The organism is Verrucomicrobium sp. BvORR106 (genome assembly GCF_000739655.1).
Lineage (GTDB): Bacteria > Verrucomicrobiota > Verrucomicrobiia > Verrucomicrobiales > Verrucomicrobiaceae > Verrucomicrobium.
Window position 1 is genome coordinate 1 of record NZ_BATR01000031.1, and the last position, 115,343, is coordinate 115,343.

Genomic DNA, 115,343 nt, shown 5'->3' on the forward strand with positions numbered 1-115,343 from the left:
TTCGGAAAGTAACGAAATTGAAAATCAAAAAAAAGGGCTCACACCCTCCGTCCTAACCGCCCAGGCCCAGCAGCTTGAGCGTCTTCTCGCCCATGCGGGCGATCTTCACCAGGGACCCCGTCGGCAGACGGTCCAGCTGGGAGGAGAAGGTGGTGGCCACCTCAAAGAAGTCCCGCATCTCTTGTAGGCGCTCCCGCACATGGGCCTCACCGGCCTTGGCCTTGCCCCCGCTCTCCTGCAGGCAGTCGTCCAGCAGCCTCACGGTCGGGTCCACCTCGCGACGACGGCGCTCGTTGACGATGACGCGGAACATCTCGAAGACGTCCTTCATGCTCTCGAAGTGATCGCGCCGGTCCCCCGGCAGGTGCACCATCTTCACGATGCCCCAGCCCTGCAGCTCCCGCAGCGCCACGCTGACATTCGAGCGCGCCAGCTCCAGGATCTCACAGATCTCCTCCGCATGGCGCGGCTTCTCCGAGAGGAAGAGCAGCGCGTGAATCTGCGCCATCGTGCGGTTGATCCCCCAGCGCACACCCATCTCCCCCCAGTGGAGGATGAACTTTTGGGCGGTGGGCGGGAGGTCTTTCACGGCGGCTGGTGTTAAGCGCTCTTTTCGTTCTTTCGGTTAAGACAGAAATAACCGAACACAGTGTTCCTGTCGAGAAGATTTTTCGCCCACACGCACTGTCCCAAAATAAACAGCCCCGGACCGCTTGCGCAGACCGGGGCTGGGCTCCAGCCGGAGCCGACGCCAATCACGGCGGCGGTGGCGGGGGCGGAGGGGGTGGTGGTGGTACCGTGTTCATAGAATAGGTATTTGGTTTTTATGTGCAGGCCCGCACAGGGTGCGTGAGCACCATGACGCAGGATCGATGCCATCCTCATCATTCACGGTGCAGACCGCAACGTTTTTTCATCATTTACCGCGAACTTCAAACTCACTCAGCCGGAAGTTCGTGCGATGGGTTTCGACAGCCCTGCCTGAAGCGTCCATACCGCGGAAATAATCTTTCTGCCATTCACCCCGCTTCTGGGCCTCTGAACCCAGGAACGCTTGCCGGTCCTTCCGCCAGGCGAGGTAGTCCCGGCCGTCGTCGGATTGCTGGTCCAGCGGTTTGCGCTCTGCCTGGAGACGCTCGGGCAGGTTCAGGTCAAACGGTTGAATGAAACACACCGGCACCTCCTTTTCGAAACGGACTGGCCGGTCGGGTTCGATGATCTTCCAGTTCATGGTGAAGCTGGCGGGGTTCCAGTCCGTCTCCACCAGCCCCTCCAGCGGGGCAAAGTTCACCAGCGGCCAGTTCGGAGCACCCCGGGCCAGCAATCCGATCCCCGGTGGGGTGCGGAAAAGGAACGGCAGCCTGAAGGTAATGATGCCGCTGCCGAAATGGGACATCACCGCCTCGGCACCAACGACAGACGCCTCATCAAACTTTATCTGAACGGCAGCGGCCTCGACTCCTCCACTCCAAACGGCGGTGAACGCGACAGAAGCATGCACAAACCACCCGGCCTGGTTGGCCATGCTCAGGGGCAGGCAGCGGTAAGCTCCTCGCCCCGGGGTGTCATCCATGAGCTGCCGCTGATACGGCGCAGCGGTCAGGGTCCAGTCCTTGGCCCCCGCCGTAATTTCGTAGGCCGTGAAGTTCCGGGAATCTTCAGAATGCGGCGGCTGTTCGGGATGATCTTCCATGGCTGATGACACCTCGGCGCACGATGGCGTGCCCCTCCGGGCAAGTCAACCAGGCGGGTCCACTTCCACCGAGCAAAAGGCGTACACGCTCCGGGCCCAGCCCCGGCGGAATGTTACCAAACAGTAATTTTTTGCGCATTCTTCCATTAAATGATACTCCGGGCAGTTGGTCGGATAACCCAACTGCCAAAACTGGCACCAGGCTCATCCGAGTGCACAGAGAAAGCCTATACCGTATGAACACCGTTCCCCCACCCCCGCCGCCGCCGCCCCCTCCACCACCTCCGCCACCAACTCCCGGTTGATAGCCCTGAGGCCCGGTGCAAGCCCTGCTTCGCCCTATGATGAAGCAGGGCTTGCGCATCACCGGGATCCAGACCCGATCAGCTCCTTCCAGCGGGGGCGTGGTCCCTGAACTTTGTGAGGGTTTGCACTGGGTGAGGGTGAAGAAAAATTGATAAAAGGCAGGGCGTGGCCAGATTGGCTGTCGATGCCGATCTCTCGGCGAGATGGCAAAATGATGTCGAAGTCGTCAACGGATCCATCCTCCCCATCCCGTCGAGATGCGGAGGCGGCGCGTCTTCCATCACCCTGCCTGCCGCGTTGGCTCCCGGCGGTCACCGTCATTTATCTGGCCCTGCCCGTCGTCATTTTTCTGGCTGGCTGGTTGAGATGGCCCTGGGCCCTCCCTGCCGTGACGGTCGCACTGGTAGCCGCATGGCCTCTGGGCCGTCTCTGCCGGTCCGCCCCTGCCAATCCCTGCGACTGGCCTTGGTGGCAGGCAGGCGTGTTCCTGGGCGCGGTGGCGCTCCTTGTGAGCACCCAGGGTGCCGGAGGATTGGGCGTGCAGAACTGGGACTGGATCAAGCACAACGCCATCCTCAAGGACCTCATTGAGCGCCCGTGGCCGGTGGTGTACGACCAGATGAAGCAGCCCGTCGCGCTGATCTACTATGTGGCCTACTACCTGCCCGCCAGCCTCGTGGGCAAGGCATTCGGATGGGAGGCGGCCAACCTCGCCATCTACCTCTGGACGATCGCGGGCTGTTTCCTCGCCGGACTGTGGCTCTGGTCTCTTTCAGGCGGCCGGTGGTGGCTCGTGCTCGCCTGCCTGCTCTTCTTCTCCGGCTGGGACCTGGTCGGCGATGCCCTGTGGAAACCCACGCAGTGGAGAAACAACTTTGACGGCGAGTGGTGGAACAGTCTCTGGACCCTCCCGTCCAACCTCACCCTCATCGCCTACGCGCCGCACCAGGCGATTCCCGGCTGGCTCTTCACCGCCCTGCTCATCTCCTCCCTGGAACGAGTGAACAAGGTCCCTCCGCTGGGCGGGATCTTCGCGCTCAGCCTGCTCTGGTCCCCCTTTGTCACCGTGGGGCTGGGTCTTCTCTACCTGTTCTGGAATGGCGTCTCCCGCCGCCGGTGGACCGAAGGGATCCGCCAGCTGTGGTGCCCCGCCAACCTGGCCGCAGCCCTGCTCCTGGCCGTGCTGGTGATGTATTTCCAGTCGCGGAGCGCGCCGGTCCGCTTTCCGCCTTCTCTCACCTCCGAGCCCCAGGTGGTCCAACGTGGGGAGCTCTACATCACACCGATTGAGAGAGGCTTCGCCAAATTCCTCCCGGCGTACACAGGCACCCTCCTCCTGGAGTTCGGCCTGCTGGCGGTGTTGATCCTGCTGGCGCTCCCGCGCCAAGCCTCCCAAGAGCGACGCTGGGTGTACGTAGCGGGTGGCACCTTGGTGCTGCTGCCCTGGATCCACTACGGGGCCTACAACGATCTGGTCATGCGCGTCTGCATCCCGCCCTTGTTTGTTCTGCAACTCATCGCCCTGCGCACCCTCACCTCATGCGCGTCCACCCCACCTGCAGGAAGGCAGATCGCCTGGAGTCCAGCTCTGCTGGTGGTCCTGGCCGTAGGGGCCCTGTACCCCCTGAACATGCTGCGCATCACCGGGCAGCGGTTCGCGGAACGCTCCTGGGACTGGGTTTACATTCCTCCGACGGCCGAAGTGCCAGACCTCTTCAAACAGCAGCGCCAGACCCGTGAGCAGCTCTTCTTCATCGGGCAGTACGTGGGTTCGGTCCGGTCACCCTTTTTCACCCACCTGGCGAAACCCGTGCCGGAGAAGACCCCCAAGAAAGCGGACGCCCCCCGATCTTCCCCCCAGCCCTAGCCCTAGCCCTGTCAGCACCCCTTTTTCTCAATCCATGCCGATACGTCCCTTCACCCCAAGATGGAATCTGGTCCTCACGCTCCTGCTGGCGTGCGCAGGCGTGGTGGCCGTGGGCAATTTCATGAACCGTGCCGTCGCCTCCACCGCCTTCTGGTACGATGAATCGGTGCAGTACTGGATCTCTCGGGGGCTGGATGCCTTCAGCCCTCCCTTCCAGACACCGGGCGGGCTCGCCGATGTGATGAAACACAACGGCCTGGCCAACCTGGACCCGGGTGGCTTCAGCGTGATCTTCTACTACTGGCTCCTGATCGCACGAGACCCCCTCTGGATGCGGATCCTGCCGCTGGCCTTCTTCCTGGTGGGGATGCTCTCCCTCGGCTGGCTGGGCTGGCGCTGGCGGAAGAGCTGGCGCTTCGCCCTCCTCAGCGCCCTCATGCCTGCCGCTTTTCCGCTTCTGCTGGACCATGCCAACGAAACCCGCGCTTACAGCATGGAGTTCACCGGCGTCTTTGTCGGCTGCTTGCTGTTGGACCTCTTCCTCACCAGGCCCAAAACGGCCACCAGCCTCATCGCAGGGCTGCTGCTGGGGTTGTTTCTCACGTCCCGGTACAGTGCGATCTTCATTGCAGGAGCGATCAGCGTGATCTGGCTCCTTCAGGTGGTGCGGCTGCCAGTTCCGTGGTCCAAGCGTGCCGTGCACCTGCTTCTCTTCTTTGTGCCGCTGGGCATTGCGGGTCTTGGCGTGGTGTTTCTGGGATTCGTCCCCCAGTATCATGCCCGCATCGCCTATGACGCTGGCGCCATGGTGGAATACCTGAACCCTCACAAGCTGGGGGCCATCCCCTGGACAGACACCTTCAAACTTCTGGCGGGCAATCTCTTCTCCCTCGTAGCGCTGCCCACCACGGTGATTCCCGCAATCGCTCTCTTCCTTCTGAAGAAGCCTGCTGGCTCATTGCCTGAAGGGGACGCCTGGCACCGCTCACGGCAGTTTTACCTCGTGTCCCTCGCGACCGTGCTCTTCACCGCCGCCCTGTGGAAGTGGCACCCCTGGGCGGTGCAGACGAAGTGGAGCAGTTATCTCCACGCACTCTCTGCGGTGATGCTCGTGCGGGTGACGGCGGATGTTCTGGAGGGCCTCTCCCACCGTAGAGGGCCTATGGGCTCGAACCCTGTCCTGCAAGAAGCCGTGCTGGTCGCGGCCATCTGCGTGCTCTGCACCTGTCTCATCGTGCATCGCCGGGATCTGACCTTCGACCTCGGAAAGACGCTGCCTTACCTCGATCGCTACAAGCCCAAACGCGGCACCGTGGCGGTGGAAGTGCACAGCTACCCGACGCTGAGATACTTCTACGACGAAGGCCCCTTCCGCGGCAGGGCCTTCTACCCCCGCGCCTTCCGCCTTCCCAACTGGCTGGCTCCCAACCCGCTCATCGGAGAGAACACCCAGCTGTTCCTCTCTGGAGCCCGCCTGGAACGACTGGGCAGCATGTACCCGGGATTCCGTTTCACCGTGGATCCCAAGCTTCCCCGCAACCTGGTGCGCGTGGAGCCCATTTCACCACCACCCGTCAAGCCTACAACACCCGCTTCGCCACCGTGAAGGGGTTCCCTCACGCAAACCCGATCTGACCCGCCAGGCTGGGCCCTCGCGGGAGATCCCCGGTCGGGTGGCCCATGCTCCGCAAGGCGGCCGCCGCCGTGCGGATCGAGTTGTTACAACTGCGCTCATCAGGATACACATGCGCCATGGAGATGGCGTGCAGCCCACCTAGCGGGGTGGAAACTTGCGGCACCTTCCGGGAGAACCCGCGATCACAAACCACCGCAGCCGTGTTGGTGCGGAAGACATGCACGTTCTCCACCTGCGATGCTTGCCAGTGGGGATAGATGCGCGACAAGGGCTGCATCATCGTCTCCGCCACCTCAGACTTGGTCATGCTGGACAGGGGATGCCCCGCCTCATAGTAGCGGGACAGATACGCCAGATGCCGCCCTTGATAATGCGAGGCCGGGATCAAGTTCGTGTGCTCGATCACGCCACCAAAGGGGAACCCCTCATCCGCCACATTGAGCCAGTACGTGCTGCTGAGCGGCTGGTTCATCTCCAGGATCGTGCACACCGCGCCGAAGTACTGCACTCTCCCCAGCGCCGCGGCATAGTCGGCGTGATGAGGAGCCAACAGCCGTGCCAGAACCGGCGTCGGCAGACAGGACAGGAACTGACGGGCCGCGTAAGCCCCCTCCGATGTCTTGATGGCACGCACAGCGCCCCTCTCCACCACGAGTTCCTCCACTGGCAGGCTCGTTTTCACCACCACGCCCAGCCGCTGGAGATGTTGCAGGAGCGCCCTCAAGAGCACCTCCAGACTGCCTTCCAGATAGCCCAGGCGCTCATCTCCCTTTTCCCGGGAGTTCATTCGCTGCCGCAATCTCCCGATCATCCACGAGACCGGCACCTCACTGGCGTAAGGGCCAAACTTGATCTCCAGCATCGGCCGCCAGATCGCGTCGGTGGCAGATCGTCCAGCATAGCGGCGAAACCAATCCAACGCCGTCATGTGCTCCCAGTTCCGCCAGTCGGCATAGGAACCCAGATACAGGCTGGTCGCCGCGAACCGGACGCGCCCCGGCAGGTCAACGGGCCTGAACCGCAACAGGAGGTCCACGGGACTGTTGAAGGCATAGTGGTTGCCTCCTCGATACATACCCATCGTGGCGGCATGGTAGTGCAGACGGTCGGCAATGCCCAGCTCCGCACAGAGCCAGCGCAGCTCCTCATCATGCGAGAAGAAGTGGTGGTAGTAGTGCTCCAGCCGCGTGCCGCCCACCTCGAACGTGGAAAGCAGCCCACCCACCGTTTCATTCGCCTCCACCAGCATCACCTTCAACCCGGCCCGCGCCGCCAGATAGGCCGCCGCCAGCCCTGACGCGCCCCCTCCCAACACGATGATGTCTGCGTCCTCCGCCATCAATGATTTGGGAGGACGCTACACAAAACAAGCAAGGCAGCGAAGCAAAAAAAGAATGGGCTCATGCCGATCACGTCCTGAGACGCTCCCAAAGCCGGTTGGCACAACCGGACTACGCCCGTAGCGGCAGCTTAAAGTAGTCACAGAGCTTTAGCTCGGTATTGGAAGACATGCTAGCACGACTGACGAGCTAAAGCTCTGTGACTACCTTGCCTGACCGTTCCGCTCATCGCCCACTCCCAAGCGTGAGCGCAGGCCTTATGCCTTATGTCTCCCACGAAGCGATCCGGGCCTGAAGGGCCCAAAGAGCCCAGCCCAGGGGCGCAGGCCACAAAGTGGACGCAGACCCTGGGTTTACGCCCCCGCCTGGCATGGCGGCCTGAAAGGTCCGCCACTGCGCATGCACGTCAGGTTAAAGGGTGTTACCGCTGTCGCATGAGAGCGCTCTGACGCCAAGGGCGTCATACAAAATAGCCCAGGGTCAGGCGAGGCACGAGCCGCCACCCTGGGTACACAAGCAGATGGATCAGAACTCCGAAGTGAGTTCTACAAACTGTGGCCACATCCCTGAGGTATCCACCGCATACGAGACGGTCATCTCCGGGTAATCTGGACGGTCTGTAGAACTCCCTTGGAGTTCCAGCGCTCTCGCATCGATACCCGGGGTGGCGACCGCTTCGCGGTCTGACCCCGGGCTATTTTGTATCACGCCGTTGGCGTGGAGCTTCCGAGCTCAAGCTCTGTGACCACCTTGCCCGACCACTCCGTTGAACGTAACAAGCCCAACGTTGACGAGCCTCCAGCGAGTCTACGTTGGACAAGAGAGGGTATTGAATTTGTTCCGAAGGAGCCAGGGCGGCCTGGCCCACTGCGACCCCAACCCGCCCTCCACGGCACCACCCATCTCGATCATCACTCCGACATCCCATACGGCAGGCTGAACTGGTGCTCCTCCCGCGGCTTGACGTACTCCGTGCTGTCCGTCAGTTCATGCTTCGTGGTGTCATACGTTATCACCTGAACCCGGTTTTCTTTCGGAAGGAACCGGTAGAGCCGAAGCGGTCCTGAAGAGGTGTAGTCCGACAGGAGAGCATGCACCACATTGCCATGATCACCCACCGTGTCGAGCTTCAGGGCGGTGCACCGGCTCTGGTCTCCGCAGAAGATGAAGCCCAGGTTCGCGTGCTTGCGGTAGAGCTTGTCCCACATCTGCACGGCCGTGTTGCCCCGCTCGCCGTGCATCTTGTGCCACCGCATGCGCCCCTTGGGATCATGGATGAAGCCCTCCTTGGTCTTGGGATGCTCCAGCACGCCCAGATCCATATGGGTGGTGATCAGCGCCCGCCGGCCAGCGTGCTGGGTGAGCAGCGCATCCGCCCAGGCCAGCACGTCGTCCGGGGCATTGCACTCCAGACTGAGGTGGATGAAGTCGAAGCCGCCGGCGCTGAAGAGCTGATAGCTGTTGGCATTGTTGCCGGAGATCTCCACCGTGGACCGATCCGGGGCAAAGGTCCCACCATACCAGGGAAATTCCTTGAACCGGTCCGCCCCGAAGAACTTCTGATACAGCGTGGAGTCCCCCTTGGTCTTCATGTCGTGATTCCCCACCGTCAGGCTGTAGGGCACCACCCCGTGCAGCCCGTCCAGGCACTTCCTCGCCACCGACCACTCCACCTCGTTGTTGTATTCCACGATGTCCCCCACGTGGCTCACAAAGACAATGCGCTGATCCGCCAGTTGTTCCTTGATCCACCGGATGTGATTCTCAAACACCGGGTTCGTCACCGGATCGGAGCTCAGGGGCGAGCGCTTCGTCTTGGCCCCGAAGTACCCCTGCGTGTCCGGGATCACCACCACCGTGAAACTCCCTTCCGGTGCCGGCTCCAGGTCAGCAGCGGTCGCTCCCCCGCCATGCAGCAGCTCACACCCCAGGAGAGAGGCGGCCAGCAAGCGGCGACGTGAAATCAGAAACTGCAAGGGGCGGATCTCTATAGAGGACATCGCATGAAATGTGGGGTGTTGGCCAGATCATGCAAACGCCGGAACTGGCGAGGAGTTTCATCAACCGCGATTGGGGCGATGAATCCTACGAACCCGGGATGCCCCCGCCTCTTCCATCCCAACCTACCCGTCCAGCGACTGGTACACACTCACTATCCACCGGCACCGCAGCAGCGCTGCAGCCCTCGGCCGGGCACACAAGACTTCCAGGGAAGGCAGCAGCGGGGCCAGCGAAAGCGTCTTCGCACGGGCCTGCCACTCCCTCAACTCCTCCCCAGCGCGGTAGTTGGCCGTGCTGGTGCCCCCTTCCGCCATCCATTCCAAGGAGCTGACCAGCCCGGACAAAAGCATCTGCAAGGGCCCCATGGCGAGAGGCGTTGCCGACTCGGTTGTCTCCTCGATCTCTTCTTCCTCATCGCCCTCCTCCGCCTTCGGCACCTGGGGCGCAGCAATCTGGGTTCGTGCCGGTTTTGCAGCGGATCTCTCCTGAGGAAAGGCCAGCACCACAGGTCCGCTCTCCCGCAACAGCCCCAGAGGATGAACCACCAGATGTCCCCCCTCCCGATGCACGCGCCCGATCACACGGCATGCGGTGAGCTCATCCGGCGGAAAGTTTTCCAGGGCTTCGATCAAGGGCTTGGTGAGATCGTCATACACCACCCGAAGCAACAGAGCCCGGCCGGTGTCGTCCATGAGGTACCAGCACAGCGACTGAGAGACCGGGTCAAAAGGCTGCCTTTCCCAGCGGGCAGGCTGGAGGAGATGAAACGCCTGCCGGGGATCGTGTTCCCGCAAGCCCGGCCGGGACGCAGCGGCGAACTGCCTCTCCAGATGCTCCCAGTTGGTCACCACCGGGGCCAGGATGTCCGCCGGGTTCGAGGAGCCCGTCACGAGTGCCTGCGATTGGCTGCTGGCAGATAGCCTTCCCCACCGGTTCCGACGGGCCTTCATGAGGCGAAACCGGCTGCCTGCCAGTTGCGAGGGGGAATCCGCCCCTTCCCACGGCCCGGGTGCGGTGTATCTCCCCACGGCACTGAACCCACCGGCGAAGGCCTTGGGGCGGGCTTCGGTCCAGGTGGACCAGTCCTTGTTGTCCAGATCCCAGAACAGTACGGTCAACCCTTCATATCCGGAGGCGGTGCGCCAGGGCCATGCGGCCACTCCACTGAGTTGCAGCGTGCCCACTTCCGCATACTTCTCCCGCGGTGTCCCGGTCAGATGCGGCTGTGCCTGTTGATCCAGCCCCTGGGTCAAGGCATAGGCCTGCGCGGCATCCGCCAGCAACCTGGCGAGGTCGGCCTGCGGCCTCCGGTCCAGCCAGTCACCCACCTGGGTGGCCAGCCGTTGCAGCAGCAGCGACAGGCGTGGCAACCCGGCGGCCTGGGCGGAAACGCCGAGCGACTCCAGCCGCTGGCCCTCCGACTCGGTCAGCCGGGCCAGCCCCGCGGCCACCATCTCCTCCAGCAGGGTGGTGACGGCAGGCAACACCTCGGCGCGGGTGGCCCCTGCCGCTTCGCTGCCTGTCTTCAAGGCAGGAGGTTCCCAGTTCTTTCCTGCAATCCGACGCACGGCCTGCAAGGCTGCGGCCGTCATGAGGTCATGCTTCTTCTCAGGGGAGCCGGAGACCAGGATCCCTGCGAGTCCCGTGCCCGGCAATCCACGGATCTCGGCATTGAGATGCGGGAACCGGACCACCAGATCCGCCGCCGCATGAATGAGAGGCTCCTGCTGCTGAAGCAGCTCATACGCCGCCCGCATGACCGGGAGGCTGAAGGTCTGCACCAGCGCTGCGTCTTCCGGGGCCAGCCATTCCTCCCTCACACGTTCACCACCTGCCGCAGCGAGTTGCTCAGAAGGGTTCGAGGAAGATTCGCACGTGACGCTCAAGCACGCTGCCAGGATGTGCTGACACACTCCCGCCGCCGGGCAGGAACACGCCGCCCGGCCCGGCCCCGCGATGGGGAGCCGCACCCGATGCCCGCTCACCGTGACGGTCAGGGAGTCCATGTCCTCCGCGAAGGCCAGTGCTCCCACTTCCCCGCGCTCCACATCTTTTTGCGCGCGACGCAACAGGCCCTTGTTGGCCAGCGCTTCCAGAGCCGCCGAAGTCAGGGCGGCATAAACCTGCCGGATCTCGTGCTCGCGGCTCATGTCATTTCATACTGGTGATCTTGGCCAGCCAGCCAGCCAGTTGCTTGGGGGTGAGGGCCGCGATCTCCATGCCCGCCTCTGCCAGCTTCTGCGCCGAGGCGGGATCGTGCACAGGGATGGCCTCAGCATTCAAGGCGGCCAGCCCCATCAACACCACCCCGGCCTCTTTCATCCTCCGCACCGCGGCGAGCATCTGGCCCACGGGTCCGCCCTCCATGAAATCGCTCACCAGCACGAGCACGGTCCGGTGTGGGTTTTCCAAAAGGCCCTCGCAGTACTTGAGAGCCCGGGCGATGTCCGTGCCGCCGCCCAGTTGCACGCTCATGAGCACTTCCACGGGATCTTCTGCGTGCTCGCTCAGATCCACCACCTCCGTGTCAAAGACCACCAGCTTGACCCGCAGGGAGGGAAGCCCGGCGAAGATGCCCGCCATGACGGCGCTGTGGATGACGCTGTCTGCCATGCTGCCGCTTTGATCCACGCACAAGATGATGTGCCAGGGCAGCCGCCGCGTGTTGCGGGCGAAGAAGCGCGGATCCCGCAGCACCACGGTCTTCCGGGCTGGATCATAGTTCTTGAGATTCCGCCGGAGCGTGGCCCGCCAGTCAAAGTTCTGCGCGGCCTTGAGCGGACTGTGGCGAAAACGGTTCAGCCGTCCCGTCAGCGCCTGCCGCACCTCGCTCTGCCAGCGGTCTTTTATTTCCTCAACCACGTGCTGGATGATGCGCCGTGCCTGGTCCAGCACCTGCCCTTTGAGATGGCCACGGAAGCTCAGCAGCGTCTTCACCAGATCCAGGTTGGGTTCCAGCTTGGCGAGCGTTTCCGGATCGGTGACGAGTTCTTTGATCTCGTAGCGGTCCAGCGCGTGCTTTTCAATGACCTCCACCGTCTCCTTCGGAAAGAGCACCCGCACCTCCGAGAGCCAGGCGGGCACGGTGAACTGGGAGGGCCCGCTGCCGCCCTCACGGCTCTCGCCCGTAGGTTCACGCAGGCCTCTGCCTTGATACTCCCGCGAGTAGAGATAATCCAGCGCCGCCTCCATGCGCGCCTGCTCCGCCCCCAGCGGCGTGGAGAGCCGGTCCTCCGCATACTTTCCAAGAACCAGACGCCAGCGTTCGAGGATGCTGCTGCTCATGCGTGGGCGGCCTCCGGTAGAGATTGGGGATCGAGGGTTTCCAGCCAGCTGGCGAGACCGTCCTCATGCAGGGCTTTCTCCACCACAGATGACGCCCGCAGGGCCGCGAGCACATCTGCCTCGGTCACACCCGCATTCCGCGGCAGGGACAAATGGGTGACGCCGTGGTTCTCTGCCACCAGAGCCGCCACGCGATCAGTTTCACGTGGGGTGAGGTCTGACCACGCAAGACGCAGATCCGGAAGCCTCCGCAAGAATTCGTCATCGCTCCAGTGGGTCATGAGAGCCTCCACTTCCGAGAGAAGGCGGGGCTCCCGCCAGGTGAGTTCCCGGGCGGCTTTCAGCAGGCCAGTGAGGAAAGCAATCTGCCGGGCGCTTTCACCCACCGCCGGTGCCAGATTGCCCCGGGTAATCGCCAGCAGGGGCTCTAGTTCCAGGAGCCCCGCAGTGTACAGGAGTCCTGCCGCCGCTCCGCGCAAGAGGGGCGCACACTGGGCCTGTTCCAGCACCCGTCTCAACGCATCCCAGAACGGGGCGGCATCCAGCGGCCCGGCTCCATCCTCATCGGTGTCGGTATCCGTCTCTTCATCATCGCCCTGGGCGGCCAGACGTGACCGCAACATCAAACATGCCAGCATCACCGGCTCCGCCTGGTCTTCTGGCAGCACGGCCGCCTGCTCCAGCAACTGGCAGGCCCGCTGGTAGGCCGCCTTCACCAGAGCAGGGAGCAGATTGAGCTTCCGGGCCTCCAGCGGCTCCCGACTCTGCCAGAGCAGCAGCATCTGCCCCAGCCCATTCGCCACGGAGCTGAAAGAGGGATCGGAGGCGATCCAATTGCCCAGTTGCGCGGCCAGCAGGGTCGCCGCGTCAGGCAGGCCCATCAGGCAGGCACGGACAAGCAACGCCACCCCCTCACCTGTGCCAGGGTTGGTGTTGGCCTCCAGTTTGGCCACCGCCTCTGCCAGCTTGGAGGCTGCGGCCTCCCTGACCGACGAACCATAGACCGAGCGCTCGATCAGGACCGCCTCCGTATGAGGAGACCACTGGCAGTCCCAGTGCTCCACAATGCGCCGGAGGTTCGTGCCGTTAACAAAGTCCGGCCCCGCCTTCCGGGTTCCGAAGGGCACCTGTAGATATTCGAGCTGGTGCAGGAACCGCGATACCTTACGGTGGGTCTCCTTCTTGTAGATCTCCAGCGCCACCCCTTCCGTGGTGGCAAACTCCAGCGGCAGCCGGGTTTGTCGCGCCATTTGTCGAAAATCCTCCACCAACGGCGGCACTCCGGCATCAGGAGGCACCTCACCCGTAGCCCGACCGGTAAAGAGCTGTCGTGCCAGAGCCATCAGCGCCCCACCGTCCGCGCCCATCTCGCCCTTCACCATCGCCCCACGCAGGCCATCCCACACGTCTTCACGCGAGGGACCAGGATGACCACGGAGCTGAGCCAGACCCTGAGTCTGCGCCAGTACCGCGATCTCGTCGGCGGCAGAAATGGTCCCTGCGAGATCCCGCGCCCGCGCCGTCCGCCCGAGCTCGACGATCATCCGCAGGGCCACGACATCCAGCGGCTTGTCATCACCGGAGGTGAAGGCCTCCCAGCAGGCCTGGTAGTAGCCCGGCTGCGGCATGCCCGCACCGTAGCCGGACAGGGAGTCCAGCTGGTTAAAGGTATAACGGGTGAGGCAGGAGTGCCGCTCCAGCGGCTCATGCCGGGGCACAGGGGGCAGCGACTCCGCATTCACCAGGTCTGGCAGGACCACCGTGTGGAATCCTCCGGTCACGACCAGCACGAGCCCGTCCGCCGCCCCAGATGTCGGCCGCCCCAGCACCTCCCGGATGGCGGTCGCCATGGCCGCCTCTCGAGCGAGGGTGCCATCCGCCTCCATCACCTCCTGGGGACAGTCGAGACGGGAGAACCAGCAGTAGGCCGCCACTTCGTGCACCAGCTTCTCGGGCGCTCCCTGCCACCCGCGCACTTCAATCAGGCGGTCCCAAAGTTCATCATGATCCCGGCACCCGAGACGGCGCGCCAGCTCCTGCAGGTAGGCGCTGCGTCGGAAGTGATGCTCCGCCTGCAGGGATTCGATCTTCAGTGCCCCGGGCTTCTCCTGTGCCGCGTCTTCCACGACCCGCTGACTGGGATAGTCCAGATCGATGAAACGCAAGTCGGCACCCACAGCATGACCCTCCCGCAGGGCCACCCATTCCGGAGAGTAGTCGCAGAGCGGGTAGTAGCCGGCATGACGCCCATCCCCGGTCTGTTTATTCTTCGAACCCGGAAGCTGGATCCGGTAGTGCGTGTAGATGGCCACCGGCGGCTGGCACTTCTCATGGAGCAGATGCCGGATGAGTGGCGTGAAGTCATCCGGGCCCTCCACCAGCACCGCGCGCGGGCGGTGTGCGCGAATCCACTGGCGGATCTGCCAGGCGCACGCCGGGCTGTGGTGTCGCACGGGAAAATAAACAACCTCCGGGGTGATGAGCTTCTGCTGCATCGCCCGGAGTCCGTCCGCCAGCGCCATGTCTGGAGGAGTCATCGGATGATCCATTTGCGCGCCTGGTGAAACCGGTCCCAGGCCTTGCTCTTCGCCGCCCGGGCCTTCACCACCACATCCACATAGTGCCGCAGCTTCTTGATGTCATCCGCGTTGTCCTTGAGCGCCGTGCCAAGAAGCTGGCGTGCCAGATGCTCCGGCTCCAGCGTGCCCTTGCCAAAGTAGTGCGCATCCAGCGCGGCGGCATGAGCCACGGCCACCGCCTCCGCCGTGGACATGACCGTGCTGGGGCGCTCGATCACTGTCCCCTCCTCCGTCCGCCCGAGTCGCAGGTCCTGGAAGGTGGTGACCAGCACCTCCATCACCTCATCCGGGCACTTCACGGCGATGTTGGAGTCTGCAAGCAGGGCCTCGGCCTGGCGTTTCACCAACTCCATCTCCTGCTTCTTGTCCGCCAGCGGCGGCACAGTCTCAAAGTTGAAGCGTCGCTTCAAGGCGCTGGACATTTCATGAACCCCACGATCCCGCAGGTTCGCGGTGGCGATGACGTTGAAGCCCTTCCTGGCAAAGAGCACTGAGTCATCCCCCAGCTCCGGAATGTGGAGCGCCTTGTCAGAGAGCAGACTCACCAGCGTGTCCTGGATCTCCGGCTGGCATCGGGTGATTTCTTCGAACCTGGCCAGCGCCCCCCGTTGCATGGCGATGTGCAGCGGTGAAGGCACGAGAGAGCGCTGCGATGGCCCCTCCGCCAGCAGCAGGGCGTAGTTCCAGGAGTATTTGATGTGGTCATCCGTGGTGCCCGCCGTGCCCTGGATCACCAGTTTGGAATCCCCGGCGATGGCGGCGGCCAGCAGCTCAGACAACATGGACTTGGCCGTGCCTGGTTCGCCCACGAGCATGAGCCCGCGATGGCCGAGGAGCGTCACCACACAACGCTCAATGAGGGCGGTCTCCCCATAGTACTTGCGGGTGATGACAGTCTTGGTCTTCTTCCCCTCCCACTCGTGGGTCAGAGCCGCCCCCTCAGACCCCAGGATGAACTGACGCACCGCCTGGGGAGACAGGCTCCAGTTCTCCGGTCGCGGTGCCTTGTCATTCGCCGCCAGCGCGGCGAGTTCTTCAGCGAACCGGGTTTCGGCGGGAGGTTGGATGGAGGCGGACATGAAGGATGGCGGGGAGTTGGTGAGGATCATCCATGGGCAGCTTGTTTCAGGCAAGCTTGCAGCCGGTGGGTTTTTCAATAGGCACTCTTCTGGCTCCATTCGGGGTCAAAGCCGGGACCGTCAGCCGCCATCTGGCGGAAATCGTTCCAGCATTCCGCAAGCAGCACATCCGGCACCCGAGAAAACGGCAGCTCGGTCGCACCATAGCCACCGTCATGCCGCTGAAAGCAAAGACGCAGCATGGCGCAGGTGCGGTTCTCTTCCGGCAAGGTATTGCCGGTGAACTCCACCACCGCCTGCAATCCGGCAGTGGGAAAGCGTTTCACATACTCGCTGAACCAGCCACCATCCCCTGTGGAACCTCGGGCATAGCCCAGCTTGGTGGCACGACCGCGCAGCTTGAACGTCTCCACCAGCCACCCCTCGAAATCCCGCAATTCCGTGCGCTCATTCTTGTCACCTGCAATCTCCGGACTCCGCCGGGAAAGCTGGTCAAACAGGGGCGTGACTTCGTAGTCGGTCAGGTGCCGAGTCCAGGATTCCACCATCGGGGGCGACAAGTTCACTCCATGGGCGACCCGGACTTCGTCATCGGGCTGCAGTAAGACCGTGTTGTCTTCCACATCCGTCAATGAACCGTCTTCAAGGGGGCGGAAGATCCGCTCAACTCCGCCTTCTGGCGTAACCGTGGTCCACACCAGACGCTGACACAGATGCCGGGCAATCGGGTGCCGGTTCAGATAGAGATCCCAGTCCTCAAAACGCCAGGTGCGCTGCAGGCACATGGCCTCATAGAAGCTGCCCCGCTGCTGGTCGAGCACCTGCTTCAGTTCCTTGCGCGCTGCGGCGAACTGTTTCTTGGCCGTCGTCGCGAGTTCCTCGTCGTCCTCCTTGCGCGGCGCAGGCAGCGCTTTAAGAGGCTTGCCTTCTGGATCCATGAGCACGATCTCGAGATCCGCATTGAGCCGCAGGGTGAACTGACGCGGACCGAAGTCCAGCTCCGCAGTGCCATTTTCATCGAACCCGGCGGTGGGGATCGTCCGGTCGGCCAGCTCGGCCAGCGACCACCCTTTGCGCTCAGCGATCTCCTGAGCCAGCCGGGTCGCCTCCTCCTGGAGGCTTTTGGTGCGGAAGCGCGTGCCCACCGCGAGCAGCGTCTGTGTGGCGGAGGGGTGCTCCACCCACGCCAGCATCTGGAGCAGCGCCTTGCACTGGTGAACCCGCTGGCCATACCAAGTCTTCAAATACAGGGCCACGGGTGACGCCACGCCCGAGGTGGCGCAGGCGGCCGCAAGGGCCAGGATGCCCTTGGATTCAATGACAGAACCCGCCGGCTGGTTTTGCAGAAGGGTCATCTGCTGGGTGTAGAAGTTCTCCAGGGTCGCGTTCGGATAGTACTGCGGATACTGCTGGGCGTGGACCATCATCTGTTGGGCCGCCTGCATCGCCTGCGCTTCGCAATCCTGCCGTGAGCGAACGCGGGTGTCCTCTGAAATCCACGCGGCGAGGACAAACTGCCCCAGCGCCTCCCGGTCTGCCGGCTTGATGGCCGCCGCATAGCGGCGCAGCAGCGGACCAGGGACGGGAGACTTGAGCTTGCAGGTCTGAACGAGCCAGGCACTGATGACCTCCTCCGGGACTTCGCCACTGCCATCCTCCCAACGGACCACGGGCAGTTGGTATAGAGGAAACCACGCCAGGGTGGACGGCACCCCTTTGCGCATCAGTTTGGCGGCATCTTTCTGGAGGGACTTGCGGTCCAGGAACTCATCGGGCGGCACGCCCAGGCGCTCCAGCGCCATGAGCATAGCCACCTTGGGCAGCTCATGCTTCTCCTTGTGGCACGCCAGGCGCAGCGGTTCGATGGCCTCTCTCACCTTCAACCTCCCCAGCCACTCCGCCGCCACGGCGCGCTGTTCCATCTGGCTCGATCCCAACGCCGTGAGAATCCTTGCATCCCTTCCATTGGCCTGCTCCAGTGCCGATTGGGCCAGAGGCCGCTCCGTCTTGCTGGAGCCGAGGGCCACCTCCCAAATGCCCTCCACCAGGGGGGCTGGTGGCACAGGGAATGCCGCCAGCACCCGCCAGGCATTGGCCTTGCTGATGCTCTGCGCGTACCCCCGCAGGCTGTCGGTGGGATCCACCGGCAACCATCCCAAGGCGCGACGCAACAGGCCCAGGCGTTCCGCGAAATAACTCCAGGCGAGTGCCGGGGGCACCGTTGCCAGCCCCTGGTTTAGATAGGGGCCAGCGCTTAGCCAGCACTCCCCGATCCATTCATCCGGAAGTTTGAAGCGCACACAGAGGGCGGCAAGCGCCCGCAACTCGAACGCACCATGTCGGGCGGCCCATTTCTCCAGCGGTACCGTGGCGTGGGAGATGAAATAACTTCTCCCTCTGTGCAGGTCCGGCCGGAGAAGGATGGACCATCTGAGGGCATGCACCAGCTTGAAAGCCTGGTGCCCGGCAAAGCCCTCCAGAGCCTTGCTGACCGGCTGGGTTTTGTTGAGCTGCGGGCTAGCTGGTGCTCCAGCCTGGAGATCTTGCAGGGCGCGAAACCAGCCCGCCGCCACGATGGGATCCAAACGGCTTGGCGCCTTGGGTGCCCACTTCTGATGCTTGATCTTCTCCCAGTTGGCCTGCCACTCGGCATTGGACTGGTCGATGACAGCCTGGAGATCCCTCCGGACACTTTCATCCAGAGCCCGATCTGCCAGCAAATCTTCTGACAGGGGAGGGAGTTCCAGAACACGCTCGGGCTGCGCGGAGATCGCAGGATCGGCAGACCTGGTGTTGAGGATCCGCTGGATCTCGTCCACCACTTTCTTGGCCTTCTCCGAGGATGCCCTTCCTTTGAGGAATTCGTGAGAGCCCGCACCCTGGACCTGCCCGAGAAACTTCACGGCGGCAAAGCGTTCGTCAGCATTTCCGCTGGTTGCCACCTGTTCCATGGCAGGGACGGCAATGGCTCGTTCCTTTGCCAGCCAGGATTGGGCCGCTTCACGGCATTGCTTTGCCGTCCCGGAGGCATCGGCCACCACTTCCTTGAGACAGATCGCCAGAGGGAAAGATGCCTGCACCAGCGAGTCAATGATCTGGCCACGAAGCTTCGCATCAGGGTTGGCCAGGCATTCCTTCACTGTCCCGGCATGACGGACCAGAGCCTCATTCATGCCTGAGATGATGTGAAACAACCGGGCATAAGGCGTACCCTCCAGCCCGCCGGGTTCAATCCACAACGCTCCTCGAACCAGCATTGACGGCGAATCTCCGTTGCGCTCCAGCAACTGTTCCAGTTCCTGGGCGTTCAACAACGGAGGATGGGGCTTGCGGGGATAAACGGAGCGCGAGTTCCTTGTCGCCTCCCACAAATACACACCCAGCCAGGAGCCAGCGACGTCTAGACCAGGACACTCATGATTCACGTTCCCAGTGCTGGCCAGGGCCTGCAGGATGCGGGCAAGCCGCAGATGAAAGTCCAGGTCCCGGATGCTGCTCTCAGCGAAAAAACGCGACAGGCCTCCATTCTTAGGGCGGGCAAAGGACCCCACATCGCACCACAGGCGGATCAAGGCCGTGGCCTCCTTGATGGAGGCCAGCTCTGCGAGAACCTCAGGTGACTCGCTGAGCGCCAGATAAGTCATCAACCGGTCTGCCATGCCCGGTGCCCTACCCTCCAGACGCTTGAAGTCCTCAGCCAGCCACTCCAGCTCGCCGGCAGGATAGGGAGATTTGCGCCAACCGGGTTCACGCCCCGTCAGCTTTTTGAGCCAGTCCAACATGTGCGATACAGATTGAGTTCCGTCTTGCCGGGGCCGCAGCCGGACTCTTCCTCACGCGGCAGTTTCGTCAGGGGTGGCTTCCTCGCCCGTTTTCCCGCTGATCTTGCGCAGGTCTCCCATCACCTCCGAGAAGGGCACCGGGGGAACTTCGCCAAAGGGCACCAGACGCGGGTCATCCTCCTTGGACGGTTCGTCATAGGTATAGCTGCCTGTCTTAACCGTCCCGGTGCGGACAAAGTACACATCCCCCAGGGTGATGGTTTCATCCATGCCGATGCCCACGTACATGCCGTCGACGTTCAGGAACGCCTCCACGCCTGCGGCCGCGAAGATCTTCCGATAGGAGGTGACACCGCCGGCATCCACCACCGAGCCGCGCACCCAGCCGATCTTCTCCGAACGACCCCGGAAGGTCATCGCATTGAGGGAGGTGCTGTTCACCTGCTTGCCGAAGCGCGTCCCCTTTTCCTCCTCTTTCACACGGATGACCGGGCGGTCGAGCTGCGGGAAGGGCGGCGCGATATCGTAGTCCGCCAGATGCTGAAGCCAGGCCGTTCGAGTTGTTTCCTCAAGATCCAGCGGATGCACAATCGCCACCGAACCGGTCGTCGGCAGTGTCACAGCCTCCTCATTGACATCCGTGAGCGAGCCATCCTCCAGAGCACGGAAGACCAGCGGGGGCTCTCCTGCCTCCCCCTGCCAGCTCCACACCAGGCGCTGGGTGAAGGGGCGCAGCAGCGGATTTCCCAGATACAGCTCCTGCCAACGCGAGACCGGCCAGCGGAACTGGCGCACGAGGAGCGTCTCAATGCGCAGCACCTGCGCCTTGGACGCTTCCTTCAGCGTGTTCACCATTTCCTTGAACTCAGCCTGCACAGGTGCCGGGCTGCCCGCTGGCAGCTTGCCAGAGCGCTTGCCCGTCTTGGTGTCGCGGAAGCTGAGCTTGAAGTCCTGGTCAATGCTGACTTCCACCGTGGTCTTGCCGGCCTCCACAAGCCGTGGTTTTCCTGCTTCAAAACCCAACCAGGGGACGACAAGGTCTCCCAGCTCCTCGACACTTACTCCTCGAGCTTCTGCCGCCTCGGCAAAGGCGTCGCCCGCAGCCTTGCCGATGTTCTTGTTCTTCACTCGGAAGCGGACACTCAGGCTCTCGACCATCATGAGAGCCTGATCCGTGCCCAGCAGCGCCAGGGCCTGGGCGCCGTACTCAGCCAGCTTCCCGCGACTGTTCTCCGCCCACTCCAGGACAGCCTTGAAGAGCGGCGTGACCACGCGATCATCCCCCACCAATGCTGCCCAAGTCAGCACCCAGCGGTGGTCTGCATTCTGATCGGAGGCCAGATAGGCTGCGAGCGCATTTGCCGCGCTCCCGCCGTTGCGACCCCGGTCCAGCTCTGCATACAACGGCTTGGCCTCCAAGTCAGCGCGCATTTCCTTGCACCGGGACTGGCGGTAGAGCAGGTAAAGCACCTCGTGATCGGACAAGGCCACGCCATCCGTCTTGATCAAAGGCAGCCTGGCGGGCTGCAGCCACGGCACCGGCAGGCCTTTGATCTTCGCGAGCGTCTTCTGTATGCGGGCCACGATCTCCTCTTTCGTCAGGGCAGCTCCGCCACCTGCGCGTTCCAGGGCCAGGAGGATGGCATCCCGCACATCATCGCCCTCTTCTACTTCCAGATGACCCTTGAGCGCAGCCAGCGATTCCGGCGTGCCGAGTTGCTCCAGCACTGCCACGGCCGCCAGTCGCACATCGGCTTTCTTGTGGGCCAGCAGCTTCACCGCACGAGGTTGTGTGTCAGGCTGGGCCAGAGCCGCCAGGGCCCTCGCCGCGGCCATGCGCACCGGCCGGGACTTGTGTTGAAGAAGGGCCCAGATTCCCTCAGTGAGCTGAGTGCCGCCCCAGCTGATGGTCTCAGCGAGGGCGCTCATCACGGTGGCAGGTTCCTTGCTATCTAGGAGAACGCGCAATGCATCGGGAACCTCTGGGTCCTCCGTTGCCCCCGGCAGCATTCGCCAGCGTTTCAATCCGCTGAGCGCAACCTGTCCATTCGGATTTTGGGCACAGGCTTTGCAGGCATCCCGGAGCTGGGCGGGATGGCTCTTTTCCATCTCATCCAGCAGCAGGTTGCGCTGTTGGTCCTGTCCATAGCCCTTGCAGGGCTGGGCCATCCACTCGAGCACCACCTTGAAGGCGTCTGGGGCACCGGTTTTGATCAGCAGTTCGCAGGCCAGGCGCTCGCTGTAGGCGTTGGAGCCTTGGGGAACCACGCGGCGGGCCGCCTCCCACCCTGCCTCCCGATACAAATCCGGCTTCGCCCCAAACAAGGCATTGGCCAGGAAGACCGCGTCTTCATCGGAAGCCTCCTTGATCAGGACCTGATGCGCCACCTCATGAAAGACCTCGGGATTGGCGCGCAGAAATGTGGCGTAACAGGCATTGCGATAGTAGCCGAGCTGGAGGCCCTGCTTCAAATGGGCGAGCAATGCCTTGGGAAAACGACGTGCGATCAGAAAGGCGACATCTCCGAAGGAAAAACGGTCGATCAAGGCGGGAATCTCCGCTTCTTCAAGCTGGAGGTAAAACTCGCCCACCACCGTCGGCGCATCGGCTTGGTGGTCCCAGGCGTTGGCATACTCTCCCACCAGACGGATCTCCGCGTCTTTCATGCCTGCCTCACGCAGCCGTTGCACCGCCGCGGGGTGCAGGTGCAACAGGCCGTCGTTGCGCCGGTCGTAGCGGTGCAGCCAGTCCTTGAGAAGACGCTTCAACCCCATGATCACCGCCAACCTGAGCAGCCGGACGCCGTGGTCGTCCAGATCACCAGGTGCGGGGAGAGCTGTGTGAAGGGTGTAAAGCCACCCGTCATTGAGCTTTAGGCCATTGAGGAGGCTTTCGTCACCCGTCTCGATGAAGCGGGTGATGGCGGGGTTCTTCCAGAGCAGCCAATGCTTGGCCGTATCATCCAGTGCTTTGAGAATGGCAGACATGGGGGTTTTTGGAGGGGCTGGGGAAAAGGAGACCCACTCTCGCGCATTTCCACCAACCGAGGCAACCCTCCAGTGGTGTGTCGCACAAATTTTCGCCGGGAGTTATTCCCCCCTCAGTCAGCCCCCTGACGGTCCAGCCCGTCGCATGCGGCCCTTTTCCAAAATGAGCGTCCTGCACGGGGACGCTGCACCTCACGTGCCAATTTCGTCAGATGCGGTTTCCTCGTCCGACTTCCCGCTGATTTTCCTTAGGTCTCCCATCACCTCCGAGAAGGGCACCGGGGGAACTTCACCAAAGGGAACGAGGCGTGGATCATCCTCCTTGGACGGTTCGTCATAGGTGTAGCTGCCCGTCTTGACCGTCCCGGTGCGGACAAAGTACACCTCCCCCAGAGTGATGGTGTCATCCATGCCGATGCCCATGAACATGCCTTCGAGATTCAGGAACGCCTCCACCCCAGCGGCGGAGAAGACCTTCCGGTATCCCGTGACACCGCCACCATCCACCACCGAGCCGCGCACCCAGCCAATCTTCTCCGAGCGACCACGGAAGGTCATGGCGTTGAGTTCGGTCCCGTGGACATGCTTGCCGAAGCGCGTCTCCTTCTCCTCGTCCTTCACACGGATCACCGGACGGTCGAACTGCGGGAAGGGCGGTGCAACATCGTAGTCCGCCAGATGCTGGAGCCAGGCCGTGCGGGTTGTTTCCTCAAGTTCCAGCGGATGCACAATCGCCACCGAACCGCCCGTCGGCAGTGTCACAGAGTCTTCGTTGACATCCGTGAGCGTGCCGTCCTCCAGAGCACGGAAGACCAGCGGGGACTCTCCTGCCTCCCCGTGCCAGCTCCACACCAGGCGCTGGGTGAAGGGGCGCAGCAGTGGATTTCCCAGATACAGCTCCTGCCAGCGGCCGATCGGCCAGCGAAACTGGCGCACGAGGAGCGTCTCAATGCGCAGCACCTGCGCCTTCGCGGCCTCCTTCAGCGTGTTCACCATTTCCTTGAACTCAGCCTGAATTGCCGCAGGTGCCCCAGTGGGCAGCTTGCCGGAGCGCTTGCCCGTCTTGGTGTCGCGGAAGCTGAGCTTGGAGTCCTGGTCAATGCTGACTTCTACCGTGGTCTTGCCAGCCTCCACAATCCGGGGTTTGCCTGCTTCAAAGCCCAGCCAGGGGACGACAAGGTCTCCCAGCTCTTCCACGCTCACGCCGCGGGCTTCTGCCGCAGCAGCGAAGGCTTCTGCAGCCGCCTTGCCAATGTTCTTGTTTTTCACCCGATAGCGCACGCTCAGGCTCTCCACCATCATGAGGGCGTGGTCCGTGCCCAGCAGGGCCAGCGCCTGGGCTCCGTACTCGGCAAGCTTGCCCCGACCGCTGTCGGCCCACTCCTGAATGGCCTTCAAGAGCGGGGTGACGATGCGGTCGTCTCCGATCAGAGTTGCCCAAGCGAATACCCAGCGATGCTCCGCATTTTGACCAGAGCCAAGAAATGCCGAGAGCGCCTTTGCTGCAGTCTCACCATTTTGGCTTCGGTCGAGATCCGCATAGAGAGGTTTGGCCTCCAGGTCCGCCCGCATTTCCTTGCACCGGGACTGGCGGTACAAAAGATAGCGCAGCTCATCGTTGGATAACTTTGTTCCATCCCGCTTCACGAGCGGCAGCACGGAGGGCTTCAACCACGGCACCGGAGATCCTTTGAACTTGGAGAGCGTCTTGGCGATCCTGGCCTGCAGTTCCTCTGGGGAGAACCCCGCTCCACCTCCCGCACGTTCCAGCGTCAGCAGGATCGTGTCCCGCACGTCGTCGTCCTCCTCGACGTCCAACTGCGACTTTATCAGGGCGAGAGCCCCAGGCGTGCTCAGGTGTTCCAGGAGTGCAATCGCAGCCAGGCGCACATCCACCTTCTTGTGGGCGAGCAACTTCGCGGCTCGTTCCCGTGTCGACTCATTGCCAGAGGCCGCCAAGGACCGCGCCGTCGCCTGACGCACTCGCAGTGACTTGTGCTGAAGCAGGGCCCAGAGGTCCTCCTGCAATGCCGGATCGGCTTGGCCGGCCGCCTCGGAAATGGCCTTCACCACCATGGCGTTGTCAGCATGCTTGAGAAGTTCGCGCACAGACCCTGCAAACTCCTCGTCCTGAGGGGCCACTCCCAGCAATTTCCACCTCCGCAGTCCCATCAGTGCCACTGATCCGTCCGACGACCGGCTGCTGGCTTTGCAGGCTTCCAACAGCTCCGTGGGATGATTTGCCTCAAGTTCATCCAGAACGGGTTCGCGCATGAAATTGCCCCCGCTCCCCCTGTAGGGTGAGGCCAGCCACACTCGCACATGTTCATAGACATCTGGCGCCTGAGTCTTCAGCAACAGCTTGCAAGCCCTGATCTCCACGTGTCCACCTCCGCCCTCAGTCAGCTTGCGGCGGGCGTCTTCCCACCCTGTCTCACGGTAGAGTTCCGGCTTGTACGTAAAAAGGGCATCGGCGAGGTCTACCCTTTCATGGGAATCTTTCTGCTCCTGAAAGGCTTTGTACGCCTGCTCATGGAACACCTCCACATTCGCCCTCATGAAGCACTCATAGGCACCAGCAACATGGCGGAGAGGCAGGCCCTCTTTCAAAAGGGTCAGCAACTGGTCTGAAAAATGGCGGGCAATCAGAAACGCCGTGTCTCCCAAGCAATGGCTCGCGATCAAGTCAGGGATTTCAGCTTCCTCCAACTCAAGGTAAAACTCCCCAGCAGGGGTCGGCTGGTTTTTGTCGGCATCCCAACCTGCGGCATACTCATCCATCAACCGGATCTGGGCATCGGACAGCCCGGCATCTCTGAGCCGCTGCACGGCTGCGGGATGGTGACGCCACAGTTCTGGATTGTGCCCGGCAAAACGGTGCAGCCAATCTGTAAGGAAACGATGGGCTCCCAAGATCACCCCCATCCTGAACAAACGGACGCCATGCTCATCCAGCTCGCCAGGCAATGGCAATGCGGCATTAATTGGGATAAGCCACATGTCTTCGACCTTGATGCCATTGAGAATCCTTTCATCGCCGGTTTGAACAAAACGGCCAAGGTCCGGGTTGTTCCAGCCAAACCTGTTCCAGTACTTGCCCGAATCATCCAACGCTTTCAGAATGGCAGACATGCGATTTTTTGGGTGATGAGGTTGGGGGCCTCCCACTTTTGCGCATTCGCCACGATCCAGGCAATCCTTCAATAGGGTATCGCGAAAATTTTCACCCAAAGGGACTACTCCGTGGATCGCCCTTTCCAGGACACTGCTTGGCGCTAGAATGTCCTCCCCCGCCCATGGCCGCCAGCTCCGACTACAACTTCACCATCCTCGATGAAACTGAGGACTGGCTGGTGGTGGACAAACCGGCCCCGCTCCAGATTCACCCGAGTAAACCGTCGGATGCGGGACTCACCCTGTGGGACGGGATTCGCGAGCTGATGGCGTACGAGCTGGCCAATGGCGGCCAAGTCTCCATCATCAACCGGCTGGATCGCGAGACCAGCGGCGTGGTGTTGATCGCCAAGACCGGACCGGCGGCGCGGCGCCTCGGCAAAGCCATGATGCGCCGACAGATGGACAAGACCTATCTCGCCGTGGTGGCGGGCTGGCCGGAGTGGGAGGAAACCACGGTCACCGCCCCCATCCTGCGCCAGGGTGAGGTCATGGACTCCCGTATCTGGGTGAAGCAGCGGGTGGATGAACGAGGTGTCCCATGTGAGAGCCACTTCCGCGTGCGGGAAAGGCATGAGCCCCACCAGGGCCGTTTTTCTCTGATCGAGTGTGCTCCGCACACCGGCCGCATGCACCAGCTCCGCGTGCATCTGGCCCATCTGGGGCACTATGTGGTGGGGGACAAAATCTACGGCCCTTCCGAGGATTGCTACCTGGAGTTCATCGAGACCGGATGGACGCCCAAGCTGGAGGCCCAGTTGCTCCTCACCCGCCAGGCGCTGCACTCCCACCGGCTCATTCTGGACGACGGCCAGGGCAGGCAGGAATGGGTGGCCCCGCTGCCAGCGGAGTTGCGGACGTTTCTCTCCCCCGGTCACCCCTGAGGGTTGCCTTTTGGCGGCTCAAAAGCATGTTGGGACGTACCTTTTGCTCACGCCGATCGATTTTCTGTCATGAATCCCAAGCTTTCTGCCTACGCCCATCCTGATGCCCTTGTCGACACCGACTGGCTGGCCGCCAATCTCGACACACCGGGCCTCCGGATCGTCGAGAGCAACGAGGACCTGCTGCTCTATGACACCGGCCACATCCCCGGAGCGGTGCACATCGACTGGCGTCGCGATCTGAACGACGAAATCACCCGCGACTACGTCGGTCCGGAGGGCTTCGCCCAAGTGTGCCGGAAGAACGGCATCACCCCGGACACCACCGTGGTGTTCTACGGCGACAAGTCCAACTGGTGGGCCTGCTACGCATTATGGGTGTTCCAGCTCTTCGGCCATAAGAACGTCAAGATCCTGGACGGCGGACGCGCCAAATGGACGGCAGAGGAAAAGCCGCTGACCCGCGAGGTGCCGAACTATCCCGCGACCGACTATCCCACTCCTCTGGAGCGCGATGACACCACGAACCGCGCCTTCTACCACCAGACCTGGCAGCACATGCTGGCCAAGAAGCCCATGGTGGACGTGCGCTCGCCCAAGGAGTTCAGCGGCGAGACCACGCACATGCCAGAGTATCCCCAGGAAGGCGTGCTCCGCGGCGGCCACATCCCCGGAGCCAAGAGCTGCCCCTGGGCCACCGCCGCCAATCCGGACGGCACCTTCCGGACAGCCGACGAGCTCGACCAGATCTACACGCAGAATCTGGCCTTGAAGAAGGACGACGACATCGTCGCTTACTGCCGCATCGGCGAGCGCAGCAGCCACACCTGGTTCGTGCTCAAGTACCTCCTCGGCTACGACAAGGTACGCAACTACGACGGCTCCTGGACCGAGTGGGGCAACATGGTGCGCAGCCCGATTGAGAAGGGGAGCTGAGGTTAAGAGTTATGGGTTAGGTGTTAAATGTTATGCGTTGGGACATGCACAGCCCCCTTGCGCACCTCATAACGTCTAACTCCTAACTTCTAACTTCTCCCCCCTTCTCCCTTACCCCTCTTCCCTTTTCCCTCTGTCCCATGTACCCCCCCGCCCTTCAAGACATCATTGAACTCTTCGAGCACCTCCCTGAACAGGAGCGGCGGGAGAACCTCATTGTGATGTCGGACGGTGCCAAGCGCCAGGAGCCCAAGGAGGGCGAGACTTTTGATCTCGAAGACGTCCGCAAGGACGAGGAGTGTACCGACACCGTGGGCGTGTATCTAAAAGTGGACAGCGAGAACAAGGTGCACTTCGCCATCACCCTGGGGCCCTTGGTTCAGACCCTCACCAAGGCCATGACCTCCATCCTCTGCCGCGGCCTCAACGGGGCGCGGCCTGAGGAAATCATGGCCGTGCCCGCCGACTTCGTCCCCCGCATCGTGGGTGCGGAACTGGTGCGGCTGCGCAGCCAGACCGTGTACTACGTGCTCGGCCGCATGAAGACGGCTGTGAAGATGTACCTGGACCGCAAGCGGGCTGCTGCCACCGCAGGAGCTTGAGGCAGAACAAGTTCGGGAAGCGCCCCCGCACTTTTGCGTCGGGTTCTTGCAAATAATTGCATTCGATCGCGAGAAAGGGAGGTGGGGCTCCGTAAACTGGAGCTCGCAAATAATCCCCTCACGCTCGCATGGCTCCCTCCTCACCCGGCGCAGCCGCGCCTTCCCACGTCGTTTCCTCCATCCCATCCCACAACCGGGGCTTGGCCAGGACATTATGCCGTCCGGGTCTTTTCGTGGTGCTGCTCGCCACCAGTATCGGTTCCACCTGGGCAGCAACCCGCAACAAGACCAGCTCGTCCAACGCCCTCAATGACTCGGCCAGTTGGAGCGGGGGCATTCCGGGAGGGAACGACATTGCCGCGTGGGTCGCAGGCAGTGCCACCTCCAATGCCTTGGGCGCTGACACCTCCTGGCTGGGCATCAAGCTGGATGGTGTGGCCTCGGCGGTGGCGATCACCACGGGGAACACACTCACACTGGGCTCAAGCGGCATCGATCTGAGCGCTGCCGCAGCGCAGGACCTGACCATTTCTTCGAACTTGGCATTGAGAGCCTACAGCGGGCAGGTGTGGAACGTGGGTGCCAGTAGGCTGCTGACGATCAATGCCGGCACCTTCACCCGTGGCCTGGGAGCTACGCTGAACGTCCAGGGTGCTGGTGCCGTCGCGGTGGCGGGTGGCTTTCCCACCAATGACAGCACCGGCATCCTGGGGCCCTGGATCACCTATGGAACGGGTGCCAATACCCGATATGCCCTTCGCAATGGCAGCAACCAGATCGCCGGATACACCGGCACCACGGTAGTCGCTGCAGATGCAGTCGATACCACCGGGGCCCTGAACTATGAAGTGAGCGGCGTGGGCACTCTGGGCGCTGGAGCCTCGTTCAACACCCTGCGTTACACAGGAGCCAGTGGCGCGCTCGCAGGAGACTTCACCGTGAACGGCATCCTCAATGCCGGAGCCGGAACGCTGACCGTCTCTGGGAAAGTCACCGTGGGAGCTTCACGTGAGCTGGTCCTGACCGTGCCTGATGCCACGCGGAACCTGACGCTCAGCGGCGGCATCGCCGACAACGCCTTGGGAGCCTCTAGCGTCACCATCGCCCACAACACCGCGAACGCGGGCACGGTCACGCTTTCAGGTGCCAGCACGTACACCGGCACCACTTACATCCAGTCTGGCACCGTCGTCGTCTCCCACAATGACGCCCTGGGGGCATGGGACACCACCACGAATCCCAACGCAGGCACCATCGTATACACCGCGAACCGCGGTCGACTTCAGGTTACCGGGGGTGTGACCCTCTCCGAGGTACTTTCCTTCGTCGGAGATGACCCCAATGGCACCTCCCACTCCAGCCTGATGAATGGCAGCGGCACGAACACCTTGCTGGGACAGATCCGGCTGATCAACGGACTTCGCATCGGCGGCAGTGGGGCTGGCAATGTGCTCAATATCAAAGGCGGTATTGTCTCCTCCGATGGCACCAATCGACAGCTGGTTCTCAATCCAGGCGGCAGCACCGTGAACATCACCGACAATTCGGTGAATCTGGGTGTCAACGGAACGCTCTACTTTGACCAAAGCGGTCTTGTCACGCTGGGTGTCACCGGCAACATCTGGGGCCGAACGATTGTCGGCGGTGGCGGCACGATGCGCCTGATGGCAGCCAACGTCCTGCCTTCCGCTGCCGTCCTGCAGATGGGCGTGGCCTACAACACCAGCGCCAGCATCCTCGATCTCAACGGTTTTGACCAGACGGTCTCGCGCCTCGAGCAGAGCACGGCCACTCCGGGCTCGGTAACCAGTGCCACGGCTGCCACCTTCACGGTCAACCAGTCATCCAGTGGCTTCTTCACGGGCCAGATCACGGGGCAAGTGAAACTGGTGAAGCAGGGCAACACCACCCTCCAGCTCAGCGGCAACAACACACATGCAGGCAACACGGTCATCCAGGCTGGCGTGCTGGAACTGAACTCCATCGCTGCCTCCGTGGACAACAGCGCCACCGTAACCAACACCGTGTCCTCGATTTCCGGCCTGGACACCACTCAGCTGTTGGTGGGTCAGGTCGTGACGGGCACGGGTATCCAGGCTGGCACCTACATCACCTCCATCGTCAACGCGACAACGGTCAACATCAGCCGTGCCGCCAACGCGAATGGCGATGGCACGGTCTCCTTTGGTGCCCTCACGGGTGGCCTCACTGGCAGCACCGTGGACTACGACAGCTACGGCGGCAGCCTGACGTTCGGCAAATTCACCACCGCCGCCCAGATCGGCGGTCTGAAAGGCAGCCAAAACCTCTCCCTCGTCAATACATCCAGCGCCGGCGTCGCCCTCAGCGTAGGAGGAAACAACGAATCCACCACCTACGGCGGCGTCTTCAGCGGCACAGGTGGCTCCGTGAACAAGGAGGGCACCGGCACCTTCACGGTCACGGGCAACAACACCCACACCGGCGGCACGACCATCAGCAAGGGCACCTTCCTGGCCAACAACACCGCGGGCTCCGCCACCGGTACGGGCAGCGTGAACACCGTGGCTGGCAGCGGCGCGGTCCTGGGTGGCACAGGCAGCATCACCGGCGGATCCTCCCAGAACATCAACCTCGGAGCCGGCACCTTCCTCATGGTGGGCGGATCGCACGGAGTGAACTCGGGCGGTGCTCAGGATCTGGTTCTCGGAAACAGCAGCGGCGTCACCAATGTGGATATCAACCTCGCTGGCACCCTTCAGTTTGACCTGTTCAGCAATGACGGCAGTGGCGTTTCCAATCCCCTGGGGGAAAACGATGTGCTGCGCCTGTTTTCCAGTGTCACCGTGGATCTCACTGGCAGCAGCCTGGAGGTAGCCGCACTGGGCATGGACCCGCTCACCTGGAACATCGGCGATACCTGGATGCTCATCGACCTCTCTGGCGTGACCAGCGGCACCAAGATCGACGGCACGCCGCTGCTCTCCAGCATGCCCAGCCTGACGCCGGACAAGAAGTGGACCAGCTATTCGGATTCCAGCGGCTTCTACGTTCAGGTCACGGCCGTGCCCGAGCCCGGCCGCGCCCTGCTGCTGATCCTGGCATTGGGAGCGTGGGGATTGCGCCGGCGGCGCTGAACCACAGATCGAGGTGGTGGCCGCGAGTAAAGACCTATTGCGGCCGGTTCAGCGCCATCGCGATGACGAAGAAACCAAGCGCCACAATCCAGACCAGCGCCAGCCCACCGCCCACGATGATACCGATCCAGGCGTGGGCTTTGCCGCGGATCCAAGGCTCGCGTTTGGCCCGTTTCAGCCCCTTGATCCCCAGAACGAGCGCCGGGATCCCCGTGAGGATGCCGATGCAGGGGATCAGGGAGGCGACCGCCAGATAGTAGGCGGTGAGCGCCTGAGGATTCTTGTACGGAATCACTCCGCCTGTGTGATCCCCTTGGGCCGCCTGAAGCAGGCTGCCGACGGTGACGGGTGTTTGAGATCCCTCCGGCCAGGCCAGATCCGTGGGGTGCAGATTACCCGCCGCAAAAAGCCGTCGCACTTCTTCCAGCGGATAGGGGCCGTACGTCTCGTTCTGGCGTTGGATTCTGTAGTTCATGGAGGTCGTTTTGGCGGTTATTTCGAATAAATATCCGGGATGTAAAGCGGTGAGTTTCAACTGGACAACCGCAGACCTCGCGGCTGACTAAGGAGCATGTACTACGTCGGCAAAGATGGCAGGCAGTCGGGCCCCTTCACTCTGGAGGAGCTCCGCGCCATGGTGGGAAAAGACCAGCTGCACGTGGACGATCTGGTCTGGAAGGAAGGCATGCCCCAGTGGATCCAGGCTGGTGCCCTGCCCGGGCTTTTTGGTTCCGCTGCCGTTCCGCCACCCCCTCTGGGCATTTCCCCTCCAGGGGCCCAGGCCTCACACGGGTATCCGCCGCCCACCTTTGAAGAGGTGCCCAGCTATCTCTGGCAGTCCATCGTGCTCCTGCTGCTTTGCTGTCCCCTCTTTGGCATTCCCGCCGTGGTGCACGCGACGCAGGTGGACAAGAAGATGGTGGTGGGCGACGTGACCGGAGCCAGACAATCATCCAAAAAGGCCCGCTTCTGGTGCTGGATGTGCGTGGTCTTCTCCCTGATTAATTTTGCGATCACCATCTGGTACGCCTACCAACACCCTGACTTGTTCAAGATTTGAGGGGTCCGGATTCTTCATTGCCCATGAAAGGAAGTCCGCGCACCGCCTCCCGCATCGCCCTTGGCAGCGCGCTGCTGGTGGTCATGCTCGTGGGTGCATTCGTGCTCTATCAACATCCTCCAGAGGGCAACCAGCTCTACCCCCAGTGCATGTTCCACCGGCTCACCGGCTGGCACTGCTCCGGCTGCGGGGCCACGCGCTGCGTGCATGCCCTCCTCCACCTGCGGTTCGAGGAAGCAGCCCGCAAGAACGTCCTCGCCATGGTGGGGCTGCCGTTTCTGGGCTTCATGCTGCTGCGCGGCCTCTGGCGATGGATGCTCAACCGCCCCTCCCCACCACCGTCCAAAGGCCCCTCACGATTCATGGCCGTTGCCGTCGTCGTGATCATTCTCGGCTTCGGCGTCGTGCGCAATTTCCCCTGGCCGCCCTTCACATGGCTGGCACCCCATTGAGTATGCGGACGGCTGGCGGGATGCAAGAGTCCCACAACTTCCATCGCCTGGCGACGAAGTCGCTGTGGAGTGTGTGCGTGAAGCGCCGCCTTCGCCTGCGGGTTGATAGCCGGCCCCACCAGCACTTTCGCCAGCATACTGTCCGTCAGCTTGCCTCAAGCTCCAATGGCTCCAGGACTTCTCCCTCTGCCCGATCATTGTCGGAGTCGGTCGTAGTTGACGACGTGAGGAGACACTAGCTGAAGCGTCTGCGGCGTGGATCTCGCGCGAATCATCCACCTACCCAACGCCCCGCCCGCCCGTTCCAACGGACACCTTGGCCTCTTGACCCCGCTCTATGCCGTAACGCTGCAGACCGGGAAATTTGTGTCTCCTTACGTCGTCAACTACGACCGGTGTTCCTGCCACCAAGGCAGAGGAATGGTTCTAGGGCTGTTGTAGCCGGAGGCAGGCTGAAAGATGCGGGCGCGATGGCTCCGGTGAAGGGCGAAGGGTTCTAACTCATCACAAGGTGTAGCTAAAGCGGCGGTTCCCGCGCGCACTCCAAAGATGCTTCGCATCCAGGTGGAGAGTGCGCACAGTTACAAGCATGCTTACCCAGCCTCCGATGTCGCAGGCCTGCTGGCGTGCCCTAGCCCATCACCAGTCAACACCTGGCGACGAAGTCGCTGTGGAGTGCGTGCGTGAAGCGCCGCTTTCGCCTACAGAATTCACTTCCAGTTGCCCTCACCATCGCCACCAACTTGGGTTCATTCACCTTTGATAGCGTTCGGTTGTGACGGCGACGCGATCTTGAGGAAGTCATCCAGAATGGCGGCAACCGCTTGAGAGAGCTTGGCTGGATCATCTGTCTTCGCGTTACCCAACCATTCGTTGAACAGCGGATCGTCCCACTTGCCGCTTTTTCCACTGCTCCGCACATACTCGAACATGCGGTAAATGGCCTCTGCGGCGGAGTACACTTTTCGCTCTGAGGGTGTCCCTTTCCTCAAGGGTTCGACGATGGGGCGCAGCTTCGCCTTGTAGACCTCGTCCAAAGACTGGGATGCATCCGATCCCCCGAAGGCCTGACTCCACATCTCCACATACTTGCGGGCCATCTCTTGCGATTGTGGCGACAGTTCGAGGTATGGACCTCCGAACTCTTTCTGGAGCACATTGACGCGATCATCGGCCAGCGCAGTTGGACAACTGCAGCAGAGTGCCAGCGCTATGATCAAAAGCGTGATTTTCATGTGAAGAGAAGGGCCAGCTTTCAAGTTCAAGGACTCACATGATACCGGCTCACCCGGACAAACACAGCCTGCATCATGTCCCCATCGGGTGTGGGGCCGTTTGAAACCTTCCGGCAGACCAGCAGACGGGGAACGCCACTTGTGAGAGTGGTCGAAGTAAGAATGGATTGCGCCGGCCTGGAAGCGGTCGCACTCGGTACTTTCGAGACGTGGTGTTGGGTGAAATTCAACATCGCCTCTATCGTGTATCCATCCGGACCCAAGATGGAATCCGCCTCCAGCAGGGTGCCAATCCCAAAGGGCTCGGTCCCTTCGGCATCATTCTTGTCCCCTTCATCGACGACATCTCCTGATGCGCCGCCGGGTTTCCCTTGATCCTTTTCAGAAACGTCATTGGGAGGCCTTCCGGAGAAGGCCGACATACGCTGTCCGGTGGTTGTTTCTGCCCGCAGAAAGCCAGTGCGCTTCAGCTCTCCTTTGGCGAGCAATGCTTGGGCCTGCTTCCAGGACCAACTGTGATCCGTGCTTCCGTCTGCCCGGGCATCCAGTGGCTGCATCAGCGCCCTATTGCCTTCCACCGCCAGGACTTCGTGGATCAGGAGCGCGGGACGAACGCCACAAAGAGATTCCGTGAAGGCTTCGATCTGGTCGATGTTGTCTGAAGTGTTCACCACCACCAACATCCGGCCCTCCCAATGCCAATAGACCCTCGAACCCTCAGGGAATTGAATGCCCTGCTGCTTGAGGCCTTCTTGAATCGATCTGATGGGAGGCGGAGATTTCTCAGCCAATTCCGGTTGTTTCGCCGTCTCGAAAGGATCACACGGCACACCATCCACGGGACGGCTTATGCTCCACAGGTGAAAGCGGTTCACATGACAGTGGAGAACACGAAGTTCCATTCCGTCCGGGACGCGAAGCTCAGGAGGAGGTGCCGCGGTCGTGAGCCCCTGGCGCTCCCGAAGCTGCTTTTCCAGAACAGCGTTCTTCTCGGGCAACACGGGATTGGCCTGAACCTTGAGGATGGCGACACGCGTCAGGTCCTTTTCCATTCCCCACGGCTTCCACATCCCGATGACGCGGCTCGTGCCGGATTTGACGACTGCTCCCGTGATCACAGTTTCCTCGTTCCGGAACGTCCGACCAGGACTGGCTTCAGCAGACGTGTGACCTACCTCAAGATGCAAGTTCAGCGTCACGATGTTTTCAGGCAGCAGCGTAGTATCCACTTCAAGCTTGAGCTGCGGCTCCGTCCCTTCTTTTCCAGATGCGAGCACAAGCCGATTCCCTAATTTTCCCTGACATTGGACCTGATCCAACAGCTTGGTCTCTCCACTGGCTGCTTGCTTCCGAAGAGTAGAAGCGTACACCTCATGGTCCTGACGCTCCAGAAGAGAGAGAAGCTGAGACTCTTCCATAAAACTCGCAGTCTCGTAAACCTCCAGCTTGAAGGAGATGATCTGAGGCAGTTCGCGGCAGAGTTGATCACAGAATTGGCCGATCCGCTGCAGACCTTCGTTGGTGCTCCGTGCCACCAATGTGCCAGATCCAATCTCGACCTCGATGATCGTTCCATCAGGCAGATCACCCACTTGTTCTTCCAAAGCCACTTTGCTCCTCGCGGTCGCAGTCGCGGAGGCAGGAACCGCCTCATCCAAAGAGCCTGTTCGAAAGAGCGAGTAACCGACCGGAATCCGAAAGGTCTTGATGTCCCACTCATCCATTCTCCGAAACGCTTCGATAGCCTCAGCCACCTGCTTCCCGCTCGCCGGTTCACGTGCCATCAGTCCAGACAGCCCAGGAAGTGCTTGGACGAAGAACAACAAGATTAGCTTTGTGACACCACTCATGGGCAGGGCTTGTTTAGTTGATGGGCACACCGACTCACGGTTCCGTAGATTGAAAGTTAAGAAGGCCAGTCTCGCGATTTCAGTTAACCACCCGGACGTAGTGCACTTTTAGGAAGGCTGCCTGGAGATTGGATTTCCCAGATGCCGAATTCTTGCCCGACGACCAAACACCGAATAGCACCGGCTTACCTGTAGCTGTCTCGAACGAGGTCTTGATGAAGTGTGGCGGTGACAGCTGTTTTCCGTTCTCCAGCGGAAACAAGCCATGATGCGTCAGGGTCATGTTCACGTCGATGGAATAGCCGTCGGGTCCCATAACAGGGTCCAGCACCAGTCGAGTGCCAATCCCGGGAGGCCCATCACGATCTTCTTCATCTTGAGCGTCACTTTGCGGATCGTCCCTCATCGACTCACCGGCAAACATCGCCATCTTTTGACCACTGCGCGTCTCGGTGATCAACAAGCCCGTCTGCCTTACATCTCCCTTCACCACCAGCGATTCCAAGAGCCTCCAGGCGGTGGTATGATCAGTCAATCCCTCGGTCGCGGCGACAAGGGAACCAATCTGCGCAGCCTCCCCTTCCACGATCTGGAGTTCCGTTCTTAACACCGTAGGAGGGTGAAACATGATTCCATCCAAGAAACCTTGAATCTGATCGATGATCTCTGGGTCACACAGGACAACCAACGTGGTAGTCTGGCGATGGTAGTAGACCTTTGATTCTGTTGAGAGATTTATCCCCTGCTGCTTGAGGATTTCCTTGAGCGAGCCAGTGAATTCGGGGTTTTCCACTGCCGATTCGGCGGCAAAAGGGTCCATCACCATCCCACCCTGAACGTTTCGGTCTTGCCACAACAGGTACGGGTTAATTGGAAAATCAATCTGACGAAGTACCATGCCTGGGGGTACAATGATCTCTTGTGGGCTCGAAGTTTTCGCAATCTCCGCACCGCCAGTGAGACCGAGCGACGCACGCAGCCTCTCCGCCATTTGGGGATTCTTTTCTGGCAGAAGCGGTACGGCATCGACAGTGAGGACAGCTGTCCTTGTCACATCTTTCGCGGACCCTCTCGGCTTCCACATCCCGATCACCCGAGGCCTGCCACACTGAACCGTTACCGAGGTCGTGATCTTCGCCTCCGCGCGCGCCTCCGACAACTTAGGCTTGGAGGATGATGCAGCAAGTTGCTCGAAATCCAGATTCACAGCGACGGCCCCACTGGGCCCCAATGTTGGATCCACCATCACATTCAGACAGGTGCCCGCCTCAGGGTTGTCGCAAACAACATCCGTCCGTTGTCCGGACTTTCCATCCCACTGGCCCATGGCAACCAACCTGGCATCTCCTCTCTCCGTCTGTTTTCGAAGAGCTTCGACATGAACGGTATGATCGTGCTCCGCCAGAAACCTTTCATGAAGCTTGAAGTCAGCACCTGCACGAGACTCAAACACCTCCAACTTGAACAAGAGAATGTTGGGGGCCTCGGTGGCCGTCGCACAAAAGTGCTGGATCCTCTGGAGGGCTTCGTTGGTGGATCGAACCGCCAGCGTCCAAGACGCGCTGTCGTACATAAAGGCGGTGCCTTCTGGCAGCGGCCCCACAAAGTACTCCATCAGCCGGACTTCAGGAGGGGCGTGGGGTGTGGCTCTTGATTTCCCATCCCGCCTCGACTCTGCCAACACGGTCAATGGCAGTTGAAACTCCGCGATCGACCACGCGTCCATGTTGCGAAACCCCTCCAGCGCAGCCGGGTGGTCAACATACTGGCTCCTATCTTGGCCCAGGATCGGATACGCTCCAAGGAGCACAACATGGAACCAAATCAGAAGCGCAATGCTGGTTGGTTTCATAGAGTGAAAGTGTTTGTCACAGTCTTCAAGTTCCAAGTCAGCGACCGCGGTCGTAAAGCAGATCAAGGCCTGGCTTCCCGTGAGCTAGTTACTGAGGCTCAGGCTGCTTACCCGAAGAAAGGCTGCCTGGGAGATCGACTTGCCCGCCGTGTCACGATCCGGCAAGTTCCACAGATGGACCAGCCGGGGACTGCCGGTGACAAGTGAAGTTGCAGTAGTCAATGATCCAAGAGGCGCCGGCGGCCGATGCTGCCCAATGACCAGATTCAAGTCGATCGAGCGCCCGTCCGGTTGCATGACCGAATCCACTGCCAACCGAGTACCGTTTTTGACAGGTGCCCACTCCTCACTTGGCTCAGATTCACCCCTGCTCAGGCCCGCAAAGAGGGACAAGCGGATCCCACTGCAAGTTTCTGATCGCAGAAATCCGGTGCGCTTTAGATCCCCCTTCTCCAACAGAGCGAGCATCCGCTTCCAAGCTGCGGTATGACTTGCCTGTCCGTGTGTCTCATCTGCGAGAGATTGCATCAACGTACGCTCCCCTTGGACCACGAGAAACTCGTGCACCATGGTGATGGGAGCCAACCTGCTCGTGGACTCCGCAAAAACCTTGATCATCTCCAGGTTCTCCGCAGTGTTGATGGCCACCAGCCTTGCCGTTGGCGGGTGCCAGTATGCCCTTGAACCTTTTGGCTGGGGAATGCCTTGAAGTTTGAGCACCTCTTCAACTGATCGAGTCTGCCATGAGCCCTTGTCGGCCACGGTCACCTGCTCGCCAGCACTTGCAAAGGGATCCACCACTCCTTGAGGCTTCGACGCCGTGTCCCAATACTCGAACAAGTTCCAGGGACAGGGAAACGTTCGAAGTTCCATGCCCGCGGGCACCTTGATCTCCGAAGTGCCTGGCCGTTTGCCGCTATCAAGCTGGCGCTTCAGTGTTTCCTTCCGCTCCGCCTTCGCTGCCAACAACGGGAATGCATCAACCACCAGAATGGCCGTGCGAGTCACATCGCGGCCATCTTCTGCAGGCTTCCACATGGCAACAGCACGGCTCGCTCCAATTCGTGATTTGAACGAGGCTTTTACTGTCGCCAACTGCTGAAGGTGGTCCGCTCTGTTGGTTGGCGACGGGGCATTACGAACCTGGAGGTCGATTTTCACATCAACTGCGTCAGACTCGCCCAAGGTGGGTGTGACCTCGAACTTGATTGCAGGGGTGTCATCATCCCCCGCCTGTTCAAACTTGAGTGGCTCGCCGCTTTGTCCTCTTCCTCGAAGAAAAGCAATTTGCCTGGCCTGACCTTTGGCTGCCTGCGCGCGCAAAGCCGCGGCATAGGTCCCGTGATCCTGGCTTGTTGCCAATGAATCAAGGAGTACCCCATCCATGGGCAAATCGGATTCAAAGACCTCCAGATTGCAGGTGATCACTTGCGGCAGCTTGCGAGAGATGTGTCTGCAAAATTGACTGATCCGCTGCAACCCTTCACGGGTTGATCGGGCCGCAAAGACATTTGAATCCCTATCTAGCGATAAAGCGCTTCCCTCAGCGAGGGCGCCAATTGACATCTGAAGTTCCGCCATGTCCTCGGCCACGATCGGTTGGAAAGCCTGGATGTCCCACTCATCCATCTTTCGAAACGCCTCGATCGCCGCCGCCACCTCCTGCTCGTTCACCGGTTCACGTGCCATCAACCCAGACAGCCCGGGAAGAGCGTGGACGAAAAACAACAGGAATAGTTTAATTGATCCATTCATGGGCAGGGGGGATGCCTGATGGGGGCAGAAAGGTTCAGATGCACAGGAAGTGTGAACAACCGGCCGCTGGTGTGAAAAAGTCTGCGCCAAACACACCGGTCAACGCAAGCCCGATCTCAGAGGCATCTCGAACAAACTCCCGCGGATCGCGATAGGCCGTGGCCAAACCGACGTTAAATTACCATAAGCACCCAATTCCGGGATGACTCCTGCCCCTTAGCTGCTAGGATTCGACTGTGCTGCAACAAGCCCAACAGGAACGACTGGCCCTTGACTGGCTCTACGGCACCCAGCTGTTTGGGATCAAGCTGGGGCTGGAAAACACGCGCAAGCTTCTGGATGACATGAAGCTGCCGATGGGCGGACAGAAGTTTTTCCATGTGGCGGGCACCAATGGCAAGGGCAGCGTCTGCGCGTTTCTGCACAGCCTGCTGAAGGCCGCCGAGGTCAATGCCGGGCTCTTCACGTCTCCCCACCTGGTGCACTACCGGGAACGAGTGCGGGATGCCGAGCGCACCATCACCTCCCAGGAGATCGTCAAGGAGGTGGAGGCCATCAAGAAGCGGGTGGAGGGCTGGGACCCTCATCCGACCTTTTTTGAACTCACCTTCGCCCTGGCGCTGGACTGGTTCCGCAAGCGGGAGCTGGAGTGGGTGGTGCTGGAGACGGGTATGGGCGGACGCCTGGACGCCACCAATTCCGTGGTGCCAGCCGCCTGTGTCATCACCAGCATCAGCCTGGACCACCAGCAGCATCTGGGCTCCACCCTGCGGGAGATCGCCACGGAGAAAGCCGGGATCATCAAGCCGGGAGTGCCCGTCATCACGCTCAAGCAAGCGCCCGAGGTGATGCAGGTGCTCTCTGACACCGCCCGCGAACGCGGAGCGCCTCTTTCCATCGTAACCACGCCGCTGCGAGGGTACCAGCTCGGCCTCTTTGGCCAGCACCAGCTCTGGAATGCCACCCTGGCAGTGGCCGCCTTCAAGGCCGCCGGCTTCCGGGCCAGCGAGCCCGTGCTGCGTGTGGGATTGAAGACCGTAGAATGGCCCGCCCGTTTCCAGCGGGAGGAGCAGGATCGCCTGGTCATCGACGGAGCGCACAATCCGGACGCGGCAGAGACCCTTGTCCGTACGTGGCATCAGGCCTTTCCAGGCGAAAAAGCCAGCGTCGTGTTCGGCGCGGTGTCCAACAAGGACGCCAAGGCCGTCATGCGCTCCCTCCAGCCCATCGCCTCGCACTGGCATTTCACCCGGTTCGACAGCCCCCGCGCCATGGCCCCGGAGGATCTGCGCAAGGAACTGGCCGACCTTTACGCCAATGCCGTGAACTGCAGCGTTCACGAGACGATCGAAGACGCCCTCGCCAAGGCCCGCCACAACTCAGAACGGGTTCTGGTCACCGGCTCACTCTACCTCGCTGGAGAGGTCATCTCCATCCTCCGCGGCGAACGCGAGTGGTTCCAGAGTAGTACGCAGTGAGGGGGAGAGGGATAAGGGAAGACGGGCAAGGGGTAAGCCAATTCCCGAAATCAGCCCGCATGGGCTCGAAAGAGGCTCACTGCTAAACATTCCGAGTTCCGCCTGCCCCATTCCGCATTTTGCCTATCCTCTCCAGCCGTAGCTGCTGATGGCCACGAGTTCCACCCATTGGTTCTTGCCATCGGTCTTCCAGCCCAGCTCAGCGATGACGGGCATGTCCATGCCCCAGCCTAGCTGATTGGCCAGCTGCTGGGCGAGAGACGACTTCTTGGGCAAAAAGATGTGCCCCTGGAAATGCCCGTGGGGCTGCTTGACCTCAAAGGCGTCCTTCGAAGTCACTTCAGGCACGTCCTTGTCGAAGTAGTGCTTTCTCCGGAGCATGACGCGGAACTTTGAGTTGGGAGCCCCCTTGGTCTCCAGGAACTTGAGCATCAAGTCGTCCTTGAAGTCCATGAAGGCCTCCCAGTCCACCCGCACGCCGGACTTGGTGGACTGCTCGACGAGCGTCAGGACGGGATGCTCCAGGGACCCACCGCTCAGTTCAAACATGCAGTACGGAGGCACGCCGTTCTTGTTCACGTAACGGTCCACAAAGTCGATCTGACCGACGCGGATGGGCCCCTCTGCGAAATGCCCCGGATTCTTGTCGAGAGCGGCCTTGAGCGAATCCGCCTTCTGGACCAGGGTCAGCCGGTCGCGCCAAGTGGGGGCATCCAGGAACTTTTGCAGCACTTCGACCGCAGATTGCGCCTCTTTGGGCAGTTTGCTCACCTTTACGTTGGTGGCAGGAGTGGTGACCAAGGTCACGGCAGGACCTGACATGTCCGGGAGGGGGCCATTGGGCAGGGCCATGTCCGGAGGGGGAGGAGGCAGTCCTCCATAAGGCACTTCACCCGGAGCCAGGGCAGGTTCCACTGGGGCACCCAAGCCCGCAGGCAGATCCGCCGGCAAGGGGGGCGGGATCGGCGGCGGGCTGTTGGCGAGCGTCATTGTGGTGGGCGCTTCCGGGGTGGTAGCTGGCGCAGGCGGCTGATCCGCCACCGCTTCCGGAGCGATCATGGGTGCAGGGGCCGGGGGATCACCGGGGAAGCCAGCCAAGGCAGGGACCGATGCCGGAGCCGGAGCAGGGACAGCCGTCGCATCGGGTGCAGGAACAGGGATGGCAGCCGGGGCTGGCGCAGCCGTGGGCACGGAGGCCGGAATGGACGCTCCCGCCTGGGAGGGCTCACCAGGGAAGTCCGTGACAGGGATGGCCATCGGCACCGGAGCTTCTTCCACAGCGGGTTTGGGAGCGACTTCTGGCGCGACCGTGGCCGGGTTGTGAGAAGACGGAGCTAGATCCGTCGGAATCGAAGGCGTATCCCCTGCTGAGACCGGGACGGAATCCGTTGCCCCGGAACCCGGGTCCGATGATGGCGCGGGCTGGTTCGACACCGTCGCCTGGCTGGGGCTGCTCAGCCAGGAGGCGATGGGCTTCCGGCAAAACCAAAGCAGAAGGAGCAGGTCCACCATGAGGAAGCTCACCACCCCGATCATCGCGATGCGGTTGAGCCGCAGACGGCGCTCACGGCGAGGTGAGGTGCCCACCATGACCAGCGGGACGTGCAGCCATGGACGTGAATCCTGACCAGGAAGGTTGAGCGATCCGCCAAGCGCAGCTCCCGTGGCAAGCATCTCACCCATTCCGGGCTGGGCCGCCGCCTCGGCGGTCTCTTCATCGGGGAGGCTCTCGGGCACCAACGCACTGGCCACTGGGGCCATCGTGGGCTCAGGGGCAGGAGCAGATGCGGCGGCGACCGCTCTCGATGCCTTCTTGCCGAGGGGGCCTGCTTCAGACTTGGGCTTACTTTCCTGCTCAGCCGCCGCCGATTCCCCGGATAGCCGGGAAATGGACTGCAACTTGGAACGCATCCGTCCCTCCTGCGATCTCGCTGTGCCTGGCCGGGAGGACGAAGTCGCGGACGGATTCTCCTGCGCAGAGGAAGCAGCAGGCTTGATCTCCGCCTCCGCCGGGATCGGCGGCGACGGCTCTGGATTCAACCCCTTGATCTGGGGCGCAGGGGGGAAAGTGAAGCCAGCCCCGAAAAGATCAGGTTCGACCTTGGGCGCAGCCGTTTCCTCCGGGCTCAGAGACGCTCCCTCAGCCCCAGGCTCGCTCAGAGCTTCCGGGGCAGAGTCGGGAGCAGAGGCCGGCTCTTGAGTGGGGGCTATCTGAGGAGCACTCACCGGGGCAAGCTCTGCTGCCACCGTGGCGAGCGTGGCCGCCGCCGATGCTTGCGCAAAGTCGGACACGGCCGCCTTCTCGATCACCGAAGATGGAGCCGCAGGCAGCGGTTCAGACCGGGGAAGCCCTTGCGGTGCGGGAGGCGCAGGATCCAGTAAAGCCGCCGCGGAAGCGACCGCCGGGGCCTGTTCTGGGGCTTTCTCCACTCCGACGGCTGGCGTTTTGGCCGCTTTGGGGCGCAACGCATCCGCCAGTTGCTCGGCGCTCCATTCGGTCGCGGCAGGTGCTGGCGCAGGAATCTGGGCCGCCGCTGGAGGAGGGGCGGTTTGGGCTTGGGCAGGTGCCGCCTGCGCAGGGACAGAAGGCGAGGTCACCAACGCCCCGCATTTGGGACAGTTGTCACTCAAGCCTGCCATCTGGAGCGGGACCGCCAGCTTGGCGCCGCATTGGTGGCATGAAAACTTAAGGAGTCGTTGCATCAAGGCATTCGGACGGCATTGACCTAGAGGCTCTAACTACCAGAAAATCCTAGACAATCAAGCAGAGACACGGTGAGGGCAAAGCGGTGGAGTTGAGCAATTCAGGGCGAATACCATATGCCACAAGGACACGAAATCGCCTTCCGTCAACGAACGGTCAGCAATCAACTCCTTCTCTACACACTTGAAAAGTAAAAAACCCGCCGGAGCGTCGCATCCGGCGGGTAAATGGAGAAGGGATCGAGGGGATTCTGCTGAATCTGATTCTTACAGCTCCTTCACGAAAACATTGCCGTACTCCCCGCCTTCGGCACTTGTCTGAAGGCCGATGGCACCTTTCGCGGCCAGCCCAGGCAGCGCGACGTTGTCGAGCACGGCCTTCTCATTGAGTTCCACCGTGAGACGGTCCCCTTTGAGCGTGATGAAATAACGATTCCATGCGCCCGGCTTGAGTTCGACCTGCGCCAGAGGCTGCAGAGCGGCCTTCAGGTCCGGTGATTCCGTGGCCAGCCCCCGCAGAAGCACCCCTCCGAGCGGCAGCGCCGTGCCCGACTTGGGCGTCTTGCTGTCCACGCACAGGGTGAAGTCACCAAACTCCCGCTCCGTCCACAGCGTCTTGCCCTCTGCTGCCTTGGCCTTGAAGGTGGCTCCGTTGGCGGACCACACCGCCTTCACCTCATCCGGCGTTTTCCAGCCTGCGAGGCCTTTGCCGTCGAAGAGCTGCTTGTAGCCCTCGTAGAGACGGGCGGACTGCTCGGGCTTGGCACCGGAGGAGGGCAGTTCCTTGATGCGCACATTGCGGAAGTGGGCCTCGCTGCCTTCGCTCTCCAGGCAGATGTACCCTTTACGCGGGTAGCAGTCTTTGCCCACGGTCACTTCCTTGCCGTTCACGGAAAGCTTGATCTCACCGTCCTTGCACTCCACGCGGTAGTGGTTCCATTCGGGTGAGGGTTTGACGCGGTTTTCGATCGGGAAGCTGCGTTTCCCGGTCTTGGCCACGCGGCCGATCGGGGTCATGGTCGCGCCCCAGATGGGGAAGATATCGCCGTGGGAGGTGAACCACTCGTTGGCCCCTTTGTTTTTCTCATAACCCAGGTCGAGGATCTGCACCTCAATGCCGCGGGCATAAGGCACACCGGGAGCCGGCAGGCCCTCGCCCCAGATGAAGAGCCCGCTGTTCCCGGCTTCCTTCAGATGCCGCCACTCCAGCTCGATGATGAAGTTCTCGTACACCTTGCCCGTGCGCATGAACCCCGTGGGCTGGCCAGTGGTGATGACCATGCCGTTTTCCCACCGGAAGGTGTCCTCCGCCACGTTGCATGGCACCCACCCACTCAGATCCTTGCCGTTGAACAGGGGCGCAAAACCGTCTGCATCAGCGGCAGGCGACTGGGCACGCAGAGGTGCGGCGAGGAGGGCAAGCGGCAGCAGGGCCAGGAGGAACCGAGGTTGTTTCATAGGTTTCGGAAGCTGAGAAGATCGACGGGACCGTGTGGCGCGCCGCCACATGGGCACTACGTCATCTCAGATGGCCTTCTTCCCCCAGGTGGGACCCGATTTGATGTACCGCGGAGCAAATGCCCCGGTGTCGTACGGGTCTAAGCCCCTGACGAAATGGTCTTCCGTTTCTCCGGCACGGGGCTGGTGATGATGCCCTCCTCCGTCTCCTGCTTGAGGCGGAGCTGCCCGCAGGCCGCGGCGATGTCATGCCCCTTCTCGCGGCGCAGAGTGGTCATCACATCATGAGAGGCCACGATGTCCCGGAAAGTGTCCTGACGCCGTTCGCTGGGCCGCTTCCACTGCAGACCCTCGACGGTGTTGTAGGGGATGAGATTGACCTTCGCGTCCAGACGCGAGGCATGCTCACCCAGCAGGCGCGCTTGTTCCAAGGAGTCGTTCACCCCGTCGATGAGGATGAACTCAAAGGTGAGCCGCTGCTTCTTCTTCGAGTTCCAGTACTCCAGCGCGGGGAAGAGCTCCTCCAGCGGGTACTTGCGGTTCACGGGCATGATCTGGTTGCGCACCTCGTTGCTCGCCCCGTGGAGGGAGATGGCCAGGCGCACCTGCAGCGGGAAATCGGCGAGCTTGTGGATCTGCGGAGCCAATCCGCTGGTGCTCACCGTCATGTGCCGGGCCCCGATGTTCACGCCCCACTGGGCGTTCAGCACCTCGATGGCCTGCATCACGTTGGTCAGGTTGGCCAGTGGCTCACCCATGCCCATGAAAACGAGGTTGTCCACCCGTGCCCCAGCCAGCTTCTCCGCCTGAATGATCTGCTCCACGATCTCCCCGGCCGAGAGGTTCCGGGTAAAACCGGCCAGCCCGCTCGCGCAGAACTTGCAGTCATAAGCGCAACCTACCTGGGAGGAGACACAGAGCGTGCGCCGGTCCGACCGCTCGCCATAGAGCGAGGGGGAGGCGGGGATGAGGACCGTCTCGATGAAGCGGCCGTCGTGCAGCTTGAAAAGGAACTTCCGCGTGGTGTCCTCCGAGCCTTCCACCCGGGCATACGTCATGGTGCGGAGCGCGAGCCGGGAGGCCAGAGCTTCCTTCAATGGCTTCGAGAGGTTCGACATGGCATCGAACGACTCCACCCTCTTCTGGAAGACCCACTCCTGCACCTGCTTCAGGCGGTAGGACTTTTCCCCCAGCTCCGCCAGGATCACCTCCAGCTCTGCGGGACGCAGGGCGAGGATGGAAGGAAGCACGGCAGGAGTCTCAGACATGGCAAGGACGGGCAAAGAAAAAGGTGCGGCAGGAAAGATGCCGGACTCGGAGTCTAACCGAGTTCGGGGAAAAGTCGAAGGAAAGGGAGGAGCGGGCGGGGTGGACACTGGACCTCGGGGTTGATTGTATTCCCGAAAAACCACCCCCGTGCTCCTGGCCGGCGATGCCCCAACCCGCCCCCTCAGACTATCGTTTGAACCAGCCTTTCACTCTCCGCCAGACTCCTGGCGAGCGGGATGCCTTCGCCTTCCCCGGTGCAGCTCCTCCCCTCTGAGCCTGAAACTTGAGGCGCAAACTCCTGGGCCGTTTCGCCAGCAACTGAGGCGAAAGATCTGCTTCCAGGACGGTCAAACCCGACTCAAGCCTGGCCTTCACCGCCAGGGACCTGCCATTGGCAACCACCCGGGGAAGCGGGGCATCCGTACCTGAACCCAATGCGGTGAACCGGCAGCCCAGTCGGGCGCCCCCGTCCGGAAGACGTTGGAGGTCAATCCACCAATCCTGGCGTGCGCTTGCCCAGCGGAACCACGACCCGCCGCCCGCCTGATCAGCGGTTTCTCCCAGGCCTTGAAGAGGAATCTCAAACAGAAAGTCCTGCATCACCGCGTCGCCGCCCTTGCTCGCTTCTTTCGGAGTTCCTTGCGGGTGCGAGACGGGAGTCAAAGAGACTCTCCCAATCGCCAGCCCCACCAGCCGGGAATCGGTGCTGGCTGGATTGACATCGGAAGGACGCCGCAGTTCCGGCAGATGCAATTCAATGACCGCTGAGGTCGGGCTCTTTTGCCCCTGGAGAACGCTGGAAGCGATTTTGCACTCGGCGCGGAGCCCATGGTCTGCTGGTCGCAGTTTCATGGGCATGCTTTCCCCGTTGACCCGGATCTCCAAACTGGAGGCTGCCGTTGCCGTCAAGGCATGCCGGATCTCGATCTGGAGCAAGCCAGAACTTGAGTACGTCCAAGGCACTTCCATGACGGAGGGAGCCCCGGCCCCCATCCATCGAAACTGGCCCCCGCCATCACGCTCGGGAAGATGCCAGCCGGATTTGAATTCGACGCCGTCCACCGCCGGCTGCGATGCGTCAGACGCACCCTGTGTTGGCGGCAGGTCACAAGCCCCCTCACCCGCGGCAGGCAGGCGCTCCACCTCAAACAGAGCTTCTGGCAACTGCACCAGCAGTTCCACAAAGGGCAGAGCAAAAGGCGACGGGTCTCTGGGAGCCACCTGTTGGATGGAGCGAGGCGTGTTCACCCAGGCCACCATCGTATTTCCGCGTGAGGGCACGACGCGAGCCAGCTCCAGCTTGTCTGGATCCGCCTGCCAGCCCGCACCAAATGGCAGGTTGGAAGAGCCTGTGATGGCAAAGAACTCATGCGCACCGTCCTGGCCGTTGTCCGCATCGGGGCGGAAATAGAGGTAGCACTCGATGACCTTGTTGTTCTTCTTCAGATGCGGTCCGCGCTGGGCGCAGGTTTTCTCCTTCACGGAAGTCTGCACTCCGATGAGAACGTCCAACTCCACATCACCGGGTCCGACGGGATCAATGCCCCGACGCCGCGCCCGCAGACTGGACAGCGGGCCGAAACGTTGCTCGAAATCCGGATACTCTCGGAGAATCGCCGCACCAAAGAGCTTCAGGCAGGCAGACAGCGCTTCCTGGCTCAGGTTGGCTTCGACAAAATCCCGCCAGACTTGCGGCAACCCGGGATCCGCCAGGAGGTTGACGGCAGTACGGGCTCCCTTGGAGTTGTCCGGCAGGGCGGGCTGAAGCGAGGCGGACTTCCCTGAAGGGTAGTGGTTCACCCCCTGCGCTGGCTCAAAGATCCGCATGGTGGCGCCTTCTTTCAGACACTCGGGAAGCGCCACTTCCAGTTCACGATACAAGCTCTCAGGGAGAACATTCTCCAGCACCAGCATTGGAAATGGATGCGTCTCCAGCGCCTGGTCGCTGACACACCTGGCGAGCAGAGGCTCCATCTTTAAGCTGGGCGGCGGCGCTGAGGCCGATGAGGGGGGTGGCTCGACCGCCTGATCCAGTTTCACAGAAAAGACAGGTTCACGCATCTCCCCCACGATATTGATGTGGTAGCGGGGCCAGGCAGCGATGCTGCGGGCCGTGACGGCATGGACGGACCGGGGCGTGTTGAGAAAGAGAACCAGCGTGTTGTTCCGATACGGCACTGTCCGCACTGTGCGGACCTGACTGCCGGGCAGCGAGAAGCTGCGGCCAAAGACCACTTCCCCCGGCAAAATCTCCTGCAACTCCAGATCGGCCCCCGTGGACTCATCCTCCTCATGGCGGAGATAGAGCAGCCCCGTGAAGATCTTGTCAGGTTTGTCCAAATGCCCACCCCGCACCGTCGTCCCGGGCGAGAGGGCGGGGGTGTTCACAGCAATCTGCACATCCAACCCCACGGCATGCAGGGGGCGTTCCTTCTGCTGGCGATGCGTGACCTCCAGTTTCTCCAATGGCCCAAATGATGCTTCAAACTGGGGATGTTCACGTCGGATGTGACTGGAGAACTTTTGGATGACCGCCTGAAGAAATTTCTGGGAAATCCCCTCACGCATCACGTCCTTCCACCGCGGGGAAACACGCGGGTCACTGAGCGCCGCCGAGGCGGAAAGCGAGAAGCGATGATTGCTCCGGGGGGCTTCCCCGCGCGTCAGCACCTCCATGGCGGGCATCTCGCGCAGCAGCGCTGCGCACGTTTCTGCGTCAAGGACGTTTTCGATGATGACATGCGGATAAGGTTCGGGATGAACCGTGGCCTCTGAGAGCTTGGCGAATAAATCCTCCATGACGTGTTTGCCTTTAAATCATTCATCCGCATACTGCAAAAGGCGTCTGCATGTCAGTAGTACCAACTCTTCCTGGGTCGCGCCTTCCTCTGCCAGTCACACCACCCCATTTCCTGTCATTGTGATTCGAGTGTTCGTTGGATATGATTCACGCGAGACGGTTGCCTGGCACGTCACTGCCCACACGATCTCCTCGCGGTCTTCCGAGCCCGTTTCCATCGCCCCCGTGTCGCTGCAGCAGCTGCAGGGCGTGTTCAACCGGCAGCAAGATGCCCGGCAGTCCACTGAGTTCTCGTTTTCCCGTTTTCTCGTTCCCTGGATGTGCGACTTCCAGGGGTGGGCTCTTTTTGTCGACTGCGATGTCCTTGTGCTTGATGACATCGCCCGCCTCTGGGCGCTGCGGGATGAGGCCTTTGCCGTCCAGGTGGTGAAGCACGACCACAGGCCCCGGGAGACCACCAAGTTTCTCGGGCAACCCCAGTCAACCTACCCCAAGAAAAACTGGAGCAGCGTGATGCTCATGAACTGCGCGCGCTGCACCGCGCTGACTCCGGAGTACGTGAATCAAGCATCCGGTCTCGATCTTCATCGCTTCAACTGGTTGGAGGGAGAACATTTGATCGGTGAAATTCCGCATCGGTGGAACCACCTTGTGGACTACGATCCCCCGCTGCCCGAAAGCGAGCTGTCCTGCCTGCATTTCACCAGCGGCGGCCCCTGGTTTCCGGACTATGCGGAATGCGGGTACGCAGATGCGTGGCGTCGCGAACTCGCCGCCATGACGATGCCTCTTTCCCCCTCCCCACTGTGAACGCCGTCCCTGCAGATCCCTCGCAGATAGCAGGAGTGCTGAGCACTGATGCGCACCGCATCGACCCCAACATCCAGCGGAAGGAGGCGATCTTCGCGAGCCAGCTTCAGCACGATGCGAGGACAGGGATGCCGTTGTTTGCCAAGCTGGAGCTCAGTCTGACGGGTCTCTGCAACAGAAAGTGCCAGTTCTGCCCCCGGTCAGACGCCTCGTTCTTTCCCAACGTGAACGAGCACCTCAGTGATGCCCTCCTACACGGCATGCTGGACGAACTTGCCGAAGCGGGCTGGCGGGGCACAATCAGCCTCTCGGGTTTTGGCGAACCCCTGCTCCATCCAAAGATTCGTGAAATCGTCCGCACCATCCATCGCGTGCTCCCCCACGCCCGCATGGAAATGGTTTCCAACGGAGACCGGCTCACCGTAAGCATGGCCCGTGACCTTTTTGACGCCGGGCTGCACGTGCTCATCCTGAGCCTGTATGACAATGAGAGTCAGCTGGTGAAATTTGACGCTCTCCGGGCGGAAGCCCAACTGCGCCCCGACCAGATGCTGCTCCGGGTCCGCTACAAACCTCCGGAGGAGCATCACGGTCTGACGCTCTCCAACCGGGCTGGCACCGTGGACCTCAGTTATCTGGGGATCGAAAAACTGACCGCGCCAAAGACACACGCCTGTTACTACCCACACTACAGCGTCTTCGTGGAATACGACGGCACCGTGCTTCTCTGCTGCAATGACTGGGCCAAGGTCTCCGGCTGCGGAAAAGTGGGAGAGCGGACGCTGTTGGACATCTGGTCCAGCCATCAGATGCACCAAGTCCGCAGCGCCCTCCTCGCCGGAGACCGGTCACACCAGCCCTGTTCCGGTTGCAACATTGACGGCACCCTGATGGGCCGCGAGCACGCCGCCGCATGGACCCAACACTACCAGGCCACGGGAGAGGTTCGAGTAAACTAGCCTGATTCTTCATTCATTTTGATGCCCCCCTCTGCGGACAGCTTTCAGTTTCTCTACCAGCAGGACCAGCCGGAGCTCATCTGCAAACTGCCTGAGGCTACTCCGTGGGAGTACAACATCGGAAACGCGTTTTACGGGATCGGCGACATCATCCGGGAATACGCCGGCCTGCCAAAGGAAGTGCCGCTGCCCTTCGCGCTGGAACACTTCGTTCCCTACGCGGTGGACCAAATTCACCAGAGGGACATCACGGATGGGCTTCCAGTCTTTCTCTCCACTACCTCGGAACGCGCCAGGGCTTATGAGGCTGCCGGCATGCCCACTGCCCACCCCATTGGTTTTACGCTGTTGTACGCCATCCGTCTCTATCATCGCAAACATGGCCGCAGCAGCAGGCCCCGGCGGGGAACCATCGTCTTCCCACATAAATCGACCAAAACCATCCGGCGGGACTTCGATCATGACACATTTGCCGACTGGCTGATGGCACTGCCGCAGGAATACCACCCGGTGGTGGTCAACCTGTACTGGGCGGACTATCAGCAGGGCAAACACGCCGTCTATGAGTCGCGCGGGCTGCAAGTCGTGTCATGCGGCCATCTGTACGACAATCAGTTCCTGCTGCGCTTTTACGATCTCTGCCGCCAGTTCCGCTACGCATGCAGCAACGCGTTCGCAAGCAGCTTCCCTCTCTCCGTGCTCTGTGGCTGCCAGTACTTCTACAAAGAGACCATCGGCCACCGGCAGGAGTTCCAGGGCAAGCATCGCGAATTTGATGCGGATCCCACCGCCCAAAGCCCCCGGGCGCAGGAGGCACTGGCCCTTTCCGTTTTTCCACCCCAGCCTGGTGGCCTGATCAGACAGGTAAAGCTGGCCCGTCAGCTGGCAGGCTCCCGATATCTGCGCTTCGGATGGACGCTGCGCAGGTACTATCGCACGGCATACAGGATGCTCTTGAGCCAGCGTGGTCCCGGTCTGGAGTTTTCCCAACCGGTGCCGCGCAAGAGTCTCCACCCGTGGCTCCCCGAAGGCCTGAGTGACGATGGCTGGCTGCAGAACCCCTGCTCTCTGTTTATTCCCTCGACCCTCAAGCAGTCCTCACTTCATCTCACCCTCGAATTTCCTGCTTGGTCCAACGTGAGACAACAGATCATCGAGGTGTTTGCCGGCGACACCTCACTGGGGGAAGTGAAGCTGCATCCCGGCACCTACACTCTGAGTGTCTTCCCGCCTCTTCAGAAGACCGACCAACGCATCTCCCTGCGGGCCACGAGCACGTTCCAGATCTCCGAGCAAGACGCACGTGAGGTCACGGGAAGGTTGCTCCGGTTCGCACTGGGCACCCAATCCCATGAGAAGGGGAAGAGACTCAAGCTCGAGACACTGGGCTAGCCGATCTGGGCCCATCTGGAGTTCGAGAGATTGCGAGTCTGTCCCAACAGAGGATTCCATGCGCAGTCTGCTCACGCAGACGCGTATCCAGCTATGCCGGAAGAGGCAGTTGCCAAGCCTCTGAAGCCCGTGCATTTTCACCCAGCCCATGTCAGACGCCGCCCCTGATGCCCTCTCCCCCGTCACCTGGATGGACGGGCTGGCGGAGTTTCTCGCCAACGAGCACGGAGTGGAGGCCATCCTCCTGCACCCAGAGCAGCGCAAGGTGAGCCTCGCTACCCTGGGCACGGTGGACACTGCCGCCCTGTCGGAGCGGCTCAACGAGGTGCTGAAGGAGCTGGATACCCAGTGGTCTGCGCATGGTGAGCCCGATGGCACCCTGCCGCCTGGCGGCCCCTTCTCCCTCCAAGTCCGCCAACTGCCGGACGATGCAGTGCTGATCGAAAAGCCGAGCTGCCCCACCGCGCCGAGGTTTTGGAAGTGGCGCGAGTTCTCCTGGCCGGAGCCAGATGAGCTGGAAGACCACAGCCGGGAGGAATGGCAGACCCTCGCCTGGCAGGCGGGCATTTGCGGTGTCGCGCTGGTGGCTGGCTGGACGCTGGAGCATACCGGCGTGCCCAAGTCTTTCTGGATCGCCAGCTATGTGGTGTCGATCATCGCCGGGGGCTGGGACGCTGCGAAAGATGCCTCGGGCAAAGTCCTCAAGGGCCAGTTCGACATTCATTTCCTCATGCTGGCCGTGGCCGTGGGGGCCATGGCGATTGGTGCCTGGCATGAGGGGGCACTGCTGCTTTTCCTGTTCTCCCTTTCTGGCGCGCTCGAGCATTATGCTCTGCATCGCACGCACCGGGAGATCAACGCCCTGACCAAGGCAGCCCCCAAGATGGCGCGCGTCGTCCTGCCCGATGGCAAGACGGAAGACCGCCCGGTGGCCTCCCTCCAACCCGGCGATACGCTTCAAGTGCGACCGGATGAACTCTTCGCCGTGGATGCCTCCGTGCTGGAAGGCGAGACTGCGGCGGACGAATCCAATCTCACCGGTGAATCGGTACCCGTGGGCAAGCAGAAGGGGGATCAAGTGTACAGTGGTACCTTGAACCTCTGGGGGGTGGTGAAAGTGAAGGTGGAGCGCCGGGCGGAGCAGAGCTCCCTGCAAAAGATCATCGCCCTCATCCAGCACGCCCAACATCTGCGCGCGCCCAGCGAGCGTTTCACCGACAAGTTTGGCACTCGCTACACCTGGCTGGTGATGGGCATCACCGCTGCCATGTTCTTCATCTGGTGGCTCGCCTTGGGGAAACCTCCCTTCCAGAACATCGGCGAGGAGAAGTCCGCCTTCTATCGCGCCATGACGCTGCTGGTGGTGATGTCCCCTTGTGCGCTGGCGTTGAGCATTCCCTCCGCCATCCTGGCCGCGATCGCCTGGGGTGCCCGCCATGGCATCCTCTTCCGCGGAGGCGCGGCCATCGAAAAGCTGGCCGAGGTGCATGTGGTGGCCATGGACAAGACGGGCACGCTCACGGAGGGCGAGCTCCGCGTGACCAGTGTGGAGAGCTTCCCACCCGGTCGCGAGACCGAGGTGGCCCGCATTGCCTTCACCCTGGACGGCCAGTCCAACCACCCCATCTCCCGCGCCATCACCGCGCATGGCAAAAGTTTGGGGCTAGAACCTTATCCCGTCACCGAGTTCCAGCGTCTCACGGGAGCGGGCCTGAGAGGTCGCGTCAATGGAGAGGTCTGCTATGTGGGTCGGCGGGAACTGATGCAGCAGGGCGACTTCTCCCAATGGCTCGACAAGATCCCGGACACGCCACTGGGTTATTCGGAAGTCTGGGTGCTCAGCCCTCAAGGCGTGGGACGGATCTTGTTGCAAGACACCATCCGGCAGGGCAGCAAGGGTGTGCTGGCGCGCCTTCATGCCGAGGGCGTGCGCACCATCATGCTCACCGGCGACCGACGCGCTGCCGCCGAGCAGGTGGCCAAAGACATCGGCCTGGATGAAGTGCGCGCTGGCCTAAAACCCGAGGACAAGGTCGCCGCCATCAAGGCCATGACCGATGCCGGTGAGAAGGTGGCCATGGTGGGCGATGGCGTGAACGACGCGCCCAGCCTGGCCGCTGCCTATGTGAGCGTGGCCATGGGCGCACGTGGTTCCGATGCCGCGCTGGAGCAAAGCGACGTGGTGCTCATGCAGGACCGCATCGAGAAGCTGCTGACCGCAAGGGACCTGAGCCTCAAGGCCCGGCGGGTCATCAAACAGAACCTCGTTATTTCCTTGGGCGCCATCGCCCTGGCTTCGCTGGCGTCCATCCTCGGCTGGCTCCCGCTCACGCTCGGCGTGCTCGCGCATGAAGGCAGCACCGTGGTGGTGTGCCTGAACAGCCTGCGGTTGTTGTTGGGGAAGGAGAAGTGAGGGCGGCATAGAGCAAGAGGCCCAAGCGCCGCCAAAGCGGCCATTCACCCGGCCTCCGATGTCAAAGGCCTTTCGGCAATTCAAACTTCCTCAAGCATCCAACACCTGGCGGCGCAGCCGCTTTGGGACTGCGGTGAGCATCACCGCTTTTGGAAGTCCTGTGTGAAGCAGGCGGCGGTTGAGTGGAGCGGAGGAAATGGGGCGAGCACGATGGGCTTCGGTGGAGGTCTATTGGTTCAAGCACCTCACAAGGCGTAGCAAAAGCGGCGGTTCCCGCACGCACTCCAAAGATGCTTCGCATCCAGGTGCAGGTCGTTCTTCATATCAAGACTGCTGTTTGGGCCTCCGGATCCCACGTGGTTCATGAGCCAACGGTCTACGATCGTAGCGAGTGCAACCCATGGAAACGCGCCACATCACCTGCTACCGCGGAGCGGTATGCCCATCGCATGGCAAACCCCGGACGACCATCCCGCGATGCACCCAGCAGCCCCCTTGTCCCCCTGTCGGCCTACCGCTCCGCGGTAGATTTCCCAACACCACATACCATGGGTAGTCCTCGCTCCACTCGGCCGACCCATGGCTATGCATGGCGAACCCTCCGGGTTCATGAGCCAACCCGGAACCGCCGCACCGCCGCACCGCCGCACCGCCGCACCGCCGCACCGACACACCGACACACCGACACACCGACACACCGACACACCGACACACCGACACACCGACACACCGACACACCGATTTACTGAATTACCGAATTACCGCCTCCCCCCTTCCCCGCCAGGTCCAGCGCCCGGGCTTCGGTCAGCACCGCCAACATGGCATGGGGCCGTTCGTAACGGTTGCCTTTTGCGCGGCATTCGATTGGCCTGCTGCCAACATTTTCCACTGCCGCCGCCACGCCTTCGAGGAGGCTTTTGATCTCCGCCACCACCTCCGCACAATCACAGTCCTCCGGGGCGAGCCCCGCCTCCATCTGTACGGCGAGGGCGCTGATGGCCCGGGTGACACGGTCATTGGCGGTCACCAATCCGGTGGCAGCGGGGCTGTCGTGGGCACCACCCGGCTCGGCCAGCAGACGCTGCAGACTCGCAGCGGCGCGGCTTGCCTCACGTTCCGCCACCTGCTTGGCCCGGACGATGTGCTGGTGAAAAGTCCCGCGGGCCCTGAATTCACGGGCCACTTCATCAAAATAGGCCGCATTGGCCCGGATCGCGGCGGCCATGAGCCCCGGGAATCGCTGCCGCTCGGACACCGGCCAGAACCAGGCCGCCGCCACGAGGGCCAGGACGGCACCGGCCAGGTTCGAGAGCAAACGCCCCGCCGTGAAATCCAGGTGGACCGGCACATGCAGCTCCGTGAGAAGCACGATCATGGTGGTGACAAAGAACACCGCCAGGCCGTAGCGGCGCTTCAGGAAATAAGCGAAGGCAAAGGCCGCGGACACCGTCAGCCCCGCCAGCAGCCATTGCGGGAGCGGCACGAACAGGGTGGCGCTGCCGAGCAAGGCGCCCGCCACAGTGCCGGTCACCCGCTGAAAGGCGCGCTGGCGGGTCGCCCCATAATCGGGCTGCAGCACCACGATGATGGCGAAGGCCATCCAGTAGCCCCGGGGAACGGCCCAGTGCAGATACGCCGCCACGGCCAGCGTCGTGAGCAGGGCCATGCGGAGCGCATAGCGGACCAGTGAAGGATCCGGAAAAGGCACGGAGTTCAACCACGACGCAATAGCGGGCATGGAAGCGCGGCTCAGATCCGGCAGATGCTGGGGGATGGTGGCCGGGATGTCCGAATGCTCGACCGTGGGAGTCAGCGAAGCCTCCAATGAAGTGAGCTGGCGTCCCATCGCCTCAAAGAGCCGGCGGTGTGAACCAGCCCCCGGCAATTCCTCAGGAACCTGACCTTCCTCATCCTCGCGGGCCATCACCTCCATCAGGTGGCGGCAGGTCTGAATGCGGGCACGGGTGGCGGCCAGATTCCGCTCCTGGTGCGTGATGAGCGTGATGGCCACGGACCGGCCCAGGTTGGCCAGCTCCTTGAGCACCGCCTCCCTGGCCGCCTTGCGCCCGGGTGGCTCCGCCGCAGGTCCGTCTGCGACGATCCGGTTGTATGAAAGGGTGTGCCATGCCGCGGCCTGAGTAGCGAGGTGGGCCGACTCATGCACCATCTCCTCCAGGTGACTGATGAGCACCGGGCTATTGCGGCTCCGCGCCGCGTTCAAGGCTGCGGCGGCACGGTCGAGGGTGTCCCGCAGCACCCGTTGTTTCACCGCCCACTCATCGCCCACGCCCTGACCGGTCTGAATCAGAGCAAGGTAGAGGTCAGACGCCGCCACCCAGGTATCTGCGACCGCATGACGCAGCGGATGCTGCGGACGAAAGGCCCACAACCCCAGCTGGAGGACAGCCGCACCCGTCCCTCCCAAGGCAGTCCACAACGCCATCTGCCCCGCCGTGGCGCCATGCGATGGCCCTTCCAGTGCCAGCAGGAAGAGCAGCGCCGAATCAATCCCCAAAGGCGGTCCGTAGTCCGTGCTGACATGCCGCCACACCCCGCTCAACAAGGCGAGAAGCCCGATGCCAGCCACCGCGGCCGGCAGATGGTGAGCGGCCAGTCCTCCCAGAAACGCTGCCCCGGAGATGACGCTGATCATCACCGCCATGACCAGCACCCGCTGCGGATAAGCTCCCCGCAGTTGGGGCATGCTCAGCCCCAGCGCCGCGGTCGCGGCGTACTGGGCAGCCAGCGGTGCGCCGGCCAGGGCACAGACCATCAACGCACTGGCAAAGGCGGTCGTGGCCCGGGTGGCCCGGGCCAGGTCAGGCTGGAGGGCGGACCTTTCAAGCATGAGAGGGAAGGAGGAAACCGATTCCGGACATCATTGCCAGCGCGCCAGGAAAGTACGCAGTTCATGCACAACCGCCTCGGAAAAGGCGCGGCCCAGGCAATCGGCGCGCTTCATGCCAAAGGCATATTGGGACGGCGGAGTCCCGCAGGCATCCTTGCAGTCTGCCGGGTAGAAGGTGGCCACAGGTTTGTCCTCAAACCAGGCCGCCTGCACCAGGCTGGAAAAGCTGCCCACCAGCGCACGGCTGGTTTTCACAAGGTTGAGCGTCGCCGGCGTGGAGAGGCTGTCGAGCACTGTGATATTACCGCCCTCCCATTGGTGGGCATCTTCCTCCCCGTGCAGAGCCCCCGGACCGGCCTTCCCCCGGAGATAACTCCGCGTGACCAGGAAAACCGGACAGGGCTGCTCCCGCAACACCGGAACGATGCGCTCCATCAGGCCAGCGGGGAGACCGCGATACCGGTTGTTTCCTGCAAACGGCTGGAAGACGATGTGCCCGGTGGAATCCACGTTGTCCGGGGCATTGAACACCGGCCGGAAGCCGGGGCTGGCCGGATCCCGCACAAGACTGGCATGGTCCACCCCGGCAAAGCGGCAGATCCTTTCGTTCATCTCACGGGGGCTCAGCTTCTTTCCCACCAGTTCCTGGTATTTGTGCCCCAGATCATAGAGGACAAACTGGGTGGCGTTCCGATGAAAGCGGAAGAGCTCGATCGAAAAGGGATTGTGCGAGGCCACCACCACGGGCACTGGGCTGGAGGCCTCCTCCAGATGCTGAAGGCTGCGGGTCAGGTAGCAGGTGCGAATGATGTCCCCCAGACCTGCGGTAAAGATAACTGGACGCATGATGTCAAAACTGCCAGCGCGGTGGGTCACTCTGAGGCCCACCGCTGGCCATGCTATTTTACTTCGCAGTCTTGAGCTTCTGCAAGAGCCTTGCTGCGGTGTCCACCAACATCTCTCCGGAGCCTGCGGCACAACGGGCACTGACCACCTCATAGGCCCCCTGGCCATAGGCACGCTTGGTGGGAATGTAGCCGATGGAGCCGTTGGCCAGCTCCGCAATGAAGGTGTGTTTAAAAGGCGACAGCTTCTTAATATCCAGCCCCAGCTCCACGAAGATCTCCCCCGGCAGGCTGACCACGGCCACCTCATCCCCAATGGCGATGACCTGTACCTCCACCTCCCACGGGGCTCCCTTGCGCCCCTCCACATCCACCACCTTGAAGGCGTCCACCTGATCCAAGAACGCCGGCTTCTTCTCTCCCGTGATGACTTCCTGCATGATGGTCGTCGCCTTCTGCACCTGCTCTGGCGTGATGGTGGGCAGAGGAAGCTTCACCACTTCGCGAGCGATCCTCAATTGATCACCGCCTGCGGGTTTGAGCTCGCGTGCTGCTTTGAAGACATTTGCCGCGAGAATGGTGCCAATGCGCGTGGCCTCACCGGGGCCCTTCTGCGGAGCATCCCAGTTCACATCGCGATGGTTGATGTTCCCACACGCGCCGTTGGCAAAGAGGGTCACACTCTCCCCGCCGCGCCAGGCCCCCACCAGCCCAGCCATGACCCCGGGGTAGTCGGCGGACACACGAGTGCCGCCCACTGTGTCTGGGTGCATGGCGAAGTTTACCAGCGTGGCGAGGGGTTTGCCCTTGGGATCATTCACCGCCAAGACCAGGACCTCTGGATCAATCGGGCCCGCCGCTTCCACGATGTTTGGGTCCTGCTTGCGGGGGTTCCAGGCCACGGAGCCGTCCTTTAAAAAGAAGCGCCGGTTGAAGGCGAGATTCTTCTCCGAGGCTCGACCAAGAGAAAGGGATGCAGGGCTCAGCCTTACCTGAGCCTGCTCCACGCACTCTGCGATCAATCCCGGGAGGCTGGCGTTGTACTGGCGGGTGATGTCTTTGCCCCCTCCGAAGACGTTGTCGCGTGGTCCGCGTCCCGTGATGACAGGTGCGGTGTGGGTGTGCGAGGCCGTGATCAGCACATGATCGGCCGGAATCCCCGTCTGCTCCTGGACCACCTTGCGAGTGGCCTCGACCATGGGTGCGGACGTGGTGATCAGATCCAGCGTGACCACTGCGGCCTTCGTGCCGTCTTTCTCAAACACCAGCGCCCGGGCGAAGAGATCGTCCAGCACCCCTTCTGAGCCACGCTCGTTGTAATAGCCCGCGAGGGGGATGCCGTCCGGAGGCGTGATTTTAATCTGGGCCGCGCCCACTCTGAGCTCTGCCGCACCCAGCATGGCGGGCAGAGCCAGGCAGGAGGTGATGCCTGCCAGCAACAATGAGGCGGACTGATGGGATGGAAGGAATCGTGCGCGCATGAGGGTGAAAGGTACGTGGCATCTTTACAGCAGTTTTCTCCAAGCAACGCAAGTGTGCGCTGGGATGGCAGCAACCATGTGGCCGCGACCGGGTTTCATCCCCCAACTGGATCTGCCCTGTGGCGATCAATCTCTCCTCCTGCCATGAATCCGAATGCTGCCGTGCGTCTGTTTGCCTGCTGGATCTCGATCTCAGCCTTCACGGAGCTCACCGCTCCGCAGGCCTCCGCCAACTGGCCCCAGTTCCGCGGTCCAAACCGGGACGCGGTGAGTGACGATGCCCTGGTGCCTTCCACCTGGAGTGGCTCCCAAAACTTGAAGTGGAAACTGGATCTGCCCGGCCAGGGCGCCTCCAGCCCGGTGATCTGGGGAGACACCGTCTTCGTGACCTGTTTCTCCGGTCAGCAGGAGAGCGGCGATGTATCCCGCCTGGTACGACACGTCATCGCGGTGGACCGCACCACTGGCAAAAAGAAATGGCAGAAGGACTTCCCGGCACCACACCCGGACGATCCGTGGCAGGGCATGATCCGGGAGCACGGCTATGCCAGCAGCACACCGGTGACCGATGGCAAAACTCTCTACGTGCACTTTGGCAAAGGGGGTGTGGTGGCTCTGGACTTCAGCGGCAAGGAGCTCTGGCGGGCCGATACCGGCAAGGAATCCAATCAGCGCCGCTGGGGAGCGGGTGGATCGCCGCTGCTCTGGCAGAATCTGATGATCGTGAATGCCTCTGATGAAGGGCAGGCACTGGTGGCGTTCGACAAGACGACCGGCAAGCAAGTCTGGCGTCAGGAGTCATCCCTGCTGGACCTTGCCTTCAGTTCGCCCCAGGTCCTGAAGCGCCAGGACGGCAAGGAAGACCTTCTGTTTGCCGCGCCGGGCGAGCTCTGGGGCATGAACCCCGCATCGGGCAAACTCCGCTGGTATGCCGAGACGGGGCTCACAGGAAATATCTCCCCTGATCCCCTCACCCAAGGCGAGACGGTTTACGTCTTTGGGGGATTCCCCGGCACCGGCCGGGTGGCCGTTCAGGCCGGCAGCAAAGGGGCGGTGGCGGAGTCAGGCATATTGTGGCGGGACAACAGCTCCAGCTATGTGCCCACCCCCGTGCTGCACAACGGACGCCTGTATGTGGTGAACGACCAGGGCTTTGCCTGGTGCGCCGATGCCAAAACTGGCACTGAGCTCTACCGCGAACGCGTGGGCGGTGGCAGCACCGGCCGGGGTCGCGGCAAGCCGTTCTATGCCTCTCCGATCCTCGTGGGCGACAAGATCTTCGCCGTGAGTCGGCGACAGGGCACCTTTGTCCTCGCGGCCAAACCCCAGTTTGAGCTGCTGGCCACCAATGTCATTGCAGGAGATGACACCGACTTCAATGCCACGCCTGCGGTGAGCGATGGCTGCCTGTATCTGCGCTCCAATCAGGCGCTCTACTGCGTGGGTTCAGGAAAGTAAGGGTGTGAAGGGGCGGGCCTGAGTTTGAGAAGTCGATTGAGCAGAAGGAAGACGTATGGTTGACCACCCGCCAGGTTGTGGCTGGTATCTTGCCAAGAAGCCTCAACGCTCAACGCGAAACTGCCTTCAGACCGCCACAACTCCTTCGGAGTAGCATTCTCCAACACCACCTACCCAACGTAGACTCGCTGGAAGCTCGTCAACGTTGGGCTTGAAGCCGAATCCTCTTCGAGGAAGAGCTGCAGGTCAGTTGGTTCCTTGGCGGCCACCCCATTCGCGCGATTGGTTTGATCTCCCCACGCCAACGGCGTGATACAAAATAGCCCGGGGTCAGACCGCGAAGCGGTCGCCACCCCGGGTATCGACGGGATAGCAATGGAACTCCAAGGGAGTTCTACAGACCGTCCAGATCACCCGGAGACGACCGTCTTGCATGCGGTGGACGCCTCAGGGATGCGGTCACGGTTTGTAGAACTCACTTCGGAGTTCCGGTTCACCTGCCCTAGTACCCAGGGTGGCGGCTCGTGCCTCGCCTGACCCTGGGCTACTTTGTTTGACGCCCTTAGCGTCAGAAGCAGGTTCAGGCTCTACTTCAACATCCACGCACTTGTGAGCCCGAGGCATCTCACGACGGTCACATGAATCACTTCCGCGCCACGGTCACGATCGTGATGTCATCCGCCTGGGGCTCACCGCCTTTGAACCGGTTCACGGCATCACAGAGACGATCAACCACGGCTTGGGCTCCATGCGGGGCGGCTTCTGCCAGTGTTTCCTTGATGCGCTCCACCCCGAACAGGAGGCCTTTGTGATCCGTGGCCTCATCGACCCCGTCCGTATAGAGGAGCAGAATGTCTCCGCTCTCCATCGAGATGGAAACATCCCGGGTGATGCGGTCAAACACTTCTCCCTTGTCCACTCCCACGGCGAGGCCGGGTGCTTTGATCTCATCCACATCGCCCGTGGCCTTGCGCCAGACGAGCGGATTGGTATGGCCAGCCCGGGCGAAGCTTACACTCGCGCCATCCTTTTGCAGGATCAGGTAGCCCACCGTGATGAACATGTCCTCGCGGATGTCCGGGAACAGGTTCCGGTTCACGGCGGAGAGCACCGCCGTGGGGCTGAAAGCTTCGCGCGCGTTGGACCGCAGGACACTGCGGCACATGGCGGTGATGAGTGATGCCGGAATCCCCTTGCCACAGACGTCAGCGATGGCCACGCCCAAGTGCGTCTGGCTCACTGGCACATAGTCAAAGTAGTCCCCACTCACCATCCGGGCGGGAACGTTCCGCGCGGCAATGGCGAAGCCTGGCATCTCAGGCGCCTTCTCCGGAAGAAGGATGCTTTGAATCTCCCGCGCATTGCTGAGTTCCGCTTCCAGCTGTCGTTTTGCGCCCGCCTCATGGTGGGCCTGCGCATTGCCCAAGGTGAAACCCACCTGCTCAGCCAGCGCGATGAACATCTCCAGTTGGTGCTGGGAGAAAGGCTTGGTGCGATCAGAAGCGACTGCGAGCACACCCAGCGGACGACCGCCATGTCTCAGCGGTGCCATGAGCGCCGCCACATGCTGCTGAAAGGGGTTGGGCTCCCCGTCAAACTTCTCGTGATGCCGCAGATCCGGAACATTCTCCGCCTTCTGGGAAAGCACGACATTGCCCAGCGCTCCCTCACCCGGAGCGACACTGTGCAGCCGAAGATAACTGGGCAGCGTTCCCGCGTTGGTCTTGGCCTGAGTCACGATGCGCTCAGGAAGCGCGATCAGAGGTGGGCACTCCTTCGTGTAATGGCGGGGCACCAGAGAGAGTCCCTTTTCATCCAGCAAGTAGAGCGCCGCGCCCTCGGATTCCACCACCTTGACCGCCCCTTCGGCGATCTGGCGATGCAGCGTGGTATCGGGCTGCCCCTGAAGAATGGAGTCCCCCAAGATGTGCAGGACCTCGAACACCCGACGGCGTCGGGAAGCACGCTCCCGGTCGCCTTGAAGGAACTGCATCCTCAGCCGTCGCTCCCGCTGCCAGGAACGGAAGAGGGCGTAGCTCCCTGCCGCTCCAGCCAAGAAGAAGATGACAGCGGCGATCCAACCGGAACTCATGCTGGGAGGCAGGCTAGCGCAGGAACGCCGCCTGGGAAAGTAACTTTAGAAAATGTTCCCTCGGGTACGAAGGGCGGATCAGGCCACCGCCACAGCGCGGGACCGGACTTCCTTTTCAAGGAACTCGATCACGTCCTTGAACCGGCTGGCATTGGCTTCATTGGCCTTGGTAAGGGCCTCATGAGCCTCGAGCACGTGCTCGGCCTGTTCCACCTTGTCAGGTGAGGCATTTTCATTGCACTTGCCCAGCTCGTCACACACTTGCTTCCGCTCCACTTGGTGGCGGGAGCCGTCGTTGTCGACGTCGAGGATGTGATCAAGTCCGAGGCTGCTAAGCAACTGCCGGTTGCGGGCGTTGGCGTTGAGGATGCACACTTCACCATCTCCGATTTCACGGAGGTTGAGTGCGGCACCGGTAAGGGTCCCCAGAAAGGTGCTGTCCATGATGGGGCAGCGCTCCAAGTCCACAACGAAATGGCGGGTGCCTTTTTCGATCATGGTCTGGAAGCAACGCTTCACCTGCACGCTGTTCTGGAATGAGCCCTTTCCATCCACGCGCATCCAAAAGAGGTTGCCAATGTTTCCAACAAGAATGGGGGCGGGCGATGTCATGACGACGGAGAGGAGTCTGGAAGATAAAAACGACGACCTCCAACTACGAGCGTCCACGGGCTATGACAACATGCTCCACCCGTTTCAGGCGAAGGGAGACATGACATCGGAGGGTGGACACGGGCACGAGGGGGTTTAGAAGTCCAAAAAGTGTTATCGAATCTAATCTATGTTACGCGTCTGTCACGCAGTCGGGTGATAAACGCAAAAAAGCGCGTGCTCATTCCAGCACGCGCCATCAGGGGGAGCCTTACTCCCAGAGATAGGAATTGTAACTCGTCAGCACTTGGGAACCACGAACGATGCTGGCCCGCCACGCGGTAACCGGTCCGTTGCTCACATAGTCATCACCGATAAAGGAGAACTTGGTGACGTTGTTACGGCCGATCTCAGCCACATCCTGTTCCACCTTCTTGATGGTCAGGCCGGAGGCCTTCTGGCGGTACTCAAGACGCACCACCACAGGCTGGCTGCGGTCTTCCACCGTCCAGAAGATGGTGAAGTAGTCACCCTGACGGGCGATGCGCTCCGCCTGGGAGATGGCACCGTGAAGGATGGCGTCCTTCTCAAAGTTGATCGAAGGATCCGCCGCCACCACGCGGGCGTTGACGTCCTTCAAGTGATAGGGGTTTACCTTGGTAATGGTGGCCCCATTGCCCACCGACTTGGTGCTGCACGAAGCAAGAAGCAAACCGAGGCCTGCCGCAAGAATAATGCGGGAGTGGGAGATGAGGCTGGGCAAACTCATAAACGCGGGACGATAGGTAGCGCCATGGGATATGTCAACGACGTGCGAGGGAAAAGAACTTCAAAATTCAAACGTCACCAGCGCTCGTGAATCTAAGGGCTCCAACCCTCTGGGACACGGTCGATTGGCAGCGTTGAGGCAGCCTCAACTGTCTTTTTGAACATTATATCTGGCCGACCCACGAAGTTTGCGCGATGAGAGGGCACCAAGTTGTCGAACGAACTCGTGTCGCCCTCCTCTCCCAGACCCATTGCCCTGCAACACACTGGTGGCATCTACCTGCCGGAGCTGGACCTCTGGCTGGACCCTCACCGGCCGGTCGGGAGGGCGTTTGTCTCGCATGCGCACAGTGACCACTTCGCCCGTCATGAGTTCACGCTCTGCTCTCCGGTCACCCATGCCATCATCGACAAACGATACGGCGCGATTGCTGAGGGAGCCAGTCTGGTACCTGGCTATGGAGAGGCTGTGATCGAACGCGGCTACGAGCTCCGTCTGCTGCCCGCCGGCCATATTCTGGGCTCGGCCATGCTGCATGTCACCCGTCAGGAAGACGGTGCCACGCTGCTCTACACCGGAGACTTCAAGCTGCGTCACGGACGGACGGCAGAGCCTGCGGAACTCCGACCTGCCCACACCCTGATCATGGAAACCACCTTCGGCCTGCCGATGTATGCCTTCCCTCCGCAGGAGCAGGTGCTGGCAGACATCATCCAATGGGCACGGGAGACCCTGGAGGACCAGGGCATTCCCGTGCTGCTGGGCTACTCGCTCGGCAAGGCCCAAGAAGTCCTCTCCGCCTTCCATGGGGCGAGTCTGCCAGTGATGCTGCATGCATCCATCGTGAAGATGACCCAGGCTTGTGCCCCCTATTTCCCGGACTTCCCGCGGTATGAAAAGTTCGATCCGGCAACCGCAGCCGGGCATGTGCTCATCATGCCGCCCAGTGCCGCGCGCTCCCAGGCCATTCGCAAGCTACGGGTCTGCCGTACAGCCATGCTGAGCGGCTGGGCACTCACGCCCGGGGCCAAGTACCGCTATCAGGTGGATGAAGTCTTCCCCTTGAGTGATCACGCCGACTACCCGGAGCTGATTCAGACGGTGGAGCAAGTGCAGCCCCGTCAGGTGTACACCGTGCATGGGTACACCAGTGAGTTCGCCCGTGATCTGCGTGAGCGGGGATGGGAGGCCTGGTCCCTCGTGAGCGAAGACCAGCTCGAACTCACGCTTCCTGGTACTGCGACCACGACGGAGGTTGTTTCTACCAATGAGAATGCTGAAGACGCCACGGAGGCCATCGCGCCCCCTCCAGACTCCTTTGCTGCCTGGGTGCAGACCTGTGAGCGGGTCGCCGCAGATGGCTCCCGGCTGAAGAAGCGCGCCCATCTGGCGGAGTACCTGCAACAGCAGTCTGACGGAGATCTGTCGAGAGCGGTACGCTGGTTCTCCGCGATGCTGGAAGACCCCGTGCTCCAGCTTCCCCCTTTGCAAACAGGGTGGTCGGTCATTCGGCGAACCCTGCTTGAGCTGAGCGGCCTGCGGGAGGCCGAGTACCGGGTGATTTCCCGCTCTCAGGCGGACACCGGCCGGACGGCCCGTCTGGTGCTGGACCGGGCGCTGGCCGCGGGCAAGTTGTTTCCCACGTCCCACACGCCCGCCACTGAGGTCGCCGGCCTCTTCGACCGGCTCCGCAGCGCCCATGGCCCGGTGGAAAAGACAACGGTGCTCAAGGAGGGCCTGGCCAAGCTGCCTCCCCTGGAGGGCAGCTATGTGGTGCGCCTGCTGACCGGTGAACTCCGGGTGGGCTCCCGGGAAGGACTGGTGGAGGAGGCCATCGCCACCGCCTTTGACGAACAACCAGACCAGGTGAGGGAGGCGGCCATGCTCTGCGGAGATCTGGGAAGAGCGGCGGACCTGGCCGCCCGCCATGAGCTGGACTCTGCCCAGCCGGAGCTCTTCATCCCCGTGAAGGTGATGCTGGCGAGCCCAGAGGAGACCGCTGGTGACATCTGGAACCGGCTCACCGCCCCGGACGAGGCGGATGAACCGAGCCGAGCCACCGCCACCGCCCCCACCACGGTGTGGCTGGAGGACAAGTTCGACGGCATCCGGGCCCAGCTGCACCGCTCCGCCGGACGTGTGGAGATCTACTCCCGCGACCTCAAACGGATCACCGACCAGTTCCCGGAGATCGCCACGGCCGCGAGCCAGCTTGGCGATGAGGTGATGCTGGATGGCGAGATCGTGGCGTACGCCGAGGATCGCAAGCTGTCCTTCTTCGATCTCCAGAAGCGTCTGGGCCGCCGCGATCAGGGGGACCTGTTTATTTCCTCAAGCATCACCGTGCGTTATGTGGTCTTTGACCTCATCTGGCAGAACGGGGCCGGGCTCCTGCATGAACCGCTGGAGGAGAGGAGGGAGAAGCTGGAGAAGCTCGCACTCCCGCCCCTTCTGAAACGCATCGCCGTGGCAGAAGCTGCCTCTGAGACGGAGGTGGAGGCGGCCTTTCATGCCGCACGGCGCAACGGCAACGAGGGCCTCATCGCCAAAGACCGGCACAGCACCTACTCGCCCGGCAGGCGGGGCAAGTCCTGGCTGAAGCTGAAGAAGGCCTTCTCCACTCTGGACGTGGTGGTGGTGAAGGCGGAGCAGGGCCACGGCAAACGCAGCCACGTGCTGAGCGACTACACTTTCGCGGTGCGGGATGAGCACAGCGGAGCCCTCAAGGTCATCGGCAAGGCCTATTCCGGCCTCTCGGACGTGGAGATCGAGGAATTAACCGAGCACTTCACCGAGCACACCCTGAGCCAGCGCGGCAGCGTGCGCACCGTCACGCCGAACATCGTGCTGGAGATCGCCTTTGACTCCATCCAGGCCAGCCAGCGCCACGACAGCGGCCTGGCCCTGCGCTTCCCCCGCATCAAGGCCATCCGCCGCGACAAGGGGGTGGATGAGATCGACACCCTGACCTACGCACGGAAGCTGGCGGGGAAGTAGGGTCGGATGGTGGATGGTGCGCCCTGATGAAATCATCGGGGTTGGGGAAGGAGCCTCCCCGGGGTTTGTCATTGACAGAGTCTAGATATGCACAAAGGGGCATGCCTCCTTGTGCCCCATGATGTTGCGCTCCCTCTTGATTTCAAAAAGCTGCTCCCTGGCGATCTCTGCGCTGTCGGTTCTGAGCGCAACTTGGGCTTCCGGGCAGGCACCTGCTCCGGCTCCGGCTCCGAGCGCCTACACCCTGGAGGATGTGCTGCCGAGCCTGACGTTTGACCTGCCCGTGGCCGTGACGACCGCCCCCGGTGACACCGAACGACTTTATGTCATGGAGAAGTCGGGTCGGGTACAACGCATCGACGGATGGCGGGGACCAAACCCCACCAAGAAGACCTTCCTGGACCTGACACTGCCCAAGGATGGCAAGCTGCAAAACAATGCGAGTGAGTGTGGCCTGCTGGGATTCACGTTCGCCCCTGACTTTGCCAAAAGCGGTCGCTGTTTCGTTTACTATAGCCTGCGCTTCTCCCGGAAGTTGCATCAACGCCTCTCGAGATTCCAGGTCCTGCCGGGCGATCCGACCAAGGCGGACCCCGCCTCCGAGCAACCGCTGATTACCCAGGAAGATGCCGCCAACAATCACAACGGTGGAGATCTGCACTTCGGTCAAGACGGCTACCTCTATGTGAGCGTGGGAGATGGCGGCGGCGGCAACGACCAGTTCGACCAGGCCCGTTTCATTGATCGCGGTTTCCATGCAGGTCTCCTGCGCCTGGATGTGGATCAGCGCCGCGGAAACCCGCCGCCCAACCCGCACCCAGGAATCGCCCGAGCAGCGAATGGTCGGGCCTTCTACAGCGTCCCCGCCGACAATCCTTTTGTGGGCGCGACCTCTTACCATGGCAGCGCGGTGGATCCCGCGACGGTGCGGACGGAGTTCTGGGCCACGGGGCTGCGCAATCCCTGGCGGTTCTCGTTTGATGCACCGACGGGCCGCCTCTTTGTGGGGGATGTGGGCCAGAACGCCTATGAGGAAGTCAATGTGGTGACCCGCGGAGGTGACTATGGCTGGAGCTTGCGGGAGGCGCAGCACCCCTTCCCCCTTGGGCCTAGCGGGGAAACCCTCCCGCCGGACTTTCATCCCATCGATCCCGTCTTCGAGTACCCGCACAACGTGGGGCTGTCCGTCACAGGCGGGGTGGTGAGCCATGCAGCGGGCCTGCCAGAACTGGAAGGGGCCTACATTTTTGCCGACTTTGCGACCGGCATGGTCGTCGCGCTGCGGGAAGCCAGCCCGCTCTGGAAGGACGAGATGTTGATGCGCGAACCCGGCATCTCCGCCATCGGGGTCGATCCGCAAAACGGTGACCTTCTCTTCGCTAATCTGGCCCAGGGCAAGATCAAGCGCCTGACCCGGGCTCCTGCGGTGCCAGTCTCAGCGCAATGACCGTCCAGGGCGACGGATGGCCTCTAGGTGTGAAATGTGCGAATTGTGGCATTTAAGGAGGCCGTTCCAGGCGTAGTGGATAGCACGCTCATCGCAAGGTGCCTCGACATGTCCCACTCTTCATCTCCCGCCCGCCCCGTTGACTCCTCTGCCGGGGATGCCGCCTCCGTATCGCCAGCCCGTCTGGGAACCCTGGCGGCCTGGGGCAATGTGGTCCTCGCCGCCCTGCTGATGCTGGCCACGCTGCCGGGGCGCACCCAGGGGCTCGGACTGATCACGGAGCCGCTGCTCAAGGATCTGGCGCTGGACCGGGTGGCGTACGCGAACATCAACCTCTGGGCCACGCTGCTGGGCTCCGCCTTCTGCCTTCCAGCGGGCTGGCTCATTGACCGATGCGGTCTGCGCTGGACCACCGCGGCCATTCTTCTGCTCCTGGCGGGTGTGGTGTGGCAGATGAGCGTGCTGGCCGGTGGTATCACGGTCTTGTTCATCCTCGTCCTGCTGACCCGGGCCCTTGGTCAGAGCGCGTTGTCCGTCGCCAGCATCAGCACCGTGGGCAAGAGCTTTGGGCTCAAAGCGGAGTGGGCCATGGCGGTGTACTCGGTGCTGCTGAGCATCTTCTTCATCGCCGCCTTCGTCTGGGTGGGAGGCGTGGTGGAGTCCCGCGGCTGGCGGGTGGCGTGGGGTCAGTTGATTCCCGGACTGCTGGTGGCGGCAGGCGCGGTGGTGTTCCTGCTGCGCGAACCCGGCGCAGGTGGTGGCAAGACGGAGGCGGCCTCCCCTGCCGAAGGATTCACGCTGGGACAAGCGTCGCGCACCCAGACCTTCTGGGTCTTCGCCGGAGCCACGGCAATGTTCGGGTTGGTGTCGTCCGGCTTCGGTCTCTTCAATGAGTCGATCCTGGCCGAGCGGGGGTTCGATCAAAAAACCTTCCACGACACGCTCGCCATCACGACCCTGTTTGCCCTGCTGGGGCAGATGCTCTGCGGATGGCTCTCTCTGCGGAGAAGGCTGGCCCGGCTGCTGGCGGTGGCGCTGCTTCTCTATGCAGGCGGTCTGGGTGCCCTGCCCCTCATGACCACGCTGAACCAGCTCTGGGCCTTCGCCGCCATCTTTGGCGTGACGGCCGGTTTCATCACCGTCATCTTCTTTGCCATCTGGGGTCGTGCTTTCGGACGGGCCCATCTCGGTCGCATTCAGGGGGCCGCACAGATGCTCACCGTCTTTGCCTCCGCCATCGGCCCCCTTGTCTTTGCCCGGAGTCACGCCGCTGTTGGCTCCTATGGCCCGCTCCTCTTTTCTCTCGCGCCGCTGCTCCTGCTCGTCGCCGGGATCGCCTGGTTCACCCGGCTGCCAGGCGAAGCGCCAACGTCTTCTCCAGCATGAACTGGTTCCAACGGAAGCGTTGAACTCTGGCGCGCCGCATGTGTCCAGCAGAGGTCGTGAGGGCTAAGCCGCCTGACCAGCGCGGATCTTCTCCAGCAGCGACGAGGCTTCCTTCCAGTCCACGTTGTGGGGGAGAACCTTTGTCCGGGCGGCGAGGGCGGCCACCACGCCTGCAGCCTCGCCCATGGCCACGGAGTTGCCCGTGACCCGGTAGCTGGCGTGGGCGATGAAATCACCACTGATGCAGCGACCCGCCATCATGAGACCGTCCACATCCTTGGCAATGAGCGCCCGCAAGGGGATGTCATACGGCGTGGTTTTGACCCCGGCACTGTGATAGGCGGCTTTTTCATTGGCCTCCTTGCTCACCGCGTGGATGTCCACATTGAAGGACGCCCGCATGACGCCGTCCTCCTGTTTCCGGCCCTCGATGAGATCTTCCTTGGTCAGGACATAGCGCCCGGTGATGCGCCGACCATCGCGCACCCCGATCTGCTCGGCGGTGGCGACGAGTTGCAACCCATCCCAGGGGCCGCCCAGCTTGCGCAACCCACGCACCACCCGGTGAATCTCCGCCCGTGCCCGGAAGGTGGCCTCTGTCACAGCCGCCGCGTCATACGCCAGGATGCCGTACTCGTGATTGATCATCAGATTGAAGAGCCGGTCCCTCACCTGAAAGAGCGAGGGCGTGCCGTAAGTGGCTTTCAAGCCAGCCTGGGCGAGGGCCTCACGGAAATTCGCCACCGGCTCCTTCCTCCAGGAGGCCTGCCCGCCGAAGTGGGAGGCAAAGGGGCGCATGGCCTGCGGATCCACGGCCATGACCATGGCCATCATCGTCAGCGGCTGGCAGGGGCACTGCTTGCTCTCGCCCACTTCCCAGGAGCATCCGGCGAGGGCCCCCAGATCGCCATCCCCAGTGGTGTCGATGAAGACCCGGGCTCGCCACGCCTGGCGGCCGGCCTTGGACTCCGTGATCACGGTGGTGACCCGGTTGTCCCCGTCCTTCTGCGCAGCCACCACGCGGGTGAAGAGCTGCACCTTGACGCCGGCGGTGAGGCACAGTTCCTCCAGCAGGAGTTTCATCTCCTCCGGATCATAGAAATAACTTGAGGCGTTGTTGGGCAGGTGGGAGCCGCGCTCAGCCAGGCGGGTCACGAGTTCGCGATTGAACCCCGGTTTGTCCGCATCCAGCACATAGCTGAGCAGCCCTGCGGTCCAGACTCCCCCCAGACACCCGTGCACCTCCAACAGCCGCACCCGGGCTCCAGCACGGGCGGCGGTAAGGGCGGCAGTGACCCCGGCAGGCCCGCCCCCACAGACAATCACATCCACGTCATCCACCAGCGGAACGGTCCGCCCCGTTTCCTGCACCAGGCCTGCAGCAGGCTGAGGCGCAGGGGATTCTGCCGCGCCTACCACGCCGGTGACCGCAGCCGCGACGGTGCCCAAGGCGCCGCGCAGCAGCGAGCGGCGGTTCACGTCTCCGGCTGGATGCATGGAAGAGGAAGAATCGGTCATGCGGACCCTACGCGCCTGCCTGCGGACTTCTCGCAAGGACCTCCCCCAGTCCGATTCCCCCTGCATCCCGTCTAATCCTGTGTTAACCTGATGAAACACATCCTCATGAGCCCTTCAAACAACAACGCCACGATGGCGGTTTACCTCGATCTCGAGAACATCGTCCTCGGCGCCCAGGAGGCGCGTTACCCCAAGGTGGACATCCAGAAAATCATGGAGCGTCTCCTGCTGAAGGGCCACATCGTGACCAAAAAAGCCTACTGCGACTGGGAGCGGTACAAGGATTTCAAACGGCCCCTGCATGAGGCCGCCTACGAGCTCATCGAGATCCCACACGTGCGCCAGTCCGGCAAAAACTCCGCCGACATCCGCATGGTGGTGGACGCGCTCGACCTCTGCTACACCAAGGGGCATGTGGACACCTTCGTGATCATCAGCGGTGACTCCGACTTCTCCCCGCTGGTGAGCAAGCTGCGGGAAAATGCCAAAACCGTGATCGGCATGGGGGTGAAGAACTCCACCTCGAACCTCTTCATCACGAACTGCGACGAGTTCATCTACTATGATGACCTGGTGCGCAAAGAGCAGAGTCGTGTCTCCCGCAGCACGAAAGACAAGGACGCGAAGGATCCCGCCAAAGAGAAGGCCCCGGTGGTCAAGAAGCTGGATCCCGCCGATGCGATCCGCCGGGTGGCTGAGACCCTGGAAGCCCTGACTGAGGACCGGGACGCCGACGATCCGGTCTGGGGATCGATGATCAAACAGGCTTTGAAACGCCGCGATCCGGGCTTCAACGAGCGGGCGTTCGGGTTCAAATCATTCAATGCCTTGCTCGAAGACGGACAAAAGCGCGGGGTGCTTACGCTGGAGGCGCATGAGAAATCAGGGGGTTACCTGGTGAAAGCAAAGGGTTGAACCCCGGGGGCCGGGCCTTCAGATTGCCCGTCCCCGCCCGCCCATGTCCCACGACGCCGCATCCCCGTCCCCGCCGCCAAAGCCCACGATCGCCTGGTGGCGCACGCATGGCTTCCTGCTGGGCCTGGGAGTGGCCGTCTTGCTGGGATTCATCCTTCCTACCCCGGGGGCCCGGGGCGGCGTGCTGCATGCCGAGCTGGTGACCAACTTTGGCATCGCCCTGATTCTCTTTCTACAGGGCCTTTCCCTGGCGCTGGAGCAGATCCGCAGCGGAGCAGCCAACTGGCGGCTCCACCTGGTCATTCAGGGATTCACGTTCGTAGTGTTCCCCATTGTCGGCGTGTTGATGAACTGGGCCAGCCCCTGGTTCTGGCCAGACTGCCCACCGGCCATCCGAGATGGTTTCCTCTATCTCTGCGTCCTGCCTTCCACCATCTCCTCATCCGTGGTGCTTACGGCCGTCGCGGGAGGAAACACGCCGGGGGCTTTGTTCAATGCGGCCTTCTCCAACATTCTGGGCGTGATGGTGACCCCGGTGCTGGTGCATTTCCTCATGCAGAAGACGGGTCAGTCAGCGCCCTTCCTGCCGCTGCTGATGAAGATCATGCTGCTGACGCTGCTGCCCTTCGGCCTGGGCATGGCGCTTCGCCCGTTCCTAAAAAGATGGGTGGACGCGCACAAGGTGTGGGTGGCGCGCATCAGCAACTTTGTGATCCTGTTCATCGTCTATGCCGCGTTCTGTGACTCTGTGGTGGATCGCGTCTGGGAACGCCACGGCTGGGGCCTGACGGTGGGCGCGTGTCTGGAGACGACAGCCCTGTTCACGATCGTATCGATATTGACCTGGATGAGCTGCAAAGCCCTCCGTCTCACGCGCCCCGACCTGATCGCCGCCTACTTCTGCTCCGTGAAGAAGACCCTCGCGATGGGGGTGCCGCTGGCGATTCTGATCTTCGGCGAGCGCGACGATCTGCCGCTGATTCTGCTGCCGGTCATGCTGTACCATCCGCTGCAGTTGCTGGCCAACGGCGTGCTGGCGAGCTATTGGGCGAAGGAGGCAGCGTAGGAACCGGCGGTCCGGCGTCCCTCCGGGACGCAGGGTAATTCCATGAACCGCAACCGGTGGTTGGCACCACCGGCTAATGTCCATGGTCCTTCCAGGACCCAAATTCCCTCCTTTGGGAGGAAAATGAGCCCGGCCACGCCCGGCGTCTTTGTCCCGGAGGGACGGCGGAATGTAGCCGGTGGTGAAGGCCTGTAATCAGGCCGGGAACCACCGGATCAACGTCTCCCCAACCGTTGCGTCCCGGAGGGACGCCGGAACGGGCGCATTCCCCCTCACAACCCCTTCAACACCTGCAATGCCTTTTCCTCGAACTTCTGCTGCCACTCGGGGGCCACGAGAACATCGCAATCCTCCTGCGCATACCCGGGATTGTTTCGCTGCTCCGCGGTGGCGGCATAGTAGATGTAGCCGTTCGTGTACCCTGCCACAAACGCCCTCGAATCCCCGGCCGCCTTCTTGATGTTGAGCCCGACCTCCACGGTCAGCTCCCCTGGAAACGTGACGAGCTTGAAATCCCCCACCCTGAGCCCGGCCACCTCCACGTCCAGCGTCGGTGAACCCGCCGCCTGGTTCTGGGCCAGGTGTTTCTTCAAGAGCGCCAGATTGGCAGAAAGCCGCGTGAGCTGCTCCATGATCTGGATGTTGGCGAGATACGCCTCGACCTGAGCCTTGTTGTCGGCATCCAGCCTCTCAAGATCCGTCCGCCCCTGTGCACGGTCATGGAAATAACTCTGTGAATAGTGTGAAGGAAACTCCGGCGAGAGCTTCTGCCCGATGAGCAGCGGCACGAACGTCTTGAAGTTGATGTTGGTGGGCTTCAACGAACGCAGCAACGTGGCCTGGAGAGCCTCGATCCGGGCGATGCGTTGTTCAAAATCCGCGCCCCGGGGTAGCGAGAGGGTCTGGTTGCCCACCTTGAGAACACCGTCGGCCGCAGGTTGGATCTCCCGAAGCGCCTCGACCACGCTGCCCCCCAGCATCGTGCCCAAGGGTGCGGCATCCGGCGGACGGTTGATTTCCTTGTACCGAACCGGATTGATGTCGCCACCGCAGCCCTGCACAAAGAACGCCAGCGCCCCGCTCCCCAGGCTGTCCTCGATCACCTTGGAAGCAAAAGCCGGATAGTCCGCCGAGTTGCCCTTGCCGGGCGGGTTCATGATGGGGTGGCAGGCGAAGTTATAGAGCACCGCCAGCGGCTTCCCATCCAGGCGGTCAAGACGCAGCAGGCCGATCTGGGGATCGATAGGTCCCACACCGGCCACGTGTTCATCCCGCGGCATCGAATACGCACGGCGCATGTCCACCGTGGTGCCGTCCTTCAGTTTCAAACGCCGGTTCTCGCTGACCCGATCTTCGTGGCCGGATCCGGCACCCGCCAGCACTGGCACCAGCTTGGCGTAGGCCTCCTTTACAGCTTGCACCACCAGCTGAGCCGTGTCTGCACGGACGATCCCGTGGCAATGGCTGGCGTTGACGAGCACGCCTTCCGGCGCAATGCCCAGCTCCTTCTGCAGCTGACCCCGCACAGTTCCCAAAAAGCCATTTCCAATCCGGCCGATCTCCCCGATCGCGACCGCATCCACCGTGATCAACACGGCTGTGGTGCCGCCGTTCTTCAACACCAGCGCCTTGGCGTAGAGGGGGTCGTTGACCGGGCCAGCATTGACGTCGGTGATGTCCACCTTGGCGACGCCTGCTCTGAGGTCTGATGCCAAAAGGGGACGAGTACCCAGCAGAAGGAACGCACCAATCAAGACCGCGGTGGAGAGAGAAGGCATCACGCCGAATCTACGTCCCGCGGGTGGAGATCACTCATCGAACCGGGGAAGTGATGGCAAAACCACCGGAAACCGTCATGGAAGTACCTGGCCCCGCTGCGCAGGAGACACAAGACTTGAGCTCACGCACAGAAGTACGCGCACAGCGAAGCGGTCAGTAAATGGAGGAAGGGACATTCTTGTCCCGGTCCGTGACAAGCGTCCCATGACATCGCTCCCCACCGCACACTCCCACCACCTCGTGGCATCCCTCCTGCTGACTCGGTCTGTCATCCCCATCAGGCCGCCACGATGCTCGACGCCCGGATACGCATGGAAGATGTCGCCCGGGCGGCCGGCGTGTCTGTCGCCACCGTCTCCCGGGCGCTGAAGGATGACAGCCGCATTTCCCCGGCCGTGCGGGAGGGCGTGAAGGCCGTGGCGGTACGGCTGGGCTATGTGCCCAATCCACTGGTGCAGAGCCTCATGAGCCAGCGACGCACTGGCCGGGAGGGACAGGCGGCGGAGACCATCGCACTGGTGACGAATTATCCCCATGATGCCTGGCCGCAGAAGGACGTGTGCCGCTGGTATTTCAAGGGGATCGAAGAACGCGCCCTCCAGCTCGGCTACCGGGTGGAAGTGTTTTCCCTGGAGGCGCTGCATCATGATCCCGACCGGCTGGGCCGGGTGCTGCGGGCGCGGGGCATTCGTGCTGCGCTGCTGGGCTTCTCCCGGGATGAGGAGCACCCGGTGATGCTGGATGTGAGCGGCCTCACCGTGGTGGGCCTGAGCACTTATTTCCGCGATCTGCCGGTGGACCGGGTGCACCTGAACGGGTTCTACAACATCAAGCTGGCCTGCCGGCATCTCCGCAGCCTGGGCTACCGCCGGCCGGGACTGGTGGTGCCGGTGGCAAACAACCAGATCGTGGGCGGGCAGTGGTCCGCCGCGGCGCTGGATGAACAGTGGCAGCGGCCGGCAGCGGAGCGTTGCCCGCCCTTCCTCGTGGAAGGGCCGAACGTCAACATGCAGGCCTTTCGCAACTGGTTCGAGGAACATCAACCGGACGCCCTTATCGCCTACAAGGTGCCCGTGGTGGAGCTGCTGGACCGCCTGCGGTTACGCGTTCCCCAGGACGTGGGGGTGGCCGCCCTCTATGGCACCGAGCAGGACCGCCGCAACATGGCGGGGATCGACGGCAACCTGGAACAGGTGGGCGCCGCGGCCGTGGACCTGCTGGTGCAGAAGCTGCAGGTCAACGAACGTGGCCTGCCCGGCCAGCTGCGCGAGGTGTTGATCGCGGGAAGCTGGCAGGACGGGCCCAGTGTAGACAGGATTAACAAGATTCTGAAAGATTAACAGGATGGAATGCAAAGGATGCCATTACCTCGAACCCATTGAAGTTTGGATTTTGAAGTTTGAACTTTTGTATTCCTCTGTGCTCCCTGTGCCTCTGTGGTTAATCCTCACACACTCCCTTAGACATCACAGATCCCTACCGCCTGGCGCAGTGAGCCCAGCGCATCCGGACGGGCGGGAATGAACTCCTGGGCCACGTGGCCTTTGTAGCCGGTGTCCACGATGGCCTTCATGATGGCGGGATAATAGAGCTCCTGCGTCTCATCGATCTCATGGCGTCCGGGCACACCGCCGGTGTGATAGTGGGCGAAGTACTTGTTGTCCCGCTTGATGGTGGCGATGACGTCCCCTTCCATGATCTGCATGTGGTAGATGTCATAGAGCAGCTTGAAGTTGTCTGAACCCGTGCGTTTGCACAGCTCCACACCCCAGGCGCTCTTGTCACACATGTAGTCCTTGTGGTTCACCTTGCTGTTGAGCAGCTCCATCACCAGGGTGATGCCGTGTTTCTCGGCAATGGGCAGCACCTTTTTCAGGCCTTCTGCGCAGTTTTTGAGACCCGTTTCCTCATCCATGCCGCGGCGGTTCCCGGAGAAACAGATGACATGTTTCGCCCCGAACTCGGCGCTGGCCTTGATGTGGGGTTCATAGATCTGCACGAGCAGGTCGTGGTACTCCGGGTTGTTGAAGGCATGCTCGATGCTGCCCACCTTCACGTCGCCCGGCCCCTTGATGGAAGGGAAGCTGATCATGGCGCTCGTCAGGCCGTGCGCCTTGAGCGCGGGGAAATCCGCCGGATCCACCAGGTCGATGGAGGTCAGGCCCATCTCCTTGCCCGCGCGGCAGAGCTCGTCCAGGGGCACCTTGGGGTAGCACCACTTGCAGGCGGAGTGGTTGATCCGGCCCTTCAGCCCGGTGGCCTGGTCGGCGGCTTCGAGGCGGTGCTGGAGGGAGGCGGCAACGGTGGCAAAGGTGCCTGCCTCCAGAAAACGGCGACGTGAGAAAGAAGATTGCGACATGCCAATCATGCTACGTGGCCCTTCCGAGTTTGCCAAGTTTTGCCCAATTCTCGCACCGCTGTCGAAAATTATCCAAAGCCGCCCGGGTGGTCAGCTCCGATCTGTTGTCATAGGCAACTATCCCTTTCGCAATATCATGGACTCCTCGCCCCAGGACTGTGCGGCAGACCTCCTCGAAGTCGTTCCCCTTATCATGAGGGGTGTTCGAGCTGAGGTCCGTCGCGACCGAACCCCCGAACTGTCGATGCCCCAGTTTCGGGCCTTGTCCTTCGTGGGTCGACACGAAGGCAGCACCCTTACTGAAGTGTCGCAGTTTCTCGGTCTGACACTACCCACCGCCTCCAAGATGATGGACGGCCTGGTGGACTCCGGTTATGTGCAACGCGCTCCGGACCGCCGTGACCGGCGAAAGATCAAACTGCACCTGAGCACCGAGGGTCAACAGATTCACGAGGCCATTCTGCAACAAGCGCGGGAGTTCCTCTCCAGCCGTCTCCAGCACCTCGATCCCAACGTCCTGACCGACATCCGCACCGCACTGCGGGTGCTCCGCACGGTTTTCGAGCCCCTCTCCGTGCCTGGTGAAGCGGTCGGCGCGGCTTAAAGCTCCCTGTGAGGAAGGCCGGTTTCGGCATGGGATTGCTGATTGATCCGGCTCCGCCTCGCCGTTAGGGTCCGGCGCATGCTCGTGCCCCATGGCCACACTCCCCGACGCTGCCAGTATTGTGGGCAGGCGCTGCACCCGGGCTTCTACTTCTGCACGGCATGTGCCATGCCCCATGCGGATGTGGAAGAGGTGCTGCCCGAGGTCCGTCCGGCCCAGTGGGACGATGAAACTCGGGTGCGGAAGCTGGCGCCGGAGGTGTGGCGGTTGTTCCTCACCTACGTCGGCGCGCTGTTGGCGGCCACCGTCCTGGGTTTTGCCATCCACCCCGCCGATGACGGGGGCGTACCGGGACTGATCATCGGCGTGCTGTCGGTCGCGGTTGTTTCCACGGTCTTCGGCTGGCTTCATCGCGACGTCCTCCGTCCCCAGTTCGCCGGCCTGGGGCTCCTCTCTCCGACCATGATCAAAGGGCTGCTGGGGCTGGCCGCCATGCTGCTGGTCAATCTGCTGTGGCATGGCGCCCTCTGGAATCTCGCCTCGGAGGAGATGCGCAAAGACTCGCTGAAGGATGTGACCAGCCTGGTGCCAACCACCGCCGCCCGGGTCTTCCTTATCTGCGTGATGCCAGCCTTCTTTGAAGAGATCGGCTTCCGGGGACTGGTGCAGACGTGGTTGATGCGGGTGATCGCCCCTTGGAAGGCCGTAGTTGTTTCGGCGGTCCTCTTCAGCGCCATTCACTTTTCGGTACTGAGCTCGCCCTATCTGTTTTTGGTCGGAGCCTTGCTGGCCTGGACCCGGTGGAAAAGTGGTCTTCTTTTTCCAGGGATTCTCCTGCATTTCTTGCACAACCTCGCCGTGCTGTGGTATGGGGGACTGCTCCGATAACCATTCCATCAAACAAACCCTATGGACGGCGAGGCAATCATCTTTGGACTTGTGATTCGATGCATCTTTGGCGGCATCTGCGCAGCTATCGCAAGTTCCAAGGGGCGAAACCCTGTAGGGTGGTTCTTTATTGGTTTCTTTATCGCCTGCATCGGTCTGGTGATCGTGCTCTGCCTCCCCAACCTCCACGAGCAGCAGGAAGCCTCGCGGATTCAGGAGGACATGAACCGGCGGCTTCGGGAGCAACTCCGTCAGGAGCAGATGAAAGTGGACGCTCTGCGGGCGCACACCGCCGCCCGGCTGGATGCTCATGATGCTGCCCTGAAGATGGATACCCGCGCCACGGCTCCAGCACTGCTGGCATCGTCCCCACCCCGCCCCAGCTTGGGAGGCCCGCCTCAATATCGTCCCACCGCATTGGAGAACAACCGGCCCGTCTGGTTCTATCTGGACCAGAGCTCCTCCCAGCAGGGCCCGGTGACGCTGGCCCGGATCAAGGAGGAAGCTTCCATTGGAGCGGTTCATCAGGAGACCCTGGTCTGGCGGGAAGGCATGCCCGACTGGGCGCCCGCCCAGCAGACCCCTGAGTTGCAACCGCTCTTCCAAGTCTCCTGATATGGCAGTGAGCGGCACCTACACTCTCGACGGTCTGCTCCAGGGTCCCAACCCTGGAGATGAGGCAGTGGAACACTGGGTCCAGCAGGCGGCCAAGTCCGGCCTGGACTTCAGCCTGGAACTGGATGGCGGGCAGTTCTCCCTGCTGGCCAGCAATGCGGAAAAGAAGTCATCCCGCCTCGTGGGGGGCGATCTTCAATCCGTGATGACCGCCGCGCTGGAGGCGTTCTCAGCCCTCTATGGTGGCTCGCCCGCCCCCCTCTACTCCACTCTCAGATCGCGAGAGATGCGCGGCGGGGCAGAAATCCAGACCCTTTATTTCATCCAGCCCGACGGCAAGGTTTCGGTGCAGTCACGAAAAATCGGCACGGAAGCCCCCCCTCCTCCACCGGGAGCGGCGGCGGCCAAACCCCGGCGTCACCTCCTGCTGCAAAGCTGTGGTCTCCTGGTGCTGCTGACCCTGCTCGGGATCGTTTCCCTTTTTCTGGTGGACTGGAAGGAGCTCTTTCATCGCACCAAGATGATCGTGCAGCCTTCCCAGGGGGTGGAGCTGGTATCCACCGCCACGGCGGACTACGTCAGCGTCAGCATCAAGTCTGTGAAGCAAATGGACGGCTACGTGGAGTTGGAGATCAAACGGGGACCCCGCTGGGCGGAAGCTCGGGCTCTCGACCTCAACGAGCCCATTCCCCATGGCGGAACTGCGATCCCGTGGCGGGACTTCCTGGCCCTCCAGGCCGTGAAACGCGGTTATATGTACTGCTGTTTCTACGACGAGCGCGGCGTGTACACCGGTGAATCCATGATCCCCCTGGACCAGCTCAACACCCAGGAGTCCTTCCTGGGCCAGACCGCCATTCCCCGCACCCGCGCCATGTTGAAGAAGCTCGTGGTGAAACCGTGAGGGGATTCGCTGAGACTGCCTGGAGTGCGAGATTTTAGGGGTTCCTTCGTTTGCTTGTGAACCCTCGTATCAAAGGGCTGTCCGATATCCACCGAACTTCCCCCGCCTTGCCCAAGCCTACCGCCTCCTCATCCTTCACCCTCTTTCCCGTCACTCATTTCGACCTCGCCGCCACGTTGAACAGCGGGCAGGTGTTCCACTGGCATGAGCAGGATGGGGTCTTCTTGGGATTGATCGGTGGGGAACTGGTCAGGGTCTCTCAACCAGAGCCGGGAATGCTGCAGATTTCCCCTGGGCACGAGGAACTGGTCAGCCGCTACCTGGCGCTGGATCATGATCTGGCGAAGATGCAGCGCACGCTGCCCAAGCGAGATGCCCACCTCAAGCGGGCGCTCAAGTACTCGCCCGGTCTGCGGATCCTGCGTCAGCCGAGATGGGAGTGCCTCGCGACTTTCATCACCTCATCCCTGAAACAGGTGGCCCACATCCGCCAGATCTCCCTGACGCTGCGGGAGCGTTTTGGGCACCCTGTGGCCACGGTAAACGGGGTGGTCCTGCACGCCTACCCCACCCCAGAAGCGCTCGCACAGGCGGGTGAAGCGGCCCTGCGTGCCTGCGGATTGGGGTACCGGGCGAAGTTTCTGCATCAGACGGCCTCCCGCATCGCCGAAGGAAACTTTGACCTGGAAGCGCCAGCCGCACTGGACGACGAGGCCGCGTGCGAGCTCCTCTGCACCCTGCCTGGGGTGGGGCCCAAGATCGCACAATGCACCCTGCTTTTCGCCTACGAGCGGCTGGGCGTCTTCCCCATCGACGTGTGGATCGAGCGCGCTCTGAGGGAGTTGTACTTCGCCGGAGCGGCGGAAAATGTGTCCGCGCGGGAACTCCGGGAATTTGCCGTGACGCACTTCGGACCCTTTCGGGGCTACGCCCAACAGTGGCTTTTCCACCATGCGCGTACGAGCGGGACGTTTTCGCGGTTGCGTAAAGTGGTTTGATTCTTGCAGAAGCGCTGTCAATAATCTGTCGTGGTCTACCAGGAAACCAAAGCCGTCAGGATTGGCATTGTCGGTTCGCTGACGATGCATCTCCTGCTATTTCTTTTTGCGGCGCTATGGCTGAGCATGGCACCCGCCCGTGAAGCACCGTCGGCAAACCATGCCCAGACGCCGGTGGAGGAGGAGACGCTGATTTTTCCGGATGATGTCCCAACGGAGATCGCAGCGGAGCCTGAACCTGAACCTGAGCCCACCCCTGAGCTGGAAAAAACGCCGCTCCAGACGAAGCCCAAGGAACAGTACGTGCGGACCACGCAGAACGCGGAGAGCCCCGAGGCCCCGAAGAATGCCGCCTTCGTCTCCGACCGCAATACTGTCGCCAGCTCCAAACTGCTCCCGGAAAAAAACGGGGAGCCTGGCCGCCCCACGACAAGAGGCTCAGATGAGCCCACGCAGGAACTGGCCAACCGGGAGTACAAAGACGGCGAAATCAAGAACGATGCCAGTTCCCCCTCCATGAGCGGGATCCCCACCCTGCCTCCGGTGACACTTGTCCCTCCGCCAACGCCCAAGGCCCCTGCCCCGGTCGTGGCGGCAGCCACCCCGCCTCCAGTACCGGTCCAGGCCGTGCCTGAGGTGAAGCCGGCACCCGCGCCCGCCCCTGCGCCACCGGCCCGCCAGGAACCGCCCATGACCTCTCCCACGCTGGATGAGCCCAAGCTTTCCCTGCCAGACCTCGCCATGAAGGTGGAGTCCCGCTCCGAGCAGATGGTGCGTGAGCTGGAGGCCCAGCTTCGCAAAGCGGATGCTGTGGACACCCCGCCAGCCACGCCCCGCACTCCCACTACCGCCTTGGAAATGCGTACACCGCTGGACGGCGCCCAGCCGGGTATCCCCCAGCCTCCCCTCCCGCAAGGCGGGACCCAGAGTGATCGCTCCCCGCTGGTCCCACCGGTGCCCAAGTCCCAGCAGAGTGCCTTCACCCCCCATACCCGCACTAGCGAGACCAAGGGCACCATCAGCAACATCGGCTCAGAAGACTCCGTGGCTGCCGCCGTCACTCCCGTGGGCCGCTACATGCGCCAGGTGACCAGCGCCGTGGAAAAGAAGTGGCACTACTATCGCAGCCGTGAGTCCGACGCAGTGGAGCCCGGCCGCCTCAGCCTGAAGTTCTACGTGAACAAATATGGCAAGGTGGAAGACTTGAAATTCACCATGAAAGATGCCAATCCCTTGATGGAAGACTTCACCATCGAGGCCATCCTCAAGGCTGAGATTCCCCCCATTCCCTTGGACCTGGTTCCCATCCTGGACAAAGAGCGCCTGGAGATCAACTACGACATCGTCATCCATCCCTAATCACCTGCCCATGTTCGAACCTGTCTGCCTCGCCGTCCTCAATAATGGATTAACGCATATCTGGAACTTCCTCGTGGGAGGAGGGCAGGTCATGATCCTGATCGTGCTCTGCTCGATCATCTCCGCGACGGTGATCATCATGAAGGCACTCCAGCTCCGGGACAGCATCCTGTTCCCCGCGCACATTGAGGAGGAGATCCGCAAGATCGAGCGCTATGCCACCACTGGGGACATCACCCCGCTCCAGAACATGCTGGAGGAAGATGGCAGCGTGGCCGCCCAGCTCGGCATCATCGCCATTTCCGGCAAGCACGAAACGCGTGAGGAAAACAACGAGGCGTGCGAAACCGCCGCTCACGTGATCCTGCACAGACTGGAAACGGGTGTGCCGCTCCTGGAGGTCATCGTCACCGTCTCCCCGCTGCTCGGCCTTCTGGGCGCGGTGGTGGGTCTTGTGACCGTCTTCTCCACCTTCGGCACCGGCGGAGCCGTGCCGGATGCGGACAGCCAGCAGGTGGCCAAGGGGATTGCCGAGGCGCTCCACAGCACCATCGCCGGCCTCTTGGTGGCCATCCCGACCGTTATTGCCCACGGCTACTTCAGCCGCAAGCTGGACGCCATCTCGGTGCGTATGGAGCTCATCCTCCGCCGCGCCATTCACGACTTCCACCGCCACTTCGAAGTGCGTCGCTCCCCGCTGGCTGGCCGCTATTGAGCCCTTCGCCCTCCCTGCAGAGAAAGAGATGAGAAGCGCTGAAGCCGCCCTGCCCGCATGAACATCCGCCGCAAAAAACGCACCACGCCCCAGATCCCCATCGTGGCTCTGGTAGACATCCTTGTGATCGTGCTGCTCTTCATCGTGGCGACCACGACGTTCCGTCAGCAGAAGACGCAGATGAAGATCAACCTCCCCACCTCCAAGGCGCTGGGAGTCAACTCCCCGTCGAACGAGAAGCGGACCACTCTGGCCATCACGCCGGAGCGCAAGATCCTGCTTGATGGCACCGAGGTTACCGCTGACAAGCTCGCCGAAGCGCTCGCCGCCTTCCGTGAGCGGGATCCGAAAGCGAAGTTGGAACTTCAGGCCGACAAGGAAACTCCGCTTGGACTCCTCGTCCGAGTGTGGGATTCTCTGAAATCGGCTGGCATTCCGATCAACGACGTGCCGGCCCGCATCCAGCGTGGCATGGTCGCTCCCGCAGCCTCCGCCGCCGCCACGGCCCCGTAATTCAGTTCACTTCAGACCTGACACCCCGCTTTGGCGGGGTCCAGCTCCTGATTTTTGCCTGCGGATCGCCCTTCCGGCGGTCCGCAAGCGTTTCCAAAATAGACCCCAGTCAAATCTTCATACCCGTCATCATTCATGATCCTGCCCATTGTCATCTACGGCGACCCCGTTCTTCGCGTGAAGTGCAAGCCCATCACCGAAGTAACTGAGGAAATCCGGAAGCTGTCGCAGGACATGATTGAGACCATGCACAACGCCCGCGGCGTGGGCCTGGCTGCACCGCAGGTGGGGATTGCCCTGCAACTCGCCGTGATCGAAGTGCCGCCGGACGATGAGTCCGTGACTTATGTCCGTATCAACGGTGAAGACACCCCGCTGGCCGAGGCCATGCCCCTGATCTTCCTCAATCCCAAACTCGACCACGGCAAAGAAAAGGCCATGGGCGAAGAGGGTTGCCTGAGCATGCCCGATCTGCGCAGCGAAGTCCGCCGCTCCGCCGGGGTGAAGGTGGAATACCAGACGCTCGACGGGGAGACCCGGACCATCGAGGCCGACGGCCTGCTCGCCCGTGCCCTGCAACACGAGATCGACCACCTCAACGGCATCCTCTTCATCGACCGCCTCTCCGCCGCCGCCAAGCTGGGTGTGCGCCGCAAGCTCAAGCGCCTCATGCTGGAATGGGAAGAAGATGGTCTGATCCCGTCGAAGCGATAGTTCGATGATTCAGTAATACGGTAGGACCGTAAACCAGGGGGTCCGGGAGGGAGTAGAAGGCAGGGTGGGCGCCGATAGGCACAGCCCTGCCTTACAACGCAACGGCGGCGATGGACGGCGATGATTCGATCTCGGCAAAGGTCACCTTTTGGTCCTGCCAGGCCAGTTCGAGGAGCTTGCTGTCCGTGATGCTGCCGACCGGGGCGCAGGCGATGCCGCTTCCCGCGAACACGCGGCAGACTTCATCCACATGCTCCGTTGCGGCCGTGAGCAGATATCCATAGCTGGGGAAGGAGAGCAGCCAGCGGCTCAGATCCACGTCCGGAGGCTGGGGAAGCTGATCCAGCTGCACCACCGCCCCTGCGGCAGAAGTGGCCAGCAACATCGCCAGCGTGCCCAGCAAGCCGCCATTACTGAGATCCTTGCCGGCCGTAAGCAGTCCGGCCTCTGCCAGTTGGGGCAACAGCTTGAGATCGGCCTGCAGCCTCTCCGGTGGCGAGCCCACACTGGCATTCCAGAAAACGGTGCCCTCTCCGCGATAAGCCCCGCGCAAGTCCACTGCCATCAGCAGGGTGTCACCCGGTTTGGCGTCGAAGCTCGTGATCAATTTCTTCGCGCGTCCCACCACGGCCACAGCCAGCAGGGGAGTGCGTCCCTTGCCAAAGCGCGTGGTATGTCCGCCGACAATCGGCACGCCATACGCAGCCGAGGCCGCCTGCATGCCGGCCCACAATTCTGCCGTCACGGGAGAACCTTCTTCCGTCCAGACCACATCCACCAGAGCCGTGGGTGAGCCTCCCATCGCGGCGATGTCACTGAGATTCACCATCACCGCACTGTACCCGGCAAACCAGGGGTCGAGTTCGATGAAACCTTCGATCATGCCCTCGGCGGCAAAGAGGAGGAACCCGTCGCTGTCTGGGATGGCAGCCGTGTCATCGCCGATCGCGATCTTCTGCGCCGTCCCCAGAGCAGGGGAGTAGGCGGAGGCGATCTTGAGCTTCTCCACCACATTGGGGTGCTCAAGCAGGCTCAGGGCCAGGGATTCAAGCTGGTCGGGGGTCATGGGAAAGGCAGGAGGAAGGACGACACGCTCAAAAAGGAAACGGAGCTGAGGCCGCGGCCCAGCGTGTCATTCATCCAGTCTCACATCGGCACCTGCGGCTCACGCCACCAACTCTGCCGGAGGATAGTGCCCGAGTTCCGCCTCCATGTGGGCATGCACCCGCCCATGCAGCACCTTCTCCTCCAGCTTGAGCCAGTGCAGGCGCTGAAAGAATCGCGCATTCTGCTCCTGCACATTGGCCAGGAAACGGTCGCAGCCGATGGCGTTGGCCGTGGAGACCGCCTTGTAGATGAGACCCGCCCCGAGAGCTCCAAAACCCCGGTGCACCGGCTGATGATTCCGCACGCTCACCCCTGGACTCATCTCCGTGAGCCGCCGGTGCGCCTTGTGCACACACAACCGACTCCCATACCAGAGGCGGGGCTGGCGTTCATCGATCCGCACCGTGCCCACCACCTCATCCACCATGCCAGCCACCAGGGTGGCACAGATGATGGGGATGGCATGGTCATCCACTTCATCGCGATCATGCTCCACAAAGACGCCCTGTTCTTCGCAGAAAACGTCCCGCCTCAGATTCCAGTAGCCCTGCAGCTCCTGGGGAGTCCGGGCGATCTTGAACACAAAGTCCCGGGGCTTGTACTCTGGAAAGGGGTCAAAGAGCATGGTGGGAAGGGATGAGAGGACCGTTAATCCGTCTTGCAAAGGTTGTGCCAAGCGGGCGGCTCATCATGAGCCAAGGGCCAGTTCGTTGAGCTTGCGCCCCGCCAGAGACTTGGTGGTATTGTGCCGGGCCTCGACACAGTCAGCGAGGAACCGGGCATCATCCGCCACGCCGGAGAACCGGCCGGAGCCCCAGGTGTGCTGCCAGGGGAGACCTAGGAAATAAACACCTTGCACATTGGTGACGCCCCGCTGGTGGCTGGGGTAGCCTTTGCCGTCGAACACCGGGATCTCCAGCCAGCGGTAGTCTGTCTGGAAGCCCATGCTCCAGATGATGGAACGGATGCCGGCGGCGGCGAAGTCGAGATCCGGCGATTCTGCGGGCGGTTCCCACACGGGCACATAGCGCTCCTCCTGCGGAACATCGATGCCACGTGAAGCGATGTACTTGTCGATCGTGTTCTTGATGCTGTCCGCCACGTTGTCTGCGTTGTCGAGGTTCTGCTTCAAGTCGGTCCCAAACTTGAGCTGCCCCTGGCGCATCTCCAGCAGGCGGCCGTGCAGCTGCATGCCCTCCAGGGCGAACTTGCGCAGATCGATGTCGCGCCCGCCATCACGCCCGGTCACATAGTGGTTGGCCTTGGCCCGCACACGCTCTTTCAGCGGGTGCTCGTGCACGGGCAGGTTGTAGTAGCCCATCTCGTGCAGCCAATCCACGACGTCCTTCCCGCGATAACGGCGAGCGGTGCGGGGAGCACCACCCACACAGAGATGCACCTTCCTTCCTTCGAGGTGCAGATCCTCTGCGATCTGGCAGCCGGACTGACCGGTGCCAACCACCAGCACCGCCCCCTCCGGCAGCGCGGCGGAACTCTTGTAGTCGGAGGAATGCATCTGCACGATGTCCTCGGGAAACTTCTCCGCCATGCGCGGCACGGTGGCCGTATGGTAGCCGCCCGTGGCAATCACCACCTGCCCGGCGGTGAACTCGCCTTCACTGGTGCTTATTTCATAAATCCCCGACTCATGGCGGCGGACCCGATGTACGGTCACGCCCTCGCGCAGCGGGGGATTGAAGAGCTTCACGTAGTCTTCGATGTACTTGACGATCTCATCCTTCTTCATGAAGCCATTGGGGTCGTCGCCGGAGTACTTGAACCCCGGCAGGGAGCACTGCCAGTTGGGCGTGACGAGACAGAAGTTGTCCCAGCGCTTGGAGCGCCAAGCCTCGGCAAAGCGGTGCTTTTCAAAGATGAGGTGGTCGATGCCCCGTTCCTTGAGGCAGTAGCTCATGGAGAGGCCGGCCTGGCCTCCGCCGATGATGATGACAGGGTAGTGATGGGTGGGCATGACGGACATGGCAGAAGGTTGGGGTGCTCGAACTCTGGTTTCAGGGGCGGGAAAGGGGTCGCGTCAGATGGAGAGAATGCGCACGGTTCCCTCTGGAGGCTGGTTCCTGGAGAAGTGCTCGATGTCGCTGATCTGGGCGGAGGCGGAGGTGCAGTAGAAGCCGAATTTGGCCCGCACCCGCTCCGATGCCTCCGTGAGCGCCTCGCGGCTCCGGGAGACAAACTCCGTCACCGTCATTTCCTCGCCCTTCTGGAAATAGGTGCGCACGACCGTGGAAGGGGAGTAGCACTCCCGCGTGACGCCGTCGGGAAGCTGGATGGTGAAGTTGATGGAGGGCATGGTGGGGGAAGTAAAAAGTAGCTAGTAAAAAGTGAAAAGTGTCGAGTTACTTCAGGCTGTTTGATAGGCTCATAGAACCAGAGCCACAGAGACTCGATCCCTTTAAAACCTCTGTGTTCTCTGTGCCCCTGTGGTTATATCATCAGTACCGCATCACTCACCCCAGACACATGTTCTGGCCGTTGTTGTCCTGGTTCTCAAACGTGGAGAGGGAAGAACACGCGCCGCATTTGGCGCAGCCGGCTTTCACGGTTTCCGAGGTCATGCCGGCGGCGGAGAGCATTTCGCCGAGAGGCTGGAGGATGCTGCGCATGAACTCCGCGCTGGGCGGCTGGCGGTGTTGCAACGGGGTACCGCCAATGGGGACGAAGGGCACGACGAAGGGGTACACGCCCAGGGCGATGAGCTGGCGGCAGCCGTCCAGGAGGCCTTCTGCGGTGTCGCCCAGACCGCCCAGGAGGTAGGTGCTGACCTGGCCGCGGCCAAAGACGGCCACGGCAGCCTCGAAGGCTTTCAGGTAATAACTCACGGGCACCTGAGCCTTGCCCGGCATGATGCGGGCGCGCACCGTATCATCCCAGGCCTCCAGGTGCATGCCCAGGGTGTCAACCCCCGCGTCCTTCAGCCGGTGGAACCAGCTGAAGTCCGCCGGGGGTTCACACTGGGCCTGGATGCCCAACCCGGTGCGGGACTTGATGGCACGAGCCACGTCCACCAGAACGGCGGCTCCGCGGTCCTCCGTAGGAGGGGTGCCGGTGGTGAGCACCACCTGCTCGACCCCGTCAAACTTCTGCGCTGCGGCCGCCACCTCGGCAAGTTGCTCCGGCGTCTTCCGCGCAATCGTGCGGCCCGCTTTGAGCGATTCGCCGATGGCACAGAACTGGCACTTGGTTTCCGCATTGCCGTACCGGATGCAGGTCTGCAGCACGGTGGTGGCCAGGACGTTGTGGGAGTGGAGCTGGGCGAGCTTCCAGTACGGGATGCCGTCCTCTGTGGTTAGATCATAGAACCTGGGCTGCCGGGGGAAGCGGATGGGGGCCTCGGGGCGGCCGTCCCGGTAGAGCATGGAGCGCCCGTCAAGCGCCGGCGGGTCAGCCGTAAAAGGGGACTGGCGCGCCGGGTGGGTGTGGATGGGCACCATGACCGTGGTGCCCATGATGTGGAGGGCCTTGTGGTCACTGGGTCCAGCGCCTCCACGCCGGCTGGAGGCGGAGGCCGCCTCGTCCACCATGCGCAGACCGAGGGACTGCAACTCAGACACCAGCCATTGCTTGCGGGTGAGCAAGGCGGTCTCGAAGGCCGTTGGATTCATGGGAAGGGGAGCTGAGGTCATGGTTGCGGGAGGTACCGTTGATCAGGGGTTCAGGGCTCGCCGACAACGGCGAGGGGCACGACGTGTATTGCTGAAGCGGCTGCTGATGCATCACCAGGGAGAGCAGGTCCGGCCGCGAGTAGTGGCCCACGCTGTCCATCATGCGCTTGCGTTTGGTGATGAGCGTGAAGTCCAGGTCCGCCACCACCATGCCTTCGCCAGCCGTGAGGGGCTCGCCCAGGAGCGTGCCCTCCGGTGAGACGATGGCGGTGAAGCAGCCGCCGCGGAGTGCCTTCTGCATCTTGATGTCAGGCGTGATGGCGGTGATCTGCTCGTCGGTGAGCCAGCCGGTGGAGTTCACCACGAAGCAACCGGATTCCAGTGCGTGATGCCGGATGGTCACCTCGATCTGGTCCCGGAAGATTGGTCCCACCATGGACCCCGGGAACTGGGCGCAGTGGATCTGCTCGTGTTGGGCCATGAGGGAGAACCGGGCGAGGGGGTTGTAGTGTTCCCAGCAGGCCAATGCGCCCAGGCGGCCCACCTTGGTTTCCACCACCTTCAGTCCGGACCCATCGCCCTGGCCCCAAATCATGCGCTCATGATAGGTGGGGGTGATCTTGCGCCGCTTCAGCACCAGGGTGCCATCCGCATCGAAGACCAGCTGCGTGTTGTAGAGGGAGCCGTGATCCCGTTCGTTCACGCCCACCACCAGCACCATGCCGTGACGCCGGGCCTGCTGGGAAAGGATGTCCGGGATCCAGCCAGGGACTTCCACCGCATTTTCGTAGAGCCGCAGGTGCTCGCGGCCAGCGCTCACCGGCGGCTCTACAAAGGAGAAATAGGGGTAGTAGGGCACGAAGGTCTCTGGGAAGACCGCCAGTTCCACCCCTCCGGCGGCGGCCTCAGCCACCGCCCGGCAGACACGGTCCACCGTGCCTTCCACACTGGTCAGATCAGGTGCGATCTGCACCGCTGCCGCTCGAATCATCGTCGCCATACGCCCCTGGGGGTTGTGGTTGTCTGCGGGTGTTGCCTCCTGCGCAGATTACAGGTTCCAGGAGTGGATCTGGACCGCATTGGCCCGGCCATGGAGGAGGACAATGTCCAGCACATCCAGGGGGTTGATGGGGATGATGCCCGGGATAAAAGCCTTCTCCGTCTGGCCGTACAGCGCCTGGGTGGAGAAGCGGCAGGCATAGATCTTGCCGCCCTCGGCCATGAACTGGGCCAGGCGCTTGTTCACCAAAAGATGCCCCGGGAAGGCCTCGTCGCCCAGAGTGGGGAAACCTCGCTGGAATCCGAGCGTCACGCCCGGGCCATACAGGAGGATGGAGGTCTCATAGCCTTTGCGCAGGAGGCGCGTGGCCACCAGCGTGTTCACCAGGCCGATGGATCCTTCAAAGGCGATGCCATGGAAGGTGACCAGCGCCTTCTCGCCGGGAAGGGCCTTCACATCCTCGAAGACCTTCTCTTCATAATCCACGAGAAAGTCGCCGTCCTTGTTCATGTCTCTGTTTACCGCGGGCATAGTCGTCAGGGAGTTGATGGTTTTCCGTTTTCCTTGGAGGCCCTGAGTGGGTCCTCACACGCCGCAGAGATTCAGCAGCCGCGGTGCCACCATGCCAGGTGGTCTGCCCCGTCTGGCCGGACATTCATGCAAATCGTTGCACGGCTGCCGGGGCGGCAGAAATTTCAAAATTCAAATGCCAAACTTCAAAGGGAAGCCGAAAACCACCCAGGAAGCCCGGTTGAATTTTGAAGTTTGGTTTTTGAAGTTTCCACCCGCAGGCCTTTCTGCCAAAACAGGGGCCTTACTCCACCGCCCCCATGCTCCGCGCCCTCCTTTTCACCCTCCTTGCGAGCCAGGCAGTCATGGCCAGCCAGGACTCCATCTGTGCCTGTGGCAAGCATCTCCTGCCCAAGATCACCAACGAGAAACCCGGGCGCAAGTATGCCCGGGACCGGCTGGTGGACATCCTGCATCTGAAGCTGGACGTCACCCCGGACTTCGACAAGCGGACGGTCAAAGGGACCTCCTCGCTCACCTTCAAGCCCATCGCCCAACCCCTCACCAAGCTGGAGCTGGATGCCGTGGGCCTGGTGATTGAGGACGTGCAAACCCGCAACGCCGTGCTGGCCGAGTATGGTGTGACGGATGAGAAGCTGGTGCTGGTGTTCAAGGAGCCCGTGCCAGCCGACACCGAGGCCGGCGTGGTGATCCGCTACCGGGCCCAGCCCGAGCGGGGCCTATATTTCCGCACACCCGAGACCGGTGCCAAACCCGGCGACACCCAGGTGTGGACGCAGGGAGAGGCGGAGCTGCACCGCTACTGGTTCCCGTGCTACGACTACCCCAACGAACGCTTCACCAGCGAGGTGGTCTGCCACATTCCCGGGGACATGAAAGCCATCTCCAATGGCGTGTTAGTTTCCAATAACCAAAAGGATCTCGGTGGCCTCACCCTGTGGCACTGGCGGCAGAACCAGCCGCATGTGAACTACCTCGTGGCCCTGGCCGCAGGTTATTTCCACACCCTGGAAGGCAAGGCCGGCACCCTCCCCCTGGCGCTGCACGTGCCACCGTCCGAGACGGCGCAGGCGGCCAATGCCTTCCGCGACACCGCGAAGATCATCCCTTTCCTGGAACGTGAAACCGGCACGCCCTTCCCGTGGGACAAGTACCACCAGGTGTACTGTCTGGACTTCATCGCCGGCGGCATGGAGAACACGAGCTGCACCTTCCAGGCCGCGGGCCTCCTTTTCCAGGATGATACCGAGACACTCTCCAGTCTGCACTGGCTGGATGCGCACGAGGCGACGCACCAGTGGTTTGGGGATCTGGTCACGTGCCGCGACTGGTCGCACCTCTGGCTCAACGAAGGATTCGCCTCGTACTACACCGTCCTCTATGAAGGCGAGCGCAACGGTCCGGAGGCGTTCCAGTTCGGTCTGCTCCGGGAGGCCAACAAGGTCTTCGAGCGCCTGGACTCGCGCCCGATCGTCTGGCGGGACTACAAGGACCCCATGGAGCAATTTGACTACCGCTCCTATCCCAAGGGTGCCTGGGTGCTGCACATGATCCGCAGCCGCCTGGGCGAGGATCTTTTCCGCAAGGCAGTGAAGACGTATCTGGACCGGCACCGCAACACGGTGGTGGGCACGGATGATCTGCAGGATGTGCTGGAGGAAGTGTCCGGCCTGTCCTTTGACCGATTCTTTGACCAGTGGCTCTACCACGGCGGCGTGCCCGAATTGAAGGCGGACTACTCCTGGGACGCAGCGACCAAGCTGGCCAAAGTGACCATGCGCCAGACCCAGAAGGTGACCGACCAGGTGCTGCTGTTCCAGTTTGACCTGCCAGTGCGGTTCTGGCTGAAAGGGGCGGAAAAGCCGGTGGACTTCAAGGTCACCGTCACCAGGGCGGAGGAGGACTTTTATTTCCCAGTACCTTCTTCTCCCGAACTCATCCGCCTGGATCCCGACACGACGCTGCTGGCGAAGTGGGACTTCACCCCGCCTCCAGACATGCTGAAGCGGCAGCTGCAAGGGGATGTGCTGGGGCGCATCTGTGCGGTGCAGGCCCTGGGCAAGCAGAAGGACGACGACAGCGTGAAACAGATCGCGGAAGTGCTGAACAAGGATGTCTTTCACGGGGTGCGCAGTGAGGCCGCCAAGGCTCTGAAGCAGGTCATGACCCCGGCGGCCCGCGATGCCCTGGTTGCAGTCTTGAACCAACCCGACGCCCGCGCCCGCAAGGCCGTGGTGGAGGCGCTGGGAGCGTATCCTCATCCTGTCGCCCACGCCGCTCTGCTGCAGCAGGCCCAGCGGGAGAAGAACCCGGAGATCCTGGCGCAGATCATCACCACTTGGGGGGCCCGGCCCGCCGAGCCGGCCATCACTGCGGAACTGACACGTCTGATCGCCACGCCCTCCTATCACAACGGACTGGCCGCCGCCGTCATCAGTGCCTTCCGGGCCCAGAGCGACGCCACCGCTGTGCCGCTGATCCTGGCCAAGCTGAACTCCAAGGCGGATGCGTTGGAGTTCGACACCGGAGACTTTGCCGCTGGCATGGACGCGTTGGCCTTTCTCGCGCGAGACCTGAAGGCCGAGGAGCGGGAACCGGTGCGGGTGTTCCTGACCAGCCATCTCAACCATCCCAAAGAAGACCTTCGCGTCGCGGCCGCTCAGGGTCTGGGCACGCTGCGGGATGCCAGATCTCTGGCGGTGCTCAAGCCTCTGACTGCGGTGAGCAAACCCTTCAAGGATCCCGTGCGGGACGCTGCTGAAAAGGCGATTGTGACGCTGGGAGCTGAACAGCCCCGGCCGCTGGAGCTGAAGGATGTCTGGACCCAGATGCAGGACCTGCAACGCAAGGCGCAGGAGATGGAGAAACAACTGGAGACGATGAAGAAGAAGGCCGAGGCGAAGTGAGAGGGGGAGGCGATGGAATGGAGTGTCGTGGGACGTCTCAGGCTCTCTCACCTCCAAACCACCGCATCACATCCAACACCTGAGCGCGCAGCGCTTTTGGGACTGCGGTGAGCATCACCGCTTTCGCACCCCTTGTGATGGGATTGAACCCTTCGCCGTCCGCCAGAGCCCACATCCTCCGGTCGCACCCCAAAGCATCCAGTCCGACACAGGACTCCCAAAAGCGGTGATGCTCACCGCAGTCCCAAAATCCCGCAAGCGGGATCAGGTGTTGGTCGATCTATCGGCCTTGTTTTTCCTAGATCCTCCCACCTCTCAAGGCCATTCCAACCACCACATCCATCACGGCTTCTCTTCCTTGCCGTTCCCGCCTCTATCACCATCGCCCGAATCCGACTTCTTGCGGTTGAACAGCTTCTTCACCGTACCCGTTACCGCGCCGGACACCGCATCCGTTGCTCCTGAAACCGCACCCGTCACAGCTCCGGAAACAGCCCCAGTCACGCCCGTGACGGACTTGGTGACTCTTGCAGCTACGCCGGGGCCTTTTTCCTTCTCTTTCTCCTTTTCCTCAACCGGCTCAGCCATCACCACCGGCTTGGGCGGCGCTGCGGGAGCAACCTCCGGCTTGGGTTTCGGTTTGGGCTGGGGCTTCAAGGAAGCAACGGTCTTCTTGTTCTTCTCGCTGGTGCCCTTGCTGGATTTCGAGGCCGTGGCCTTCTTGGGGGCAGGGGCGGCGGCTTCCTCCTTTTCTTTCTCCGCTTCTGCAGCAGCCATGCGGGCCTTTTGTTCGGCAGCCACTTTGGCCTTCTCCTCCGCGGCGACCCGAGCCTTCTCCTCCTTCAGAGCCTTTTCTTCAGCCGCTTTGGCGGCAGCGGCTTCCGCCATCTTCGCCTCTTCCGCCGCCTTCTTGGCCTTGGCTTCTTCCATCCTGGTCTTCTCCTCGGCCGCAAGCCGGGCTTTCTCCTCTGCTGCAGCCTTGGCCTGGGCGGCCTTCATGGCCTTCTCCTCTTCGAGCTTGGCTTTTTCCGCCGCCGCCTTCGCAGCCGCCGCTTCTGCCAGCATGGCTTTTTCCTCAGCGGCTTTGCGCACTTTCTCTTCAGCCTCTTGCTTTGCCTTCATGGCCAGCTGCGCCTTCTCTTCTTCGATCCGGGCTTTCTCGGCCGCGGCCACCCGGGCTTTCTCCTCGGCTTCCATACGGACCTTTTCAGCGGCGTCCGCTTTGGCTTTCTCTTCCGCAGCGATACGAGCCTTCTGTTCGGCGACGACCATGGCCTTCTCCTTCATGGCCTGCTCGCGTTCTGCGATGAGCTGGGTCTCCGCCTTGACGACAATGGCGTGGGTCTCCGCAGTGAGGGGATGGTCCTTGCCCAGATGGGCCTCGAAGATGGCCAACGCTTTGGCATAGAGACCCGCGGCATCCTCGCTCATCTCCATGGCAGTGAAGTTGTCCGCGAGCTGACGGTAGCAGCGGCCGGTCTCGGGGTGATCGGAGGGAAAGTGCATCCGGCAGATGCGCCAGGCCTCGCCGGCGTGCTTCTGGCAGAGGTCAAACTCGCCCTGGCGCGAAGCCAGTCGGGCCAGACTGAGCTCCACCAACAGCAACTCCACCGCATCACGCGTCTGCTTCTTCAGCAGGTTCTCACGCGACTTCTCCAGCAACGACTTTGCACCCGCGTCGTCCTCTCCCGCGAGCACCATGAGGGCCCCGACACGGCTCTGGTAGAGGCCCACATCCCGGGATTCATCGGGAAAGTTCTGCTCAGCCAAGGCCAGGGCCTCATGAGCCAGAGGCAGGGCTTTGGCATAACGGAGCTGGCCGTGGTAAATCTGCGCCAGCATGGTCAGATCGCGAGCCAGCGCCGGCGGCTCGTTGGCGTGGGCCTTGCGGGCGGCTGCCAGGGCACGGGCCACCGCCTTGTCTGCCTCCTCTTCCCGCTGCAGGAGCAGCAGGGTGTCCGCCAGCAGCCCCGCCGGGGCGATCAGGTCGCCAGCAGGCCGGCCCGTGCGCTCGGCGTCTGAGAGATTGGTCTCAAAGGCCATCACAGCGTCGTCATAGCGGCCCGAGGCCTGACAGGCGCGGCCCAGTTTCTCCGCGAACCCAAAAGCCAGGTCGCCCTCTTTGCCGTTCCAGCGATGGTTCGTTTCGGCATCGTACCGGGAGCGACGCCAGGCGTAGTCCAGTTGCTCCACGGCCTCCTTCCAGCGACCCACGGCGCGGTAGGCCTCGCCCAGCTCGCCACGCCGGATCACGATCTCGATGTCATTTTCGTCAAAGAGCTTCGTGGCTGAACTCAGCGCCAACTCGAAGTTGACCACCGCCTTCTCGTTCTCACCCTTCAGGGCGGCCTCCTTGGCGATGTCGCGGTACGACTGCGCGAAGGCTGTCGGCAGAGGCGTCAGCGCCTGGAGCGCAAGCAGCAGCGCGAATGAGTAGCGAAGGCGTGAGGACGGGCCGGACATGACGGAAAGTCTTCCCTCCACTGTGCAGGCAGGCAAGGCAAAGTTGGTTCCCGCCCGGCCGCGTGCAACATTCGGGGCCAAAGGGGTGTTTCAATTGCGCGGCCCGCATCGTAATCTGTGGGTCGTTTTTGCCCCCGAGATCCGCTGCCGCCCATGATCCGCCAAGTCCTGCCCCGCCTGCTCGTGAGCACCCTTCTGCTGGGGGGAGTGACGGCGTCCCTGCCAGCGGCGGAGGCCCCCAATGCCTTCACCATGCCCCCGCACAGCTACTGGGAGCGGGAGCCGCAGGATCGGTTCACCCGGTTCAAGACGGACTTTGAGGCTGGAAAAGCTCCGCTGGACTTCAGCAGCGACAAAGCCTTCCTCACGAGCCTGCTCAAGGCCCTGGACATCCCGGCATCGACCCAGATGTGGGTGTTTTCCACCACGAGCCTGCAGCTCCGGTTCATCTCTCCCAGGAATCCGCGCTCGGTGTACTTCAACGACGAAGTTTCCATCGGTTACATCCCGGGAGGCCGCATCGAGGTGGCCTCGCTCGACCCCGATCTCGGCGCGATTTTCTACATCTTCGACATCCCTCAGCCGGGCCAGGCCCCAGTGATCGAGCGCTCCAATCGCTGCATGAACTGCCATGCGGGCTCGGAAACAGGCCGGGTGCCGAACTGGGTGGTGGAATCCTCCCTGCCTGGGCCCACCGGGGGCAGCGTGAAGTCTTTCCGCCAGGAAACCACGGGCCATGGCATCCCGTTCAACGAACGCTTCGCCGGCTGGCATGTGACGGGCAAGCACGCCATCACCGGCCACTGGGGCAACCTCATCGGCCGCCTGTCCCCGCAGGGCGTGCAGACGGAGTCCGTGGTGCCAGGAGAGCGGTTCGACGTGAACAAGTACCCGGTGGCCACCAGCGACATCCTGACCCACCTGGTATTTGAGCATCAGCTCGGGTTTGTGACCCGGCTCGTAGAGGCCACCTACCGCACCCGCGCTCTCCTGGAGGAGGACAAGGGACGCCTCACGCCTGCCCACAGCGCGGAGCTGGAAAAGATCGCCGACGCCTTTGTCCGGTACATCCTCTTTGCCGATGAGGTGAAGCTGCCCGCCGGGGGAGTGGAGGGCGATCCCGCCTTCGTGGCCGACTTCCTCAAGCCGCGCAAGACCACCAGCGGAGGGGCCTCCCTGCGCGACTTCGACCTGCGCACCCGCGTCTTCAAGTACCGCTGCAGCTACATGATCCACTCGCCCGTGTTTCAGAAAATGCCCGCCGAGATGAAGCAGCGCGTCTATCGGCGTCTCGGCCAGGCCCTGAGCGAGGGCAAACCGGACCCTGCCTACAGCTACCTGCCGGTAGAGGAGAAGCGGGCCATTGTGCAGATCCTCAAGGAGACCGTCCCGGACATCACCCGGCGGCCGTGAGAGGAACAGGGCAGTTCCCGCACAAAGATTTTGCTGGGAACTTGCCAAAATACGCTGACAGAATGGGTGATTCACGGTGTTAATTGCACCTGAAAAAAGTAAGCCCGGCGTCTCCCCACGCCCCTCCACGTCCGCACATGTCTGATACTGTTCCGAACCCCGCCATTGCCGTTGTTGGCTCGCTGAACATTGATACTCAACTCTCGGTGCCGCAGTTGCCGGAATCGGGGACCACGGTGTCAGCCAGCAACATGAGCAGTTGTTATGGAGGCAAGGGGGCCAATCAAGCCGTCGCCGCGTGCCGTCAGGGAGCCTCGGTCAGCCTGATCGGCTCGGTGGGCACAGACGCGGGTGGCAGCGCTTACCTTGAGTACCTCGTGGCCCAAGGGATCGATGTCTCGGCCGTGCAGCCGTATGAAGACACGCCAACTGGCCGCGCCTACATCTGCGTCAATCCGGCGGGACAGAACTCAATTGTCACGCTGCCAGGTGCCAACGCCTACCTCATGGCGGAGCGGGTGGCTGAGAACATTGCTTTGATCGAAGGGGCCGACGTCGTGTTGTGCCAGCTGGAAGTGCCGGTGGAGTCCGTCGTCTACGCCCTCCAGACCGCCAACGAGTACGGCAAGACCACGATTCTGAATCCCTCACCGCTGAACCCTGAGTTTCCGTGGGGTCAGGTACCGATCGACTTCCTGATCGTGAACGAGAAGGAAGCGGCTTCGTTGCTGGGCTACTTCGTGGAGAGCACCGCAGAGGCCCCCACGATTCGCTCCCAGATGGCCGACCTCGGGATCGGCACGCTCATCATCACCCGGGGCTCTGAGCACACTTTTGCCTTCAGCAGCAACCAGGCGCTCAAGGTGCCGCCTCCGCAGGTGTCGGTGGTGGACACCGTCGGCGCCGGGGATGCCTTCGCCGGGACTTTTGCCGTGCATTGGGCTCAGACTCGCAACCTGCTGGGCAGCCTGCGCAAGGCGAACATCGCCGGTGCTCTGGCCACCCAGCGCGAAGGGGCTCAGGATGCCATCCCGACCCGTGAAGAGGTGGATGACTATGGCAAGGCCCCCGCGCCGGAGCCGGAACCCGAGCCTGCTCCTGAAGAATCCAGCGAGGAATATTCGGAGTACCCTGCGGAAGGGGAGGGAGAAGCCCCTCAAGAAGAGCAGATCTGGGATGAGCAGCCAGCAGAGGAGGGAAGCGACCTGCCGACCTCTGAATCTGAGGACGAAGCGGAACCCAAACCGCAAGGTTGAGCTCACCAGAGCCCGCCCAGACACCCCCTTCAGCAATCTGCGGCCATGGATTCGCAAGCCCCGCCTACGGGTTGGGCTTTGACCCCGCACCTTTTCACCGTATTACCTGTATTATGGATCTCACACGCACCGCATTTGGCAGTTGGAGCGGCGGCCGCTTCATGCACTTTGGCGAAGCCCTCACAGACGAGCGCTACGTTCAGCTCGTCCAGCGCTCCTATGAGAAGGGCACCCGCACATTCGTCACCGCTGATGTGTACGGCGGCGGCCGGGCCGACACCCTCTTGGGTGAGGCGCTCAAGGGCATCGACCGCAGCACCTACTCCTTGGTGGGCATCGTAGGCCATGACTTCTACGGCGGGCTGCGGGCGGGAGCCAAGGGCTACCCCCGGTTTACCGAACCCGGCCTCCATGCTCCTGAGGAGTATGCCAGCTACGTCCAGATGGCCACGGAGAAGTCCCTGGAGCGCTGTGGAACGCAGAAGTTTGACCTCCTCATGCTGCACAATCCCGACACGACCGGCTACAGCAGCCCGGTGGTGTGGGACGCCCTGCGCGCGGTGAAGTCCAAGGGCCTGACGGACCAGCTGGGCATCGCCCCCGGGCCCGCCAACGGCTTCACTCTGGACATCATCGACTGCTTCGAGCGCTACGGCGCCGACATCGACTGGGCCATGATCATCCTCAACCCCTTCGAGCCGTGGCCGGGCCAGCACGTGCTGAGCGCCGCCCGCAAGCATGACGTGAAGCTGCTCGCCCGCGTCGTGGATTTCGGCGGCATCTTCCATGATGACGTCAAGCCAGGGCACAAGTTCCGCGACGGTGATCACCGGAGCTACCGCCCCAAGGGCTGGGTGGAAGAAGGCAACGAGAAGCTCGAGAAGGTGCGCCCGATCGCCGAGAAATACGGCCTGACCATGCTGCAGCTCTCGGCGATCTGGGATCTGTCACAGGAGCCCGTGCGGAGCGTGGTGCCAACCCTCATCCAGGAAGCCGGTGAGGGTGCCAAGACCATCGAGTCCAAAGCCGATGAACTCGCGGCCCTGCCGGACATCACCTTCACCGCCGAAGAAGTGAAGGAAATCGCCGCCATCGGCGACAACACCGGCTGCATGAAGCTCAAGGGCGCCAGCGAGCGCCATGAAGGCCAGGAGGCCCGTCCGGACGAGTGGCCCATGCGCGGTGAGCTGCTTGAGGTGGCCAAGCGTTGGGAGCTCGGCAGCACTTGGGCATGGTGATGTAGAACGGGATGGGTTATGGGAGAGGGGTTATGGGTTAGAAGTTAAGAGTTGTGGGTTGGACGAGGTCAAGTTTCGTGGGAGCTGCCTTCTGCCGGTTCGGCCCATCAACGAATTCCTCATAACCCTTAACTCATAACATCTAACCCCCTTACTCATGCCCCGCCTTGCTGCCAGCCTGCTGCTGTTCTTTGCCGTCCTCTTCTCCCTGGCCGTTCCAGCCTCCGCCGAGATGCGGGGAGCCTGGGTGGCCTCGGTGCACAATCTGAACTTCCCGTCCCGCACGGGACTTTCCGCCGACCAGCAGAGAGCGGAGATCCGACGCATCATCAGCATCGCGGCGGCGTGCCGTCTGAATACCCTGATGGTGCAGGTGCGTCCGGAGGGGGATGCATTGTATCGGTCGCGTCTCGAACCCTGGAGCCGATTCCTCACCGGCACGCAGGGGGTGGATCCGGGTTATGACCCGCTGGCCACATTCATTGCTGAAGGGAAGAGCCAGGGCATTGCCATCCACGCCTGGATCAACCCGTATCGCGCCTCCACCAGCAAGGCTGGCAAGGCGGAAAATCACATCTCCCGCACCATGCCCGGAGCCGTGCGCAGGGTTGGGTCCATGCTCTGGATGGATCCCGGCGATCCAGCAGTGCGCCAGCATGTGGTGCGCGTCGTGGAGGACATCGTCCGACGCTATGCCGTGCGCGGGGTCATTCTGGATGACTACTTCTATCCGTACCCCGGCACCGGTCTGCCACGTGGCACATTCCCAGATGACACCACCTATGGCCGCTACCAGGCCGGTGGTGGTCAGCTCAACCGTGCCGACTGGCGGCGTGAGAACGTGAACACGCTGATTCGCGAACTGCACACGGTGGTGCATGCGAACCGCCAGGGAGCCTGGTTTGGCGTGAGCCCATTTGGCATCTACCGGCCCAACGTCCCACGCGGGGTGGAAGCCCAGTTGGACCAGTTGACCGAGCTCTACTCAGATCCCGTGGCCTGGCTCCGCGAGGGGACAGTGGACTACCTTTCCCCGCAGCTCTACTGGACCGACGCCGGTCCCCAGAGTTTTTCCTCGCTCCTCGGCTGGTGGCGCAGCTCCAGCGTGAATCCGCGCGGCATCCTGGTCTTCCCAAGCCTCGCCGTGGACCGTCTGGGTGGCAGCCACAACTGGCCGGTTCAGGAAATCAGCCGTCAGCTCGACATCGAGTCTTCGATCCGGCCCAAGGGCGGGTTCATCATCTGGAGCATGGCGCCGTTGATGCGGAATACCAAGGGGGTGAACGGGGTGCTGCAGGGGACGTAAGGCCCGCTGCGCGGGAGACACAAGACGGCAAGACCTGAGCTGACCCTTGATGAAGTGTCGCGTTCCTACAGCCAAACACTTTGAGTTGTAGGGCGACCGCCTCGGTTGCCGGATCAGGGGTGGCACGCTCTGACCGCGTAAACGCGGAACTCCAACCCTGACGGCGAACAGGAGGTGGTCCGTAGGCTATCAGGGACCGGTGTGATACTGCCGGGAACGTGCGACTGAGCGGGGCTGGGAACCCCCGCCTCCTTTACCCGCAAACAAGCTGCAAGATCATGTGGCCGCAGAGTACAGGAGGCGGGATCTCCGGTCCCGCTGGTGAGCGAAGGGAAAGAACCTCACAACCGACGCTGACGCACCAAGCCCTCCACTCGTCATTTCCTGAACCCGGAGGGTTTGATGATTAGCCATGGCGTCGGCCGAGCGGAACTACGCCACCACCACCCGCGCCACCCGGGCGGTGATGCCGGTAAACACGTGCCACGAGATTGTGCCGGCCTTGTCGGCGACTTCCTCTGCGGAGATCTTTGACTCACCCTGGGTGCCGAGGAGTACCACTTCATCGCCAGGCATCACCGGCTGATCGGCGGGGAGGTCGGTCACATCCACCATGATCTGGTCCATGGTCACACGACCCAGCAGGGGGCAGCGCCGCCCATGGAGGAGGACAAAGGCATTTTTTCCTGAAACCTGCCGGGGGTAGCCATCGGCATAGCCGCAGGCCAGGGTGGCCACCCTGGTGGGCCGGCGGGTCACATGACTGCGGCCGTAGCTGATGCCGTGTCCCTCCGGGAGCTCACGCGCCAGAATGACCCGGGTCTTCCAGGTCAGCACGGGCTGGAGCTTTTCCTGGTAAGGATCACCCAGCCCGGTGCCAGAGAGGGGGTCCACGCCATAGAGCATGAGACCGGGCCGCACCAGGTTGCAAAATTCGTGACCAGAGGGATAGCCCAGCAATCCAGCACTGCTGGCCAGGTCCACCCAGCGCGGCTGGAGGCCGGACACCTGCGCGAGCCGGACGCTTTGATGAAACAACTCGATCTGGCGGCGGGTGAAGCCGGCGTCTTCGTCCGGGGAGGGGAGATGGGTGGCGAGCCCCTCCCAGGAGATGTGGGGCAGCGCGACCAGCGCTCTCACCGTGTCCTCAGTCCACTCGGGTTCTATGAAACCCATGCGACCCATGCCGGTGTCCAGCACCACATGGCCGCGGGCGGTGGCGCCCAGGCGACCGGCCAGTTCGCTCCAGGCGCGCGCTTCGGCCAGAGAGTTCACACAGACGTGAAAACCGGCCCGCAGCGCGGGTTCCTGTTCCTCCGCCAGGCAGGTGCCCAGCAGCAGGATGGGGGTCTCCAGACCGGCCGAGCGCAGTTCCAGGGCCTCCTGCAAGTTGGCCACGCCAGAGACCGCCACGTGATCCTGCAAGGCCCGCGCGACGGCAACGGCCCCATGACCGTAGGCATTGGCCTTGACCACCGCCATGAGATCGAGCCCGCTCTGGGTGCGGGCCACGCCGGCGTTGTGGCGCAGGGCGGAGAGAGAGATTTCAACCCAGCAACGATGCACGACGGCAACAGCGGCAGAAGACGGAGAGGACATGGACAGCCTGGATCAGCAAAACAAACTCAACCCAGCACAGCCTTGATCTTTTCAGCCGTCTCGTTCCAAACCTCATCCGCCAGCACCGGGGTGACGATGGGTTCAAAGTCCTTGCCTTCCGGGGGCAGTTTCACCCAGGAACGGCAACCACCGTAACCTTTCAAGTACGGGAAAGACCACGTGATGGGCAGCTTGTGCACCCGCACCAGGGCAATGTGCAGACAGCTCTCCTCATTCCAGGCGAAGCGCTCGCGGACGACCTCCTCCTTCCACACGTGAAAGGGAGCGAGCGCGGCCAGTTTGTCCCAGTCCGTGATGCGCCAGATCTGCAGCGTCTTGGCGAAGTACTTCACATCCACCAGTTCGCGCTCTTCATCCTGGGGGACAGCGACCTTGTCCGCATCCTCCGGCAGCCAGAGGAGCTGATCACCCTGGGCGTGGAAGCCGGTGGGGAACAGCCAGAAATCCTCATGCTCAAAATGGAAACCCTTCTTGCCCTCATGGATCCCGCCTTTACGCAGGATCAGAGTCTGCACCCCCTGGCCGAGGGCTTCACAGACGAACGCCCATTCTTTGAATCCGACAGGCGCTGCGGTTGAGGTCGAAGTTTCAGGTGTGAGGTCGGACATGCGAGGGATCCAGTGAGGCGGGCTTGCGGTGATCGTTGCGTTAATTTAGCTACGCATTCCAAGGGGGGATTGCGAGCAGAGATACGAAATTGTGTGGAACTGTGCTGGTACCTCCTCACTCACCCCACCGGCACAATTCCGACTCATCACGAGTTTTCAGTTGCCAGCCATGGATTTCTCAATACAGTTTGCCTCCGCTGTTAAAATGGTGGCCGTAGCTCAACGGTGGAGTCCCAGATTGTGATTCTGGTTGTTGCGGGTTCGAGTCCCGTCGGTCACCCCAACAGCGTCTTTTCGTGGCAATCGCCACACCCCGTAAATGGATTCGCTGGAGTCGCGCATCGCCTATCAGTTCAAGCAGCCCGAACTGCTGCAAGAGGCACTGACGCACCCAAGTCTGCCCTACGAGAGCAAGAACCCGCAGCGGCACAATCAACGCCTGGAGTACCTGGGTGATGCCGTGCTGCAGCTGGTGCTCTCTGAGGCGATCTACCACCAGTTTCCGCTCGACGACGAAGGGCTGCTCACCAAGCTGCGCACGCGGCTGGTCCAGACCCGCACACTTGCCCTCATCGCCCGGCACCTCAATTTGGGCCGGGACCTCCTGCTGGGCAAAGGAGAGGAATCCAACGGGGGACGCTCCCGCGAGTCCACCCTGGCAGATGTAATGGAAGCGGTCATCGGGGCCGTGTACTTGGATGGAGGTATCGAAGCGGTGCGCCCCTTTGTCCTGCAACACTGGAGCCACGATCTGGCAGCGCTCCAGCATTCACCCGTCGAGCTGAATCCCAAAGGACAGCTTCAGGAGCTCCTTCAAGGTGAGGGAGGCAACACGCCCACCTACCGAATCATTGCTGCCGAGGGTCCAGATCACGAAAAGGTCTTTCAGGCCGTCGTTGTCTGGCAGGATCGGGATCTCGCAGCCGGAACGGGACGCAGCAAGAAAGAGGCCCAAACCGCGGCCGCCCAAGCAGCCCTGGCGCTGCCAGAAATCGTGGCCCTGGCAGAGAAGGCCAGCGGCACCAACGTGGGCTGAGCGATCAGGCAAGCTAGCTAGCTCATGGGCCAGCTGGGGCACCAGTTGAAGCCAGCACCCATCCTATGATGGAAATTATAGCGTCCCCTTCTCCTTGTCAGAAGCGAACCCAGATTTGCGAAGCCGTGCTTAGCCGCGTTGCGAAGGCGCTAGCTGTTTATGGTTTCTCAACAAATTCGGTGTCACAGAGCTCAATCCATCGAATCTTAATAGTTTATACTGCTTAAATACTAAGATACATTTATCATTAATGAGGACGTGATCAATTCTTGTGAACAAAATTGCGAAGAACCAAGCCAACAATCTCAATCTTGTTCTCAAACGAGACGAGGAGGGCACTTGGCTCCCATCCTGTACCCAGATTCTTCACGTGCCCATTCGCTGTGGAACGGTTTTGTCACCGATGAAGAACACGGTTGTTAACATGCCCACAGCCTATACGGATATGAAGTGTTGGGGTTCAAAATTTAATGAATCATAACGCTGGGAAGAACTTCGGGCCGGAACCGGACCAGCGAAGTGCCCTTGAAGGGAAAAGCAGACAGTCAAGAGCGGGACGTGCTCATTCTTGCGTTCAACGGGAAATCGCGCCAAGGTGACGGTTCACGTTTCACTTCCTGCGCCTCCCCTTTTTTCCATGTCCAGCAGCTTTGGCACTCTCTTCCGCGTCAGCACCTATGGCGAATCGCATGGCCTGGCAGTGGGATGCATCGTGGATGGCTGCCCACCGCAGGTTGCGCTGACAGAGGCTGATATCCAGGTGGAACTGGATCGTCGTCGCCCTGGGCAGAGCAAGATCGTGACGCAGCGCAAGGAGGGCGACCGATGCCAGATTTTGTCCGGCGTGTTGAACGGCCAGACACTGGGCACTCCCATCAGCATCATGGTGCCCAATGAGGACCAGCGCTCAGACGCTTACAAGGAGATGGAGACGGCCTACCGCCCCTCTCACGCTGACTTCACCTATGACGCCAAGTATGGCGTGCGTGCGGTGGCTGGTGGCGGGCGCTCCAGTGCCCGTGAGACGATTGGGAGGGTGGCGGCAGGTGCCATCGCCCGCAAGGTCATCGAGGCCTCCTGTGCTGGCTACGAGTGCCTGGCGTATGTGAAGACGGTGCGCGATATCGAGGCCCATCCGACGCCGGAGCAAATCACCCGCGAGTCCATTGAATCCAACATGGTGCGCACGGCGGACCCCGTGGCCGCAGAGAAGATGGTGGATCTGATCGATGAGACCCGGAAGCAGGGCAACTCCGTGGGTGGCGTGGTGGAGTGTGTGGTGCGTGGTGTTCCTGCGGGCCTGGGTGAACCGGTGTTCGACAAGCTGGAAGCAGATCTGGCCAAGGCCATGCTGAGCCTGCCTGCGACCAAGGGTTTTGAGATTGGCAGCGGCTTTGCCGGCACGCTGCTGACCGGCATGGAGCACAACGACGAGTTTTACATGGAAGGTGACCGCGTGCGCACCCGGACCAACCGCAGCGGTGGGATTCAGGGCGGCATCAGCAACGGCGAGGAGATTGTCTTCCGCGTGGCGTTCAAGCCCACGGCGACCTTGCTGCGTGAGCAGAACACCGTGACCAAGGACGGCGAGGCGACCACGCTGAAGGCGCGCGGGCGTCACGATGCCTGCGTGCTGCCGCGTGCTGTTCCTATTGTCGAGGCCATGGTGCATCTGGTACTCTGCGACCACCTGCTGCGTCAGCGGGCGCAGTGCAGCCGGTAAGACGGATTACGACCCATGAGGTCGTGTCCGGACCAGCTGGCTCCCCTCCCCTGCCCCAGCGACTTAACCTCCATTGCAGTTTCCCATGATCAGTCCTGTGGATTCGAAGTCGCGTATGAACCAGGTGGACCTTGAGCCCGGATTGGTGGCCTACCGTTGCCCTGTGTCCGGCGGCCATTGGCTGCCTTATCAAAACTACTGGCGGTGGTTGAGCCAGCAGCCTGGGCGACTCCCCCACCTCCCTCCCGGAGAGGGCATGAGCCATCGCGTGGAGTCTGAGAGCTCGCACAAGGTGCGGATCTGCCCGGAGACCGGTACCCTGATGACCCGGTACAAGGTGGGCCACGGCTTTGAATTTTCCGTGGATCGCTCGGCAGCTGGCATCTGGTTTGACGTCAACGAATGGGAAGCGCTGCGGAGCCGGAACTTTCACGATGAGGTGCATCTCATCATGACGGCTCCCTGGCAGGCCAAGGTGCGACGGGAAGCGCTGGAGCAGGTGATCCACGAGAAGCAGGCTGAGCATCAGGCTCCGGAAAAGGCTCCTGTTGCGCTTGCCCATGATGAACTCAGCGGGCTGGAGGCAGCCTTTCGCGCCCGGTTCGCAGGGATGCTAGGCCCTGAGGTGATGGAACGTGCGGAGGAGATCAAGAGCTGGCTGGACCAGCAGCCGGCCAGGCGCGAGATCCTGACCTATCTGTCGCACGACCCCACTTGATGCGGCGGGACGCGCTGGCGTTTCGGTTCTGCTTGAATTCAGCCGCATTGTGCCGTTGTTACGGGCTCCCGAGACGTTCCGTCCGTTCCGCTCATGCCCAAGTACATCACCACCATCGGCCTCGAAGTTCATGCGCAGCTCAACACGCGCAGCAAGATGTTCTGCCCCTGCCCGGCGGAATACGGAGCCGAGCCGAATACGCACACCTGCCCCACCTGTCTGGGACTGCCAGGAGCGCTGCCGGTGCTGAACCTGGAGGCGATCGAAAAGACGCTGCTCACTGGCCTGATGCTGAATTGCGGCACGCCGGAGATCTCCAAGTGGGACCGGAAGAACTACTTTTACCCGGACATGCCCAAGAACTACCAGCTGAGCCAGTTCGACCTGCCGCTCTGCATCGGTGGCGGGGTGCCGCTGTATGATCTGGCCTATCCCAAGGACGCGCAGAAGAACATCAAGAACCCCGGCAAGGTGGTAAAGCTGACCCGCATCCACCTGGAGGAAGACGTGGGCAAGAGCACGCACACTGGGGCGGGCACGATGCTGGACTTCAACCGTGCCGGGACGCCGCTCATGGAGATCGTGAGCGACCCGGATATCGACAGCGCGGAGGAGGCCTTTGCCTACCTCACGAGCCTGCGCCAGATCCTGATCTATGGCGGGGTGAGCGATGCCGACATGGAGAAGGGCAACCTGCGCTGTGACGTGAACATCAGCCTCCGCCCGGAAGGGCAGACGGAGCTGGGTGCGAAGATCGAGCTCAAGAACCTGAACTCCATGAGTGCGATCCGTCGCGCCATCCACGCTGAGGTGGAGCGTCAAAGGGAGGCCCTGGACAAGGGTGAGAAGCTCATCCAGAGCACGCGCCGCTGGGATGATGACCGCGGCGAAACCGTCCTCATGCGCACCAAGGAGGACGCGCACGACTACCGTTATTTCCCCTGCCCCGACCTGCTGCCGATCCGCACCGCCCCCCTGCTGGAGGCCGCACGCACGCGATTGCCAGAGCTGCCGCATGAGAAGCGGGCCCGCTTTGAGGCGGACTATGGCATCAGTGCTTATGACGCCGGGGTGCTGGCGAGCGACAAGGGCCTGGCCACCTGGTTCGAGGAAGCAGCGGGAGTCGATTCCGGGGTGCCGGCCAAGAAGGTGGCCAACTGGGTGATCAATGAACTGCTGGGTCGCCTGAATGAAGCGGGCACGCCGCTGGACGAGAGCCTCGTCAAGCCAGCCTCCCTGGCGGAGCTGGTGTCCATCGTCGAGGCGGGCAAAGTCTCCAACAATCAGGCCAAGGAGGTCTTTGCCGAGATGTTTGCCACAGGTGAAACGGCGACGCCGATCATCAAGGCCAAGGGCTTTGAGCAGGTCAGCGACACCGGTGCGCTGGAGGCGCTGTGCGATGAAGTTATTTCCGCCAATCCCGCCAAGGTGGAGGAATTCAAGGCTGGCAATGACAAGGTCATCAATTGGATGACCGGCCAGATCATGAAGTCCAGCGGTGGCAAGGCCAACCCCAAGGTGGTCGGCGAGATCCTCCGCGGGAAGATGAGTTAAAGAAGTTCGTGGTTCGTAGTGCTTGGTCGGCGTCCATTGGGGCTCCAACTGGCCAAGCACTGCGTCGCGTCAAAGCGCTGTTCTGGACTACTGAATTACCGGTTTACTGAGTTACCGAATTACCGGACCTCACCAATCATCGGTGTCGGCGAGACTGCGTTTTTTCCAGACGCCGGTTGCAGGTGGGTCGGGCAGAGTGGGCACCAGTTTGGCGGCGACCTCCTCAGTGATGCTCAGCAGCTTCTTTTGCTGAGCCTCCAGCAGGGACTGGACGAAGTTTGCCGTGATCTCGAGATCCTCCGGAGTGAGGCGCTCAAGATTTTCGACGATCTGGGGGATCGTGGCCATGCGCGGATGGTAGGCGATCCCGCCAGAATTGTCGAACCTCTAAAAGCTTCCTCTTGATGGAGGAAATGACCTTCCTCCAGGGGAGGAGGCTTACTTCTTGATGAGCATGCTGCGGGTCAGGGCGGGATAGACCTTGTAGCCCTTGGCCTCGATGTTGGCCTTGCCGCCTTCTTCGCGGTCGAGGAGAACCAGCACAAAAGCCACCTTGCCACCCTCGGCCTCGATGGCCTCGATGGCCTTGAGGGTGGATCCGCCGGTGGTGATCACATCATCCACCACCACGACGCTGTCTCCAGCCTTGAAGTTGCCTTCCACCAGCTTCTGGCGGCCGTGTTTCTTTGCCTCTTTGCGCACGCTGTAGGCATTGAGAGGAGATTCCGGCTCAGCCAGGTGGGAGGCGATCGAGATGGCGAGCGCGACTGGATCCGCCCCCATGGTGAGACCACCCACGCCGTCAGCCTTGATGCCCAACTCCTTCTCCGCCTGACGTACGATGGGGAACATGACCTGGCCAACGAGATAGGCACCCTTCGCATCCAGTGTGGTCAACCGGCAGTCCACATAGAGGTCGCTCTTGGCGCCGGAGGCCAGGGTGAAGTCGCCGAACATGACGGACTTTTTGAGGAGGGTCTCGAGGAGGGCTTCTTGAGCGGTGGCGTTGGACATGTCGAGTGGGATAGGAAGGATAAGATGGGGTCGGCAGAGTCGTACTGTGCCGGTGGCAAGAAGCATGAAATCGGCAGATTTGAAACCGCAAACTTCACAGCCCGGGTACCGATCAGGTGCTTGGGTGCTGGTCGTAGCGGGTCTGCTGGCACCGTGGTCGCAGGGGGCGGAAGCACCGGTTTCGTTTCAAAAGGACATCGCTCCCATCCTGGCGGACAAGTGCCTGACCTGCCATCAGGAGAAGAAAGCCAAGGGCGGCTACCGGGTGGACACATTTGAGCACTTGGGCAAGGCCGGCGACAGCGAGCTCGCACCACTGACCGGCAGCAAGCCAGATGCGAGCACCCTCTTTACCCGGTTGGTGACGACCGATGAGGATGAGCGCATGCCTGCCAACGATGATCCCCTGCCCCCTGAGCAAGTCGCTCTTGTGAAGCGATGGATCGAGCAGGGCGGGAAGTTCGATGGCCGCGACGCTAAGCTGGCGCTGAACGAAATCATTTCTGCCTCCGCAGGCCCAACCACTGCCAAAGCCCCGGAGAAGTACCCTCGCCCGCTGCCGATTACGGCTGCGGTGATGGCTGGGGACGGGCAGACGGCCTTTACCAGTGGCTACCATGAGGTGCTGGAATGGTCTGTACCAGAGGGGCGTTTACAGCGGAGGTTTGGCGGACTGCCAGAGCGGGTGCTCGGGCTGGCCCTGCAGCGGAGCGGGCGATCGCTGGCGGTGGCGGGTGGTTCCCCTGGTCGTGGTGGCGAGCTGCTTGTGGTGGAAAGGGCGTCCGGAAAGGTGGTCAAGAGACTGCCAGGTAGCAAAGACACCGTGCTGGCGGTGGCCTTTTCACCGGACGGGAACCTCTTGGCGGCGGGCGGTACCGACAACACGGTGCGGGTGTACCGCACAAGTGACTGGAAGCCCGCCTGGAAAGCGGAAGCTCACGCAGACTGGGTGACTTCTTTGACGTTTGCCCCCGACGGCAAGCATGTGGTGAGCACGAGCCGGGACCGGACGGCCAAGGTGTTGGCGAGTGAAGATGGCAGTCCGGGGCTGACCTTTGCCAACCACGGCAGCGCGGTAACCAGCGCCGTTTTTGATGACGACGGGGTGACCGTGACGACCTCGGCGACCGATGGCGAGGTGCGCCGATGGAGGTGGGACGAGAGTGTGGACGGGAGCGGCCGGGTCAAGGACAAGGTCCTGAAGGGAGGTCGTCAGGAGGTGACCCGAGTGGTTCTGGGGGGTGGGAAACTCATTGCTGCCTCGGTGGACGGGCGGCTCCGGCAGTACGATCTGGGGAAGCTGGACGCGCCCGCCGTGGAACTGACGCCGCTGGGGGTCCGGGTGGACGCCCTTGCGCTGGATGACAGCGGCTGGAGGCTGCTCGCAGCGGGGCAGGACGGACGGTTGCAGGTTCTCGATCTAGGGGCTGGCCAACGCCTCCTGAGCGCGATCGCGGCACCGGGCTGGTGAGGTCTGGAAAGAACTTTTCCGCAGGTCGGAAGCAGGTGCGCCGTCTTTCTAGACAAAGCGCGTATCATCCCTATGGTGGCACGGCCGCGGCACTTTTACAGCCCGTCACCTACCACAACCGATTTCCCGTCATGCCGAAACTCATCAAGATGCCCAAGCTCAGTGACACGATGACCGAGGGGACCCTCGCCAAGTGGCACATCAAAGAAGGCGACAGCGTGGAGATGGGCAAGGTGATCGCCGATGTGGAGACGGACAAGGCGACGATGGAGATGCAGGCCTTCGAAGAAGGCAAGGTGTTCAAGCTGGTCTCCCAGGCTGGCAACAAGGTGCCGCTCGGCGGGACCATGGTGGTGCTGCTCGCGGAAGGCGAAGAAGCTCCCGCTGATCTGGACGCTTTGATCGCTGGCAGCGATGCTCCAGCACCCGCCAAAAAGGAAGAGGGCGGCAGCAAGTCTGAGAAGCCCGCAGGCAAAGCCTTCGCCGGTAACCTCCCCCCCACTGCTCCCGGGCAGAAACGCCGCCCAGTGGCGGCAACGGCCAATGGCGTGCGCGTCAAAGCCTCCCCGCTCGCCCGCAAGGTGGCTGAGGAGAAGGGCGTGGACCTCACCAAGATTCAGGGCTCCGGCCCCGGTGGACGCATTGTGCGTGCTGACGTGGAAAGCGCCCCGCAAGGCGGTGCCAGCGCCGCCGCTGCTCCTGCCAAGGCCGTGCAGACGATCCGCCCTGTCGCTGGCCCGGATGACCAGCGCATCCCCCTCACGGGCATGCGCAACATCATTGCTGAACGCCTCTTGGCCAGCAAGACGCAGATCCCCCACTTCTACCTCCAGATGGAAGTGGATGCGGCTCCGCTCATGACCTTCCGCGCTCATATCAACGCGCAGTCGGAAAAGACCAGCGGCAACAAATACACGGTCAACGACTTCATCCTCAAGGCTGTGGTTCGCGCCGCCGCCACCGTGCCTGCGGTGAACGCCTCCTTCGACGGCGACGCCATCGTGCAGTTCAAGCACGTGAACCTGAGCGTGGCCATCGCCATCCCTGAAGGTCTGGTGACCCCGGTGATCAAGGCTGCAGAGACCAAGACGCTGTTGGAGATCAGCGGTGCGGTGAAGGATCTGGCCGGCAAGGCGAAGAACAAGAAACTGAGCCCCGATGAGTTCGCCGGCGGCACGATCACCGTCAGTAACCTGGGGGCCTATGGCATTGACCAGTTCGCTGCCATCATCAACCCGCCCCAGGCGGCCATCGTCAGCATCGGCAGCATTCGCAATGCCCCGGTGGTGGATGACAAAGGCCAGATCGTGGTGGGTCAGCGCATGTGGGTGGGCCTGAGTGGTGACCACCGCGTGGTGGACGGAGCTGTAGCGGCCACTTTCCTCGCTGAGATGCGCAAGCTCATCGAGAACCCGGCCCTCATGCTGGTATAAGCGGAGCTCGCCAAGCAAGATCTTCTCAAGCGGCGCATGTGATCCATGCGCCGCTTTTTTGTGGGCACGGGTCGCCGCAGTTAAAGGAGGCGGGGGTTCCCAGCCCCGCTCAGTCGAGCGTCGCCAACAGCCTCATACCGGTTCCAGACATCCTACCTCCCCCCTCCCCTTCGCCGTCAGGGTTGGAGTTCCGCGTTTACGCGGTCAGGGCGCGATATCCCTGACGTCACATGCGGTCAGAGCGCTAAGTTGGCTCATCAAACCCACGCCTCAGTTTCCGAACGGGGTTGGAAACCCCTACTCCTTTTCTCTGCGGCCGGGTGATCGGTTTATTTGTTGCCCAAAGTGGAGAAACCAAGCACCAATCACTAAGAACCCCGCAACTCATGCCCCAGCACACTCAACCCGTACATCGTCGCGGTTTCCACCCGCAAGATGATGGGCCCTAGACTCATCGGCACACAGCCGTGGTCCCGTGCTACCAAATACTCTGCAGGAGTGAAGTCCCCTTCCGGACCGATGCAAAGCAGAGTCGATGAAACAACGCCACCCTGCTCCGCCCTGTCCTTCAAGATCGCCTTGAGGTGTCGCGAATCATCCTCGATGGCGGCGATGATGCGCAGGTCATGTGGCGGCAGTCCGGCCATCACCTCCTGAAAAGAGGCGGGTGCATGAATGACGGGCAGCCAGTTCTGGCCACACTGTTTGCAGGCCTCCAGCGCCAGGCGCTGCCATTTCTCCTGCTTTTTGGCGGCCTCCTTCTTGTCGAGCTTGACCACGGTTCTAGCTGTTAACACGGGATGCACCGCGTTCACGCCGAGCTCTACGGCCTTCTCGACAATCCACTCCATGTTGCTGCCCTTGGGCACGGACTGTACGAGAGAGAGGGACACGGCCGGAGCGGGCGTGAAAGCGGTCTCCAGGACCTCAAGCTCCGCGGTCTTGCCGGTGGTGGCGACAATCCGGCAGCGGGCGGAAACCCCGGCTCCATCGAACGCGGTTATTTCATCTCCCACCGTGTGCCGCATCACGGAGGTGCAGTGGCGGGCCTCATCACCGTCCAGCACCAGGCTGCCACCGGCCGGCTGCCAGTGGGATGGAGGAATGTGGAATCGGGCGAGGGCTCCCATGATGACAGGTGACGGCTGGGACGTTAGAGCTTGGCGGGGATGACCTGGGCCATGTTGATGGCGTCAATCAGCTGGCGCCAGCGGCCGTACTCGCCGTGTTTCATCGTACCGACGAGCCGCGGCAGGTGGGAAATGCCCTCTTCATTCTGCTCCTCCGGCAGGGCGATGGCCTGCTCCAGAGGGGCCTTCAAGATGTCTGCGAAATCAGTGTTCAGCCGGGCCACGGCCGCAGGAGTGAGCTTGCGCTTGATACGGAAGACGGTGCGCTCCTTCACGTGCCGGTAGGAGTGGAACACCTTGTAGAAGGTGGTGATGACGCGCACGGCTTCATCGACGTTGTCCGTGATGTGGATGAGGCTCATGTCCTCCTGAGAGATGAGCCCGTGCCCGTAGAGGTGCTCACGCACGAAGGCGAAGAAGGTGGACCAATAGGTGCCGCCTGGCTCATCCACCAGCACCACCGGCAGGATGGTGGCCTTGCCGGTCTGCATGAGCGTGATGCTCTCAAACATCTCGTCCATGGTGCCGAATCCACCGGGAAACAGCGCCACGGCATCAGCCTCCTTCACAAAGGAGAG

Annotated in this window: 83 protein-coding genes and 1 tRNA gene (1 of these 84 running past the window's edge); 41 read left to right on the plus strand and 43 right to left on the minus strand. The window is 62.1% G+C overall.

Annotation, left to right across the window (positions count from 1 at the left end; genetic code table 11):
• Positions 1-52: 52 nt before the first annotated feature.
• Positions 53-589 carry a MarR family transcriptional regulator gene (locus BV106_RS05025; protein ID WP_038161446.1) on the minus strand — a complete coding sequence of 179 codons (537 nt, stop codon included), beginning with the start codon at positions 587-589 and terminating at the stop codon, positions 53-55.
• A 327-nt stretch (positions 590-916) separates the two neighbouring features.
• Positions 917-1,693 carry a DUF6065 family protein gene (locus BV106_RS05035; RefSeq protein WP_038161451.1) on the minus strand — a complete coding sequence of 259 codons (777 nt, stop codon included), beginning with the start codon at positions 1,691-1,693 and terminating at the stop codon, positions 917-919.
• Between the two features lie 694 nt (positions 1,694-2,387).
• On the opposite strand from BV106_RS05035, the gene BV106_RS05040 reads away from it, so the two are divergent.
• Both BV106_RS05040 and BV106_RS05045 read left to right on the plus strand, forming a co-directional pair.
• Positions 2,388-3,866, plus strand: coding sequence for a hypothetical protein (locus tag BV106_RS05040; protein ID WP_265595353.1), 1,479 nt, complete (start codon positions 2,388-2,390; stop codon positions 3,864-3,866).
• Positions 3,867-3,900: 34 nt separating this feature from the next.
• A complete protein-coding gene (locus BV106_RS05045) occupies positions 3,901-5,472 on the plus strand; it encodes a hypothetical protein (RefSeq protein ID WP_038161456.1) in 1,572 nt (523 codons plus the stop codon).
• 10 nt (positions 5,473-5,482) lie between these two features.
• Here the strand turns inward: BV106_RS05045 and BV106_RS05050 are convergent, their stop codons facing one another.
• The 9 genes from BV106_RS05050 to BV106_RS05090 form a co-directional block, all read right to left on the minus strand.
• Complete coding sequence (locus tag BV106_RS05050; RefSeq protein WP_038161459.1) at positions 5,483-6,841, minus strand: FAD-dependent oxidoreductase; 1,359 nt, start codon at positions 6,839-6,841, stop codon at positions 5,483-5,485.
• Between the two features lie 912 nt (positions 6,842-7,753).
• The gene (locus tag BV106_RS05055; RefSeq protein ID WP_265595354.1) at positions 7,754-8,842 is read right to left on the minus strand and encodes a metallophosphoesterase; all 1,089 of its coding nucleotides are present in this window, start codon (positions 8,840-8,842) and stop codon (positions 7,754-7,756) included.
• A 123-nt stretch (positions 8,843-8,965) separates the two neighbouring features.
• A complete protein-coding gene (locus BV106_RS38120; RefSeq protein WP_038161462.1) occupies positions 8,966-10,993 on the minus strand; it encodes a hypothetical protein in 2,028 nt (675 codons plus the stop codon).
• A gap of 1 nt (position 10,994) precedes the next feature.
• Positions 10,995-12,128: a VWA domain-containing protein gene (locus BV106_RS05065; protein ID WP_038161465.1), complete on the minus strand. Its 1,134-nt coding sequence runs from the start codon at positions 12,126-12,128 to the stop codon at positions 10,995-10,997.
• Positions 12,125-14,665: a DUF5682 family protein gene (locus BV106_RS05070; protein WP_038161468.1), complete on the minus strand. Its 2,541-nt coding sequence runs from the start codon at positions 14,663-14,665 to the stop codon at positions 12,125-12,127. Before BV106_RS05070 ends, BV106_RS05065 begins: the two co-directional genes overlap by 4 nt.
• Entirely contained in the window at positions 14,662-15,786 is a 1,125-nt protein-coding gene (locus tag BV106_RS05075; protein ID WP_038161637.1) for an AAA family ATPase, read from the minus strand. Before BV106_RS05075 ends, BV106_RS05070 begins: the two co-directional genes overlap by 4 nt.
• A 74-nt stretch (positions 15,787-15,860) precedes the next feature.
• Positions 15,861-19,568: a DUF4132 domain-containing protein gene (locus BV106_RS05080; protein ID WP_038161472.1), complete on the minus strand. Its 3,708-nt coding sequence runs from the start codon at positions 19,566-19,568 to the stop codon at positions 15,861-15,863.
• A gap of 51 nt (positions 19,569-19,619) precedes the next feature.
• On the minus strand, positions 19,620-22,556 hold the full coding sequence (locus BV106_RS05085) for a DUF4132 domain-containing protein (RefSeq protein ID WP_038161475.1): 2,937 nt from the start codon (positions 22,554-22,556) through the stop codon (positions 19,620-19,622).
• Positions 22,557-22,748: 192 nt separating this feature from the next.
• On the minus strand, positions 22,749-25,688 hold the full coding sequence (locus BV106_RS05090) for a DUF4132 domain-containing protein (RefSeq protein ID WP_038161478.1): 2,940 nt from the start codon (positions 25,686-25,688) through the stop codon (positions 22,749-22,751).
• Between the two features lie 164 nt (positions 25,689-25,852).
• On the opposite strand from BV106_RS05090, the gene BV106_RS05095 reads away from it, so the two are divergent.
• From BV106_RS05095 to BV106_RS05110, 4 genes are all read left to right on the plus strand, one after another.
• Positions 25,853-26,614 carry an RNA pseudouridine synthase gene (locus tag BV106_RS05095; RefSeq protein ID WP_038161481.1) on the plus strand — a complete coding sequence of 254 codons (762 nt, stop codon included), beginning with the start codon at positions 25,853-25,855 and terminating at the stop codon, positions 26,612-26,614.
• Between the two features lie 69 nt (positions 26,615-26,683).
• The gene (locus tag BV106_RS05100; RefSeq protein ID WP_038161484.1) at positions 26,684-27,550 is read left to right on the plus strand and encodes a sulfurtransferase; all 867 of its coding nucleotides are present in this window, start codon (positions 26,684-26,686) and stop codon (positions 27,548-27,550) included.
• A 140-nt stretch (positions 27,551-27,690) separates the two neighbouring features.
• A complete protein-coding gene (locus BV106_RS05105) occupies positions 27,691-28,152 on the plus strand; it encodes a SufE family protein (RefSeq protein WP_038161486.1) in 462 nt (153 codons plus the stop codon).
• 128 nt (positions 28,153-28,280) lie between these two features.
• A complete protein-coding gene (locus BV106_RS05110) occupies positions 28,281-31,268 on the plus strand; it encodes an autotransporter-associated beta strand repeat-containing protein (protein WP_081891524.1) in 2,988 nt (995 codons plus the stop codon).
• A gap of 34 nt (positions 31,269-31,302) precedes the next feature.
• Here the strand turns inward: BV106_RS05110 and BV106_RS05115 are convergent, their stop codons facing one another.
• Positions 31,303-31,743, minus strand: a complete 441-nt coding sequence (locus BV106_RS05115; protein ID WP_038161491.1) for a GYF domain-containing protein — start codon at positions 31,741-31,743, stop codon at positions 31,303-31,305.
• 96 nt (positions 31,744-31,839) lie between these two features.
• Between BV106_RS05115 and BV106_RS05120 the strand changes: the two genes are divergently transcribed.
• Both BV106_RS05120 and BV106_RS05125 read left to right on the plus strand, forming a co-directional pair.
• Positions 31,840-32,328, plus strand: coding sequence for a CD225/dispanin family protein (locus BV106_RS05120; RefSeq protein WP_051945119.1), 489 nt, complete (start codon positions 31,840-31,842; stop codon positions 32,326-32,328).
• A 23-nt stretch (positions 32,329-32,351) separates the two neighbouring features.
• On the plus strand, positions 32,352-32,780 hold the full coding sequence (locus BV106_RS05125; protein ID WP_051945124.1) for a DUF2752 domain-containing protein: 429 nt from the start codon (positions 32,352-32,354) through the stop codon (positions 32,778-32,780).
• 749 nt (positions 32,781-33,529) lie between these two features.
• Here the strand turns inward: BV106_RS05125 and BV106_RS05130 are convergent.
• The 4 genes from BV106_RS05130 to BV106_RS05145 all read right to left on the minus strand — a co-directional run bounded on the left by BV106_RS05130 (position 33,530) and on the right by BV106_RS05145 (position 39,472).
• On the minus strand, positions 33,530-34,015 hold the full coding sequence (locus tag BV106_RS05130) for a hypothetical protein (RefSeq protein WP_038161494.1): 486 nt from the start codon (positions 34,013-34,015) through the stop codon (positions 33,530-33,532).
• 26 nt (positions 34,016-34,041) lie between these two features.
• Complete coding sequence (locus BV106_RS05135) at positions 34,042-35,865, minus strand: hypothetical protein (RefSeq protein WP_265595355.1); 1,824 nt, start codon at positions 35,863-35,865, stop codon at positions 34,042-34,044.
• A 79-nt stretch (positions 35,866-35,944) separates the two neighbouring features.
• Entirely contained in the window at positions 35,945-37,717 is a 1,773-nt protein-coding gene (locus BV106_RS05140) for a hypothetical protein (RefSeq protein WP_038161500.1), read from the minus strand.
• A gap of 84 nt (positions 37,718-37,801) precedes the next feature.
• Complete coding sequence (locus BV106_RS05145) at positions 37,802-39,472, minus strand: hypothetical protein (protein WP_038161503.1); 1,671 nt, start codon at positions 39,470-39,472, stop codon at positions 37,802-37,804.
• A gap of 236 nt (positions 39,473-39,708) precedes the next feature.
• Between BV106_RS05145 and BV106_RS05150 the strand changes: the two genes are divergently transcribed.
• Entirely contained in the window at positions 39,709-40,950 is a 1,242-nt protein-coding gene (locus BV106_RS05150; protein WP_051945126.1) for a folylpolyglutamate synthase/dihydrofolate synthase family protein, read from the plus strand.
• 123 nt (positions 40,951-41,073) lie between these two features.
• On the opposite strand, the gene BV106_RS05155 is transcribed toward BV106_RS05150, so the two are convergent.
• The 4 genes from BV106_RS05155 to BV106_RS05170 all read right to left on the minus strand — a co-directional run bounded on the left by BV106_RS05155 (position 41,074) and on the right by BV106_RS05170 (position 49,179).
• A complete protein-coding gene (locus tag BV106_RS05155; protein WP_265595356.1) occupies positions 41,074-43,653 on the minus strand; it encodes a hypothetical protein in 2,580 nt (859 codons plus the stop codon).
• A 267-nt stretch (positions 43,654-43,920) separates the two neighbouring features.
• Positions 43,921-45,111 carry a DUF1080 domain-containing protein gene (locus tag BV106_RS05160; RefSeq protein WP_038161510.1) on the minus strand — a complete coding sequence of 397 codons (1,191 nt, stop codon included), beginning with the start codon at positions 45,109-45,111 and terminating at the stop codon, positions 43,921-43,923.
• Positions 45,112-45,251: 140 nt separating this feature from the next.
• On the minus strand, positions 45,252-46,379 hold the full coding sequence (gene rlmN / locus BV106_RS05165) for a 23S rRNA (adenine(2503)-C(2))-methyltransferase RlmN (RefSeq protein WP_051945129.1): 1,128 nt from the start codon (positions 46,377-46,379) through the stop codon (positions 45,252-45,254).
• A gap of 187 nt (positions 46,380-46,566) precedes the next feature.
• Positions 46,567-49,179, minus strand: coding sequence for a 2OG-Fe(II) oxygenase (locus tag BV106_RS05170; RefSeq protein ID WP_038161513.1), 2,613 nt, complete (start codon positions 49,177-49,179; stop codon positions 46,567-46,569).
• Positions 49,180-49,300: 121 nt separating this feature from the next.
• On the opposite strand from BV106_RS05170, the gene BV106_RS05175 reads away from it, so the two are divergent.
• The 4 genes from BV106_RS05175 to BV106_RS05190 all read left to right on the plus strand — a co-directional run bounded on the left by BV106_RS05175 (position 49,301) and on the right by BV106_RS05190 (position 54,754).
• The gene (locus BV106_RS05175; RefSeq protein WP_038161516.1) at positions 49,301-49,990 is read left to right on the plus strand and encodes a glycosyl transferase; all 690 of its coding nucleotides are present in this window, start codon (positions 49,301-49,303) and stop codon (positions 49,988-49,990) included.
• Entirely contained in the window at positions 49,987-50,949 is a 963-nt protein-coding gene (locus BV106_RS05180; protein WP_038161517.1) for a radical SAM protein, read from the plus strand. The genes BV106_RS05175 and BV106_RS05180 overlap by 4 nt, the downstream gene beginning before the upstream one ends.
• Before the next feature lie 21 nt (positions 50,950-50,970).
• The gene (locus BV106_RS05185) at positions 50,971-52,341 is read left to right on the plus strand and encodes a hypothetical protein (RefSeq protein ID WP_038161520.1); all 1,371 of its coding nucleotides are present in this window, start codon (positions 50,971-50,973) and stop codon (positions 52,339-52,341) included.
• Between the two features lie 148 nt (positions 52,342-52,489).
• Positions 52,490-54,754 carry a heavy metal translocating P-type ATPase gene (locus BV106_RS05190; protein WP_051945132.1) on the plus strand — a complete coding sequence of 755 codons (2,265 nt, stop codon included), beginning with the start codon at positions 52,490-52,492 and terminating at the stop codon, positions 54,752-54,754.
• 742 nt (positions 54,755-55,496) lie between these two features.
• On the opposite strand, the gene BV106_RS05195 is transcribed toward BV106_RS05190, so the two are convergent.
• The 3 genes from BV106_RS05195 to BV106_RS05205 are packed head-to-tail and all read right to left on the minus strand — an operon-like array spanning position 55,497 to position 59,928.
• A complete protein-coding gene (locus BV106_RS05195; RefSeq protein ID WP_038161523.1) occupies positions 55,497-57,602 on the minus strand; it encodes an FUSC family protein in 2,106 nt (701 codons plus the stop codon).
• A 30-nt stretch (positions 57,603-57,632) separates the two neighbouring features.
• A complete protein-coding gene (locus BV106_RS05200; protein ID WP_038161525.1) occupies positions 57,633-58,448 on the minus strand; it encodes a hypothetical protein in 816 nt (271 codons plus the stop codon).
• A 58-nt stretch (positions 58,449-58,506) separates the two neighbouring features.
• Positions 58,507-59,928, minus strand: coding sequence for a neutral/alkaline non-lysosomal ceramidase N-terminal domain-containing protein (locus tag BV106_RS05205; RefSeq protein ID WP_038161528.1), 1,422 nt, complete (start codon positions 59,926-59,928; stop codon positions 58,507-58,509).
• Between the two features lie 144 nt (positions 59,929-60,072).
• On the opposite strand from BV106_RS05205, the gene BV106_RS05210 reads away from it, so the two are divergent.
• Positions 60,073-61,386 (plus strand): PQQ-binding-like beta-propeller repeat protein, encoded by a 1,314-nt coding sequence (locus BV106_RS05210; RefSeq protein WP_051945135.1) that lies wholly within the window; start codon positions 60,073-60,075, stop codon positions 61,384-61,386.
• Between the two features lie 643 nt (positions 61,387-62,029).
• Here BV106_RS05210 and BV106_RS05215 read toward each other — a convergent pair.
• The 3 genes from BV106_RS05215 to BV106_RS05225 form a co-directional block, all read right to left on the minus strand.
• The gene (locus BV106_RS05215) at positions 62,030-63,478 is read right to left on the minus strand and encodes a GAF domain-containing SpoIIE family protein phosphatase (protein ID WP_038161530.1); all 1,449 of its coding nucleotides are present in this window, start codon (positions 63,476-63,478) and stop codon (positions 62,030-62,032) included.
• Between the two features lie 78 nt (positions 63,479-63,556).
• The gene (locus tag BV106_RS05220) at positions 63,557-64,090 is read right to left on the minus strand and encodes an STAS domain-containing protein (protein WP_038161533.1); all 534 of its coding nucleotides are present in this window, start codon (positions 64,088-64,090) and stop codon (positions 63,557-63,559) included.
• 250 nt (positions 64,091-64,340) lie between these two features.
• Complete coding sequence (locus BV106_RS05225) at positions 64,341-64,838, minus strand: hypothetical protein (protein WP_038161536.1); 498 nt, start codon at positions 64,836-64,838, stop codon at positions 64,341-64,343.
• A gap of 225 nt (positions 64,839-65,063) precedes the next feature.
• On the opposite strand from BV106_RS05225, the gene BV106_RS05230 reads away from it, so the two are divergent.
• The 3 genes from BV106_RS05230 (at position 65,064) to BV106_RS05240 (ending at position 70,668) form a co-directional block, all read left to right on the plus strand.
• Entirely contained in the window at positions 65,064-67,835 is a 2,772-nt protein-coding gene (locus BV106_RS05230; RefSeq protein ID WP_265595357.1) for an ATP-dependent DNA ligase, read from the plus strand.
• Between the two features lie 118 nt (positions 67,836-67,953).
• Positions 67,954-69,282 carry a PQQ-dependent sugar dehydrogenase gene (locus BV106_RS05235; protein ID WP_038161538.1) on the plus strand — a complete coding sequence of 443 codons (1,329 nt, stop codon included), beginning with the start codon at positions 67,954-67,956 and terminating at the stop codon, positions 69,280-69,282.
• 108 nt (positions 69,283-69,390) lie between these two features.
• Positions 69,391-70,668: an MFS transporter gene (locus BV106_RS05240; protein ID WP_038161540.1), complete on the plus strand. Its 1,278-nt coding sequence runs from the start codon at positions 69,391-69,393 to the stop codon at positions 70,666-70,668.
• Positions 70,669-70,731: 63 nt separating this feature from the next.
• On the opposite strand, the gene BV106_RS05245 is transcribed toward BV106_RS05240, so the two are convergent.
• Entirely contained in the window at positions 70,732-72,165 is a 1,434-nt protein-coding gene (locus BV106_RS05245) for an FAD-dependent oxidoreductase (protein ID WP_038161658.1), read from the minus strand.
• A gap of 126 nt (positions 72,166-72,291) precedes the next feature.
• On the opposite strand from BV106_RS05245, the gene BV106_RS05250 reads away from it, so the two are divergent.
• Positions 72,292-73,101, plus strand: a complete 810-nt coding sequence (locus BV106_RS05250) for an NYN domain-containing protein (RefSeq protein ID WP_038161661.1) — start codon at positions 72,292-72,294, stop codon at positions 73,099-73,101.
• 43 nt (positions 73,102-73,144) lie between these two features.
• A complete protein-coding gene (locus tag BV106_RS05255) occupies positions 73,145-74,167 on the plus strand; it encodes a bile acid:sodium symporter family protein (protein ID WP_051945137.1) in 1,023 nt (340 codons plus the stop codon).
• 272 nt (positions 74,168-74,439) lie between these two features.
• Here the strand turns inward: BV106_RS05255 and BV106_RS05260 are convergent, their stop codons facing one another.
• Entirely contained in the window at positions 74,440-75,945 is a 1,506-nt protein-coding gene (locus BV106_RS05260) for a hypothetical protein (RefSeq protein WP_265595359.1), read from the minus strand.
• A 291-nt stretch (positions 75,946-76,236) separates the two neighbouring features.
• Between BV106_RS05260 and BV106_RS05265 the strand changes: the two genes are divergently transcribed.
• Positions 76,237-77,286 carry a LacI family DNA-binding transcriptional regulator gene (locus BV106_RS05265; protein WP_038161543.1) on the plus strand — a complete coding sequence of 350 codons (1,050 nt, stop codon included), beginning with the start codon at positions 76,237-76,239 and terminating at the stop codon, positions 77,284-77,286.
• 119 nt (positions 77,287-77,405) lie between these two features.
• On the opposite strand, the gene BV106_RS05270 is transcribed toward BV106_RS05265, so the two are convergent.
• Positions 77,406-78,305, minus strand: coding sequence for a sugar phosphate isomerase/epimerase family protein (locus BV106_RS05270; RefSeq protein WP_038161670.1), 900 nt, complete (start codon positions 78,303-78,305; stop codon positions 77,406-77,408).
• 136 nt (positions 78,306-78,441) lie between these two features.
• Between BV106_RS05270 and BV106_RS37080 the strand changes: the two genes are divergently transcribed.
• The 9 genes from BV106_RS37080 to def all read left to right on the plus strand — a co-directional run bounded on the left by BV106_RS37080 (position 78,442) and on the right by def (position 85,615).
• A complete protein-coding gene (locus BV106_RS37080; RefSeq protein ID WP_265595360.1) occupies positions 78,442-78,909 on the plus strand; it encodes a MarR family transcriptional regulator in 468 nt (155 codons plus the stop codon).
• Between the two features lie 78 nt (positions 78,910-78,987).
• Positions 78,988-79,797: a type II CAAX endopeptidase family protein gene (locus tag BV106_RS35080; protein ID WP_081891528.1), complete on the plus strand. Its 810-nt coding sequence runs from the start codon at positions 78,988-78,990 to the stop codon at positions 79,795-79,797.
• 21 nt (positions 79,798-79,818) lie between these two features.
• Positions 79,819-80,412: a DUF4339 domain-containing protein gene (locus tag BV106_RS05285; RefSeq protein WP_038161549.1), complete on the plus strand. Its 594-nt coding sequence runs from the start codon at positions 79,819-79,821 to the stop codon at positions 80,410-80,412.
• 1 nt (position 80,413) lies between these two features.
• Positions 80,414-81,316 carry a hypothetical protein gene (locus BV106_RS05290; RefSeq protein WP_038161552.1) on the plus strand — a complete coding sequence of 301 codons (903 nt, stop codon included), beginning with the start codon at positions 80,414-80,416 and terminating at the stop codon, positions 81,314-81,316.
• Between the two features lie 107 nt (positions 81,317-81,423).
• The gene (locus BV106_RS05295) at positions 81,424-82,314 is read left to right on the plus strand and encodes a DNA glycosylase (protein WP_051945142.1); all 891 of its coding nucleotides are present in this window, start codon (positions 81,424-81,426) and stop codon (positions 82,312-82,314) included.
• An 84-nt stretch (positions 82,315-82,398) separates the two neighbouring features.
• Entirely contained in the window at positions 82,399-83,673 is a 1,275-nt protein-coding gene (locus tag BV106_RS05300) for a hypothetical protein (protein WP_265595361.1), read from the plus strand.
• A 10-nt stretch (positions 83,674-83,683) separates the two neighbouring features.
• Entirely contained in the window at positions 83,684-84,388 is a 705-nt protein-coding gene (locus BV106_RS05305; RefSeq protein ID WP_081891530.1) for a MotA/TolQ/ExbB proton channel family protein, read from the plus strand.
• 57 nt (positions 84,389-84,445) lie between these two features.
• Complete coding sequence (locus BV106_RS05310; RefSeq protein WP_038161561.1) at positions 84,446-84,901, plus strand: biopolymer transporter ExbD; 456 nt, start codon at positions 84,446-84,448, stop codon at positions 84,899-84,901.
• 135 nt (positions 84,902-85,036) lie between these two features.
• Positions 85,037-85,615, plus strand: a complete 579-nt coding sequence (gene def, locus BV106_RS05315; protein ID WP_038161564.1) for a peptide deformylase — start codon at positions 85,037-85,039, stop codon at positions 85,613-85,615.
• 91 nt (positions 85,616-85,706) lie between these two features.
• Here the strand turns inward: def and BV106_RS05320 are convergent, their stop codons facing one another.
• The 7 genes from BV106_RS05320 to BV106_RS05350 all read right to left on the minus strand — a co-directional run bounded on the left by BV106_RS05320 (position 85,707) and on the right by BV106_RS05350 (position 91,876).
• Positions 85,707-86,681 carry a sll0787 family AIR synthase-like protein gene (locus tag BV106_RS05320; protein ID WP_038161567.1) on the minus strand — a complete coding sequence of 325 codons (975 nt, stop codon included), beginning with the start codon at positions 86,679-86,681 and terminating at the stop codon, positions 85,707-85,709.
• Positions 86,682-86,780: 99 nt separating this feature from the next.
• Positions 86,781-87,347, minus strand: a complete 567-nt coding sequence (locus BV106_RS05325; RefSeq protein WP_038161570.1) for an MSMEG_0567/Sll0786 family nitrogen starvation N-acetyltransferase — start codon at positions 87,345-87,347, stop codon at positions 86,781-86,783.
• 63 nt (positions 87,348-87,410) lie between these two features.
• The gene (locus tag BV106_RS05330; protein ID WP_051945144.1) at positions 87,411-88,703 is read right to left on the minus strand and encodes an MSMEG_0569 family flavin-dependent oxidoreductase; all 1,293 of its coding nucleotides are present in this window, start codon (positions 88,701-88,703) and stop codon (positions 87,411-87,413) included.
• Between the two features lie 54 nt (positions 88,704-88,757).
• The gene (locus BV106_RS05335; protein WP_038161572.1) at positions 88,758-89,033 is read right to left on the minus strand and encodes an MSMEG_0570 family nitrogen starvation response protein; all 276 of its coding nucleotides are present in this window, start codon (positions 89,031-89,033) and stop codon (positions 88,758-88,760) included.
• A gap of 157 nt (positions 89,034-89,190) precedes the next feature.
• Entirely contained in the window at positions 89,191-90,345 is a 1,155-nt protein-coding gene (locus BV106_RS05340) for an MSMEG_0568 family radical SAM protein (protein ID WP_265595362.1), read from the minus strand.
• On the minus strand, positions 90,287-91,345 hold the full coding sequence (locus BV106_RS05345; RefSeq protein WP_038161576.1) for a Nit6803 family nitrilase: 1,059 nt from the start codon (positions 91,343-91,345) through the stop codon (positions 90,287-90,289). Before BV106_RS05345 ends, BV106_RS05340 begins: the two co-directional genes overlap by 59 nt.
• A 48-nt stretch (positions 91,346-91,393) precedes the next feature.
• Positions 91,394-91,876 carry an MSMEG_0572/Sll0783 family nitrogen starvation response protein gene (locus BV106_RS05350; protein WP_038161579.1) on the minus strand — a complete coding sequence of 161 codons (483 nt, stop codon included), beginning with the start codon at positions 91,874-91,876 and terminating at the stop codon, positions 91,394-91,396.
• A gap of 299 nt (positions 91,877-92,175) precedes the next feature.
• Here BV106_RS05350 and BV106_RS05355 point away from each other — a divergent pair, with 299 nt between their 5' ends.
• Positions 92,176-94,782 carry a M1 family aminopeptidase gene (locus BV106_RS05355; protein WP_038161581.1) on the plus strand — a complete coding sequence of 869 codons (2,607 nt, stop codon included), beginning with the start codon at positions 92,176-92,178 and terminating at the stop codon, positions 94,780-94,782.
• 342 nt (positions 94,783-95,124) lie between these two features.
• Here BV106_RS05355 and BV106_RS35085 read toward each other — a convergent pair whose 3' ends face one another.
• Positions 95,125-97,245, minus strand: a complete 2,121-nt coding sequence (locus BV106_RS35085; RefSeq protein ID WP_051945147.1) for a tetratricopeptide repeat protein — start codon at positions 97,243-97,245, stop codon at positions 95,125-95,127.
• A 153-nt stretch (positions 97,246-97,398) separates the two neighbouring features.
• Here BV106_RS35085 and BV106_RS05365 point away from each other — a divergent pair, with 153 nt between their 5' ends.
• The 4 genes from BV106_RS05365 (at position 97,399) to BV106_RS05380 (ending at position 102,458) form a co-directional block, all read left to right on the plus strand.
• Positions 97,399-98,658: a hypothetical protein gene (locus BV106_RS05365; protein WP_038161585.1), complete on the plus strand. Its 1,260-nt coding sequence runs from the start codon at positions 97,399-97,401 to the stop codon at positions 98,656-98,658.
• A gap of 137 nt (positions 98,659-98,795) precedes the next feature.
• Positions 98,796-99,914 carry a ribokinase gene (locus tag BV106_RS05370; protein ID WP_051945150.1) on the plus strand — a complete coding sequence of 373 codons (1,119 nt, stop codon included), beginning with the start codon at positions 98,796-98,798 and terminating at the stop codon, positions 99,912-99,914.
• Between the two features lie 113 nt (positions 99,915-100,027).
• Positions 100,028-101,152, plus strand: coding sequence for an aldo/keto reductase (locus BV106_RS05375; RefSeq protein WP_038161589.1), 1,125 nt, complete (start codon positions 100,028-100,030; stop codon positions 101,150-101,152).
• A 157-nt stretch (positions 101,153-101,309) separates the two neighbouring features.
• The gene (locus BV106_RS05380; RefSeq protein ID WP_038161591.1) at positions 101,310-102,458 is read left to right on the plus strand and encodes a family 10 glycosylhydrolase; all 1,149 of its coding nucleotides are present in this window, start codon (positions 101,310-101,312) and stop codon (positions 102,456-102,458) included.
• Between the two features lie 432 nt (positions 102,459-102,890).
• Here BV106_RS05380 and alr read toward each other — a convergent pair whose 3' ends face one another.
• Together alr and BV106_RS05390 are read right to left on the minus strand one after the other, a co-directional pair.
• On the minus strand, positions 102,891-104,057 hold the full coding sequence (gene alr / locus BV106_RS05385) for an alanine racemase (RefSeq protein ID WP_051945152.1): 1,167 nt from the start codon (positions 104,055-104,057) through the stop codon (positions 102,891-102,893).
• Between the two features lie 26 nt (positions 104,058-104,083).
• Entirely contained in the window at positions 104,084-104,686 is a 603-nt protein-coding gene (locus tag BV106_RS05390) for a DUF1802 family protein (protein WP_051945155.1), read from the minus strand.
• A 208-nt stretch (positions 104,687-104,894) separates the two neighbouring features.
• On the opposite strand from BV106_RS05390, the gene BV106_RS05395 reads away from it, so the two are divergent.
• The 5 genes from BV106_RS05395 to gatB all read left to right on the plus strand — a co-directional run bounded on the left by BV106_RS05395 (position 104,895) and on the right by gatB (position 109,717).
• Positions 104,895-104,969, plus strand: a tRNA-His gene (locus BV106_RS05395).
• A 36-nt stretch (positions 104,970-105,005) separates the two neighbouring features.
• The gene (rnc, locus tag BV106_RS05400; RefSeq protein WP_038161594.1) at positions 105,006-105,722 is read left to right on the plus strand and encodes a ribonuclease III; all 717 of its coding nucleotides are present in this window, start codon (positions 105,006-105,008) and stop codon (positions 105,720-105,722) included.
• A gap of 637 nt (positions 105,723-106,359) precedes the next feature.
• Positions 106,360-107,445 carry a chorismate synthase gene (gene aroC / locus BV106_RS05405; RefSeq protein WP_038161597.1) on the plus strand — a complete coding sequence of 362 codons (1,086 nt, stop codon included), beginning with the start codon at positions 106,360-106,362 and terminating at the stop codon, positions 107,443-107,445.
• 85 nt (positions 107,446-107,530) lie between these two features.
• Complete coding sequence (locus tag BV106_RS05410; protein ID WP_265595363.1) at positions 107,531-108,163, plus strand: hypothetical protein; 633 nt, start codon at positions 107,531-107,533, stop codon at positions 108,161-108,163.
• 93 nt (positions 108,164-108,256) lie between these two features.
• Positions 108,257-109,717 carry an Asp-tRNA(Asn)/Glu-tRNA(Gln) amidotransferase subunit GatB gene (gene gatB, locus BV106_RS05415; RefSeq protein WP_038161603.1) on the plus strand — a complete coding sequence of 487 codons (1,461 nt, stop codon included), beginning with the start codon at positions 108,257-108,259 and terminating at the stop codon, positions 109,715-109,717.
• A 129-nt stretch (positions 109,718-109,846) separates the two neighbouring features.
• Here gatB and BV106_RS05420 read toward each other — a convergent pair whose 3' ends face one another.
• Both BV106_RS05420 and pyrE read right to left on the minus strand, forming a co-directional pair.
• On the minus strand, positions 109,847-110,065 hold the full coding sequence (locus tag BV106_RS05420; protein ID WP_038161606.1) for a hypothetical protein: 219 nt from the start codon (positions 110,063-110,065) through the stop codon (positions 109,847-109,849).
• A gap of 90 nt (positions 110,066-110,155) precedes the next feature.
• Positions 110,156-110,731, minus strand: coding sequence for an orotate phosphoribosyltransferase (gene pyrE / locus BV106_RS05425; protein ID WP_038161608.1), 576 nt, complete (start codon positions 110,729-110,731; stop codon positions 110,156-110,158).
• 64 nt (positions 110,732-110,795) lie between these two features.
• On the opposite strand from pyrE, the gene BV106_RS05430 reads away from it, so the two are divergent.
• Positions 110,796-112,202, plus strand: coding sequence for a c-type cytochrome domain-containing protein (locus BV106_RS05430; RefSeq protein ID WP_265595364.1), 1,407 nt, complete (start codon positions 110,796-110,798; stop codon positions 112,200-112,202).
• Positions 112,203-112,333: 131 nt separating this feature from the next.
• Positions 112,334-113,635, plus strand: a complete 1,302-nt coding sequence (locus BV106_RS05435; protein WP_038161614.1) for a pyruvate dehydrogenase complex dihydrolipoamide acetyltransferase — start codon at positions 112,334-112,336, stop codon at positions 113,633-113,635.
• Between the two features lie 368 nt (positions 113,636-114,003).
• Here the strand turns inward: BV106_RS05435 and BV106_RS05440 are convergent, their stop codons facing one another.
• Both BV106_RS05440 and BV106_RS05445 read right to left on the minus strand, forming a co-directional pair.
• Positions 114,004-114,765 carry an RsmE family RNA methyltransferase gene (locus BV106_RS05440; RefSeq protein WP_038161616.1) on the minus strand — a complete coding sequence of 254 codons (762 nt, stop codon included), beginning with the start codon at positions 114,763-114,765 and terminating at the stop codon, positions 114,004-114,006.
• A 23-nt stretch (positions 114,766-114,788) separates the two neighbouring features.
• On the minus strand, positions 114,789-115,343 hold the 3' end of the coding sequence (locus BV106_RS05445; RefSeq protein WP_038161618.1) for a TIGR00730 family Rossman fold protein. Its footprint extends 576 nt past the window's final position; 555 of the gene's 1,131 nt are visible here — the last part of the coding sequence; its start codon lies off the right edge, out of view — the gene reads right to left on this strand; it ends in the stop codon at positions 114,789-114,791.

What these genes read in the sequence shown, in the direction of transcription:
- BV106_RS05305 (WP_081891530.1), top strand. Translation starts at nt 83,684, where the DNA reads ATGTTCGAACCTGTCTGCCTCGCCGTCCTCAATAATGGATTAACGCAT.
- BV106_RS05410 (WP_265595363.1), top strand. Translation starts at nt 107,531, where the DNA reads ATGATCAGTCCTGTGGATTCGAAGTCGCGTATGAACCAGGTGGACCTT.
- BV106_RS05055 (WP_265595354.1), bottom strand. Translation starts at nt 8,842, where the DNA reads ATGTCCTCTATAGAGATCCGCCCCTTGCAGTTTCTGATTTCACGTCGC.
- def (WP_038161564.1), top strand. Translation starts at nt 85,037, where the DNA reads ATGATCCTGCCCATTGTCATCTACGGCGACCCCGTTCTTCGCGTGAAG.
- BV106_RS05075 (WP_038161637.1), bottom strand. Translation starts at nt 15,786, where the DNA reads ATGTCCGCCTCCATCCAACCTCCCGCCGAAACCCGGTTCGCTGAAGAA.
- BV106_RS05035 (WP_038161451.1), bottom strand. Translation starts at nt 1,693, where the DNA reads ATGGAAGATCATCCCGAACAGCCGCCGCATTCTGAAGATTCCCGGAAC.
- BV106_RS05070 (WP_038161468.1), bottom strand. Translation starts at nt 14,665, where the DNA reads ATGACTCCTCCAGACATGGCGCTGGCGGACGGACTCCGGGCGATGCAG.
- BV106_RS05270 (WP_038161670.1), bottom strand. Translation starts at nt 78,305, where the DNA reads ATGTCGCAATCTTCTTTCTCACGTCGCCGTTTTCTGGAGGCAGGCACC.
- BV106_RS05155 (WP_265595356.1), bottom strand. Translation starts at nt 43,653, where the DNA reads ATGCAACGACTCCTTAAGTTTTCATGCCACCAATGCGGCGCCAAGCTG.
- BV106_RS05080 (WP_038161472.1), bottom strand. Translation starts at nt 19,568, where the DNA reads ATGTTGGACTGGCTCAAAAAGCTGACGGGGCGTGAACCCGGTTGGCGC.
- BV106_RS05240 (WP_038161540.1), top strand. Translation starts at nt 69,391, where the DNA reads ATGTCCCACTCTTCATCTCCCGCCCGCCCCGTTGACTCCTCTGCCGGG.
- BV106_RS05120 (WP_051945119.1), top strand. Translation starts at nt 31,840, where the DNA reads ATGTACTACGTCGGCAAAGATGGCAGGCAGTCGGGCCCCTTCACTCTG.
- BV106_RS05380 (WP_038161591.1), top strand. Translation starts at nt 101,310, where the DNA reads ATGCCCCGCCTTGCTGCCAGCCTGCTGCTGTTCTTTGCCGTCCTCTTC.
- BV106_RS05110 (WP_081891524.1), top strand. Translation starts at nt 28,281, where the DNA reads ATGGCTCCCTCCTCACCCGGCGCAGCCGCGCCTTCCCACGTCGTTTCC.
- BV106_RS05355 (WP_038161581.1), top strand. Translation starts at nt 92,176, where the DNA reads ATGCTCCGCGCCCTCCTTTTCACCCTCCTTGCGAGCCAGGCAGTCATG.
- BV106_RS05435 (WP_038161614.1), top strand. Translation starts at nt 112,334, where the DNA reads ATGCCGAAACTCATCAAGATGCCCAAGCTCAGTGACACGATGACCGAG.
- BV106_RS05135 (WP_265595355.1), bottom strand. Translation starts at nt 35,865, where the DNA reads ATGAGTGGTGTCACAAAGCTAATCTTGTTGTTCTTCGTCCAAGCACTT.
- BV106_RS05190 (WP_051945132.1), top strand. Translation starts at nt 52,490, where the DNA reads ATGTCAGACGCCGCCCCTGATGCCCTCTCCCCCGTCACCTGGATGGAC.
- BV106_RS05045 (WP_038161456.1), top strand. Translation starts at nt 3,901, where the DNA reads ATGCCGATACGTCCCTTCACCCCAAGATGGAATCTGGTCCTCACGCTC.
- BV106_RS05235 (WP_038161538.1), top strand. Translation starts at nt 67,954, where the DNA reads ATGATGTTGCGCTCCCTCTTGATTTCAAAAAGCTGCTCCCTGGCGATC.
- BV106_RS05065 (WP_038161465.1), bottom strand. Translation starts at nt 12,128, where the DNA reads ATGAGCAGCAGCATCCTCGAACGCTGGCGTCTGGTTCTTGGAAAGTAT.
- BV106_RS05125 (WP_051945124.1), top strand. Translation starts at nt 32,352, where the DNA reads ATGAAAGGAAGTCCGCGCACCGCCTCCCGCATCGCCCTTGGCAGCGCG.
- BV106_RS05215 (WP_038161530.1), bottom strand. Translation starts at nt 63,478, where the DNA reads ATGAGTTCCGGTTGGATCGCCGCTGTCATCTTCTTCTTGGCTGGAGCG.
- rlmN (WP_051945129.1), bottom strand. Translation starts at nt 46,379, where the DNA reads ATGTCTGAGACTCCTGCCGTGCTTCCTTCCATCCTCGCCCTGCGTCCC.
- BV106_RS05285 (WP_038161549.1), top strand. Translation starts at nt 79,819, where the DNA reads ATGGACGGCGAGGCAATCATCTTTGGACTTGTGATTCGATGCATCTTT.
- BV106_RS05310 (WP_038161561.1), top strand. Translation starts at nt 84,446, where the DNA reads ATGAACATCCGCCGCAAAAAACGCACCACGCCCCAGATCCCCATCGTG.
- rnc (WP_038161594.1), top strand. Translation starts at nt 105,006, where the DNA reads ATGGATTCGCTGGAGTCGCGCATCGCCTATCAGTTCAAGCAGCCCGAA.
- BV106_RS05290 (WP_038161552.1), top strand. Translation starts at nt 80,414, where the DNA reads ATGGCAGTGAGCGGCACCTACACTCTCGACGGTCTGCTCCAGGGTCCC.
- BV106_RS05345 (WP_038161576.1), bottom strand. Translation starts at nt 91,345, where the DNA reads ATGGCGACGATGATTCGAGCGGCAGCGGTGCAGATCGCACCTGATCTG.
- BV106_RS05440 (WP_038161616.1), bottom strand. Translation starts at nt 114,765, where the DNA reads ATGGGAGCCCTCGCCCGATTCCACATTCCTCCATCCCACTGGCAGCCG.
- BV106_RS05245 (WP_038161658.1), bottom strand. Translation starts at nt 72,165, where the DNA reads ATGCATCCAGCCGGAGACGTGAACCGCCGCTCGCTGCTGCGCGGCGCC.
- BV106_RS05100 (WP_038161484.1), top strand. Translation starts at nt 26,684, where the DNA reads ATGAATCCCAAGCTTTCTGCCTACGCCCATCCTGATGCCCTTGTCGAC.
- aroC (WP_038161597.1), top strand. Translation starts at nt 106,360, where the DNA reads ATGTCCAGCAGCTTTGGCACTCTCTTCCGCGTCAGCACCTATGGCGAA.
- BV106_RS05350 (WP_038161579.1), bottom strand. Translation starts at nt 91,876, where the DNA reads ATGCCCGCGGTAAACAGAGACATGAACAAGGACGGCGACTTTCTCGTG.
- BV106_RS05105 (WP_038161486.1), top strand. Translation starts at nt 27,691, where the DNA reads ATGTACCCCCCCGCCCTTCAAGACATCATTGAACTCTTCGAGCACCTC.
- BV106_RS05140 (WP_038161500.1), bottom strand. Translation starts at nt 37,717, where the DNA reads ATGAAACCAACCAGCATTGCGCTTCTGATTTGGTTCCATGTTGTGCTC.
- BV106_RS05375 (WP_038161589.1), top strand. Translation starts at nt 100,028, where the DNA reads ATGGATCTCACACGCACCGCATTTGGCAGTTGGAGCGGCGGCCGCTTC.
- BV106_RS05085 (WP_038161475.1), bottom strand. Translation starts at nt 22,556, where the DNA reads ATGTCTGCCATTCTCAAAGCACTGGATGATACGGCCAAGCATTGGCTG.
- BV106_RS05170 (WP_038161513.1), bottom strand. Translation starts at nt 49,179, where the DNA reads ATGGAGGATTTATTCGCCAAGCTCTCAGAGGCCACGGTTCATCCCGAA.
- BV106_RS05320 (WP_038161567.1), bottom strand. Translation starts at nt 86,681, where the DNA reads ATGACCCCCGACCAGCTTGAATCCCTGGCCCTGAGCCTGCTTGAGCAC.
- BV106_RS05210 (WP_051945135.1), top strand. Translation starts at nt 60,073, where the DNA reads ATGAATCCGAATGCTGCCGTGCGTCTGTTTGCCTGCTGGATCTCGATC.
- BV106_RS05200 (WP_038161525.1), bottom strand. Translation starts at nt 58,448, where the DNA reads ATGCGTCCAGTTATCTTTACCGCAGGTCTGGGGGACATCATTCGCACC.
- BV106_RS05330 (WP_051945144.1), bottom strand. Translation starts at nt 88,703, where the DNA reads ATGTCCGTCATGCCCACCCATCACTACCCTGTCATCATCATCGGCGGA.
- BV106_RS05160 (WP_038161510.1), bottom strand. Translation starts at nt 45,111, where the DNA reads ATGAAACAACCTCGGTTCCTCCTGGCCCTGCTGCCGCTTGCCCTCCTC.
- BV106_RS05205 (WP_038161528.1), bottom strand. Translation starts at nt 59,928, where the DNA reads ATGCGCGCACGATTCCTTCCATCCCATCAGTCCGCCTCATTGTTGCTG.
- BV106_RS05260 (WP_265595359.1), bottom strand. Translation starts at nt 75,945, where the DNA reads ATGCCTTCTCTCTCCACCGCGGTCTTGATTGGTGCGTTCCTTCTGCTG.
- BV106_RS35085 (WP_051945147.1), bottom strand. Translation starts at nt 97,245, where the DNA reads ATGTCCGGCCCGTCCTCACGCCTTCGCTACTCATTCGCGCTGCTGCTT.
- BV106_RS05195 (WP_038161523.1), bottom strand. Translation starts at nt 57,602, where the DNA reads ATGCTTGAAAGGTCCGCCCTCCAGCCTGACCTGGCCCGGGCCACCCGG.
- BV106_RS05050 (WP_038161459.1), bottom strand. Translation starts at nt 6,841, where the DNA reads ATGGCGGAGGACGCAGACATCATCGTGTTGGGAGGGGGCGCGTCAGGG.
- BV106_RS05185 (WP_038161520.1), top strand. Translation starts at nt 50,971, where the DNA reads ATGCCCCCCTCTGCGGACAGCTTTCAGTTTCTCTACCAGCAGGACCAG.
- pyrE (WP_038161608.1), bottom strand. Translation starts at nt 110,731, where the DNA reads ATGTCCAACGCCACCGCTCAAGAAGCCCTCCTCGAGACCCTCCTCAAA.
- BV106_RS05145 (WP_038161503.1), bottom strand. Translation starts at nt 39,472, where the DNA reads ATGAATGGATCAATTAAACTATTCCTGTTGTTTTTCGTCCACGCTCTT.
- BV106_RS05095 (WP_038161481.1), top strand. Translation starts at nt 25,853, where the DNA reads ATGGCCGCCAGCTCCGACTACAACTTCACCATCCTCGATGAAACTGAG.
- BV106_RS05340 (WP_265595362.1), bottom strand. Translation starts at nt 90,345, where the DNA reads ATGAATCCAACGGCCTTCGAGACCGCCTTGCTCACCCGCAAGCAATGG.
- BV106_RS05115 (WP_038161491.1), bottom strand. Translation starts at nt 31,743, where the DNA reads ATGAACTACAGAATCCAACGCCAGAACGAGACGTACGGCCCCTATCCG.
- BV106_RS05365 (WP_038161585.1), top strand. Translation starts at nt 97,399, where the DNA reads ATGATCCGCCAAGTCCTGCCCCGCCTGCTCGTGAGCACCCTTCTGCTG.
- BV106_RS05325 (WP_038161570.1), bottom strand. Translation starts at nt 87,347, where the DNA reads ATGCTCTTTGACCCCTTTCCAGAGTACAAGCCCCGGGACTTTGTGTTC.
- BV106_RS05420 (WP_038161606.1), bottom strand. Translation starts at nt 110,065, where the DNA reads ATGGCCACGATCCCCCAGATCGTCGAAAATCTTGAGCGCCTCACTCCG.
- BV106_RS05250 (WP_038161661.1), top strand. Translation starts at nt 72,292, where the DNA reads ATGAGCCCTTCAAACAACAACGCCACGATGGCGGTTTACCTCGATCTC.
- BV106_RS05130 (WP_038161494.1), bottom strand. Translation starts at nt 34,015, where the DNA reads ATGAAAATCACGCTTTTGATCATAGCGCTGGCACTCTGCTGCAGTTGT.
- BV106_RS35080 (WP_081891528.1), top strand. Translation starts at nt 78,988, where the DNA reads ATGCTCGTGCCCCATGGCCACACTCCCCGACGCTGCCAGTATTGTGGG.
- BV106_RS05370 (WP_051945150.1), top strand. Translation starts at nt 98,796, where the DNA reads ATGTCTGATACTGTTCCGAACCCCGCCATTGCCGTTGTTGGCTCGCTG.
- alr (WP_051945152.1), bottom strand. Translation starts at nt 104,057, where the DNA reads ATGTCCTCTCCGTCTTCTGCCGCTGTTGCCGTCGTGCATCGTTGCTGG.
- BV106_RS05255 (WP_051945137.1), top strand. Translation starts at nt 73,145, where the DNA reads ATGTCCCACGACGCCGCATCCCCGTCCCCGCCGCCAAAGCCCACGATC.
- BV106_RS05300 (WP_265595361.1), top strand. Translation starts at nt 82,399, where the DNA reads ATGCATCTCCTGCTATTTCTTTTTGCGGCGCTATGGCTGAGCATGGCA.
- gatB (WP_038161603.1), top strand. Translation starts at nt 108,257, where the DNA reads ATGCCCAAGTACATCACCACCATCGGCCTCGAAGTTCATGCGCAGCTC.
- BV106_RS05220 (WP_038161533.1), bottom strand. Translation starts at nt 64,090, where the DNA reads ATGACATCGCCCGCCCCCATTCTTGTTGGAAACATTGGCAACCTCTTT.
- BV106_RS05225 (WP_038161536.1), bottom strand. Translation starts at nt 64,838, where the DNA reads ATGAGTTTGCCCAGCCTCATCTCCCACTCCCGCATTATTCTTGCGGCA.
- BV106_RS05090 (WP_038161478.1), bottom strand. Translation starts at nt 25,688, where the DNA reads ATGTCTGCCATTCTGAAAGCGTTGGATGATTCGGGCAAGTACTGGAAC.
- BV106_RS05390 (WP_051945155.1), bottom strand. Translation starts at nt 104,686, where the DNA reads ATGTCCGACCTCACACCTGAAACTTCGACCTCAACCGCAGCGCCTGTC.
- BV106_RS05335 (WP_038161572.1), bottom strand. Translation starts at nt 89,033, where the DNA reads ATGCCCTCCATCAACTTCACCATCCAGCTTCCCGACGGCGTCACGCGG.
- BV106_RS05430 (WP_265595364.1), top strand. Translation starts at nt 110,796, where the DNA reads ATGAAATCGGCAGATTTGAAACCGCAAACTTCACAGCCCGGGTACCGA.
- BV106_RS05265 (WP_038161543.1), top strand. Translation starts at nt 76,237, where the DNA reads ATGCTCGACGCCCGGATACGCATGGAAGATGTCGCCCGGGCGGCCGGC.
- BV106_RS38120 (WP_038161462.1), bottom strand. Translation starts at nt 10,993, where the DNA reads ATGAGCCGCGAGCACGAGATCCGGCAGGTTTATGCCGCCCTGACTTCG.
- BV106_RS37080 (WP_265595360.1), top strand. Translation starts at nt 78,442, where the DNA reads ATGGACTCCTCGCCCCAGGACTGTGCGGCAGACCTCCTCGAAGTCGTT.